The 106236-nt window shown below is 66.9% G+C and carries 120 protein-coding genes, 4 tRNA genes and 1 pseudogene (1 of these 125 running past the window's edge); 28 read left to right on the forward strand and 97 right to left on the reverse strand.

Going from position 1 to position 106236, the window contains the following annotated elements:
* From ACE3OK_RS06215 to grxD, 14 genes are all read right to left on the reverse strand, one after another.
* Positions 1–644, reverse strand: partial view of an FMN-binding glutamate synthase family protein gene (locus tag ACE3OK_RS06215; protein WP_374248684.1) — the 5' portion only. Its footprint begins 982 nt before the window's first position; 644 of the gene's 1626 nt are visible here — the first part of the coding sequence; its start codon is at positions 642–644; the stop codon falls past the left edge of the window.
* Between the two features lie 19 nt (positions 645–663).
* Positions 664–750: transfer RNA gene (locus tag ACE3OK_RS06220), tRNA-Leu, on the reverse strand.
* Between the two features lie 58 nt (positions 751–808).
* A tRNA-Cys gene (locus ACE3OK_RS06225) sits at positions 809–882 on the reverse strand.
* Positions 883–1020: 138 nt separating this feature from the next.
* Positions 1021–1096, reverse strand: a tRNA-Gly gene (locus tag ACE3OK_RS06230).
* Between the two features lie 23 nt (positions 1097–1119).
* Entirely contained in the window at positions 1120–1731 is a 612-nt protein-coding gene (gene pgsA, locus ACE3OK_RS06235) for a CDP-diacylglycerol--glycerol-3-phosphate 3-phosphatidyltransferase (RefSeq protein ID WP_374248685.1), read from the reverse strand.
* A 9-nt stretch (positions 1732–1740) separates the two neighbouring features.
* Entirely contained in the window at positions 1741–3612 is a 1872-nt protein-coding gene (gene uvrC / locus ACE3OK_RS06240; RefSeq protein ID WP_374248686.1) for an excinuclease ABC subunit UvrC, read from the reverse strand.
* A gap of 16 nt (positions 3613–3628) precedes the next feature.
* On the reverse strand, positions 3629–4108 hold the full coding sequence (locus ACE3OK_RS06245) for a low molecular weight protein-tyrosine-phosphatase (RefSeq protein WP_374248687.1): 480 nt from the start codon (positions 4106–4108) through the stop codon (positions 3629–3631).
* On the reverse strand, positions 4101–4898 hold the full coding sequence (kdsB, locus tag ACE3OK_RS06250) for a 3-deoxy-manno-octulosonate cytidylyltransferase (RefSeq protein WP_374248688.1): 798 nt from the start codon (positions 4896–4898) through the stop codon (positions 4101–4103). Before kdsB ends, ACE3OK_RS06245 begins: the two co-directional genes overlap by 8 nt.
* 66 nt (positions 4899–4964) lie before the next feature.
* A complete protein-coding gene (ppnN, locus tag ACE3OK_RS06255; RefSeq protein ID WP_374248689.1) occupies positions 4965–6374 on the reverse strand; it encodes a nucleotide 5'-monophosphate nucleosidase PpnN in 1410 nt (469 codons plus the stop codon).
* Between the two features lie 125 nt (positions 6375–6499).
* Positions 6500–9862 carry a carboxypeptidase regulatory-like domain-containing protein gene (locus ACE3OK_RS06260; RefSeq protein ID WP_374248690.1) on the reverse strand — a complete coding sequence of 1121 codons (3363 nt, stop codon included), beginning with the start codon at positions 9860–9862 and terminating at the stop codon, positions 6500–6502.
* Positions 9863–10086: 224 nt separating this feature from the next.
* Positions 10087–10680, reverse strand: a complete 594-nt coding sequence (locus ACE3OK_RS06265) for a YhgN family NAAT transporter (protein ID WP_374248691.1) — start codon at positions 10678–10680, stop codon at positions 10087–10089.
* Positions 10677–11054 (reverse strand): GIY-YIG nuclease family protein, encoded by a 378-nt coding sequence (locus ACE3OK_RS06270; protein WP_374248692.1) that lies wholly within the window; start codon positions 11052–11054, stop codon positions 10677–10679. The genes ACE3OK_RS06265 and ACE3OK_RS06270 overlap by 4 nt, the downstream gene beginning before the upstream one ends.
* Before the next feature lie 29 nt (positions 11055–11083).
* The gene (locus ACE3OK_RS06275; RefSeq protein WP_374248693.1) at positions 11084–11809 is read right to left on the reverse strand and encodes an SDR family NAD(P)-dependent oxidoreductase; all 726 of its coding nucleotides are present in this window, start codon (positions 11807–11809) and stop codon (positions 11084–11086) included.
* On the reverse strand, positions 11806–12129 hold the full coding sequence (grxD, locus tag ACE3OK_RS06280) for a Grx4 family monothiol glutaredoxin (RefSeq protein ID WP_374248694.1): 324 nt from the start codon (positions 12127–12129) through the stop codon (positions 11806–11808). The genes ACE3OK_RS06275 and grxD overlap by 4 nt, the downstream gene beginning before the upstream one ends.
* A gap of 128 nt (positions 12130–12257) precedes the next feature.
* Between grxD and ACE3OK_RS06285 the strand changes: the two genes are divergently transcribed.
* Entirely contained in the window at positions 12258–12836 is a 579-nt protein-coding gene (locus ACE3OK_RS06285; protein ID WP_374248695.1) for a superoxide dismutase, read from the forward strand.
* A gap of 62 nt (positions 12837–12898) precedes the next feature.
* Here ACE3OK_RS06285 and ACE3OK_RS06290 read toward each other — a convergent pair whose 3' ends face one another.
* Positions 12899–14035 carry a 5-(carboxyamino)imidazole ribonucleotide synthase gene (locus ACE3OK_RS06290; RefSeq protein ID WP_374248696.1) on the reverse strand — a complete coding sequence of 379 codons (1137 nt, stop codon included), beginning with the start codon at positions 14033–14035 and terminating at the stop codon, positions 12899–12901.
* Positions 14032–14538, reverse strand: a complete 507-nt coding sequence (gene purE / locus ACE3OK_RS06295) for a 5-(carboxyamino)imidazole ribonucleotide mutase (protein WP_374248697.1) — start codon at positions 14536–14538, stop codon at positions 14032–14034. The genes ACE3OK_RS06290 and purE overlap by 4 nt, the downstream gene beginning before the upstream one ends.
* A 60-nt stretch (positions 14539–14598) precedes the next feature.
* Between purE and ACE3OK_RS06300 the strand changes: the two genes are divergently transcribed.
* Genes ACE3OK_RS06300 through ACE3OK_RS06310 form a run of 3 tightly spaced genes read left to right on the forward strand, consistent with a single transcriptional unit; the run spans position 14599 to position 16080 of the window.
* Entirely contained in the window at positions 14599–14868 is a 270-nt protein-coding gene (locus ACE3OK_RS06300) for a Trm112 family protein (protein WP_374248698.1), read from the forward strand.
* Complete coding sequence (nadC, locus tag ACE3OK_RS06305) at positions 14865–15737, forward strand: carboxylating nicotinate-nucleotide diphosphorylase (RefSeq protein ID WP_374248699.1); 873 nt, start codon at positions 14865–14867, stop codon at positions 15735–15737. The genes ACE3OK_RS06300 and nadC overlap by 4 nt, the downstream gene beginning before the upstream one ends.
* A 4-nt stretch (positions 15738–15741) precedes the next feature.
* Positions 15742–16080: a DUF3301 domain-containing protein gene (locus ACE3OK_RS06310; RefSeq protein ID WP_374248700.1), complete on the forward strand. Its 339-nt coding sequence runs from the start codon at positions 15742–15744 to the stop codon at positions 16078–16080.
* 16 nt (positions 16081–16096) lie between these two features.
* Here ACE3OK_RS06310 and ACE3OK_RS06315 read toward each other — a convergent pair whose 3' ends face one another.
* The 6 genes from ACE3OK_RS06315 to ACE3OK_RS06340 all read right to left on the reverse strand — a co-directional run bounded on the left by ACE3OK_RS06315 (position 16097) and on the right by ACE3OK_RS06340 (position 20974).
* The gene (locus ACE3OK_RS06315; protein WP_374248701.1) at positions 16097–16567 is read right to left on the reverse strand and encodes a ClpXP protease specificity-enhancing factor; all 471 of its coding nucleotides are present in this window, start codon (positions 16565–16567) and stop codon (positions 16097–16099) included.
* A gap of 2 nt (positions 16568–16569) precedes the next feature.
* Complete coding sequence (locus ACE3OK_RS06320; protein WP_374248803.1) at positions 16570–17205, reverse strand: glutathione S-transferase N-terminal domain-containing protein; 636 nt, start codon at positions 17203–17205, stop codon at positions 16570–16572.
* 116 nt (positions 17206–17321) lie between these two features.
* Positions 17322–18065 (reverse strand): cytochrome c1, encoded by a 744-nt coding sequence (locus ACE3OK_RS06325; protein WP_374248702.1) that lies wholly within the window; start codon positions 18063–18065, stop codon positions 17322–17324.
* Positions 18058–19341, reverse strand: coding sequence for a cytochrome bc complex cytochrome b subunit (locus ACE3OK_RS06330; protein ID WP_374248703.1), 1284 nt, complete (start codon positions 19339–19341; stop codon positions 18058–18060). The genes ACE3OK_RS06325 and ACE3OK_RS06330 overlap by 8 nt, the downstream gene beginning before the upstream one ends.
* A gap of 3 nt (positions 19342–19344) precedes the next feature.
* A complete protein-coding gene (petA, locus tag ACE3OK_RS06335) occupies positions 19345–19944 on the reverse strand; it encodes a ubiquinol-cytochrome c reductase iron-sulfur subunit (protein WP_374248704.1) in 600 nt (199 codons plus the stop codon).
* 91 nt (positions 19945–20035) lie between these two features.
* A complete protein-coding gene (locus tag ACE3OK_RS06340; RefSeq protein ID WP_374248705.1) occupies positions 20036–20974 on the reverse strand; it encodes a transglycosylase SLT domain-containing protein in 939 nt (312 codons plus the stop codon).
* A 140-nt stretch (positions 20975–21114) separates the two neighbouring features.
* On the opposite strand from ACE3OK_RS06340, the gene miaB reads away from it, so the two are divergent.
* Complete coding sequence (miaB, locus tag ACE3OK_RS06345) at positions 21115–22503, forward strand: tRNA (N6-isopentenyl adenosine(37)-C2)-methylthiotransferase MiaB (protein WP_374248706.1); 1389 nt, start codon at positions 21115–21117, stop codon at positions 22501–22503.
* Between the two features lie 181 nt (positions 22504–22684).
* Here miaB and ACE3OK_RS06350 read toward each other — a convergent pair whose 3' ends face one another.
* Positions 22685–24340, reverse strand: coding sequence for an amidohydrolase (locus tag ACE3OK_RS06350; RefSeq protein ID WP_374248707.1), 1656 nt, complete (start codon positions 24338–24340; stop codon positions 22685–22687).
* A 113-nt stretch (positions 24341–24453) separates the two neighbouring features.
* Between ACE3OK_RS06350 and ACE3OK_RS06355 the strand changes: the two genes are divergently transcribed.
* Both ACE3OK_RS06355 and ybeY read left to right on the forward strand, forming a co-directional pair.
* Positions 24454–25431 (forward strand): PhoH family protein, encoded by a 978-nt coding sequence (locus ACE3OK_RS06355; RefSeq protein ID WP_374248708.1) that lies wholly within the window; start codon positions 24454–24456, stop codon positions 25429–25431.
* 9 nt (positions 25432–25440) lie between these two features.
* Positions 25441–25923 carry an rRNA maturation RNase YbeY gene (gene ybeY / locus ACE3OK_RS06360; RefSeq protein ID WP_374248709.1) on the forward strand — a complete coding sequence of 161 codons (483 nt, stop codon included), beginning with the start codon at positions 25441–25443 and terminating at the stop codon, positions 25921–25923.
* A gap of 3 nt (positions 25924–25926) precedes the next feature.
* Here the strand turns inward: ybeY and ACE3OK_RS06365 are convergent, their stop codons facing one another.
* A complete protein-coding gene (locus ACE3OK_RS06365; protein WP_374248710.1) occupies positions 25927–27414 on the reverse strand; it encodes a hypothetical protein in 1488 nt (495 codons plus the stop codon).
* A 171-nt stretch (positions 27415–27585) separates the two neighbouring features.
* Here ACE3OK_RS06365 and ACE3OK_RS06370 point away from each other — a divergent pair, with 171 nt between their 5' ends.
* On the forward strand, positions 27586–28464 hold the full coding sequence (locus ACE3OK_RS06370) for an HlyC/CorC family transporter (protein ID WP_374248711.1): 879 nt from the start codon (positions 27586–27588) through the stop codon (positions 28462–28464).
* The gene (locus tag ACE3OK_RS06375) at positions 28451–29683 is read left to right on the forward strand and encodes a DUF4105 domain-containing protein (RefSeq protein ID WP_374248712.1); all 1233 of its coding nucleotides are present in this window, start codon (positions 28451–28453) and stop codon (positions 29681–29683) included. The genes ACE3OK_RS06370 and ACE3OK_RS06375 overlap by 14 nt, the downstream gene beginning before the upstream one ends.
* 57 nt (positions 29684–29740) lie before the next feature.
* Here ACE3OK_RS06375 and ACE3OK_RS06380 read toward each other — a convergent pair whose 3' ends face one another.
* From ACE3OK_RS06380 to rlmE, 10 genes are all read right to left on the reverse strand, one after another.
* The gene (locus ACE3OK_RS06380) at positions 29741–29929 is read right to left on the reverse strand and encodes a DUF2065 domain-containing protein (RefSeq protein ID WP_374248713.1); all 189 of its coding nucleotides are present in this window, start codon (positions 29927–29929) and stop codon (positions 29741–29743) included.
* A gap of 3 nt (positions 29930–29932) precedes the next feature.
* Positions 29933–30796 carry a protease modulator HflC gene (hflC, locus tag ACE3OK_RS06385; protein WP_374248714.1) on the reverse strand — a complete coding sequence of 288 codons (864 nt, stop codon included), beginning with the start codon at positions 30794–30796 and terminating at the stop codon, positions 29933–29935.
* The gene (gene hflK, locus ACE3OK_RS06390; protein ID WP_374248804.1) at positions 30793–31863 is read right to left on the reverse strand and encodes an FtsH protease activity modulator HflK; all 1071 of its coding nucleotides are present in this window, start codon (positions 31861–31863) and stop codon (positions 30793–30795) included. Before hflK ends, hflC begins: the two co-directional genes overlap by 4 nt.
* Before the next feature lie 41 nt (positions 31864–31904).
* Complete coding sequence (hflX, locus tag ACE3OK_RS06395) at positions 31905–33221, reverse strand: ribosome rescue GTPase HflX (protein ID WP_374248805.1); 1317 nt, start codon at positions 33219–33221, stop codon at positions 31905–31907.
* Positions 33222–33286: 65 nt separating this feature from the next.
* The gene (gene hfq, locus ACE3OK_RS06400; protein WP_374248715.1) at positions 33287–33550 is read right to left on the reverse strand and encodes an RNA chaperone Hfq; all 264 of its coding nucleotides are present in this window, start codon (positions 33548–33550) and stop codon (positions 33287–33289) included.
* A gap of 127 nt (positions 33551–33677) precedes the next feature.
* On the reverse strand, positions 33678–34631 hold the full coding sequence (gene miaA / locus ACE3OK_RS06405; RefSeq protein ID WP_374248716.1) for a tRNA (adenosine(37)-N6)-dimethylallyltransferase MiaA: 954 nt from the start codon (positions 34629–34631) through the stop codon (positions 33678–33680).
* A 4-nt stretch (positions 34632–34635) separates the two neighbouring features.
* Positions 34636–36138 carry a sodium/proline symporter PutP gene (gene putP / locus ACE3OK_RS06410; protein WP_374248717.1) on the reverse strand — a complete coding sequence of 501 codons (1503 nt, stop codon included), beginning with the start codon at positions 36136–36138 and terminating at the stop codon, positions 34636–34638.
* Positions 36139–36185: 47 nt separating this feature from the next.
* Complete coding sequence (gene folP, locus ACE3OK_RS06415) at positions 36186–37076, reverse strand: dihydropteroate synthase (protein ID WP_374248718.1); 891 nt, start codon at positions 37074–37076, stop codon at positions 36186–36188.
* A gap of 66 nt (positions 37077–37142) precedes the next feature.
* Complete coding sequence (ftsH, locus tag ACE3OK_RS06420; protein ID WP_374248719.1) at positions 37143–39053, reverse strand: ATP-dependent zinc metalloprotease FtsH; 1911 nt, start codon at positions 39051–39053, stop codon at positions 37143–37145.
* Positions 39054–39078: 25 nt separating this feature from the next.
* Positions 39079–39726, reverse strand: coding sequence for a 23S rRNA (uridine(2552)-2'-O)-methyltransferase RlmE (gene rlmE, locus ACE3OK_RS06425; protein WP_374248720.1), 648 nt, complete (start codon positions 39724–39726; stop codon positions 39079–39081).
* Positions 39727–39795: 69 nt separating this feature from the next.
* Between rlmE and yhbY the strand changes: the two genes are divergently transcribed.
* From yhbY to rnk, 3 genes are all read left to right on the forward strand, one after another.
* A complete protein-coding gene (gene yhbY / locus ACE3OK_RS06430) occupies positions 39796–40101 on the forward strand; it encodes a ribosome assembly RNA-binding protein YhbY (RefSeq protein ID WP_374248721.1) in 306 nt (101 codons plus the stop codon).
* A 7-nt stretch (positions 40102–40108) separates the two neighbouring features.
* A complete protein-coding gene (locus tag ACE3OK_RS06435; protein WP_374248722.1) occupies positions 40109–40480 on the forward strand; it encodes an Mth938-like domain-containing protein in 372 nt (123 codons plus the stop codon).
* A gap of 138 nt (positions 40481–40618) precedes the next feature.
* Positions 40619–41020: a nucleoside diphosphate kinase regulator gene (gene rnk / locus ACE3OK_RS06440; protein WP_374248723.1), complete on the forward strand. Its 402-nt coding sequence runs from the start codon at positions 40619–40621 to the stop codon at positions 41018–41020.
* Positions 41021–41033: 13 nt separating this feature from the next.
* Here rnk and recO read toward each other — a convergent pair whose 3' ends face one another.
* The 9 genes from recO to rpoE all read right to left on the reverse strand — a co-directional run bounded on the left by recO (position 41034) and on the right by rpoE (position 49740).
* Positions 41034–41777, reverse strand: coding sequence for a DNA repair protein RecO (recO, locus tag ACE3OK_RS06445; protein ID WP_374248724.1), 744 nt, complete (start codon positions 41775–41777; stop codon positions 41034–41036).
* 2 nt (positions 41778–41779) lie between these two features.
* On the reverse strand, positions 41780–42700 hold the full coding sequence (gene era, locus ACE3OK_RS06450; RefSeq protein WP_374248725.1) for a GTPase Era: 921 nt from the start codon (positions 42698–42700) through the stop codon (positions 41780–41782).
* 86 nt (positions 42701–42786) lie between these two features.
* Positions 42787–43470, reverse strand: coding sequence for a ribonuclease III (rnc, locus tag ACE3OK_RS06455; protein ID WP_374248726.1), 684 nt, complete (start codon positions 43468–43470; stop codon positions 42787–42789).
* Entirely contained in the window at positions 43454–43837 is a 384-nt protein-coding gene (locus ACE3OK_RS06460; RefSeq protein ID WP_374248727.1) for a DUF4845 domain-containing protein, read from the reverse strand. The genes rnc and ACE3OK_RS06460 overlap by 17 nt, the downstream gene beginning before the upstream one ends.
* A 37-nt stretch (positions 43838–43874) precedes the next feature.
* Positions 43875–44657, reverse strand: coding sequence for a signal peptidase I (gene lepB, locus ACE3OK_RS06465; protein ID WP_374248806.1), 783 nt, complete (start codon positions 44655–44657; stop codon positions 43875–43877).
* Between the two features lie 23 nt (positions 44658–44680).
* Positions 44681–46474: a translation elongation factor 4 gene (gene lepA / locus ACE3OK_RS06470; RefSeq protein WP_374248728.1), complete on the reverse strand. Its 1794-nt coding sequence runs from the start codon at positions 46472–46474 to the stop codon at positions 44681–44683.
* A gap of 130 nt (positions 46475–46604) precedes the next feature.
* Positions 46605–48158: a DegQ family serine endoprotease gene (locus tag ACE3OK_RS06475; RefSeq protein ID WP_374248729.1), complete on the reverse strand. Its 1554-nt coding sequence runs from the start codon at positions 48156–48158 to the stop codon at positions 46605–46607.
* Positions 48159–48229: 71 nt separating this feature from the next.
* Positions 48230–49114 carry a sigma-E factor negative regulatory protein gene (locus ACE3OK_RS06480; protein WP_374248730.1) on the reverse strand — a complete coding sequence of 295 codons (885 nt, stop codon included), beginning with the start codon at positions 49112–49114 and terminating at the stop codon, positions 48230–48232.
* A gap of 8 nt (positions 49115–49122) precedes the next feature.
* Positions 49123–49740 carry an RNA polymerase sigma factor RpoE gene (rpoE, locus tag ACE3OK_RS06485; RefSeq protein WP_374248731.1) on the reverse strand — a complete coding sequence of 206 codons (618 nt, stop codon included), beginning with the start codon at positions 49738–49740 and terminating at the stop codon, positions 49123–49125.
* A 164-nt stretch (positions 49741–49904) separates the two neighbouring features.
* Here rpoE and ACE3OK_RS06490 point away from each other — a divergent pair, with 164 nt between their 5' ends.
* The gene (locus ACE3OK_RS06490) at positions 49905–51989 is read left to right on the forward strand and encodes a 3-hydroxyacyl-CoA dehydrogenase NAD-binding domain-containing protein (protein ID WP_374248732.1); all 2085 of its coding nucleotides are present in this window, start codon (positions 49905–49907) and stop codon (positions 51987–51989) included.
* Positions 51990–52040: 51 nt separating this feature from the next.
* On the opposite strand, the gene ACE3OK_RS06495 is transcribed toward ACE3OK_RS06490, so the two are convergent.
* The 13 genes from ACE3OK_RS06495 to ACE3OK_RS06555 form a co-directional block, all read right to left on the reverse strand.
* A complete protein-coding gene (locus tag ACE3OK_RS06495; RefSeq protein ID WP_374248807.1) occupies positions 52041–52388 on the reverse strand; it encodes a PilZ domain-containing protein in 348 nt (115 codons plus the stop codon).
* Positions 52389–52428: 40 nt separating this feature from the next.
* Positions 52429–53430: a DNA polymerase III subunit delta' gene (locus ACE3OK_RS06500; protein ID WP_374248733.1), complete on the reverse strand. Its 1002-nt coding sequence runs from the start codon at positions 53428–53430 to the stop codon at positions 52429–52431.
* On the reverse strand, positions 53427–54083 hold the full coding sequence (gene tmk / locus ACE3OK_RS06505) for a dTMP kinase (RefSeq protein ID WP_374248734.1): 657 nt from the start codon (positions 54081–54083) through the stop codon (positions 53427–53429). The genes ACE3OK_RS06500 and tmk overlap by 4 nt, the downstream gene beginning before the upstream one ends.
* Positions 54080–55111, reverse strand: a complete 1032-nt coding sequence (mltG, locus tag ACE3OK_RS06510) for an endolytic transglycosylase MltG (RefSeq protein ID WP_374248735.1) — start codon at positions 55109–55111, stop codon at positions 54080–54082. The genes tmk and mltG overlap by 4 nt, the downstream gene beginning before the upstream one ends.
* Complete coding sequence (gene pabC / locus ACE3OK_RS06515; RefSeq protein ID WP_374248736.1) at positions 55108–55914, reverse strand: aminodeoxychorismate lyase; 807 nt, start codon at positions 55912–55914, stop codon at positions 55108–55110. Before pabC ends, mltG begins: the two co-directional genes overlap by 4 nt.
* Before the next feature lie 121 nt (positions 55915–56035).
* A complete protein-coding gene (locus ACE3OK_RS06520; protein WP_374248737.1) occupies positions 56036–57379 on the reverse strand; it encodes an aminodeoxychorismate synthase component I in 1344 nt (447 codons plus the stop codon).
* A 55-nt stretch (positions 57380–57434) separates the two neighbouring features.
* Positions 57435–58673 carry a beta-ketoacyl-ACP synthase II gene (gene fabF, locus ACE3OK_RS06525; protein WP_374248738.1) on the reverse strand — a complete coding sequence of 413 codons (1239 nt, stop codon included), beginning with the start codon at positions 58671–58673 and terminating at the stop codon, positions 57435–57437.
* 90 nt (positions 58674–58763) lie between these two features.
* A complete protein-coding gene (gene acpP / locus ACE3OK_RS06530; protein ID WP_374248739.1) occupies positions 58764–59003 on the reverse strand; it encodes an acyl carrier protein in 240 nt (79 codons plus the stop codon).
* A gap of 98 nt (positions 59004–59101) precedes the next feature.
* Positions 59102–59848, reverse strand: a complete 747-nt coding sequence (gene fabG / locus ACE3OK_RS06535; RefSeq protein WP_374248740.1) for a 3-oxoacyl-ACP reductase FabG — start codon at positions 59846–59848, stop codon at positions 59102–59104.
* Complete coding sequence (fabD, locus tag ACE3OK_RS06540; protein ID WP_374248741.1) at positions 59845–60801, reverse strand: ACP S-malonyltransferase; 957 nt, start codon at positions 60799–60801, stop codon at positions 59845–59847. The genes fabG and fabD overlap by 4 nt, the downstream gene beginning before the upstream one ends.
* 99 nt (positions 60802–60900) lie before the next feature.
* The gene (locus tag ACE3OK_RS06545; protein ID WP_374248742.1) at positions 60901–61893 is read right to left on the reverse strand and encodes a beta-ketoacyl-ACP synthase III; all 993 of its coding nucleotides are present in this window, start codon (positions 61891–61893) and stop codon (positions 60901–60903) included.
* Positions 61894–62095: 202 nt separating this feature from the next.
* A complete protein-coding gene (gene rpmF / locus ACE3OK_RS06550; RefSeq protein ID WP_374248743.1) occupies positions 62096–62290 on the reverse strand; it encodes a 50S ribosomal protein L32 in 195 nt (64 codons plus the stop codon).
* A 51-nt stretch (positions 62291–62341) separates the two neighbouring features.
* Positions 62342–62860 carry a YceD family protein gene (locus tag ACE3OK_RS06555; RefSeq protein WP_374248744.1) on the reverse strand — a complete coding sequence of 173 codons (519 nt, stop codon included), beginning with the start codon at positions 62858–62860 and terminating at the stop codon, positions 62342–62344.
* 117 nt (positions 62861–62977) lie between these two features.
* Here ACE3OK_RS06555 and ACE3OK_RS06560 point away from each other — a divergent pair, with 117 nt between their 5' ends.
* Positions 62978–63340, forward strand: a complete 363-nt coding sequence (locus ACE3OK_RS06560; protein WP_374248745.1) for a hypothetical protein — start codon at positions 62978–62980, stop codon at positions 63338–63340.
* Positions 63341–63343: 3 nt separating this feature from the next.
* Positions 63344–63919, forward strand: coding sequence for a nucleoside triphosphate pyrophosphatase (locus tag ACE3OK_RS06565; RefSeq protein WP_374248746.1), 576 nt, complete (start codon positions 63344–63346; stop codon positions 63917–63919).
* A 21-nt stretch (positions 63920–63940) separates the two neighbouring features.
* On the opposite strand, the gene ACE3OK_RS06570 is transcribed toward ACE3OK_RS06565, so the two are convergent.
* Entirely contained in the window at positions 63941–65419 is a 1479-nt protein-coding gene (locus ACE3OK_RS06570) for an ArnT family glycosyltransferase (protein ID WP_374248747.1), read from the reverse strand.
* A gap of 74 nt (positions 65420–65493) precedes the next feature.
* Between ACE3OK_RS06570 and ACE3OK_RS06575 the strand changes: the two genes are divergently transcribed.
* From ACE3OK_RS06575 to ACE3OK_RS06585, 3 genes are read left to right on the forward strand one after another with little or no spacing between them, the layout of a single operon-like run.
* Entirely contained in the window at positions 65494–66444 is a 951-nt protein-coding gene (locus ACE3OK_RS06575) for an AAA family ATPase (protein WP_374248748.1), read from the forward strand.
* Between the two features lie 4 nt (positions 66445–66448).
* Complete coding sequence (locus ACE3OK_RS06580) at positions 66449–67402, forward strand: DUF58 domain-containing protein (protein ID WP_374248808.1); 954 nt, start codon at positions 66449–66451, stop codon at positions 67400–67402.
* Positions 67395–69347: a transglutaminaseTgpA domain-containing protein gene (locus tag ACE3OK_RS06585; protein WP_374248749.1), complete on the forward strand. Its 1953-nt coding sequence runs from the start codon at positions 67395–67397 to the stop codon at positions 69345–69347. The genes ACE3OK_RS06580 and ACE3OK_RS06585 overlap by 8 nt, the downstream gene beginning before the upstream one ends.
* A 16-nt stretch (positions 69348–69363) precedes the next feature.
* Here the strand turns inward: ACE3OK_RS06585 and ACE3OK_RS06590 are convergent, their stop codons facing one another.
* The 4 genes from ACE3OK_RS06590 to dnaX all read right to left on the reverse strand — a co-directional run bounded on the left by ACE3OK_RS06590 (position 69364) and on the right by dnaX (position 72467).
* Positions 69364–69711 (reverse strand): histidine triad nucleotide-binding protein, encoded by a 348-nt coding sequence (locus ACE3OK_RS06590; protein ID WP_374248750.1) that lies wholly within the window; start codon positions 69709–69711, stop codon positions 69364–69366.
* On the reverse strand, positions 69708–70319 hold the full coding sequence (recR, locus tag ACE3OK_RS06595) for a recombination mediator RecR (protein WP_374248751.1): 612 nt from the start codon (positions 70317–70319) through the stop codon (positions 69708–69710). The genes ACE3OK_RS06590 and recR overlap by 4 nt, the downstream gene beginning before the upstream one ends.
* Before the next feature lie 79 nt (positions 70320–70398).
* A complete protein-coding gene (locus ACE3OK_RS06600; protein ID WP_374248752.1) occupies positions 70399–70719 on the reverse strand; it encodes a YbaB/EbfC family nucleoid-associated protein in 321 nt (106 codons plus the stop codon).
* Between the two features lie 41 nt (positions 70720–70760).
* Positions 70761–72467, reverse strand: coding sequence for a DNA polymerase III subunit gamma/tau (gene dnaX / locus ACE3OK_RS06605; protein WP_374248753.1), 1707 nt, complete (start codon positions 72465–72467; stop codon positions 70761–70763).
* A gap of 92 nt (positions 72468–72559) precedes the next feature.
* Between dnaX and ACE3OK_RS06610 the strand changes: the two genes are divergently transcribed.
* Positions 72560–72652, forward strand: a tRNA-Ser gene (locus ACE3OK_RS06610).
* 160 nt (positions 72653–72812) lie between these two features.
* On the opposite strand, the gene ACE3OK_RS06615 is transcribed toward ACE3OK_RS06610, so the two are convergent.
* A complete protein-coding gene (locus tag ACE3OK_RS06615; protein ID WP_374248754.1) occupies positions 72813–73892 on the reverse strand; it encodes an OmpA family protein in 1080 nt (359 codons plus the stop codon).
* A gap of 217 nt (positions 73893–74109) precedes the next feature.
* On the opposite strand from ACE3OK_RS06615, the gene ACE3OK_RS06620 reads away from it, so the two are divergent.
* The 3 genes from ACE3OK_RS06620 (at position 74110) to ACE3OK_RS06630 (ending at position 77585) form a co-directional block, all read left to right on the forward strand.
* On the forward strand, positions 74110–76128 hold the full coding sequence (locus ACE3OK_RS06620) for an FAD-dependent oxidoreductase (protein ID WP_374248755.1): 2019 nt from the start codon (positions 74110–74112) through the stop codon (positions 76126–76128).
* A gap of 281 nt (positions 76129–76409) precedes the next feature.
* Positions 76410–76871, forward strand: a complete 462-nt coding sequence (locus tag ACE3OK_RS06625; RefSeq protein ID WP_374248756.1) for a cell wall hydrolase — start codon at positions 76410–76412, stop codon at positions 76869–76871.
* 102 nt (positions 76872–76973) lie between these two features.
* Complete coding sequence (locus ACE3OK_RS06630; RefSeq protein WP_374248757.1) at positions 76974–77585, forward strand: glutathione S-transferase family protein; 612 nt, start codon at positions 76974–76976, stop codon at positions 77583–77585.
* A gap of 66 nt (positions 77586–77651) precedes the next feature.
* Here the strand turns inward: ACE3OK_RS06630 and prpC are convergent, their stop codons facing one another.
* The 4 genes from prpC to ACE3OK_RS06650 form a co-directional block, all read right to left on the reverse strand.
* Complete coding sequence (gene prpC, locus ACE3OK_RS06635; RefSeq protein ID WP_374248758.1) at positions 77652–78806, reverse strand: 2-methylcitrate synthase; 1155 nt, start codon at positions 78804–78806, stop codon at positions 77652–77654.
* Positions 78807–78822: 16 nt separating this feature from the next.
* Positions 78823–79704 carry a methylisocitrate lyase gene (gene prpB, locus ACE3OK_RS06640; protein WP_374248759.1) on the reverse strand — a complete coding sequence of 294 codons (882 nt, stop codon included), beginning with the start codon at positions 79702–79704 and terminating at the stop codon, positions 78823–78825.
* Between the two features lie 105 nt (positions 79705–79809).
* Positions 79810–80793 carry a malate dehydrogenase gene (locus ACE3OK_RS06645; protein ID WP_374248760.1) on the reverse strand — a complete coding sequence of 328 codons (984 nt, stop codon included), beginning with the start codon at positions 80791–80793 and terminating at the stop codon, positions 79810–79812.
* 61 nt (positions 80794–80854) lie between these two features.
* Complete coding sequence (locus ACE3OK_RS06650) at positions 80855–82036, reverse strand: aminotransferase class I/II-fold pyridoxal phosphate-dependent enzyme (protein ID WP_374248761.1); 1182 nt, start codon at positions 82034–82036, stop codon at positions 80855–80857.
* A 158-nt stretch (positions 82037–82194) separates the two neighbouring features.
* Here ACE3OK_RS06650 and ACE3OK_RS06655 point away from each other — a divergent pair, with 158 nt between their 5' ends.
* The 3 genes from ACE3OK_RS06655 to ACE3OK_RS06665 are packed head-to-tail and all read left to right on the forward strand — an operon-like array spanning position 82195 to position 84652.
* Positions 82195–82896, forward strand: coding sequence for a hypothetical protein (locus ACE3OK_RS06655; RefSeq protein WP_374248762.1), 702 nt, complete (start codon positions 82195–82197; stop codon positions 82894–82896).
* Entirely contained in the window at positions 82893–84077 is a 1185-nt protein-coding gene (locus tag ACE3OK_RS06660) for a M48 family metallopeptidase (RefSeq protein WP_374248763.1), read from the forward strand. The genes ACE3OK_RS06655 and ACE3OK_RS06660 overlap by 4 nt, the downstream gene beginning before the upstream one ends.
* On the forward strand, positions 84074–84652 hold the full coding sequence (locus ACE3OK_RS06665) for a hypothetical protein (RefSeq protein ID WP_374248764.1): 579 nt from the start codon (positions 84074–84076) through the stop codon (positions 84650–84652). The genes ACE3OK_RS06660 and ACE3OK_RS06665 overlap by 4 nt, the downstream gene beginning before the upstream one ends.
* 43 nt (positions 84653–84695) lie before the next feature.
* Here ACE3OK_RS06665 and ACE3OK_RS06670 read toward each other — a convergent pair whose 3' ends face one another.
* The gene (locus ACE3OK_RS06670; protein WP_374248765.1) at positions 84696–85190 is read right to left on the reverse strand and encodes a peptidylprolyl isomerase; all 495 of its coding nucleotides are present in this window, start codon (positions 85188–85190) and stop codon (positions 84696–84698) included.
* Between the two features lie 125 nt (positions 85191–85315).
* On the opposite strand from ACE3OK_RS06670, the gene typA reads away from it, so the two are divergent.
* The 3 genes from typA to ACE3OK_RS06685 all read left to right on the forward strand — a co-directional run bounded on the left by typA (position 85316) and on the right by ACE3OK_RS06685 (position 89335).
* The gene (gene typA, locus ACE3OK_RS06675; protein ID WP_374248766.1) at positions 85316–87145 is read left to right on the forward strand and encodes a translational GTPase TypA; all 1830 of its coding nucleotides are present in this window, start codon (positions 85316–85318) and stop codon (positions 87143–87145) included.
* 61 nt (positions 87146–87206) lie between these two features.
* Positions 87207–87677 carry a DUF2127 domain-containing protein gene (locus ACE3OK_RS06680; protein WP_374248767.1) on the forward strand — a complete coding sequence of 157 codons (471 nt, stop codon included), beginning with the start codon at positions 87207–87209 and terminating at the stop codon, positions 87675–87677.
* Positions 87678–87748: 71 nt separating this feature from the next.
* Entirely contained in the window at positions 87749–89335 is a 1587-nt protein-coding gene (locus ACE3OK_RS06685) for an amidase (protein WP_374248768.1), read from the forward strand.
* A gap of 30 nt (positions 89336–89365) precedes the next feature.
* Here ACE3OK_RS06685 and ACE3OK_RS06690 read toward each other — a convergent pair whose 3' ends face one another.
* The 30 genes and pseudogenes from ACE3OK_RS06690 to ACE3OK_RS06835 form a co-directional block, all read right to left on the reverse strand.
* Positions 89366–90757: a class II 3-deoxy-7-phosphoheptulonate synthase gene (locus ACE3OK_RS06690; protein ID WP_374248769.1), complete on the reverse strand. Its 1392-nt coding sequence runs from the start codon at positions 90755–90757 to the stop codon at positions 89366–89368.
* Between the two features lie 61 nt (positions 90758–90818).
* Entirely contained in the window at positions 90819–91337 is a 519-nt protein-coding gene (locus tag ACE3OK_RS06695) for a disulfide bond formation protein B (protein WP_374248770.1), read from the reverse strand.
* A gap of 101 nt (positions 91338–91438) precedes the next feature.
* Entirely contained in the window at positions 91439–91810 is a 372-nt protein-coding gene (gene rplQ, locus ACE3OK_RS06700) for a 50S ribosomal protein L17 (protein WP_374248771.1), read from the reverse strand.
* A gap of 264 nt (positions 91811–92074) precedes the next feature.
* Positions 92075–93073: a DNA-directed RNA polymerase subunit alpha gene (locus tag ACE3OK_RS06705; protein ID WP_374248772.1), complete on the reverse strand. Its 999-nt coding sequence runs from the start codon at positions 93071–93073 to the stop codon at positions 92075–92077.
* A 52-nt stretch (positions 93074–93125) separates the two neighbouring features.
* On the reverse strand, positions 93126–93755 hold the full coding sequence (gene rpsD / locus ACE3OK_RS06710) for a 30S ribosomal protein S4 (RefSeq protein ID WP_374248773.1): 630 nt from the start codon (positions 93753–93755) through the stop codon (positions 93126–93128).
* A 19-nt stretch (positions 93756–93774) separates the two neighbouring features.
* Complete coding sequence (gene rpsK / locus ACE3OK_RS06715) at positions 93775–94167, reverse strand: 30S ribosomal protein S11 (protein ID WP_190281742.1); 393 nt, start codon at positions 94165–94167, stop codon at positions 93775–93777.
* A gap of 12 nt (positions 94168–94179) precedes the next feature.
* On the reverse strand, positions 94180–94536 hold the full coding sequence (rpsM, locus tag ACE3OK_RS06720; protein ID WP_374248774.1) for a 30S ribosomal protein S13: 357 nt from the start codon (positions 94534–94536) through the stop codon (positions 94180–94182).
* A 336-nt stretch (positions 94537–94872) separates the two neighbouring features.
* Positions 94873–96222, reverse strand: coding sequence for a preprotein translocase subunit SecY (secY, locus tag ACE3OK_RS06725; RefSeq protein ID WP_374248775.1), 1350 nt, complete (start codon positions 96220–96222; stop codon positions 94873–94875).
* Between the two features lie 7 nt (positions 96223–96229).
* A complete protein-coding gene (gene rplO / locus ACE3OK_RS06730; RefSeq protein ID WP_374248776.1) occupies positions 96230–96667 on the reverse strand; it encodes a 50S ribosomal protein L15 in 438 nt (145 codons plus the stop codon).
* Positions 96668–96671: 4 nt separating this feature from the next.
* Complete coding sequence (gene rpmD / locus ACE3OK_RS06735; protein WP_374248777.1) at positions 96672–96860, reverse strand: 50S ribosomal protein L30; 189 nt, start codon at positions 96858–96860, stop codon at positions 96672–96674.
* Positions 96853–97392, reverse strand: a complete 540-nt coding sequence (gene rpsE / locus ACE3OK_RS06740; protein WP_374248778.1) for a 30S ribosomal protein S5 — start codon at positions 97390–97392, stop codon at positions 96853–96855. The genes rpmD and rpsE overlap by 8 nt, the downstream gene beginning before the upstream one ends.
* A 161-nt stretch (positions 97393–97553) precedes the next feature.
* Entirely contained in the window at positions 97554–97907 is a 354-nt protein-coding gene (rplR, locus tag ACE3OK_RS06745; RefSeq protein WP_374248779.1) for a 50S ribosomal protein L18, read from the reverse strand.
* 85 nt (positions 97908–97992) lie between these two features.
* Positions 97993–98520 (reverse strand): 50S ribosomal protein L6, encoded by a 528-nt coding sequence (gene rplF, locus ACE3OK_RS06750; protein ID WP_374248780.1) that lies wholly within the window; start codon positions 98518–98520, stop codon positions 97993–97995.
* Positions 98521–98533: 13 nt separating this feature from the next.
* Positions 98534–98929: a 30S ribosomal protein S8 gene (rpsH, locus tag ACE3OK_RS06755; protein ID WP_374248781.1), complete on the reverse strand. Its 396-nt coding sequence runs from the start codon at positions 98927–98929 to the stop codon at positions 98534–98536.
* 166 nt (positions 98930–99095) lie between these two features.
* Positions 99096–99401, reverse strand: a complete 306-nt coding sequence (gene rpsN, locus ACE3OK_RS06760; protein ID WP_374248782.1) for a 30S ribosomal protein S14 — start codon at positions 99399–99401, stop codon at positions 99096–99098.
* Between the two features lie 10 nt (positions 99402–99411).
* A complete protein-coding gene (rplE, locus tag ACE3OK_RS06765) occupies positions 99412–99954 on the reverse strand; it encodes a 50S ribosomal protein L5 (protein WP_374248783.1) in 543 nt (180 codons plus the stop codon).
* 1 nt (position 99955) lies between these two features.
* Positions 99956–100270, reverse strand: a complete 315-nt coding sequence (gene rplX, locus ACE3OK_RS06770) for a 50S ribosomal protein L24 (RefSeq protein ID WP_374248784.1) — start codon at positions 100268–100270, stop codon at positions 99956–99958.
* 17 nt (positions 100271–100287) lie between these two features.
* A complete protein-coding gene (gene rplN, locus ACE3OK_RS06775; RefSeq protein ID WP_374248785.1) occupies positions 100288–100656 on the reverse strand; it encodes a 50S ribosomal protein L14 in 369 nt (122 codons plus the stop codon).
* A gap of 15 nt (positions 100657–100671) precedes the next feature.
* Complete coding sequence (rpsQ, locus tag ACE3OK_RS06780; protein WP_374248786.1) at positions 100672–100935, reverse strand: 30S ribosomal protein S17; 264 nt, start codon at positions 100933–100935, stop codon at positions 100672–100674.
* Positions 100936–100947: 12 nt separating this feature from the next.
* Positions 100948–101154 (reverse strand): 50S ribosomal protein L29, encoded by a 207-nt coding sequence (rpmC, locus tag ACE3OK_RS06785; protein WP_374248787.1) that lies wholly within the window; start codon positions 101152–101154, stop codon positions 100948–100950.
* Positions 101154–101567, reverse strand: coding sequence for a 50S ribosomal protein L16 (gene rplP / locus ACE3OK_RS06790; protein WP_374248788.1), 414 nt, complete (start codon positions 101565–101567; stop codon positions 101154–101156). Before rplP ends, rpmC begins: the two co-directional genes overlap by 1 nt.
* Positions 101568–101570: 3 nt before the next feature.
* Positions 101571–102329 carry a 30S ribosomal protein S3 gene (gene rpsC / locus ACE3OK_RS06795; protein ID WP_374248789.1) on the reverse strand — a complete coding sequence of 253 codons (759 nt, stop codon included), beginning with the start codon at positions 102327–102329 and terminating at the stop codon, positions 101571–101573.
* A gap of 2 nt (positions 102330–102331) precedes the next feature.
* Positions 102332–102667, reverse strand: a complete 336-nt coding sequence (gene rplV / locus ACE3OK_RS06800; protein WP_374248790.1) for a 50S ribosomal protein L22 — start codon at positions 102665–102667, stop codon at positions 102332–102334.
* 10 nt (positions 102668–102677) lie between these two features.
* The gene (gene rpsS, locus ACE3OK_RS06805; protein ID WP_374248791.1) at positions 102678–102947 is read right to left on the reverse strand and encodes a 30S ribosomal protein S19; all 270 of its coding nucleotides are present in this window, start codon (positions 102945–102947) and stop codon (positions 102678–102680) included.
* Between the two features lie 6 nt (positions 102948–102953).
* Positions 102954–103781: a 50S ribosomal protein L2 gene (rplB, locus tag ACE3OK_RS06810; RefSeq protein WP_374248792.1), complete on the reverse strand. Its 828-nt coding sequence runs from the start codon at positions 103779–103781 to the stop codon at positions 102954–102956.
* Between the two features lie 11 nt (positions 103782–103792).
* On the reverse strand, positions 103793–104092 hold the full coding sequence (rplW, locus tag ACE3OK_RS06815; RefSeq protein WP_374248793.1) for a 50S ribosomal protein L23: 300 nt from the start codon (positions 104090–104092) through the stop codon (positions 103793–103795).
* Positions 104089–104694 (reverse strand): 50S ribosomal protein L4, encoded by a 606-nt coding sequence (gene rplD, locus ACE3OK_RS06820; RefSeq protein WP_374248794.1) that lies wholly within the window; start codon positions 104692–104694, stop codon positions 104089–104091. Before rplD ends, rplW begins: the two co-directional genes overlap by 4 nt.
* A gap of 2 nt (positions 104695–104696) precedes the next feature.
* On the reverse strand, positions 104697–105353 hold the full coding sequence (gene rplC, locus ACE3OK_RS06825; RefSeq protein ID WP_374248795.1) for a 50S ribosomal protein L3: 657 nt from the start codon (positions 105351–105353) through the stop codon (positions 104697–104699).
* A gap of 11 nt (positions 105354–105364) precedes the next feature.
* Positions 105365–105676: a 30S ribosomal protein S10 gene (gene rpsJ, locus ACE3OK_RS06830; RefSeq protein ID WP_005408208.1), complete on the reverse strand. Its 312-nt coding sequence runs from the start codon at positions 105674–105676 to the stop codon at positions 105365–105367.
* 435 nt (positions 105677–106111) lie between these two features.
* A pseudogene (locus ACE3OK_RS06835) lies at positions 106112–106236 on the reverse strand (elongation factor Tu); the annotation flags it as partial.

Below are 106236 nucleotides of genomic sequence, written 5' to 3' on the forward strand. Positions count from 1 at the left end.
TCGTCGTTGCGGCAACCGAAATAGCCGGACGCCACCTCCCACACCAGGTCGCCGCCGGCTTCGCGGTGATACGGGGAGATCGAGCCTTCACCGGTATCGTGGTAGAAACCGCCGCGCTTGGCGCCACCGTTGAGCGCGCGGATCGCCGCCGCCGACAGTGCCCCGAAACTCATCGCCGAGATGTTGAACACGCTGGCCGAATACGGCTGCCGGCGCTCCGCGCCGATGACGATGCGGAAGTCGTGGTCGCGCACCTCCGCCGGTGCCAGCGAATGGTTGATCCATTCGTAATCCCCGCCATAGACATTGCGCAAGGTGCCGAACGGGCGCACGTCGTTGACGTGCTTGGCACGCTGGTAGACCAGCGCACGCTGCTCGCGCGAGAACGGCACCTTGTCGGTATCGGCCTGGATGAAGTACTGGCGGATTTCCGGGCCGATGGTTTCCAGCCCGTAGCGGAAGTGCGCCAGCAGCGGGAAGTTCCGCCGCAGCGTGCTCTTGCGTTGCAAAAGGTCCAGCGAGCCCAGCAGCGACAGCGCGCCGAAAGCCGCCGCGCCCCACCACCACCCCGGGTGCGCGAGCGCCAACACGCCTGACAGCACGGTGAGCCCGAGGCAGGCGACATAGGCGGAATAACGCGACATGGCGGCTCCGATGGTGGCGTGGTGCCCGGGGAGGGACTCGAACCCTCATGGCCTTGCGGCCGGCGGATTTTAAGTCCGATGCGTCTACCGATTTCGCCACCCGGGCGGATGCGCTGCCATCGTTCTCCAAAAAAAAACAGCCCCGCGTTGCGGGGCTGTCGTGTTGGAGGCCGAGGTCGGAATTGAACCGGCGTACGCGGATTTGCAGTCCGCTGCATAACCACTCTGCCACCCGGCCGGATGACTGCTTCGCGCCTCTGGATTCTTCCACATCGCACCCGCGGATGCGATACATGTGCCGAAGAAAAAGCGCCCGGGCCTGACCCGGATAAAACGAAGCCCCGCGAACGGGGCTTGGTGAACTTGCGTTCGAAACTGGAGCGGGAAACGAGACTCGAACTCGCGACCCCGACCTTGGCAAGGTCGTGCTCTACCAACTGAGCTATTCCCGCGTTGAGCCCGCCATTCTACGGGTTCATTTTTCGATGTCAACAGTTTTTGCGCCTGCTTTTGCATCGGCGGTTTGCGCATCGTCCGCGCGCAACGCCGGCCATGCCGCGCGCAGGTATTCGAACCCCGACCACAGGGTCAGCAGGGCGGCGGCCGCCAGCAGCCATTCCCCCAGCACGAACACCGGGATGCCCAACAGCGGCTCGCGGTACAGCAGGAAACTCAGCGCGATCATCTGCACGGTGGTCTTGACCTTGCCCACCATCGCCACCGCCACCTTGGCGCTCAAGCCAAGTTCGGCCATCCACTCGCGCAAGGCCGACACCGCGATCTCGCGGCCGATGATCACGCTGGCCCACAACGCCATCCACAAGGTGTGGTGGTGCTGCACGGTGATGACCAGGGCGGTCGACACCATCAACTTGTCGGCCACCGGGTCGAGGAAGGCCCCGAATTTCGAGGACAGCCGGTAGCGTCGGGCAATCCAGCCATCCAGCCAATCGGTGACGGATGCCGCCACGAACACCACGGTGGCGGCCAGGTTGGACCAGCGATGGTCGAGGTAATACACCACCACCAGCACCGGGATCAGGGCGATCCGCGCCAGCGTCAGCCAGGTGGGAATGGTCAGGGTCATGCCGGCATTCTACCGGCCACCACCGCCCTCATTGCCATCCTGGCCGGCGGCAAGCCCGTGCAGGTTGTCCCACAGCCGCTGCGCCAGCGCGAGGTTGACCCCGTCCACCCGCGCGATCTCGTCCACCGCCGCCGCCTTCAACCCTTGCAGGCCACCGAAATGCTTGAGCAGCGCGGCGCGGCGGCGCGGGCCGATGCCGGCGATGTCTTCCAGCCGGCTGCTGGCACGCGCTTTCTGGCGCTTGCCGCGATGCCCGGTGATGGCGAACCGATGCGCCTCGTCACGCACCTGCTGCACCAGTTGCAAGGCGGGCGAGGCCGCCCCCGGCCGCACCTCGCGGCCATCGGGCAGCAACAGGGTTTCCGCCCCGGGCCGGCGTTCCGGGCCCTTGGCCACACCCACCAGCGCGATGCCGCCGATGCCGGCGTCGGCCAGCACCTCGCGCGCCTGCGCCACCTGCCCGGCCCCGCCATCGATCAGCAACACCTCCGGCAACACCGCGTCCGGCTCGCCTTCCAACGTCGGCCGGAACCGCCGTTGCAGCGCCTGGTGCATGGCCGCGTAGTCGTCGCCCGGCACGATGCCGGCGATGTTGTAACGCCGGTATTGCGGGCGCACCGGCCCCTGCGCATCGAACACCACGCACGAAGCCACCGTGGCCTCGCCCAGCGTGTGGCTGATGTCGAAGCACTCGATCCGCGCCGGCACCTCCGCCAGCCCCAGCAAGTCGCGCAAGGCTTCGGCCCGCGCCCGCTGCGCGCTGCTGCTGGACAGCTCGTTGGCCAGCGTGAGCTGGGCATTGCGCTGCACCAGTTGCAGGTGCGAGGCACGCTCGCCGCGCACGTTCACGCGCAGCGCGACCTTGCGGTGCGCGTGTTCCGACAGCGCGCATTCCACCAGCTCGCGGTCGGGGATGTCGTGCTCCAGCACGATCTCCGCCGGCGGCGGCTGCTCGGCGTAGTACTGCGACACGAATGCAGCCAGCACGTCCTCGCCACTGTCCGCGCCATTGGTCTTCGGGAAGAACGCCCGGGTACCGAGGTTGCGCCCGTCGCGGAAGGCCAGCAGCATCACGCACGCCGCGGTGCCCTGCATCGCCACCGCCAGTACGTCGAGGTCGGCACTGCGGCCATCCATGGTCTGCCGCGCCTGGGTCTTGCGGATGCCGGCAATCAGGTCCCGTAAACGCGCGGCCTCTTCGAAATCCAGCGCATCGCTGGCCGCCTGCATCGCCGCCGTGAGCTCGTCGGTCAATTCCTTGCTGCGCCCTTCCAGGAACAAGGTGGCGCGACGCACCGCATCGGCATAGGTGGCGGCATCCACCAGTCCCACGCAAGGCGCGCTGCAACGGCCGATCTGGTACTGCAGGCAAGGCCGGCTGCGGTTGTGGAACACGCTGTCTTCGCAACTGCGCAAGCGGAACAGCTTGTGCATCAGGTTGAGCGTTTCGCGCACCGCGCCGGCGCTTGGGTATGGGCCGAAGTAGCGCCCTGGCAGCGAGCGCGGGCCGCGATGGTAGGCCAGTCGTGGCCAGGCCTCCTTGGTCAGCACGATGCAGGGGTAGCTCTTGTCGTCGCGCAGCAGCACGTTGTAGCGCGGCTTCAGCGACTTGATCAGCTGGTTCTCCAGCAACAGCGCATCGGCCTCGCTGCGGGTGACGGTGGTTTCCATCCGCGCCACCTGCGCCAGCATCCGCATGATCCGCGCCGGTTTCGGCGTGGCGTTGAAGTAGCTCCCCACGCGGTTGCGCAAGGCGCGCGCCTTGCCTACGTAGAGCACGCCGCCGGCGTCATCGAACATGCGATACACGCCCGGCGCCAGTGGCAGCGCGGCGGCGAAGGCGCGGCCGTCGAAAGGAGTTGCCTGCGCCTGTTCGCTCATGCCGCGCCCCGCATGCTCAGAAGCGGTCCTGGCGCACCCGCTCGACGATGCCCGTGCAGGCCGCATCGATCAGCTTGAATGCATGCTCGAAATCGCGCGGGTTGCCGTAATAAGGGTCCGGCACGTCTTTCTTGCCCACCCCACCCCACTCCAGCAGCAGTTCCACCTGCGCATGCGAGGTGCGCGGCTTGCGCATCCGCGCCTCGTGCAGGATGGTGCGGTCGGCGCACAGGATCACATCGAACTCGTCGAAGTCCTCCAGCGCCAGCCGGCGCGCACGCAATGCGGTGATGTCCACGCCATGCTTCGCGGCGCAGGCGATGGCGCGCTCGTCCGGCGCATGGCCGATGTGCGAACTGCCGGTGGCGGCGGAATCCACCCGCGCCCGCGCGTCCAGCCCCGCCTGCTCCAGCCGCACGCGCAGCACGCCCTCGGCGGTGGGCGAGCGGCAGATGTTGCCCAGGCACACCATCAAGATCCCGATCGGTCTAGCCATGTCCATTCCCTGACTGTCGTTCCATGAAAATGCGCTCCGCCCGCGCCAGGTCCTCGGCGGTGTCCACGCCCGATGGGAATGGCGACGGTGCCAGCGCCACCGCGATCCGCCAGCCGGCCTCCAGCACGCGCAACTGTTCCAGCGCCTCCACCTGCTCCAGATGTCCCGGCGGCAGCGCCGCGAACGCGCGCAAGGTGGCCACCCGGTAGCCGTAGATGCCGATATGCCGCAGCCACTGCCCGGCCGGCATCACGCTGCGGTCATGGGCGAAGGCATCGCGTGGCCACGGCACCGGGGCGCGGCTGAAATACAACGCATCCCCGCTGGCGGCACGCACCACCTTCACTGCATTGGGGTCCAGCAAGGTCTCGATATCGGCAACCGGCGTTGCCAGCGTGGCCATGCCGGCACCGCTGGCCGCCACCGTGCGGGCCACGCAGGCGATGCCATCGGCCGGCGCGAAGGGCTCATCGCCTTGCAGGTTGACCACGATGGCGTCATCCCCCCAGCCGGCGATGCGCGCGCACTCGGCCAGGCGGTCGGTACCGGACGCGTGCGCGGGGTTGGTCATCGCCACCTGCACGCCACTGCCCGCCAGCGCTTCGGCGATGCGCGGATCGTCGGTGGCCACCCAGACCTCGCGCGCACCAGCGGCCAGCGCGCGCTGCGCCACCCGCAGCACCATGGGTTGGCCACCGATCAACCGCAACGGCTTGCCCGGCAGCCGCGTGGACGCAAAACGGGCGGGGATGGCGACGATGAAATCCGGCGTGGGGTCTGGCGTCTGCATCCGCGCATTATGGCCGAGCACCCCGCGCCACGGGGACGCAGGGCTGGGCCGATGGCAACCGGCGCGTCAGGCCACCACTTTGTAGCAAGGCTTGTATTCGCCGGAAATCTTCATGCGCCGCTGCTGCACGAATGCACGCAGCAACGCATCCAGCGCCTGCATGATGTCGGCATCGCCGTGGATCTCGAACGGTCCGTGCGCCTCGATCCGGCGCAAGCCGTCTTCCTTGACGTTGCCGGCCACGATGCCGGAGAACGCACGCCGCAGGTCGGCGGCCAGTTCGTGCGGCTTGCGCCCGTGGTGCAGATCCAGCGCGGCCATCGATTCATGGGTGGGCATGAACGGTTGCTGCAAATCCAGCGGCACGTGCAGCGACCAGTTGAAGAAGAACGAATCGCGCTGCGCGATGCGCTGTTCCTTCACCTTGCGGATGCCGACATCCATGTGCTTGGCCACCTTGCCGGGATCGGCCACGACGATCTCGTACAGCCTGGCCGCCTCGTCACCCAGCGTCAGGCGGATGAATTTGTCGATCTGCTCGAAATACGGTGCCGCCCCGGTGGGGCCGGTGAGGATGAACGGGAAGCGCAGGTGGGCGTTTTCCTCGCGCAGCAGGATGCCCAGCAGGTAGAGGATTTCCTCGCAAGTGCCGACGCCGCCGGGGAACACGATGATGCCGTGGCCCATGCGCACGAACGCTTCGAGGCGCTTCTCGATGTCCGGCATGATCACCAGATGGTTGACGATGGGGTTGGGCGATTCCGCCGCGATGATCCCCGGCTCGGTGATGCCGATGTAGCGGGTGCGGCGGCGGCGCTGCTTGGCATGGGCAATCGTGGCCCCCTTCATCGGCCCCTTCATCGCGCCCGGGCCGCAGCCGGTGCAGATGTCCAGCCCGCGCAGGCCCAGCTCGTAACCCACCTGCTTGGTGTACTTGTATTCCTCGTGGCCGATCGAATGGCCGCCCCAGCACACCACCAGGTTGGGGTCCGACGGATGCAGCACGCGCGCATTGCGCAGCAGCCTGAACACCGCATCGGTGATGTCGCTTGAGGTGCTCAATTCGGCATCGCCGTTGCGATCGATGGCGGTGAAGGCCAGGTCCCGCACCACCGAGAACAGCAACTCGGCCACGCCGGCGATGATTTCGCCATCCACGAAGGCCATGGCCGGCGCGTTGCGCAGCTCGATGCGTACGCCCCGGTCCTGCTGGCGCACCTCGATGTCGAAGTCCGGGTACAACTCGGCGGCGGCGCGGGGATCATCGGAGGCGCTGCCGGAGGTCAGCACCGCCAGCGCGCAACGGCGCAGCAATTCATGCAGCCCCCCGGCGGAAGCGTCGCGCAAGCGCGCGACTTCCTCGCGCGAGAGCACATCCAGCCCGCCGCGCGGATAGATGTGGGTGGACACGGTGGGAAGGGTGGAGGTGGAAGCGCTGGCCGCGCCCTGCGGCTTGGTATTGGCAGTGTCGTTCATGCGGCCAGTCTAGCGCGCGGCCGCGATTTCGGTCAGGGGTGGCCATCGCCTGCATGCGGATCGTCCAAAAGGAAACGCCCGGGCTGCCCCGGGCGTTTCGCGGATCGTGATTCTGACCGAAGTGATCAGAACTTGTAGCGCACCGTCAGGCGCATCGACCAACGCTGCGACGGATTGAAGCTTTCGTTCGGCGCGAGATCGGTCGGCGCGTAAGTCCCCGCAGCACCATAGCGGCCAGCGTTGGAGATATCGTAGATGTACTTACCGATGTCGTTCGCCGTGCACACCGCGCTGACTGCCGTGCACACCCCGGCCACGTCAGCCAGGTAGCGATACAGCGGGAACTGGGCGCGATACTCCACACCCCAGTCCTTGTTGAGCAGATTCAGGAAATTGAAGATGTCCAAGCGCACTTCGCCCTTGTGCCCCTTCATGAAGCCCGGGATTTCCTGGGAGAAGCTCAGGTCAAGCTGATTGACCCACGGCGCGCGGGCGGCATTGCGGTCAAAAATCTGGCCACGACGCCCCTGCAACTCCACATTGCTGGCGACGAAGCCCCAGAACGCATCAGCCTTGGCCTGCGAGGCGGCATTTGCCCAGACGATGTCCCCCGGACCCTTCGGCACGTAAGCCAACGGGTTGAAGATCCCCACGCCCTGGATGTCACTGTTGAACGTCCAGCTATACGGCGCCCCGTCGTGGCCGTCATAGAACGCGGACACGCGGGTTGCATAATCCCCGAAGAAATTATGCTGCCAGCTCAACTGGGCAATGACCCGGTTGGGAATGGAGTAGTTGGAAATGCCCTCTTCCTCGGCACCGATATCCTTGAAGGTGCGGTTCGAGTAACTGCTGTACGCAACGCTGGACGTCCCGGGATTCACGTCAGTGGCGCGACTGAAGGTATACGCGAGACGGCCACTCCATGCCCCGTTGAAGGGCTTGCGCAGGGACACGGTGAAGTTGTCCGACTTGCCCTTGTCGGTATTCGTCAACAAGAGCACGTTGCTGAAGGATGTATTGCTGTTCCAGTAATCCGTTCCTTGCAGGGTGGACAGGTTCTGGTTGTAGGTCGGCCGGCCATCCGGCAACGTCCCGGTGGGTGCCCCCATGTTCAGATCCACGTAACGGATCCCCTTGACCACATCCAGGTGCTGGTACTCGAACGTCGCCACCAAGCCATGCCACGGCAGTTCCTTGTCCAATCCCAAGGTGAACTTGGCCACGGTGGGCATCTTGAAGTTGGGATCAACCACGTTGATGCCCATCTTCGCACTGCCCTTGCCCGGGATTGCAGCCGTACCCGGCGGCAGCTGGTTCAGCGGGTCGGGATTGAACGGCAGCGCACTGGTGTTGCTGGTGGAATCGAACGTCGCCACGGCCACGCCGTTGTTGGAATACGGGTTGGCCACCCACACTGCCGGCGTATTGGAAATGAACAGCCCCGCGCCACCGCGCAACTGCGTGGAGTGCTTGGTGTCGAAGGTGTAGTTGAACGAGAAGCGCGGCTGCAGCACGCCATTGCCATCGATGCTGTTGGTATTCGGGAAGCCGAAACCACCCACGGCGGCATTGGGGTTGCCGGCGTTGTTCTGCAGGAAGCAGGACCCATGGCTGCCCAGGGAGCCGGCACCCGGTGCGGCAGCGAAACACGGATTCAACGTCGGATCGGGATTGATCCGCGGCAGGTCATAGCGCAAGCCATACTGCACGGACAACTTGTCGGTCGCCTGCCACGTATCCTGCAGGAAGAACCCGTATTGCTTCATGGTGAACTGGGCGGCAACGTTGTCGTCCAGGTTGTAGCCATTGGCCGGCGTGGCATAACGGTACCGATAGACACCGGACGCATGGTTGGCCACGGCATTCTGGAAGTTCTGCACCGACAGGAACTCATACTGCCCGTAGTAGCGTTGCAGGAACAGGTTGTAGAACTCGTCCTGCTGGAAATCGAGGCCCGCTTTCAGGACGTGACTACCCAGATACCAGCTCCCCGCAAAATAGGCGTTCCACGATTTCGTGGCCAATACGTTGGCCTGGCTCGAATACTCGGTACCCAGCACGATCGACGGCCCATTGCTGGCACCGTTGGTGTGAACGATGATTTCCGGCTGCGGCTGCCCGAACAGCGGCCCGCGCAATTGATCGAACTGGCTGTAGCCAATCGACAATTCAGTGGAGAAATTCTCGGTCCAATCGTCGTACAGGCTCAAGGTGGTGCCCGTGCTCTTCTTGTCCTGCCCGTACCAGTTGCTGGGCAGGTTCACGCGTGAGCTGTTGCCCTGCACGATGATGGGCTCGAACTCCTTGGTTCGGCTCCAGCGCAGGCTGGCGCGATGGAAATCGTTGATGTTCCAGTCCAGCTTGACCAGCGCACGCTTGGAGTCCATGTCTGCCGTGGTGCTTTCCGGCTGTTGCCTCAAGCCAGCCGCCTCGGCTGCCGCAACCACCGCGTCCACTTGCGCCTGCGTGATGCCGTTGGCCTTGAAGCCCTTGCTGGAGTCGGACGCGCCCCACAGACCGTTCAACCCCTTCTTGCTGCCCTCTTCGTAGGACACGAAGAAGAACAGCTTGTCCTTGATGATAGGCCCGCCCAGGGTGAAGCCCATGGTGGTATCGCGGGTATAGCCGCTCCACTTGGTCAGGGCATTGCGGTTGGTGCCCCCCTTCCCGACCATGCTGTCGGCGTCCTGGTAGACGTAGTACAGCGAGCCGTGGAGATCGTTGGTGCCCGACTTGGTCACCGCGTTCACCCATGCGCCCACGCCGCGGCGGGTGGCCACGTCGTAGTTGGCGGTCGAGATGTTGTAGCTCTGGATGGCGTCCTGCGAAATCGGCGTGCCCTTGGTCGGCAGGCCGTTGTCGTTCAGGCCGAAGGGGTCGCCGGCCTGGATGGTGTCGACGGTGATGCTGTTGTAGCGGAAATTCTGGCCCATGGCCGAAAACGCGCCGCGGTCGCGGTCGGTGACCACCACGTTGGGGTCTGTGCGCACCACGTCCTGGATCGAGCGGTCCGGCGACGGGTTGCGATCCAGTTCGTCGCGGGAAAGACTCGTCCCCATGCCTCGATTGTCAGACGAGAACACGTTGCCCGGGGAAACGCCTGCCGCGATCACGGTTTCCAGGGTGGTGGTGGCACCACTGCTCAACTGGGCATTGACGGTTGCCACCTGGTCGAGCCCCAGATAGACATTGTCTTCCGTCTTCGTGCCCTCGCCCGCCTTGGTGACGGTGACGATGTACGGCCCGCCCACGCGCAGGCCGCGGGCGTTGTAGCGGCCGCTGGCATCGGTGGTGGCACGGCTGACGGTGCCGGACTCGACATGGGTGATGGTGACTTCGGCACCTGCCACCGGCTGGCCGTTGGCCCCGGTCACCTGGCCGCCGACGCCGGCGGAGGTGCTTTGTGCAAAGACGGGCGCGGCGGCGAGGGCGACGATCAGGCCCAGCGACAGCTTCGACAGCCGGGCGCGGTTCGGATGCTTCATGTTGATCCCCTTGGAGAATTTGGAAATAACTTCAGGTAATGGATGCGTCGACAACGACGCTTCCGACCCACAGCATTGCTTGGTTGAACGCGGGGTCCCGCATCCATACCTTGGCGAACGGGATTACCAAAGTTTAACACGTTAGCCAGCCTGAATGACGGCCAAATGACGGTCAAATGACGACCATGTGACCATTTCCACAAAGCGCAAGTCGTTGTTGCGGTTCAAGTTCCCGCATGCAGGTAGCTGCTGATCCCATCCAGCAGCATCTGTACCGAAATGGCCACGATCACCATGCCCATCAGCCGTTCCAACGCGGTCAGCGCGCGCATCCCCAGCAATTTTTTCAGCCAGGTGGCGCAGAACAGGATGACTGCGGTGGCCAGCCAGGCCAGGGTCAGGGCCAGCATCCAGTCGCCCATCCGGTCCGGCTCTTGGCTGCCCAGCAGCATCACCGCCGCCATCCCGGAGGGGCCGGCGATCATCGGGATGGCCAAGGGGACGATGAACGGCTCGCCGCCGGGCACGTCGCCCATCACGCCCTCGGCGGTGGGGAAGATCATCCGCAGGCCGATCAGGAACAACACGATGCCGCCGGCAATCGACACCGACTCCTGCTTCAGGTGCATCAGCTCCAGCGCGTACTGCCCGCCCCACAGGAACAGCATCAACACGCCCAGCGCGATCAACAGCTCGCGCACCAGCACCTTGCGTTGGCGGGCCGGCGGCAGCTCCTTGAGCAGGCTCAGGAACACCGGGATGTTGCCCAGTGGATCGAGGATGAAGAACAGCAGCAGGGCGGCGGCGGTGATGGTCATGCCGGAAGCCCGTCATTCCCGCGAAGGCGGGAATCCAAGGACGTTGGGCACTGGCCAGTGATATCCGGCCACAAATCACGCCATGACGGATTCATTTCGTCGATCAATCTCATTTTCCAGGCCCGGTTCCACTTCTTGATGCGCTTCTCACGCCCGATGGCGGACTCCATGTCTGCATGCACTTCATACCAAACCAGCCTTGTCGCGTCATGACGATCACTGAACCCTTCGACAGCGTGGGTGCGATGTTGCCAGACTCGCTGGACAAGGTTGCTGGTGACGCCCAAGTACAACGTCCCGTTTCTACCACTCGCCATCAGATACACACAGGGCTGCTTACTCATTGGCCTCCCTTTGCAACCGTCAACGTCCATGGATTCCCGCCTTCGCGGGAATGACGATCCTATACCCCGGTCTCGCAGACCGTGCCCCGCCACTGCGCGCCCGCCGGCGACAGCAGTTCCACGCAAGCGGCGGCATACTCGCCCGCCGGGCGCGCTTGCAGGTCGGCGTTGGCCTGGTAGGCCTTGCCGCGCAGATTGGTGCGCATCGGGCCGGGTCGAAAGCCGCTGATGCGCGGGCCGTGCGCGCCCAGTTCGGCTTGCAGCATGGCGATCATCGCCACCTGCCCGGCCTGGGCGATGCCGTACCCCCCCCAATACGCGCCGCCGTTGCGGGCGGGGTCGTCCACCACGAACACCGCCGCACCGGCATCGGATTTCGCCAGCAACGGCAGGCAGGCCTGGGTCAGCCACCAGCGCGCGGTCAGGTCGACATGCAGGGCGCGGGCGAAATCCGCCGGGTCAGTGTGCGCCAGCGGGGTCAGGCCCTTGAACTCGGCCGCGCAATGCAGCAAGCCGTCGAGCCGGCCGAATTCACCATCGACGGCCTGCGCCAGCGCGTCGTAATCGTCCGGTGACGCGCCTTCCAGGTCCAGCGGGTACAGGATGGGTTCCGGGCCGACCGCTTTCACCGCGTCGTAGACGCGATTGAGCGGTGCCACCTTGCGCCCCAACAGGATGAGGGTAGCGCCGGCCTGCGCACAGGCCGCCGCCGCCGCCGCGCCCAGGCCGCCGGCGGCCCCGGCAATCAGCACCACGCGCCCCGTCAACTCCGCCTGCATGCTCATGCCCGCTTGGCGTCGGCCACCAGCCGCGCCAACTCGCCGGATTCGGCCAGTTCCACAGTGATGTCGCAGCCACCGATCAGCTCGCCGTTGATGAACAGCTGCGGGAAGGTCGGCCAATCCGAATAGCGCGGCAGGTTGGCGCGGATTTCGGGATCCGCGAGCACGTTGACGGTATGCAGGGCATCGGCCCCCGCCGCCTGCAAGGCCTGCGCCGCACGGCTGGAGAAGCCGCACATCGGGAATTGCGCGGTGCCCTTCATGAACAGCACGATGGGGTGATTTTCGATCTCGGCGCGGATGCGCGCTTCCACGGATGACATTGGTCGGGTTCCTGCAACGATGTGGCCCGCGGTCTTCACGATCCGCTTGCGGGCACGGAGGCTACAATCGCCCATTGTAAGTCTTCGCGCGGCTGCGGCCGCACCTACACCACCCACAGGAGCCTGCCGTGGCCATCGAACTGCCCGCCCTTCCCTACGACCGCACCGCCCTCGAGCCGCACATCTCGGCCGAAACCATCGACTTCCACTACGGCAAGCACCACCAGGCGTACGTCACCAACCTCAACAACATGATCGCCGGCACCGAGTTCGAGGCGATGTCGCTGGAAGACATCATCCGCAAGTCGCAGGGCGGCATGTTCAACAACGCCGCGCAAGTGTGGAACCACAGCTTCTACTGGAACTGCCTGAAGCCCGCCGGCGGCGGCGAGCCCACCGGCAAGCTGGCCGAGGCGATCAACGCCGCGTTCGGCAGCTTCGAGGCATTCAAGGAAGCCTTCACCAAGACCGCCATCGGCACCTTCGGCTCCGGCTGGGCCTGGCTGGTGCAGCGCACCGATGGCACGCTGGCATTGGCCAGCACCCCGAACGCGGCCACCCCGCTGACCGGCGACGACACCCCGCTGCTGACCTGCGACGTGTGGGAACACGCCTACTATATCGACTACCGCAACGCCCGTCCGAAATACGTGGAAGCGTTCTGGAGCCTGGTGAACTGGGATTTCGTGGCTTCGCGAATGAAGTGACATCACTGCCGATGCAGTGTGAAACGGCCGGAGCGATCCGGCCGTTTCGCGTTGCGTGCCCCCTACAGCACCGCGATGACCGGCGCGACCTGCGCCTGTCGGCCCAGTGCCTCGCCCGCCTGCCGCAACGCGTCGGCAAGCGCCGCCGACGAATCGACGCGCAGTGTGGCGTGCCCCACCTTGCGCCCGGCACGTGACTGCTTGCCGTAGTCGTGCCAGTGCATGCCCTCCACGGCAAGTGCCGCGGCGGCATCGGGCATGTCGCCCAGCCAGTTCAGCATGCAGGCATGGCCGCGCATGGCGGTGCTGCCCAGCGGCAGCCCGACCACCGCGCGCAGGTGGTTTTCGAATTGGCTGGTCTCGCTGCCTTCGATCGTCCAGTGCCCGGAGTTGTGCACGCGCGGGGCCATTTCGTTGGCCAACAGCACGCCATCTCGGTCGAACAATTCCAGCGCGAACACGCCCACGTAATCCAGCGCTTCGGCCAGCTTGCGCGCGTGCGACAGCGCGGTGGCCTGCATGGCCGCATCCACCTGCGCGGGCGCCAGACTGGCGGACAGCACACCGTCGACATGCCAGTTCCGGGTCAGCGGCCAGGCGCGGAATTCGCCGTCGCGGCCGCGCACCGCCACCACCGACAGCTCGCGCTGGAAGGCCACGAAACCTTCCAGAATCAGCCCCACCGTATCGGCCTGCGCGCCTAGCGCCACCCACGCGGCATCGACGTCTGCAGGCGTCTTGATCCGAAATTGGCCCTTGCCGTCATAGCCCAACCGGCGGGTCTTCAGGATGCAGGGCGTACCCAGTTCAGCCACCGCTGCCTGCAGTTGTGCCTGCGTGTCGATGGCGGCAAACGGCGGCACCGGGATGCCCAGCTCGCGGAATAGGCTCTTTTCCGACAGCCGATCCTGGGCCACGGCGAGCGCACGCGGATTGGGGGCGACGAAGGTATGCGCGGTCAGCGTTTGCGCTGCCTGCGCCGGCACGTTCTCGAAGTCGAAGGTGGCCACATCGACCCCATCGGCGAACGCCGCCAACGCATCGTCATCGGCATAGTGGCCGACGGTCAACGGCGCCAGCGCACCGGAACAGGCATCGGCCACGGTATCGAACACGACGAACCGCAGCCCCAGCGGCGCGCCCGCCAGAATCAGCATGCGGGCCAATTGGCCGCCGCCCAGAATGCCGACCGTGCTCACTGGCGCGGGTCGTCGTTGGCCACGACGTCCTCGGTCTGCTTGGCGCGGAACGCATCCAGCGCCGCGCCGATCGCCGGGTATTCATGCCCCAGCATGGCCGCGGCAAACAGCGCTGCATTGGCCGCACCGGCAGTGCCGATGGCAAACGTCGCCACCGGGATGCCGGCCGGCATCTGCACGATCGACAGCAGCGAATCCATGCCGTTCAGCGCCTTGCTCTGCACCGGCACGCCCAGCACCGGCACCGCGGTCTTGGAGGCCAGCATGCCCGGCAGGTGCGCGGCACCGCCGGCCCCGGCGATGATGGCGCGCAGGCCGCGCGCAGCGGCGGTGGCGGCATAGTCGAACAACACGTCGGGGGTGCGGTGCGCCGACACCACGCGCACTTCATGCGGCACGCCCAACGCCTCCAGCCGGGTGGCGGCGTGCTGCATGGTGTCCCAATCGGAGCGCGAGCCCATGACGATGCCGACCAGCGGGGCGGCGGTATTTGCGGGGGACATCGAACGTTTCCAGTCGCCAAAGACGTATTCTAACGGCCCCTGATTCCCGTTGCCTGCCCGATGGACCGCAAGCTGCTCGACATCCTCGTCTGCCCGCTCACCCGCCAGCCCCTGCAACTGCTGGACAGCGCCGGGCTGGAGGCACTCAACCGCGCGATCGCCACCGGTGGCGTGCTGCGCAATGACGGCAGCCCGCAACGCGAAGCCCTGCGCGAAGCCCTGCTGACCCGCGACCGCAAGACCGTCTACCGCATCGACGACGACATTCCGGTGCTGCTGGCCGAAGAAGCCCTGGCCACCGCGCAGGTTGAAGGTTACCCGGCGGCATGACCGCAGCATCCGCTGCCCTGCTGGATGCCGCCGTGGCCGCCAACGTGGCCGCCGCGCTGGCGGAAGACATCGGCACCGGCGATGCCACCGCCGCGCTGCTGGACGACGCCCCCGACAGCGCCCATTTGCTGTGCAAGGAAGACTGCGTGGTGGCGGGACGGCCGTGGTTCGACGCCTGCCATCGCGCGCTGGATCCCGGCGTGCGCATCGACTGGCGCTGCCGCGAAGGCGACCACGTCACCAAGGGCACGGTGATCGCCACCCTGTCCGGCCATCGACGCGCCCTGGTCAGCGCCGAGCGCGCTTCGCTGAACTTCCTGCAAACCCTGTCGGGCACCGCCACCGTCACCGCACAGTATGTGGATACCGTGCGCGGCACCGGCACGCGGATCCTGGATACCCGCAAGACCCTGCCCGGCTTGCGGGTGGCGCAGAAGTACGCCGTGCGCATGGGTGGTGGCGACAACCACCGGATGGCGCTGTTCGACGCGGTGATGCTGAAGGAAAACCATGTGCGCGCATTCGGTTCGGTGGTTGCCGCCATCGCCCGCGCCCGCGCGCTGCACCCGCAGCTGCCGCTGATCGTGGAAGTGGAGACGCTGGACGAACTGCGGCAAGCGCTGGAAAGCGGCTGCACCCGCGTGCTGATCGACGACTTCGATGCCGCCACTCGCCGCGAAGCGGTGCGGATTGCCAGAGCCCCCCCCTACTCCGGCCACATCCCGCTGGAAGTATCGGGCGGCGTGGACATGTCCAGCCTGCGCGCCATTGCCGAAGATGGCGTGGATTGCATTTCCATCGGAGCCCTGACCAAGCACGTGCATGCCATCGATTTCTCGTTGAAACTGGGGCCGCCGCCCTCATCTTGACCCGATGCCTACCCTGCTCATCCTGCTCATCGTTGGCGGTGCCGGTTTTTTCTTCTTCACCGCCGCGCGCGCGGCGGCCGAACGCGCCGCCGAGATCGGCCGCGATGCCTGCCAGGCCGCCGGCGTGCAGTGGCTGGATGAATCGGTGCACGCCACCGGCATGCGCCTGCGCCGCAGGGAGGACGGCTGGCTGGGCCTAGAGCGCAGCTTCCGCTTCGAATATTCCGAGGACGGACAAGGCCGCCACATCGGCAGAATCGTGCTGCTGGGCGAAAAACTGGTGGGTTTCAGCGGGCCCACGCGGGCAACACAGGCGGTAGTACGCAGCTTCCCGCAAGACTGAGCCGCGCACGCGCCGGCTACTTCACCACGCGCAGGTGGTTGCCGCGCTTGGGCGGCTCCGGCGCATCTTCCGGCGGCGGCGCATCCGCAGCCACGTCCGCAGTCGCGGGGGAGGTGGCCGGCACTTCCGGCATCGGTGCCGGCGTGGCAGCCGCAGCGTCCATCGGCAACGCCAGGCCTTGCCCGGTTTCGCGTGCATAGATCGCGATCACGGCCGCCATCGGCACCACCACGTTCTGGCTGACACCACCGAAGCGGGCGGAAAAACGGATGCCATCGTTGTCCATCCGCATGTGCCCGACGGCGCGGTCGGCGATGTTGAGCACCACCTGCCCATCCTTCACCGCATGCGCCGGCACGCGCACGCCGGGACTGCGCGCGTCCACCAGCAGGTGCGGGGTCATGCCGTTGTCGACGACCCATTCGTACAGCGCGCGCAACAGGTACGGGCGCTGGCTGGTCATCGACGGCGGGTCGGGCTCGGCCATCGTCAGAGCGACAACTCGCGCAGGTTCTTTTCCTGGTCGGTCAGGCTGCGCACGAAGCCGGGATTGCGGAAGATGCGGTTGCCGTATTCCTCGATCACCTTGCCGTCCTTCGGCAGCGGCACGCCCAGCGCGTCCAGACGCCAGATGATCGGTGCCATCGCGCAGTCGGCCAGGCTCATCTCCGGGTTGAGGAAGAACTTGTAGGCCTTGAACAGCGGCACTGACTGCGCCAGCAATTCCTTCAGGCGCTTGCGTCCGGCCTCGGCTTGCTGCTTGTTGCCGAGCTGGATCGCCTGCACCTGCGGCACCCAATCGTGCTCGATGCGCAGCATGGCCAGGCGCAGGCGCGCGCGGGCCAGTGGCTCCACCGGCATCAGCGGCGGGTGCGGGTAACGCTCATCCAGATATTCGCTGACCACGCTGGCGGCATACAGCACCAGGTCGCGCTCGACCAGGGTCGGTACCGAATGGTACGGATTGAGGTCGATGAGGTCTTCCGGGGGGTTTTGCGGATCGACCGCGATGAAATCGTAGGTAACGCCTTTGGCGGCCAACACCAGGCGGACGCGGTGGCAAACCACGTCATCGACAGCGGAAAACAGGGTCAAGGCGTTACGCATGCGCGGACTCACAGCCATCATCAGGACCACTCCCACGCCCGGCCGAAGCCAGACGCACCGGCGCCGCCCGCACGATGCGGGCGGCCGTCATGCTCCGTTCCCCTGCGGCGGGCGTCCGTGCCGTTGCCGCCGCGTCAGTGAACGTCCCGCCAGTACTCGCTCTTCAGCAGCCAGGCGATGAAAGAGAAAAACACCAAGAACAAAATCACCCACACACCCACGTTCTGGCGCTTGAGCGCCGCCGGCTCGCCGGCGTACTCCAGGAACGCGGTGATGTCGCGCACCGTCTTGTCGTATTGCTTGGCGTCCTGGGTGCCCGGCTGGCTGATGGTGAAACCTTCCACCGGCAGCTCGCCGGAAGCATCCTTCTTGCCGTAGACCGGCTGCTGCACGCCCTGCAGTTCCCACAGCGGGTTCGGCATCGAGGCGTTCGGGAACAACGTGTTGTTCCAGCCCACCGGGCGGCTTTCATCCAGATAGAAGGACTTCAGGTAGGTGTAGATCCAGTCGCTGCCGCGCACGCGGGCGATCACGCTGAGATCCGGCGGTGCCTTGCCGAAGGCATCCTTGGCCAGCTCCGGCGGCATCGCCGACAGCACGTGGTCGCCGATCTTGCCGCCGCTGAAATTGAGGTTGTCCATCACCTCGCTTTCGTTCAGGCCAAGATCCTCGCCGATGCGCGCGTAACGCACGTATTTGAGCGAGTGGCAACCGCTGCAGTAGTTCATGAACAAGGCGGCACCACGCTGCAGCGAGGCCTTGTCGTTGAGGTCGGTACCCGACTGTTGCAGATTGCCGCCCTCGTTGGCGAAGGCAGTGGCCGACAGCAGCAGGCCGGCGGCGAACACCGCCGCGCGGGACAGGAAGTTCTTAGTCATGCATCGTCACCCGTTCCGGCACCGGCTTGGTCTTGTCCAGCTTGGACCAGACCGGCATGGTGATGAAGAAAGCGAAATAGAGGAAGGTCAGCACGCGGCCGATGATGGCCTCGACCGGATCCGTGCCGGGACCGCCACCGATCTTGGCCAGCCAGACGAAACTGACCACGAACACGCCCAGCATCACCCAGCTGAGCAGGCCGCGGTAGCGGAACGACTTGACCGGGCTCTTGTCCAGCCACGGCACCAGGAACAGGCACACGATCGCGCCGAACATCACCAGCACGCCCCACAGCTTGATCCCGAAGAACGAGGGGATCACGCGCAGCATCGCGTAGTACGGCGTGAAGTACCACACCGGCTTGATGTGCGACGGCGTCACCAGCGGGTTGGCCTCGGTGAAGTTGTCGTGCTCCAGGAACAAGCCACCGAAGGTCGGCGCGAAGAAGATGATGAACGCGGCGATGGTGAGGAAGCAGCCGACGTAGAACAGGTCCTTCACCGTGTAATACGGGTGGAACGGGATGCCGTCGGCCGGGGCCTTGTCGGACCAGCGGTTGCCCTTCGGGCCCTTCTTGATTTCCACGCCATCGGGGTTGTTGGAACCCACTTCGTGCAGGGCGAAGATATGCAGCACCACCAGCAGCAACAGCACCAGCGGCATCGCGATGACGTGCAGCGCGAAGAAGCGGTTCAAGGTGGCGTCACCGGGATTGAAGTCGCCCATGATCCATTCGGTCAGGCCGCCGCCGATCACCGGGATCGCGCCGAACAGCGAGATGATGACCTTGGCGCCCCAGTAGGACATCTGGCCCCACGGCAGCACGTAGCCCATGAAGGCCTCGGCCATCAGCACCAGGTAGATCACCATGCCCAGCAACCACACCAGTTCGCGCGGCTTGCGGTAGCTGCCGTACATCAGCCCGCGGAACATGTGCAGGTAGATGACGATGAAGAACAGCGACGCGCCGGTACTGTGCATGTAGCGGATCAGCCAGCCCCACTCCACGTCGCGCATGATGTATTCGACCGAGCCGAAGGCTTCCGCCGCGCTCGGCTTGAACTGCATGGTCAGGAAGATGCCGGTGACGATCTGGTTGACCAGCACCACCATCGACAGCACGCCGAAGATGTACCAGATGTTGAAGTTCTTGGGCGCGTAGTACTCACTCATGTGCTTGCGGTACACCGGCATCATGCCGGGGGCGCGCTCGTTGACCCAGTCCATCACGCCAGTGGCGGCGTTGCAGGCGGTTTGCACGATCTTGTTCGCCATGGCTTACGCGGCTCCCTTCGGGTCGAGGCCGATCACCACGACGGTGTCGCCGTTCTCGAAATGGTAGGGCGGCACCGGCAGGTTCATCGGTGCCGGCTGTGCCTTCAGCACGCGCCCGGCGAGGTCGTAGCGCGACTTGTGGCAAGGGCAGAAGTAGCCGCCCTTCCAGTCCGGATCGAACGGCTCCGGCTTCACTTCCGGCTTGAACTCCGGGGCGCAACCCAGATGGGTGCAGACGCCGACCAGCACGGAGATCTCCGGCTTGATGGAACGCGTCTCATTCTTGGCATAGGACGGCTGGGAGGACGCATCCGACTTCGGATCGGCCACCATCGCGTCCATTTTCGGCAGGATGTCCAGCATCGCCTTGGAGCGCTTGGCGATGTAAATTGGCTGGCCGCGCCAATTCAGCACCAGTTGCTGGCCTTCCTGCAGGGCGCTGATGTCCTGCGACACCGGTGCGCCCGCGAAGCGCGCGCGCGCGCTGGGGCTCCAGGACTTGATGAACGGCACCGCCGCAAACCCGGCACCCACCGCCCCCACCACCGCGGTCGTCGCGGTGAGGAATCGGCGTCGCCCGGCGTTGACCTCTTCGTTGGCCATCCCGCACTCCGAAATTGGATTCTGTACACGAAACCACGGCCACCGGCACGGGCCGGCAAACCGCGAATGACACGCAAGTGTAACGGAAGCCTTAACGGGCCGACAATCCGCCCCGCATCGGCAAGGCCACCGGGTTGACCGCCCCCCGGTAGCGCTCCGCCAGAAGCGCCACCCGCTGCACGTACCGCTGGGTTTCACTGTAGGGCGGCACCCCGCCGTACTTGTCCACTGCACCCTCGCCGGCGTTGTAGCCGGCGGCCGCCAGCGTCAAGTTGCCGTTGAAACGCTTGAGCAGGAAGGCCAGGTACTGCACCCCACCGCGGATATTCTGGCCGGCATCGAATGCATCAGCCACCCCGAAACGACGCGCGGTGGCCGGCATCAGCTGCATCAACCCCTGCGCGCCCACCCGCGACAACGCATTGGGGTTGAAGGCCGATTCGGCATGGATGATGGCACGCACGACCGCCTCCTCCACCCCTGCGGCGCGGGCGGCGGCGCTGATTTCCGCCTGATAGGCCGCAGTGTTCAGGCGCAGGGAGCGGAAATCCAGCCCCGGCAGGACGCCGCAGGCGTAGCAGGTTTCCATGTAGCTGTACTGGATGGTGCGGATTGCGGCAGCCGGCATCCCGGCGGGGCGACGGCTGGTGTAGTTGCGCACGCCATCCTTGCCCATGTAGGCATAGACCTGCCCACGCACCAGCCGGGGGGTCACGGCCACCCGTGCCGGTGGCGGTGACGGCGGTTGCGGGGCCTGGCCTGCCGGCACCGTCACGGATGCCAACGCCGGTGCCGCCGGTGCCGCCGGTGCGGCGGTGGCCACCGGAGCCACCGCTACCGGGACGGCTGCGCGCGCAGCGTGCCGGCGGGCGCTGTAGCCACCGACCCGGCTGCACGCACGCCCGGCGGGCGGCTTGTTGGTATAGCTGGTGACCCCGTCACTGCCGGTGCAGCGATACACGCTGCCCGCCGCGGCTGGCCCCACCAGCGCAGACGCCAGCAGCAACAGGATGGTACCCCTCCCTTTCATGCGCCGCAGTTTTATCCGCAAACCCCTGTACTGGCAAGCCTTTTCCGTTCCCTTGCAGCCATCCGGCAGGGGTGGCAACCGTTAGAATGGCGGTTTTCCCCATCCCGGCCCGGACTCATCGCCGCGCCCCGGAGCCTGCCATGACCGATCTGCATCCCCTGCCTGCACCGCCAGCCACCCGCCCCACCCGCCCGGGCGCGAAGAAGTTCCACATCCAGACCCACGGCTGCCAGATGAACGAGTACGACTCGGCCCGCATGGCCGATCTGCTGGCCGTGCAGGAAGGAATGGAAATGACGGAAAACGCCGACGAAGCCGACGTGATCCTGATCAATACCTGCTCGATCCGCGAAAAAGCACAGGAAAAAGTATTCAGTCAGCTGGGCCGCTGGAAGGCCTTCAAGCAGGGGGGGCGCCCGGTCATCATCGGCGTGGCCGGTTGCGTGGCCTCGCAGGAAGGCGCGGCCATCCTCGACCGCGCGCCCTACGTGGACCTGGTGTTCGGCCCGCAGACCTTGCACCGCCTGCCGGAGCTGCTCCAGCAGCGCGCGATCAGCGGCCAGCCGCAGGTGGACATCAGCTTCCCGGAAATCGAGAAATTCGACCGCCTGCCCGAGCCGCGCGCGGAAGGCCCCACCGCCTTCGTCTCGATCATGGAAGGGTGCTCGAAATACTGCTCGTACTGCGTGGTGCCCTACACCCGTGGCGAGGAGATCAGTCGCCCGTTCGAGTCGGTGCTGACCGAAGTGGCCGAGCTGGCCGCGCAGGGTGTGCGCGAGGTCAACCTGCTGGGCCAGAACGTCAACGCTTACCGCGGCCCTCTGGGCGACAGCGGAGAGGTGGCCGATCTGGGCCTGCTGATCCGCGCGATTGCCGAAATCGACGGCATCGGCCGCATCCGCTTCACCACCTCGCACCCGCTGGAGTTCTCCGACTCGCTGATCGAGGCCTACCGCGACGTGCCCAAGCTGGCCAACTACCTGCACCTGCCGGTGCAGGCCGGCAGCGACCGCATCCTGAGCGCGATGAAGCGCGGCTACACCGCGCTGGAGTTCAAGCAGAAGATCCGCAAGCTGCGCGCGGTGCGGCCGGATATCTCGGTGTCGTCGGACTTCATCGTCGGCTTCCCCGGCGAAACCGAGGCGGATTTCGAGAAAACCATGCGCCTGATCGAAGACTTGGGCTTCGACCAGAGTTTTTCTTTCATCTATTCGCGCCGCCCCGGCACCCCCGCCGCCGACCTGGAAGACACCACCAGCAGCGAGGAGAAGCACGCGCGGCTGGACCGCCTGCAAAAACACATCAGCGCGCATGCCGCCACGATTTCACAGGCGATGGTGGGCAGCGTGCAGACCGTGCTGGTGGAAGGCCCGTCGCGCAAGGACCCGAACGAGCTGACCGGCAAGACCGAAAACATGCGCTCGGTGAATTTCCCCGCGCACCCGCGCCTGATCGGCCAGTTCGTCGAGGTGGAAATCACCGCTGCGCTGAGCAACTCACTGCGCGGGCGGGTGGTGACGGCGGATTGAGGGTTTTCTTCGCGGCAAGGATTCTCCTTGCCGCCCCCCCTGCCCCTTCCAACCTCTCCATTGAAGGGGGAGACGTTTCAAACCCCGCACATGCTGGCCGCAACGACGCGCAAGCCCTTCCCTTCATGGGGAGGCTTGGGTGGGGATGGGCTTGTCGTTCGGTCCGCCCGCTGCCTCGGCATCAGCGCGCCTCGAACACCGGCTTGCCGTCCACGTAGGTCGCCTTGACCGTCAGCGTGCGCAGCGCCGCATCCGGCACCGCCAGCGGGTCTTCGGCCAACACCACGAAGTCGGCGCGCTTGCCGGGGGCAAGGCTGCCGACGTCGTGCTCGGCGAAACCGGCATAGGCGGCCTCCAAGGTGAAGCCACGCAGCGCCTCGAACGCGGTCAGTTTCTCGTCCGGATACCAGCCGCCCACCGGCAGCCCCTTGCCATCGGCGCGCGTCACCGCCGCGTACAGGCCCAGGCGCGGATCCACCGATTCCACCGGGAAGTCCGAGCCCAGTGCCAGATGCGTGCCGGCATCGCGCAATTGCCGCCAGGCATACGCACCGACGATCCGCTGCGGCCCCACCCGGTCTTCCGCCCATGGCATGTCGCTGGTGGCGTGGGTGGGCTGCATGGAGGCGATGACGTGCATCCGGGCCAGCCGCGGCAGGTCTTCCGGCGCGAGGATCTGCGCGTGTTCGATGCGCCAGCGATGGTCGCCGTCCACGTCCTTGCCCAGCGCCTTGGCGTAGGTATCCAACGCGATGCGGTTGCCGCGATCGCCGATGGCATGCGTGGCCACCTGCACGCCACAACGCTTGGCCTTGGCCGCGGCGGCGGCCAATTCCTGCGGCGACATCAGCAGCAGGCCGCGGTTGCCGTGGTCGTCGCTGTAGTCGTCCAGCATCGCCGCGCCGCGACTGCCCAATGCGCCGTCGGCATAGAGCTTGACCGCACGCATCTGCAAACGCCCGGACGGGTGCCGATACAGGCCGTGCTGGCACAGCGACTCCAGCGCCTCCTTGTTGCCATCCGCCATCGCGTAGATGCGCAGCGGCAGCTGGCCACGGTCGGCCAGGCGCTGGTAGCGCTGCAATTCGGCCAGTGGAATACCGGCATCGTGGACGCCGGTCAGCCCATGCGCCACGGCAGCCCGCATCCCCAGTTGCAGGGCTTTCTCCGCCGTGGCTTCGTCGATCGCGGGACGGGCATTTTCGAGCAGCAGCATCGCGTTGTCGATGAAGAGGCCGGTGGGCTTGCCGGCTGCGTCCCGCTGGATGCTGCCGCCTTCCGGCTGCCACGTACCGGTCAGCGCACGCGGCACCGCGCGCATCGCCGCCGTGTTGGCCCAGCCGGCGTGGCCGTCGATGCGCGACAACCAGACCGGGCGCTCGGGAAACGCGGCATCGAGGTCGGCGGCGGTGGGGAACGCCTGCTCCGGCCAGTCGTTCTGGTCCCAGCCACGCCCGATCAGCCATTCGCCCGGCCTCAGGTCCTTTTCCTTCGCCCGCAACCGCTCCAGGATCTCGGCCTTGCTGGCGGTGTCCACCAGGTCGGCGGTCAGCATCGCCAGGCCCAATCCCGACATGTGGCCATGCGCGTCGATCAACCCCGGCACCACGGTGGCATTGCCCACGTCCAGCCGCCGCGCCTGCGGGTAGCGCGCCAGCAGCGTGGCCGCATCACCCAGCGCCAGCACGGTACCGTCGTCGCCATAGGCCATCGCGGTGGCCTGCGGCCGCGCGGCATCCATGGTGTGGATGCGATGTGCGCTGAGCACGGTGACATTGGCCGCCAGCAACGTCAGCGGCAGCAAGGTCAACAGCAAGGCACTGGCGGTTCGACGCATCGGCATGGCTCCAGGGCAGGACGCCCCACGATGCGCCAGCCACGCCGGCCAGGCAAGTCAGCGCACGTCCTGCCGTGGCAGCGGCGCGCGCATCGCGCTACCCTTCGCGGCCTATGCAGCACCACGACTTCACCCTCGAACCCGACGATCTGGAACGCCTGGCCAACCTGTGCGGCCCGTTCGACGCCCACCTGCGCCTGATCGAACTGCGGCTGGGCGTGGAAATCGCCAATCGCGGCTGCGTGTTCCGGATCAGCGCCGACGATGCCGATGCGCTGGCGCGGGCCGACATGTTCCTGCGCCAGCTCTACGCCGACGCCGATAGCGAGCCGCTGGACGAGCACGCCGTGCACCTGCGGCTGGGCGCGTTCGCGGGCGACGACCACGCGCCCGCCACGCCCATCGGGCAGATGCCGGCGGACATCGCGGTGCGGGTCAAGCGCGGCACCTTGCGCGGGCGCGGCGCCAACCAGCGCAGGTATCTGCAGGAAATCGCCAATCACGACATCAACTTCGGCGTCGGCCCGGCCGGCACCGGCAAGACCTTCCTTGCCGTGGCGATGGCGGTGGATGCGCTCAACCAGTCGCGCGTGCAGCGCCTGATCCTGGTGCGGCCGGCGGTGGAAGCCGGCGAGAAGCTGGGCTTCCTGCCCGGCGACCTGACCCAGAAGGTCGACCCCTACCTGCGCCCGCTGTACGACGCCCTCTACGAAATGCTGGGCGTGGACAAGGTGGCGCGGCTGCTGGAACGCAACGTCATCGAGATCGCGCCGCTGGCCTACATGCGCGGCCGCACGTTGAACGATGCCTTCGTGATCCTCGACGAGGCGCAGAACACCAGCATCGAACAGATGAAAATGTTCCTGACCCGGCTGGGCTTCGGCAGTACCGCGGTCATCACCGGCGACCTGACCCAGATCGATTTGCCCAAGCACCAGAAATCCGGCCTCAAGGACGCGGTGGAGGTGCTGCGCGGGGTGGACGGCGTGAGCTTCACCTTCTTCGAGGCCCGCGACGTGGTGCGACACCCGCTGGTGGCGCGGATCGTCAATGCCTACGAAGCGCGGGACGCCGCCAACGGACAGGCGTAGGATGCCGCCATGACCAAGGGCCCGGTGCGTCTTGATGTTGCTGTTGGCTATGCCTTGCCGCGTGCGGGCATTCCGGCGGCGGCCAGCTTCCGCAAGTGGGCGGCGACGGCCTTGCAGGGCCGCATTCGCGAAGCGGACCTGGCCATCCGCATCGTCGATGCCGAGGAAGGCCGCGCACTGAACCGCCACTATCGCGGCAAGGATTACGCCACCAACGTGCTCAGCTTTCCCGCCGAGATTCCACCGGGCCTGCCCAAGGGCGTGAAATTGCCGCTCCTGGGGGACCTCGTGATTTGCGCGCCGGTGGTTGCACGCGAAGCGCAAGAGCAAGGCAAGCCGCTCAACGCCCACTACGCGCACCTGACCGTGCATGGCTGCCTGCACCTGCTGGGGCTGGACCACGAGGATCCGCGCGAGGCCGATGCGATGGAGCAACTGGAACGCGAGATCCTCGCCGGACTGGGCCTGCCGGATCCTTACGCGGCAGGTTGAAGGCTACTGCGCCGGCGGCGCCAGATCCTGCGCCCGCAACAGCGCCACGAACCGCGGGTCGTCCGCATAGCGCGCCACGAAGGGCATGTAGCGGATTTCCGCCAATCCGGGGTCGTGGGCGCGGCGCGCCACCTCCAGCCAGTGGAACAGCGCCTCGCGGTCGCCGCGCTGGGCATGCACCCCGGCGATCTGGGTGGGCGCGTCATTGGCGTGCTCGCGGATCAAGGCCTGCAATTCGACCTCGGAGCGGGCGCGGTCGCCATCGGCCCAATACGCCATCGCCAGCGCGTAGTGACGCCACAGTGCCTGCGGCTCCTGCACCGCCATCGCCACCGCGTCGCGGGTGCGGTTCTGCTGGAACAACACCATCGCCAGGAACGCACGCACCAGCGGCATCGACGGTTCCAGCGCCAACGCCTCGCGCAACTCGTGTTCGGCCTGCGGGTAGTCGGCCAAGCCCAGGTACACGCTGCCCAGGCTGTAGTGCGTCGGTGCCGACAGCGGATTGACCTGCAACACCTGGCGCAAGCTCGCGGCCGCCGCGTCCAGTTCCCCGAAGCCGATCTGCCGCAACGCCAGCAGGTTCAGCAAACCGGGCTCGCCCGGGTGTTGTGCCAAGGCCCGGCGCAGCACCTCGCGCGATGCCACCGGATCGTGGGCGATCTCGGCCAGCCAGATGGCTTGCGCGCGTTGCGCTTCCGTGCTGCCCGGTGCCAACCGCAACGCGGTCGCCGCATCGCGCCGGGCCAGTTCCGCCTGCGTGCGGCCATCGCCCTCGTCCAACGGGAACTGCACGACCTGGCGGATACGCGCCTGCGCCAGCCGCGCATGCGCATGGGCGTAGCCGGGGTCCAGCTCCAGCGCATGCTGGTAGGCCAGCACCGCAGCGCGGATGCTGAAGACATCGCCGCCTGCCGCATCGGCATCGCCTTGCAACAGGGCCTGGTAGGCATCGGGATTGCCGCTTGGCGGCCGGTCATCCTGCCCGCCGCGCGGCACCGGGCCGGCACGCAGCGCCGTCGCCAGTGCCCGCACCGCTTCATCTTGGAGGGCGAACAACTCGCGCCCCACGCGTTCGTAGTGGTGCTGCCACAGGGTGGCGCCGTCGCTGGCCTGCAACAGCTCCAGGTCCAGCCGCAACCGGCCGTCGGGGCGTTGCAGCGCGCCGCGCAGCACGTGGGTGGCCCCCAGGCGCGTGCCGATCACGCTGTTGAGCTCACTGGAACCACGAAAACGGAACGACGACTCCGGGCTGATGACGACGATGCCCGGCACGCGCGCCAACGCCCGGGCCAGATGCTGCGCCATGCCATCGTTGAACGCCCGTGCATCCGGGTCGTCGCCGGAATCCGCCAGTGGCAGCACCGCCACCACCACGGCAGTGGCCGGTACTGCGGCCGAAGCGGCCACGGCCGCCTGCACCGCCGGCTGCGACGGCTTCGAACAGGCCGCTGCCAACGCCAACAGGCACGCCACCGCCCACCAAGCCACGCGCCTGCCCCTTGTTCCAACCCCTGCCGTCATGCCCCATGCCGCCCCTGTCGCCCAGTCGACCACCACAACGGCAAAACCCGCTGCGGCGGGACATGCCCCGTTCACTGCCCAACCCGCAGGGATTCGCTAGACTGCGCGCTGTTGCAGCCCACGAAGATCGCACGCCCCATGTCCGAGGACGACAGTCGGCACACCACCGACAACGACGAAAAGCACCCCGAGAAATCGCACCGCTCCTGGTTGGACCGCATCAGCGCGGCGCTGTCCGGCGAACCCGACAGCCGCGAGGAACTGGTCGAACTGCTGCGCGATGTGCAGGCCGACGGCGTGATCGGCGCCGACACCCTGCGGATGATGGAAGGCGCGATCAACATCGCCGAAATGACCGTGGGCGACGTGATGGTGGCGCGTGCGCAGATGGTGGCCCTGCCCGCCGACGGCAAGCTGCTGGAGCTGATGAAGCAGGTGGTGGAATCCGGCCATTCGCGCTTCCCGGTGCACGGCGAGGACAAGGACGAGATCCTGGGCATCCTGCTGGCGAAAGACCTGCTGCGCGGGGTGGTGGCGGACAATGCCGCCGCCAGCATCCATGAGCTGCTGCGGCCAGCGGTGCTGATCCCGGAATCGAAGAACCTCAACGTGCTGCTGCGCGAGTTCCGGCAGTCGCGCAACCACATGGCCATCGTGATCGACGAGTACGGCGGCGTGGCGGGCCTGGTCACCATCGAGGACGTGCTGGAACAGATCGTCGGCGAGATCGACGACGAACACGACGATGCGGCTGATGCGGGCGTACTGATCGCGGCGCAGGCCGACGGCCAGTTCGTGGTCGACGCGCTCACGCCGATCTCCGACTTCAATGCGCGTTTCGGCGCATCGTTCCCCGATGACGAGTACGACACCATCGGCGGGCTGGTCACCGCCGCCATCGGCCACCTGCCGGAGGCCGGCGAAGAGCTGACCCTGGAGCGCTTCGCCTTCCGTGTCGCGCGCGCCGATGCGCGCCGCCTGCTGGCCCTGCACGTGAGCGTGCATGGAGGGGAATGAGGTGCTGCGCCGTCTCTTGTTGACGCCGCTGCTGGCACTGTTGGCGGGACTGGTGCAGGCGCAGGGACCGGCGCAGCCGCCGGCCGCCGCCGCGCCGCGCATCGGCGTGTTGACGATGGGGCCGGGCGAGATCTTCTGGGAGCGTTTCGGCCACGACGCGATCGTGGTCGCCGACCCCGCGCAGCGCGGCCCGATCAGCTACAACTTCGGCTATTTCGACCTCGACGAACCCGGCTTCGTCAGGCGCTTCGCCAAGGGCGAGATGCGTTACATGCTGGTGGCGCTGCCGCTGGCCGACGACCTGGCCTATTACCGCGACGTGGGACGTGGTGCCCGCCTGCAATGGCTGGACCTCGACCCCGCGCAGGCACGCCGGTTGGCTGCCGCACTGGCCACCAACGCCCGCCCTGAAAACGCCCGCTACCGCTACGATTATTTCACCGACAACTGCACCACCCGCGTGCGCGATGCCCTCGATCGCGCATTGGATGGGCAACTCCGGCGCCAGATGCAGGCGCGTTCCAGCGGCGACAGCTGGCGCAGCGAAACCTTGCGGCTGGCCTCGCCCGCGCCGTGGCTGTGGCTGGGCTTCGACATCGCGCTGGGGCCGGCGGCCGATCGCCCGCTGACGCGCTGGCAGCAAGACTTCCTGCCGCGCCGGCTGGCCGACGACCTGCGTGATGTGCGCCACCCCGATGGTCGCCCGTTGGTGGTCGCGGAACTGGAGTTGCTGCCGCAACGGCAGGCAGCGGAGCCGGCCGAACAGGCGCAGCCGCTGTGGCCATGGTTGCTGAGCGGGACATTGGCGGGGCTGGCGTTGCTGGCAACCGGCCGGCGCCGCCCACGCACCGGCGCGACCCTGGCCAGTCTGTTGTGGTTGGTCTGTGGCACGCTGGGCACCGTGTTGGCGTTGGCCTGGGCCGCCACCGAGCACCACGCACTGTGGGCCAACCGCAACCTGCTGCTGTTCAACCCGTTGTGCCTGCTGCTGCTGCCGGGCGGCTGGGCGCTGCTGCGCGGGCGACTGCCCTCGGCGCGCTTCCGCGCAGTGTTGCTGGCGGTGGCGGTGCTGGCCGGGCTGGCCTGTCTGCCGCTATGGCTGCAGGTGCTGCCGCAACGCAACGGCCACTGGATCGCCCTGCTGCTGCCGCTGCATGCCGCCTGCGCCCGCCTGTGGGCCAGACTCCCGCCCGGCGTCACCGTGAAGCCCGCCTCCTGACGACGCGGGCGTGGCCCCCGGGCCACCGGGGCCTGGCCGCATCCACACGCGTCGGCGTCAGCCGCCGCGCACCAGCCAGAGCGCCACCAGTCCCAGCATCAGCACCACGCCACCGATGCGACGGACTTGCTCATCGCTCAACTGCAACATCTGCTCGACGGTGCGTTTCCACGCGGCGGGGGCGGCGAACAGCAACAGCCCCTCGAAGACCACCACCAGGCACAGCGCCGACCACAGATCCGACATCGGTCAGTGGTCGCTGCGCAGGTATTGCAGGAAGGGATCGTTGCGCTCCAGCACGATCACGCCGTCATTGCCGGAAAACGCCTTTCGGTAGGCCTCCAGGCTGCGCTGGAAGGCGTAGAAGGACGGGTCGCGGTTGGCCGCATCGGCATAGATGCGCGCGGCTTCGGCATCGCCTTCGCCGCGCAGCTTCTGCGCGTCGCGCTCGGCTTCGGCCAGGATCACCTGCTGGTCGCGGTCGGCGCCGGCGCGGATCTCGTTGGCCTGCTCCTCGCCTTCCGCGCGCAAGCGGCTGGCCACCTGCTGGCGCTGGGCGCGCATGCGGTTGTAGACGTCGTCGATGACGCGGCTGTCGGTGGGCAGGTCGAGCTGCTTGATGCGCAGGTCGAGGATGCGCACGCCCAGTGTCGCCGCACCGCGATTGATCACGCTGAGCTGGCTCTTGACGATCTCGGTGCGGTCGCCCGACACCGCCTGTTGCAGGGTGCGGGCGTTGATTTCGTTGCGCAGCGCATCCTTGATGATCGGCGCCAGACGCGCCACCGCGGCGCTTTCGTCGCCGCCGGTGGCGCGATAGAAGGCGCGGGCGTCTTCAATCTGGCCCACCGCGAAGAAGTCCACGCTGACGTCCTTGCGCTCGGAGGTCAGGTAGCGCTCCGGCTCGGCCGGCAGCACCTGCAGGCGACGGTCGAACACCCGCGCGCTTTCCACCAACGGCCATTTGAAATGCAGGCCCGGTTGCAGGTTGACCCGCGACACCCGGCCCAGGTTCAGGACGATGGCGGTATGGCCTTCGTTGACCACGAACACCGAACCCATCAACAAGACCAGCGCGGCCACCACGGCCGCCATCCATGCAGGGAATCTCATCGCACCACCTCCTCGCGTCCGGCCGGGCGGCCACTGCGGCCCGGGCGTGCCGGATCTTCCGCAGCGGTGTTGGCCTGCACCGGCGGCGACACCAACTCCGGCAACACCGCCGGGGCCGGGGCCGGGGCCGCTGGCTGCGCACTGCCGGCCATCGGCACGTAGATCAACTGGCGGCCATCGCCACCGACCACCTTGCGGTTACGCGCCAGCACGTCCTGCACGGTTTCCAGCCACAGGCGCTTGCGGGTGACATCCGGGGCACCCTTGTACTGCGCCACCAGCAGGCTGAAGCGCTCGGCATCACCGGTGGCACGGGCAATCTCGGCGGTCTTGTAGCCTTCCGCCACGGTGCGCACGCGCGCCGCCTGGCCGCGGGCCTCGGGCACCACCTTGGCGGCGTAGGCGCGGGATTCGGAAATCAGCCGCTCCTTGTCCTGCTGGGCACTGTTGACGTCGTCGAACGCCGGCTTCACCTGCTGCGGCGGGCGCGCGTCGGGCAGGTTCAGTTCGGTGACCACCAAGCCGGTACGGTAAGCCTCCAGCGATTTCTGCAGGCGCTCGCGCGCCGACACCGCGAGCTGTTCGCGCGCGCCCAGCACGGTATCGAGATCGGAACGACCCACCTGCTCGCGCACGGTACTCAGCGCGGCCTGCTTCAGCACTTCATCGCCATTGCGGGTGCCGAACAGGTAGAGCTGGGGATCGGCAACCTTGTACTGCACGTTGACCGCCACATCGACGATGTTTTCGTCGCGGGTCAGCACCGGCACGCGGTCTTCGTAATTCTTGATCTGGGTGGCGTTGACCTTGGTGATGCTCTCGATCGGCCACGGCAGCTTGAAGTTCGGGCCGGGCTGCATGAGCCTGTCGAACTTGCCGAAGCGCAGCACCACGCCGCGCTGCTGTTCGGCCACCAGCACGAAGCAGTTGAAGGCCAGCCACAACGCCAGCACCAGCCACAACCAGCGCAGCGGGTTGCCGCCACCGAGATCGGGCAGCTTGTCCAGCACGCGCCCCCAACCGTTGCCGGTGGATTTGCCGGCGCCACCGGGCCGGTTCCAGGCCATCCAGGCCGCTTTGGGCCCGCGCGGGCCGCTGTCTTGTGTGGTCATGTGTCGGATTCTACGGGAAGCAACGGTGCGCTGGCCGCCAACAGGGCGCGTAGCGGCGCACCATCCGCCTGCGCCGCCAGCCGCGTGGCATCGGAGACGGGCAGATCCACCTGCACCTGCCAGCCATCGGCATCATGGGTTTCATCACGGACCGCACCCAGTGCGTGCAGGCGCGCGCGCAAGCGGCCGGCATCGGTGAGCAACTGGATCAGGCCGGTGATGCGCTGCAAGCCCAGGCGTTCGCACAAGGCGTCGCGCAGCAAACCCAGGCCGTTGCCATCACGGGCCGACAACCACACCGCACTGGCGGCGTGTTCGCGTCGGTCGATGCGCGGGCTGGCCCCTTCGATGCGGTCGATCTTGTTGAATACCAGCAACTGCGGGATGTCGCCAGCATCGATGTCGTGCAGTACCGCGTCCACCTGCGCCATGCGCTCGTCGCGCAGCGGGTCGTCGGCGTCGACCACGTGCAGCAGCAGGTCGGCCTCGCGCGCCTCGCTCAACGTGGAACGGAACGCGGCCACCAGTTCGTGCGGCAGGTCGCGGACGAAGCCCACGGTGTCGGCCAACACCACGCCTCCGCCGGGCAACGTGATCCGGCGCACGGTGGGGTCCAGCGTGGCGAACAATTGATCGGCGGCGTAGGCGTCGGCGCCGGTCAATGCATTGAACAGGGTGGACTTGCCGGCGTTGGTGTAGCCCACCAAGGCAACACGCGGAAGTTCGCTGCGCACCCGCGCGCGGCGCATCTGGGTGTGCTGCACTTCCACTTTTTCCAGGCGCTTTTGCAGCATCTCGACGCGCTTTTGCAGCAGCCGGCGGTCGGTTTCCAACTGGGTTTCGCCGGGGCCGCGCAGGCCGATGGCGCCGCCGCGCTGGCGCTCCAGGTGGGTCCAGCCACGCACCAGCCGGGTGGCCATGTGGCGCAGCTGCGCCAGTTCCACCTGCAACTTGCCTTCGTGGCTGCGCGCGCGCTGGGCGAAGATGTCCAGGATCAGCCCGGTGCGATCCACCACCCGGCGTTCCAGCGCTTTTTCAAGATTGCGTTCCTGGATGGGGCTGAGGGCGTGGTTGACCAATACCAGGTCGGCACCGACGGCATCGCAGGCGGCCTTCACTTCGTCCAGCTTGCCACTGCCGATCAGGATGGACGGGTTGGGTTTGTCGATCCGCGCCAGCACGGTGGCGGCCACGCGGGCACCAGCCGAACGCGCCAGTTCCGCGAATTCGTCCAGCACGCCTTCGGCCGGCGGGCCGTAGGCGTGGGGTTGGATCAGCAGCGCGTTTTCACCGCCGCGCGAACGTTCGAACAATTGGGTGGGCATCGGCTAACAGATGCGGGCGGCAACCCGCGATTGCAAGCCCCGCCGCACGCACATCATTCGGCCGCAGCCGCATCCGCTTCGGCTTCACCTGCCTCGGCACCGCCACTGATGCGCACATTGCGCGCCGGCACCACGGTGGAAATGGCGTGCTTGTAGACCATCTGGCTGACGGTATTGCGCAGCAGCACCACGAATTGGTCGAACGATTCGACCGTACCCTGCAATTTGATGCCGTTGACCAGATAGATGGACACCGGCACGCGCTCGCGGCGCAGGGCGTTCAGGAAAGGATCCTGCAAGGATTGCGACTTCGACATGGATTCCCCGTGGCTGTCGTGTTGTTGTTGTTGGTCGGGGCCGCTGCCGGCGGCAGATCCCCGGCCCCTGCCCGTCCGCCAGCGGCGGGCAGGCCGATGGTAACGCAGCCGCGCGCTCAGGTGCGGATCAGCGGCCCAGGAAGCCCTGCACCGCAGCCTGCAACGCGGCGGCCTGGGTGGCGGGGTCGAAGCGGCGGGCGTCCAGCTCGCCACGCAACCAGGTGTATTGGCGCTTGGCCAGCTGCCGGGTGGCAGCGATGGCACGTTCGCGGAATTGCGCGGCGGTGGCGTTGCCGTCCAGATACTCCCATGCCTGCCGGTAGCCCACTGCGCGCATGGCCGGCAGATCCAGTGGCTGCGGATGTGCAGCGAGTCCCGGCAACGCGCGCAAGGCGCGGACTTCATCCAGAAACCCCGCCTCCAGCATCGCATCGAAACGTTGCGCGATGCGGTCATGCAAGCTGCTGCGCGCGGCCGGGGCCAGCACCAGCTTCAGCACGCTCAGGGGCAACCGCGTGCCGCGTGCGTTGCGTTGCCAATCGCTGATCGGGCGACCAGTCAGGCGAAACACTTCCAAGGCGCGCTGGATGCGCTGCGCATCGGTGGCATGGATGCGTGCGCCCGCCTCCGGGTCCACCTGCACAAGCTCGGCATGCAGGGCTGCCCAGCCGCGCACGCCCGCCTCATCGGCAATCGCGGCACGCAGCACGGCATCCGCTTCGGGCATGTCGGACAGGCCCTCCAGCAGTGCACGAAAATACAGCCCGGTACCGCCGGCAAGAATGGGCAGCTTGCCGCGCGCGACGATGCCGTCGATGGCGGCCCGCGCCGCCTGCGCGAACTCCGCGGCCGAATACGGCTGCCACGGGTCGCAGACATCGATCAGGTGGTGCGGCACCTGTGCGCGCTCGTCGCGGGTGGGCTTGGCTGCACCGATGTCCAGCCCGCGATAGACCAGCGCCGAATCGACGCTGACGATCTCGCCGCCCAGCCGCCACGCCAGATCGAGCGCGCAGGCGCTCTTGCCCGATGCAGTGGGCCCCATCAGCGCGATCGCGCGCGGCCGCGCATCCAGCGCCATCGGGTCAGTAACCGCGTTCGCGCAGGCTGGCCCGGACCTGCTGGTGGCGGGCCTGCACCTCCGCGCTCGGCGCGGGCGACAGCAGGCTGCCCAGCACGATCGCGGCGCTGCCGGCCACGAACCCCGGCACGATTTCGTACAGCGCGCTGCCGGTGTACTTCCACAGCACCACGGTCAACGCACCGGCCACCATGCCGGCCAGCGCGCCGATGCCGGTCATCCGGCCCCAGACCAGCGAGAGCAGCACCACCGGCCCGAATGCGGCACCGAAACCGGCCCAGGCATAGCTGACCAGGCCGAGCACGCGGCTGTCGGGATCGCGGGCAATCCAGATCGCCAGCAGCGCCACCGCCAGCACGGTGGCGCGCCCCATCCACACCAGTTCACGCGGGCCGGCGGCGGGCCGCAGGAAGCCGTGGTAGAAATCCTCGGTCAGCGCGCTGGAGCACACCAGCAACTGGCAGCTGAGCGTGCTCATCACCGCGGCCAGGATCGCCGAGAGCAGCACGCCGGCCACCCACGGGTTGAACAGCGCTTCGGCCAGCACGATGAACACGCGCTCGGGGTTTTCGCCCAGCGCACCCGCCTGCTGCGGGTGCTGGGTGGCCCAGGCGATGCCGGCCAGCCCCACCGCCACCGCGCCCAGCAGGCACAGCACCATCCAGGTCATGCCGATCCGCCGCGCCTGCGGGATCACGGCCAGCGAATCCGCCGCCATGAAGCGCGCCAGGATGTGCGGCTGTCCGAAATAGCCCAGGCCCCAGGCCAGCGCAGAAACCACCGCGACCAGGCCGCCGGTGCCGATCCACTGCAGGCGCGCCGGGTCGACCTGCTCGATGACGCGCAGCGTCTCGCCCGGCCCGCCGACACTGAGGATGACGATGACCGGCGTCAGCAGCAGGGCGAAGATCATCAGGGTGGCCTGCACCGTGTCGGTCCAGCTCACCGCGAGGAAGCCACCGATGAGCGTGTACAGGATGGTGGCGGCCGCGCCCCACCACAGCGCCTGCGCGTAGGGCAGCCCGAACACGCTCTCGAACAGGCGCGCCCCGGCCACGATGCCGCTGGCGCAGTAGATCGCGAAGAACACCAGGATCACCAGCGCCGACACCACGCGCAGCAGGCGCCCGTTGGCGGCGGAGCCATCGGTCGAGAAGCGCGTCGTGAAGTAGTCCGGCAGGGTCAGGGCATTGTCGGTGCGCTCGGTGTAGACGCGCAGCGGCCCCGCCACGAAGCGCCAGTTGCACCACGCGCCGATGCACAGGCCGACGGCGATCCATGCCTCGCTGACGCCGGTCAGGTACAACGCGCCGGGCAGCCCCATCAGCAGCCAACCGCTCATGTCGGAAGCGCCGGCGGACAGCGCGGTGACGTAACCGCCCAGCGAGCGCCCGCCGAGGATGTAGTCGTCGAGGCTGCGGGTGGAGCGCCAGGCCGCCAACCCGATCCCCACCATCGCCAGCAGGTACAGGCCAAAGGTGATCAGCAGCGGGGTACTGGCGGTCATGCGCGGGCTCCGGTTGGACGGCGCACTTTAACCCGGCCTGCCCCCGGTTACTCCGGCCAGGCAATCTCCGGCGGTACCGCCTTGCGCGGTGCCGGCACCGCGGCGACCGCATTCCACACCTTCAGCGCGTCCACCATTGCGGCGACGTCGTGGACCCGCAGCAGCAGGGCGCCCTGCTGCGCGGCAACCAGGTGCGCTGCCACCGAGCCCGCCACGCGCTCGCGCGGCTCGCTGCGACCGGTCAGCTCGCCGATGGTCCGCTTGCGCGACAGCCCCGCCAGCACCGGCACACCCAGTTCGGTGAAGCGCTCCAGCTGCGCCAGCAGCTGCAGGTTGTGCGCGGTGGTCTTGCCGAAGCCGAAGCCGGGGTCCACCACGATGTTCTTCCTTGCGATGCCCGCCATCTCGGCGGCGAAGATGCGTTCGGCCAGGAAGCGGTGCACCTCGCCGACCACGTCGTCGTATTCCGGCGACGCCTGCATCGAGCGCGGCTCGCCCAGCATGTGCATCAGCACCACCGGCACGCCCAGCTCGGCAGCCGCATCCAGCGCGCCCTCGCGACGCAGGCCGTACACGTCGTTGAGCATGCCGGCACCGGCGTCGATCGCCGCACGCATCACCTCGGGCTTGCTGGTGTCGATGCTGATCGGCAGCGCGGTTTTCCGCGCCAGCCCTTCAATCACCGGAACCACGCGCCGCAGCTCCTCCTCCACCGGCACTTCCTGCGACCCCGGGCGGGTGGATTCGCCGCCGACGTCGAGGATGTCGGCGCCCTCCTCCGCCAGCCGCAGGCCGTGGGCGACGGCGGCCTCGGCATCGAAATGCGCGCCACCGTCGGAGAACGAATCCGGGGTGGTATTGACGATGCCCATCACCTGCGGGCGGTCGAGCCGCAGGACGCGGCCATTGCAATCAAGCTGGAGCGAAGTGTCGAACATCGGGGCCCGCACATGAAAAAGCCAGAGCGAACTCTGGCCTTTTCGTCGTTACCCGGCAAGCGCTGCTCAGGCCTGTTCCGCCGGTCCGCCGATCGGTGGCAGCGGCGGCGCGGCATCACCGCCGGGCTTGCCGGCGCCGGGCTTGTTCCAGCCAACCGGCGGCGGCACGTCACGACCTTCCATGATCGCGTCGATCTGCGGCACATCGATGGTCTCGTATTCCAGCAACGCCTTTGCCATCACGTGCAACTTGTCGAGGTTGTCGGACAGCAGCTGCTTGGTCGAACCATAGGCGCGGTCGAGGATGCCACGCACCACATCGTCGATCTTGCGCGCGGTATCGTCCGACACGTGCTTGGTCTGCGACACGCTGCGGCCCAGGAATACCTCGCCTTCGTCCTCGGCATAGGCAATCGGCCCCAGTTCATCGGACAAGCCCCATTTGGTGACCATGTTGCGGGCCATCTTGGTGGCGCGCTCGATATCGTTGGACGCGCCGGTGGTGACCTTGTCTGCGCCGAAAATCAACTCCTCGGCCACGCGGCCGCCATACAGCGAGCATAGCTGCGACTCGATGGCGATCCTGTTCATCGAATATTTGTCGCCTTCCGGCAGGTACATGGTCACGCCCAGCGCACGGCCGCGCGGGATGATCGTCACCTTGTAGACCGGATCGTGCTCCGGCACCAGCCGGCCGACGATGGCATGGCCGGCCTCGTGGTAGGCAGTGAGGGTTTTTTCCTGCTCGCTCATCGCCATGGAACGACGCTCGGCACCCATCAGGATCTTGTCGCGGGCCTTGTCGAAGTGGTCCATGCGGACCTCCTTCGCGTTCTCGCGCGCGGCGAACAGCGCCGCCTCGTTGCACAGGTTGGCAAGGTCCGCGCCGGAGAAGCCCGGCGTGCCGCGGGCGATGGTCATCGGCACCACGTCGTCGGCCAGCGGCAGCTTGCGCATGTGCACCTTGAGGATCTGCTCGCGGCCCTTCACGTCGGGCAGGCCCACCACCACCTGGCGGTCGAAGCGGCCGGGGCGCAGCAGCGCCGGGTCGAGCACGTCGGGGCGGTTGGTGGCGGCGATGACGATCACGCCCTCGCCACCCTCGAAGCCGTCCATCTCCACCAGCAACTGGTTGAGGGTCTGCTCGCGCTCGTCGTGGCCGCCGCCAAGGCCGGCACCGCGATGGCGGCCGACCGCGTCGATCTCGTCGATGAAGATGATGCAGGGCGCGTGCTTCTTGGCCTGCTCGAACATGTCGCGCACGCGCGAGGCACCGACGCCGACGAACATCTCCACGAAATCGGAGCCGGAAATCGAGAAGAACGGCACCTTCGCCTCACCGGCGATCGCCTTGGCGAGCAGCGTCTTGCCGGTGCCGGGCGGGCCCACCATCAGCACGCCGCGCGGGATCTTGCCACCCAGCTTCTGGAAGCGCGACGGGTCGCGCAGGAACTCGACCAGCTCGGCCACGTCCTCCTTGGCCTCGTCGCAACCGGCGACGTCGGCGAAGGTGACCTTGACCTGGTCGTCGGACAGCAGCTTGGCGCGCGAGCGGCCGAAGGACATGGCGCCCTTGCCGCCGCCACCGCCCTGCATCTGCCGCATCATGAACAGCCAGAAGCCGATGATCAGCAGCACCGGCAGGAAATTCAGCACCAGCGACCAGAACGAGATGCCGGAATCCGGCGGTGCCTGCTTGATCTCCACCTTGTGCTGGATCAGGTCGTTGATGAGATCACGGTCGCGCACCGGCGCGGTGGTGGTGCCGGTGCTGCCGTCGTTGCGCTGGAAGGTGATGCTGCGCTCGTTGCTGGCGATGTCCACCACCTTGACGCGATCGGCCTCGACATCCTGCACGAACTGCGAATACACCACCTCCTGGCTGGCGCCCAGCTTCGGCGAGAAGCTCTGGAACACCACCATCAGCACCACTGCCACCACCACCCACAGCAGCAGGTTCTTCGCCAGATCGTTCATGTCGTTCCTTCGCTACCCTTCCGCATCATTTCATTCTCGCCAGCTTGCCGGTGGCCAGCGCATACACCTCCGGCGAGCGCTTGCGCGAGGCCGCCGGTTTGCGGATCGCCACCTTGGCATAACGCCGCCGCAGCTCCCGCAGGTAATCGTCCGAACCCGTTCCCTGGAACAACTTGATCAGGAACGTACCGCCTGTCCGCAACTGGCCATCCGCGAATTCCATGGCCAGTTCGGCCAAGTGCATCGCACGGGGTTGGTCCACCGCGTCCACTCCACTCTTGTTGGGGGCCATGTCGGACAAAACAAGGTCGACCTTGTCGCCGTTCAGCATCGCCAGCAGCTGCGATAACACCGCGTCGTCCCTGAAGTCCCCGTGAAGGAACTCCACCCCCGCCAGCGCGGGCATGTCCAGGATGTCGCTGGCGATCACCCGGCCAGGACGAGCCGGATCCATCCGATCCAGTTCCTGCCGCACCCATTGCGACCAGCCGCCCGGTGCCGCGCCCAGGTCCACCACCACCATGCCCGGCTTGAGCAGGTGGTCGCGCTCGGCCAGCTCTTCCAGCTTGTAGGCGGCGCGCGAACGCATGCCTTCGGCCTGCGCCTTCTTCACGAAAGGGTCGGAAAAGTGCTCTTTGAGCCAGCGCTGGCTGGATTTGCTGCGGGTCGCCATGGCCGCCGGGGGCGCGGGGGAATGAGGGCGCATGATACCCTGCGCATCCCCATTCCCGTTGCGTGTTGTATGCCCATCGCCCTGACCAATGCCCAGATCCGTTTCCTGCGCGGGCAGGCCCACGGCCTGAAGGCGATCCTGCAAGTGGGCGGCAAGGGCATCACCGAGGCACTGGTGGCGGAAGTGGCGCTGGCGCTGGAACACCACGAGCTGATCAAGGTGAAGGTGGCCGGCGACGACCGCGAACTGCGCGACGCCATGATCGCCGACCTTGCCGAACGCGCCGATGCCGTGCTGGTGCAGCGCATCGGCCACACCGCCGTGTTCTACCGCCCCGGCAAGGACAAGCGGCACATCGTGCTGCCGCGCGCCTGAGCTCACCATGCATCTGCTGCTGGAGCGCCCGGATTACCGGTATTTCCTGCGCGGTGCCGACGGCGGCAGCGCCCTGGTCAATGACCGACGGCTGACCGCCAGCTTCATCATCGCCCCGGACACCCTGCTGGAGGACTGGTCTGCGCAGGACGCCCGACGCTTGCAGCCGGCCGATCTGGACCCGCTGCTGGCGCTGCAACCGGAGTTGCTGGTGCTGGGCACCGGCCCGACGCAGGTGTTTCCGCCCGCCGCCGTGCTGGCCGGCTGCCTGCAACGCGGGGTGGGGATCGAAGTGATGGACAACGCCGCCGCCGCGCGCACCTACTCGATACTGGCGGGCGAGGGCCGGCGGGTGGTGGCCGGATTCCTGCTCCCCTGAAAGTTGCCGGCCCGTTGAATCGCGGCCAATGTCCCCCACATCACGAATATCCGCGGGCGACGCGCCAGCCGCGCCGCCCGCATTGCTTTGCAGGAGCCGCATCCGCATGACCAGCCCAACCCAACCCAACGCCCCGCCTTGCTGCTTTCGCGTATCGACGTGGAACGCATCGAAGACCTGCTGGAGCGCCCGCAATACAGCGGCTTGAACACCGCCGCCCTGCGCGAGGAACTGGAGCGTGCCGACCTGGCGGAACCGGCCGACATGCCGGGCGATGTCATCACCATGAACTCCACCGCGCTGGTGCAGGTAATGGACGACCAACAGCATGCGCACGAGTACGAATTGACCCTCGTGTATCCGCGCGATGCCGATGGCAGTGGCGAGAAGGTATCGATCCTGGCACCGGTGGGCAGCGCCCTGCTGGGCCTGCGCGTGGGCAGCAGCATCGATTGGCCAATGCCGGGCGGGCGCAGCGCGCGCCTGCGCGTGCTGTCGATCCGCTACCAGCCGGAGGCGGCGGGCGAGCTGCACCGCTGAGGGCGGCCCGACGTCACGCCGCGGCAGGGGGCCTGGGCGCACCCAGGCGTCCCAGCTCGCCCAGCATGTCCCACGACTTCAGCCCACGGCCCCCCAGGTGGTGCAACAGCACCGCCCGCAGTGGCAGGCGCAGGCTGGCCAGGTCTTCATTTTCAGGCGCAGCGCCCGCCGCCAGCGCCAGCAGTGCGCGCCCGGTCGCGGTCGCGCTGCGCTCGCCGGAACGCTCGCCGAGCAGGCGGCGCGGCCCTTGCTCGGGATCCAGCCGATAGCGCGCCGCCGGGTCGATGTCGCCGCCGTCGCCGTCCACTTCGAACACCAACCCCACCCCCAGCGCCTCCAGCAGGTCGCGCTCGAACCGGCGCAGCGTCCACGCCAGCGGCTCGCCCGCACGCAGGCGTTTGCGCACCTGGGCATAGGCCGCGTGCAGTTCCGGCTGCGGCACATGCCGCGGTGCCAGCCGCAGGCACAGCTCGTTGACGTAGAACGCCGCCAGCGCAGCATCGCCCTGCAACAACGGCGCGGCATCCACCGCCTCGGCGACCGCAAGCTGCGCCAGCTCGCCCTTCTGCACGGCATCGAAACGGATGGACTGCAGCGGCTGCAGCGCCGCCCGCAGCACATGTTTCTTCGGCCCCGACACACCCCGCGCCACCAGCCCGATGCGGCCGTGGTCGGCACTCAGCACCTCGACCAGCAGGCTGGTTTCCCGCCATGGGCGGGCATGCAACACGAACGCCGGCTCACCGACGTAGCGCATCGTCAATCGTGGTAACCCAGCGCGCGCAGCGCCGCTTCGTCGTCGCTCCAGCCTTCGCGCACGCGCACCCAGGTCTGCAGGAAGACCTTGGCGCCGAACAGGCGCTCCATCTGTTCGCGGGCGTGCTTGCCGATGTCGCGCAGGCGTTCGCCGCCCTTGCCGATCACGATGGCCTTCTGGCCTTCGCGCTCGACCCAGATCACCGCGTCGATGCGGTACATCACGCCGGTTTTGGGCGAAGGCTCTTCCTCGAACTTCTCGACCTCCACCGTGGTGGAATACGGCAGCTCCTCGCCCAGGCGGCGCATCAGCTGCTCGCGCACCAGCTCGCCGGCGAGGAAGCGCTGGCTCTTGTCGGTGATCTCGTCTTCGCCATACATCGGCGCGGCGTCCGGCATCAGGTCCAGCAGCGTGGCGACCAGCGGTTCCAACCCGCTGCGCTTGAGCGCCGACAGCGGGTGCACCGCAGCGAATTCGCGCCCTTCCGTCACCTTGGCGATGAACGGCAGCAGCGCGGTCTTGTCCTTTTGCTTGTCGACCTGGTTGACCACCAGCACCACCGGCAGGCCGGCCTCGCGCAGGGCGTCATACGCGAGCCCGTCTTCGTGGTCCCAGCGCCCGGCCTCGATCACCAGCAGCGCGGCGTCCACGCCTTCCAGCGCGCCGCGGGCGGCGCGGTTCATCATCCGGTTCATCGCCTTGCCGGAACGCTTGCCTTGCTCGCCGTGGATGCCGGGGGTGTCCACCAGCTGCAGCTGGCCGCGCGGGAAGGTGGCGATGCCCAGCAGGCGGTGCCGCGTGGTCTGCGGACGGTTGGAGGTGATGCTGATCTTGGCGCCGACCAGCGCATTGACCAGAGTGGATTTGCCGACGTTGGGGCGGCCGATGACGGCCACCGCGCCGCTGCGGGATGTGGGATTCATCCGGGAATTGTAGAGCGGAGCTTGCCCCGCTGCATTTCGCCCGCCAGCCGGGCACGCCCGGCTCTACGGAAGAGGCGGGTTCGGCGCTATGCGGATTCGAGCAATTCCAGCATCGCGCTCGCGGCGACCTGCTCCGCCGCCCGCCGCGAGCTGCCCTCGCCCTCGGTGCAGGCAGCGGGTGCCACCAGCGTGCAACTGACGCGAAACACCCGCGCATGGTCTTCGCCGCTTTCATGCAGCAGGGCGTACACCGGCAACGGATGCTGGCGGCCCTGCAACCATTCCTGCAGGCGGGTCTTGGGGTCCTTGCCGACCTTGTTGGGCGGCGGCAGCGCGGCGATCAGCGGCGCGAACCAGGGTGCCATCACGGTGCGACAGGCATCGAAGCCGGCATCCAGATAGACCGCCGCAACCAGTGCCTCCACCGCATCGGCGAGGATCGAGTCACGGCGGTGGCCGCCGGTTTTCATCTCCCCCGGCCCGAGCACCAGCAGCGCGCCGATGCCGAGGATGCGGGCGATGCCGGCCAGCGCGGATTCGCGCACCAGTTCGGCGCGGGCGCGGGTCAGCGCGCCCTCGTCCGCTTTCGGCCAGTGGCGGTACAGCGCCTCGGCAACGTACTGGTTGACCAGCGAGTCACCCAGGAACTCCAGGCGTTCGTTGTTCGGACTGCCGGCGCTGCGATGGGTCAACGCCTGTGCCAGCAGCGCCGGGTCGCTGAAGACGTGCCCGGCGCATGCCCCCAGCGGGCGCTCAGTTGCCGCCGGCACCACGCGTCAGCACCTGTTCGGCGTGGAACTTCGCCACCACGTCGAGATTGGCCATCAGCGGCTCGCGGCGTTCGTAGTCCACGGTCAGGTTCAGGCCGCCATCGGTGGAGTCGAACTTCAACACATCCATCGTCTTGACGTGGTCGGCATAGCTGATTTCCAGCTTGCGGTGGAACATTTCCCGGATCTTGTCCTTGGATGCGGTGGCCATCGTGGCATCGCTGGCTATCGCCTTCAACGCTTCCCTGACCGAGTAGTACTCGATGTACATCGGCACGATCTTCATGCCGATGAAGGCGAAGAAGATCGCCAGGGACAGGGTGATCAGGAACCCGATCATGGTCATGCCGCGCTGCATCTGCTTCATTCGTGCATCCCCTCTTGGTTGGACCGCCTGGTCAGTATCACGGAATCCGGGTGCCGATGCGGGAAACGTCCACCCAGTGGTCGGCGCTGGCATCGAAATTCATCCACACCATGAACGCCTTGCCGCGCAGGTTGGCTTCCGGCAGGAACCCCCAGAACCGGCTGTCCTCGCTGTTGCCGCGGTTGTCGCCCATCACGAAATAATGCCCCGCCGGCACCGTCCAGTCACCTTCGGCCATGCTGAATTCGCGCTCCAGCACGTAATGCGGATGCCCGGGCAGGCCCTCCGTCAGCCTGTTGTCGCCGGTTTCACCGGCTCCCTGGCCCGCCCCGGTGTACACGCCTTCCACCCGGTACGGCAACTCGCGGCCATTCACGCTGACCTTGTGGTCGTGGTAACCGATGTGGTCGCCAGGCACGCCGATCACCCGCTTGATCCAGTCCTCGCGCGGGTGCTGCGGCGGGCGGAACACCACCACGTCGCCACGTGCCGGTTCGCCGATCGAGACGAACTTGTGGTTGTTGATCGGCAACCGCAGGCCGTAGGCGAACTTGTTGACCAGGATGAAATCGCCGATCAGCAGGGTGGGCATCATCGAACTGGACGGGATCCGGAACGGTTCGGCGACGAAACTGCGCAGGCCCAGCACCAGCGCCAGGATCGGGAAAAACGCCTTGGCGTAGTCGACCAGCACGGGGTCTTTGGCCACGTCCTCGCCGAAGGCCGGCATGCGGTGCTTGGCGAAGAACAGTTTGTCCAGCAGCCAGACCAACCCCGAAAGCAGGGTGAGCACGACCAGGATCGTTTCAAACCACACCATCATGCGATGTACTCCAGACGGGATTACTTGTTGTCCACCTGCAACACGGCAAGGAAGGCCTCCTGCGGGATTTCCACCCGCCCGACCTGCTTCATCCGCTTCTTGCCTTCCTTCTGCTTCTCCAGCAGCTTCTTCTTGCGGGTGGCGTCGCCACCGTAGCACTTGGCCAGCACGTTCTTGCGCAGCGCCTTGACCGTGGTGCGGGCGATGATCTGCGCGCCGATCGCGGCTTGGATGGCCACGTCGAACATCTGCCGCGGGATCAGATCCTTCATCTTCTCGGTCAGCTCGCGGCCACGGCGGTCGGCGTGGCTGCGGTGGACGATGATCGACAGCGCATCCACCTTGTCGCCGTTGATGAGGGTATCCACGCGCACGAACGGACCTGCATCGAAGCGCACGAAGTGGTAGTCCAGCGAGGCATAGCCTCGGCTCACCGACTTCAGCTTGTCGAAGAAATCCAGCACCACTTCGGCCATCGGCAATTCATAGCTGATCTGCACCTGGCTGGCCATGTAGGTGATGCCGATCTGCACCCCGCGCTTGTCTTCGCACAGCTTGATGATGCCGCCGATGTAGGCCTCGGGGGTAAGGATGTTGGCGCGGATGATCGGCTCGCGGATCTCCTGCACCTGGTTGATCGGCGGCAGCTTGGCCGGGTTGTCCATCGGCACGATGCTGCCGTCGGTCTTCAGCACCTCGTAGATCACCGTCGGCGCGGTGCTGATGAGGTTGAGGTCGTACTCGCGCTCCAGGCGCTCCTGCACGATCTCCATGTGCAGCATGCCGAGGAAGCCGCAGCGGAAACCGAAGCCCATCGCCTCGGAGCTTTCCGGCTCGAAGCGCAGCGCGGCGTCGTTCAGGCGCAGCTTGTCCAGCGCCTCGCGCAGCGCGGGGTAGTCCTCGGCATCGACCGGGAACAGGCCGGCGAACACGCGCGGCTGCATTTCCTGGAAGCCGGGAAGCGGCGTTGGCGCCGGGTCGCCGGCAAGGGTCAGGGTGTCGCCCACCGGCGCGCCATGCACGTCCTTGATCGAGGCGGTGATCCAGCCCACCTCACCCGCGCGCAGCACCGGCAGCACCTTGCGCTTGGGAGTGAACACGCCGACCGCGTCGACCTGGTGGGTGCGGCCGGTCGACATCACCAGCATCTTGTCGCCGGATTTGAGCTCGCCCTGCATGACCCGCACCAGCGACACCACGCCGAGGTAGTTGTCGAACCACGAGTCGATGATCAGCGCCTGCAGCTTGTCGGTGTCGCGCGGCTGCGGCGGCGGAATGCGCTTGACGATGGCTTCCAGCACGTCGCCGACGTTGAGCCCGGTCTTGGCGGAAATCGCCACCGCGTCATCGGCGTCGATGCCGATGACGGCTTCGATCTCCTCCTTCACCTTGTCGACGTCGGCGGTCGGCAGGTCGATCTTGTTGAGGACCGGCACCACCTCCAGCCCCTGCTCCACCGCGGTGTAGCAGTTGGCCACCGACTGCGCCTCCACGCCCTGCGCCGCGTCCACCACCAGCAGCGCCCCTTCGCAGGCGGCCAGCGAGCGGCTGACCTCGTAGCTGAAGTCGACGTGGCCGGGGGTGTCGATGAAGTTCAGGAAGTAGGTGTTGCCGTCCTTCGCGGTGTACGGCAGCGAGACCGACTGCGCCTTGATGGTGATGCCGCGCTCGCGCTCGATCGGATTGGAATCGAGCACCTGCGCTTCCATCTCGCGCGCCTGCAGGCCACCGCACAGCTGGATGATGCGGTCGGCCAGGGTCGACTTGCCGTGGTCGACGTGGGCGATGATGGAGAAGTTGCGGATGAACCGCATGGCGTCATGCTGCATGGGGGGGGGATTCGATGATGAGCGGGGCGGCTTGCGGGCACGCCGGAAGTGAGCCGCTCATTATCGCACAGCCCTGCCCGCTCCCCGCCTGGATCGCGGGCAGGACCACGGCGGATCAGTCTTGCGCCGGATCCACGGTCATGTAGACCGTGCCGCCACCACGCCGCACCAGCAGCATCACCGGCCGGCCCTGGCCGGCCGCCTTCAGTTCGGCATTCAGCGCAGCGACGCTGCCGACGTCGTTGCGACCCACGGCCAGGATCACGTCGCCCTGGCGCAGCCCCGCATCGCGCGCGGCCTGCCCTTCGATGCGGGCGATCAGCACGCCTTCCTTCGCCTGCAACCCCAACCGGCTGCGCTGCTGTGCGGTCAATTCCTGGCCCACGATGCCCAGCGCGTTGGCGGGTGCCGGGGCGGCAGGCTTCTGCATGCCCGGCAGGCGGCCTTCATCGGCGGTGGCCTCGTCCAGCGCATTCAAGGTGGCCGTCACCGTACGCGACTTGCCGTCGCGGAACACGTCCAGCGCCACCCGCGTTCCCGGTGCCATCGCGCCGATGATCGGCGGCAGGTCACTGGACTCGTACACCGGCTGGCCGTTGACGCTGCGGATCACGTCCTGGCGCTGCAGGCCGGCGCGTTCGGCGGCGCTGCCCGGCTCCACCGCCGCCACCAGCGCGCCGTTGGCATCGGCCAGCCCCATTGCCTTGGCCATGTCGCGATTCACCGCCTGGACTTGCACGCCCAACTGGCCGCGCGTCACCTTGCCGGTCGTCTTGAGCTGCTGCACCGCGTTCATCGCCACGTCGATCGGAATGGCGAAGCTCACGCCCATGTAACCGCCGGAGTTGCTGAAGATCTGCGAATTGATGCCCACCACCTGGCCGCGCGTGTCCAGCAGCGGGCCGCCGGAGTTGCCGCGGTTGATCGCCACGTCGGTCTGGATGAACGGCACGTAGCGCTGATCGGCACCGGGGTTGGCGCGCCCCACCGCACTGACGATGCCGGCGGTGACCGAATGGTCGAGGCCGAACGGCGAGCCGATCGCCACCACCCATTGCCCCGGCTTGAGCAGCTTGGAATCGCCGATGCGCATCACCGGCAGGCCCTTGGCGTCGATCTTGAGCAAGGCGACGTCGGACTGCTCGTCGCTGCCCACCACCCGCGCCACGAATTCGCGGCGATCCGACAGCTTGATCCGCACCTTGTCGGCACCGTCGATGACGTGATGGTTGGTGAGCACGTAACCATCGGTGGAAATGATGAAGCCGGTGCCCAGCGAGGTGCCACGCGGGCGCGCGTTCGGCATGCCGGGCATGCCGGGCATCGGCGTCATCCCCGGGCCGAAGAAACGGCGGAAGAATTCGGGAATCTGCTCCTCGTCGTCGCCCTCGTCGTCACCTGGCATCTGCGGGACGCGGCCCGATTGCGCCACCACCGGCTTGCTGCCGATCTCGGCCTGCACGCTGACCACCGCGGGCCCCACCTGTTCGACAAGGCGCGTGAAGTCAGGCAGTCCCGCCACAAGTTCAGGGGCGGGCGTGGCGGGCTGGCCAGCCAGCGGCATCGACACCTGGCCGGGGGTTTGTCCGCTGCAGGCACCCACGCCGGCCACGGCCAGGGCAGATGCCAACAACAAGGGGCGCAGGAAAGGGGGGCGATTTGCAGACATGGGCAAGACATCCTCTGTTCGCGGACGGGAATGGCACATTCGGGAGAAAGGCTGGCCAACGCCAGCAGGCATCAGGGCTGCGGCACGGGCTCGGCTGACGAGGTGGCGCGCGCCGGCGCAGGGACCGTTTTCGAGGCCTCTTCGGCCAGCAATTTCGGGGGCAACGCCACCACCGGCGGCGTGAACGGGTTGTAGCTCGCGCCATGCGCGACATGCTCGCCGAAACCGACGGCCAGCGCGTTGGCTGCACCGTACTGGGCCAGCACCGAGCGTGGCCACGGCCGCGCCGCACCGCTGGCGGGTTGCAGATTGGACGGCAACGGCTGCGCCAGCGCCACCTCCGTGGTGACGGGCTCCGCATTCCGCCCGGCATGCGCCGGCGGCATGCGCACCGCGGCGGCACGACGAGCCGGGCGCGCCGCCACCGCTGCCGCAGCCGCCAGCGCTTCCGGCGCCATTTGCAGCGCGGGCGGAGCCGGCTTGGCCGGTGCCGCCGGGGAGGATGCAGGCGGGTGTGCAGGTGCGCGGGCCGTGGCGACGGTCGCCGGTGCCGCAGGCACGCCAGACGGTTCTGCCGTGGCGGTGGGCGGCCGCTGCCAGACCGCCACCAAGGCCAAGGCTGCCGCCAGCGCGGCACCACCGCCCCACTGTTGCCAACGCCGGCGTGGAACCTCTGCCGGTGCGGGCTGCGCGGTCACCGCACCGCCATGCAGCGCGGTTGCCACGCCATGGGCGAAATCCGCCGGCAACCGGCGCACCGGCGTCAACCCGCGCATCACCTCGCCGGCCAGCCGCCAACGTTCCCAACTGCCGGCCAGCTCGTCATCATGGCGCAGCCGCCGCAGCAGGAAGCGGGTCTGGTCTTCCGGCAACGCGCCATCCATCAGCGCGGACAACTGTTCGCGGCTGCACAGCTGGGTCAGGTCGTTGCAATGGCGGTCGATGTCGGTATTCATGGGCGTCATCAGGCGTGCGAACGCTTGGGAAGTTCTTCCTGGTCCAACAGGGGGCGCATGCGGGCATCGATGGCCTCGCGGGCGCGGAAGATGCGCGAACGCACGGTGCCGATCGGGCAGCCCATGCGCTCGGCGATCTCCTCGTAGCTCATCCCTTCCACTTCGCGGAAGGTGATCGCATCGCGCAGGTCCTGCGGCAAGGCTTCGACCGCATCCAGCACTGTTTGTTCCAACTGCCGGCGCATCAATTCGCGCTCCGGGGTGTCGTTGTCGCGCAGCCGCAGGCCGGATTCGAACTGTTCGGCATCCTCGATGTCGATGTCCTCGCCCGGCGGCCGCCGGCCATGCGCAGCCAGGTGGTTCTTCGCCGTGTTGACCGCGATTCGATGCAGCCAGGTGGAGAACTGCGCGTCGCCGCGGAAACTGCCGATCGCGCGGTAAGCGCGGATGAAGGTGTCCTGCGCCACGTCCTGCACTTCCGACCAGTCACGGACATAGCGCGAGATCACCGCCGCGACGCGATGCTGGTACTTGCGCACCAACAGGTCGAAGGCAGTGGCGTCGCCACGCTGCACGCGGGCCACCAGGTCCTGATCCAGCGCTGTCGACACCCGATCCTCCGTCATTGGAACCGCAGCCTCTGGATGGGGCCCGGTTGCTACGGGCGCTGTGACAGGAAGATCGCCGCGAAAGTTCCATCGGCCGTTGCGACCACGGAAGCGATTAGACAACGATTCAAATTTCGCCGGGCTACGATACCGCCAATCCCGACCACATGGATGGCTTGCGCATGGCCCATTCACCCGCTGACCGCTTCGCAGGACTCCCGCTGCGCCACTGGCACCCGCAGCAGCGCGAGGACGGCGTGCTGGTATTGCTGTTCGATCGCGCCGACGCAGCGGTCAACGCATTCTCGCAGGATGCGCTGATCGAGCTGGGCGATGCGCTTGAACGCATCGCCATCGAACCGCCCAAGGCGCTGGTGATCGCCTCCGGCAAGGCCAGCGGCTTCATCGCCGGCGCCGATCTGAAAGAGTTCCAGGACTACGACCGCAAGGGCACGGTGAGCGATGCCATCCAGCGTGGCCAGCGCACCTTCCAGACCCTGGCCGAACTGCGCATTCCCACCGTCGCCGCCATCCACGGCTTCTGCATGGGCGGCGGCACCGAGATTTCGCTGGCCTGCCGCTACCGCGTGGCCAGCAGCGACGCCTCCACCCGCATCGGCCTGCCGGAAGTGCAGCTGGGCATCTTCCCGGGCTGGGGCGGCAGCGCCCGCCTGCCGCGCCTGGTCGGCGCGCCGGCGGCGATGGACATGATGCTGACCGGCCGCGCGCTGAGCGCGAAGGCCGCGCGTGGCATCGGCCTGGTGGACAAGGTGGTGGAGCCGGCGCAGCTGGTCGACGCCGCCGCCGCGCTGGCGCTGAAGGGCACCGTGCGCCCGTTCAGGCAGCGCGCGCTGGGCTGGCTGACCAACACCTTCGTGGCGCGCAAGCTGCTGGCGCCGCAGATGGCGAAGCAGGTCGCGCGCAAGGCGCCCAAGGCGTTTTACCCCGCGCCCTACGCGTTGATCTCCACGTGGGAGCGCAGCGGCGGCGCCGGCATCCGCGCCCGTCTCGACGCCGAGCGCCGTGCGGTGGTGAAGCTGGCCGGCTCGCCGACCGCGCGCAACCTGATCCGCATCTTCTTCCTCACCGAGCGCCTGAAGGCGCTGGGCAAGGGTGACGCCGGCATCGCGCGCGTGCACGTGGTGGGCGCCGGCGTGATGGGCGGCGACATCGCCGCGTTCGCCGCCTACAAGGGCTTCGAGGTGACCTTGCAGGACCGCGAGCAGCGCTTCATCGACGGCGCCCTGCAGCGCGCGCAGGCGTTGTTCGAAAAGAAGGTCAAGGACGAAAGCAAGCGGCCGGCGGTGGCGGCGCGATTGAAGTCCGACATCGACGGCGCGGCCGTGCCCGAGGCCGACCTGGTGATCGAAGCGATCATCGAGAACCCCGACGCCAAGCGCGACCTGTACCAGTCGGTCGAACCGCGCATGAAGGCAGATGCGCTACTGACCACCAACACCTCGTCGATCCCGCTGGACGAGCTGCGCCCGCACATCGCGCGGCCGGCGCAGTTCGCCGGCCTGCACTACTTCAACCCGGTGGCGCAGATGCCGCTGGTGGAGATCATCCGCCACGACGGCATGGCCGCCGAGACGGAACGGCGCCTGGCCGCGTTCTGCAAGGCGCTGGGCAAGTTCCCGGTGCCGGTGGCGGGCACGCCGGGCTTCCTGGTCAACCGCGTGCTGTTCCCGTACATGCTGGAGGCCGCGACCGCCTACGCCGAGGGCATCCCCGGCCCGGCCATCGACAAGGCGGCGACCCGCTTCGGCATGCCGATGGGGCCGATCGAGCTGCTCGACACCGTGGGCCTGGACGTGGCGGCCAGCGTGGGCAAGGAACTTGCGCCCTTCCTCGGCCTGGACGTGCCGGCGGCGCTGGCGACGGTGGAAGCCGGCAAGCGCGGCAAGAAGGACGGCCAGGGCCTCTACAAATGGGAAAACGGCAAGGCGGCGAAACCCGACCTGCCGGCAGGTTTCGTCGCGCCCGACGACCTGGAAGACCGCCTCATCCTGCCGCTGCTCAACGAAGCGGTGGCCTGCCTGCACGACGGCGTGGTCAGCGATGCCGACCTGCTGGATGCCGGCGTGATCTTCGGGACGGGCTTTGCGCCGTTCCGCGGCGGCCCGATCCAGCACATCCGCACCGTCGGTGCCGACGCACTGCTGGCGCGCCTGCAGGCGCTGCAGGCGAAGTACGGCAACCGCTTCGCGCCGCGCGCAGGTTGGGATTCCACGGCGTTGAAGGCCGACGCGGGGCAGGCGGCATAAGGCCCCGCATCCGCCAGCGTTGCTTCTCCCGCAAGCGGGAGATGCCCCGCATCACATCGTCTGCGTCGGCTGGTCGCCACCCAGCGTGCCGGCCAGGGTCGTTTCGATCTTGTTGCGCACCGCTTCGCCCTCGCTGGTATCAGCGAATTGCACGCCGATGCCGGCGGTGCGATTGCCCTGCGCGCCGGGTGGCGTGACCCAGACCACCTTGCCGGCCACCGGCAGGCGCTCGGAGGAATCGGGCAGGGTCAGCAACAGGAAGACTTCATCGCCGATGAAATAGCGGCGCGTGGTGGGGACGAAGATGCCGCCCTGCCGAATGAACGGCATGTAGGCGTTGTACAGCGACGCCTTGTCCTTGATTCCAAGCGACAAGATGCCCTGCCGTGCGCCACCCATCGGATTGCTCATTCCTGCTTCCCCATCACTCCATCAACGATCATCGCCAGGCCAGCAATGCTTCGGCGACCGCCAGATCCGTGCGCACCGTGGTGCGCAGCAACCCGCGGGCACGATTGGCCGCATCGAAACGCGCCGCCAGCGTGCGGGTTGCGGCGGGATCGGTCAAGCCCGCCGCTTCGTGCAGGGCGTGTTCGGCCAGGTGCCGCAAGCGCTCGTCGGCGCGGCCATCGGCCACCCAGCGCTGCGCCACTTCCACCGCCGCCACCTGCCCCCGCGCCAGTGCCTGCGCATCGCGCAGCACGGCCCTGCGCACGTCCAGGCCATCGCCGCTGGCCCAGGCATCGGCCAGCCCGGGATGGCCACGCGCGGCGTCCAGTGCTTCCTCGGCCAGCGCTGCCCCATGTCCACGCTGGCGCAGCCACTCCAGCGCCTCCGCGCGCGGTGGCAGGCGCACCGTCAGCTGTTGGCAACGACTGCGGATGGTGGCCGGCAATTGCGCGGGGCTGGAGGACAGCAGCCACAGATGACGGCCCGGCTGCGGTTCTTCCAGCGTCTTCAGGATGGCGTTCCATGCATGCCAGTTGACCGCATCGGCAGGGTCGACGATCACCACCTGCGCACCGCCCAGTTGCGCGGTGAGGCCCATTTTCTCGGTCAACGCGCGGATCTGCTCGATCACGATCTCGGTGCGCGGCTTGCCGGTTTTCGGATGGATCTCGAAGCCGAGGAAAAACAGGTCCGGGTGCGCGCTGTGGCCCCAGGGATGCGCCGGGGTGCCATCCGGACGCACTTCCAATGCCTCCAACTGCGTCCGTGCGGCGAACAACCGGCAACTCTTGCAGGCATCGCAGGCCGCGCCATCGGCCTGCGGCGACAGGCACAGCACGCGCCTGGCCAGATGTTCCGCCAGCAGCCGCTTGCCGATGTGCTGCGGGCCGATCATCAAGGTGGCGTGGCCGAAGTGGCCGGCACGGATCGCCTCGCACGCCTGTGCATGGGCGCGCTGCTGCCACGGCGTCATGGCCGGCAGCGGATTCATGCCACGCCCCGCCGGTACGCCGCCAGCCGCGCCAGCGCGGCTTCGGTGACCGCGCTGATGTCGGCCCCGGCATCGACGACATGGAAGCGCGCGGGGTGCTGCGCCGCGCGCGCCAGGAACCCGGCGCGCACGCGTTCGAAGAACTCGTCGCGCTCGCGCTCGATGCGGTCCGGAATGGCACCCGTGAGCAAGTCACGCCCGCGCGTGCGTTCGCGGGCGTGGGCCACGTCGATGTCCAGCAGCAGGGTGAACCCCGGTGCGATGCCCACCACGCGGCGTTCCAGTTCGGCGATGAAGCCCACGTCCATGCCGCGTGCCGCGCCCTGGTAGGCGTAGCTGGAATCGGTGAAACGGTCGCAGATCACCCAGGCACCGCGTGCCAGTGCCGGCACGATCAATTCGCGCACATGCTGGGCACGGGCGGCGAACATCAACAGCAATTCGGCATGCGGCTCCACCGGCTCGTCGCCGGCATCCAACAACAACCCGCGGATGCGCTCGGCCAGCGGCGTGCCGCCCGGCTCGCGGGTGCAGACCACCTCGCAACCGTCGGCCAGCAACGCATCGCGCAATGCCCGCAGTACCGTGCTCTTGCCGGCACCCTCGCCCCCTTCCAGCGTCAACAGGCGCGGCTGCGTTTGCAGGACCATCATTGCCTGCCCGCCTGCTGCCCGGCGCGATAACGCGCCAGGTACTCACGCACGGCGGCGTTGTGCTCGCCCAGGGTGGCGCTGAACACGTGCCGCCCGCTGCCGTCGCCCACCGCCACGAAATACAGCGCGTCGCCCGCCGCCGGGTGGGTGGCCGCGTGCAGCGCCGCCTTGCCGGGCATCGCGATGGGCGTGGGCGGCAGGCCGTCGCGGGTATAGGTGTTGTAGGGGGTGTCGGTGGTCAAGTCGCTGCGGCGGATGTTGCCGGTGTAGCTGGAGCCCATGCCGTAGATCACCGTGGGATCGGTTTGCAGGCGCATGCCGGACTGCAAACGCCGCACGAACACGCCGGCGATGCGCGCACGCTCCTCGCCATTGCCGGTTTCTTTTTCGATGATGGACGCCAGCGTCAATGCCTGTCCGGGCTTGTCGAACGGCAGGTCTTGCGCACGGGATTTCCACTCCGCATCCAGCGCCTTTTCCATCGCCGCATGGGCACGCTTGAGGATGTCGAGGTCGCTGTCGCCGCGCGTCCATGCATAGGTTTCCGGCAGGAAGCGCCCCTCGGGATGCTGGCCGGCATGCCCCAGGGCCCGCATCAACTCGGCATCGCCCATGTCCGTGCTGGCCTGCACCAGCAATGGCTGCTTGCGCAATGCCGCACGCAGGTCGCGGATGTTCCAGCCCTCGACGATGGTGAAACCGCGATGGACCACCTTGCCGTCACGCATCGCCAGCAACAGGCTGCGCGGGGTGGTGCCTGCGGGTAGCGCGTACTCGCCGACCTGCAATTTGCCGGCGGCGCCGGTCTGGCGGGCCAGCAGCTGCCAGTACACCGTCTTGCCGGCCTGGATGTGTTGCACCTGCAATTTCTTCAGCAGCTTGCCGAGGTTGTCGCCGCGCTCCAGGATCACGCTGGCTTGCGTGCCGAGGCCGGTCAGCGGCGCATCGGCAAAGCGCTGGTATTGCCAGCCAAACCAGCCGGCTGCGGCCAGCAGGATCACCAGCAACACCAGTACGAAGCGTTTCATGCCGACACCACGGTGTCTTGGAACATCGGATAGGTCATCGCCAAACGGGCCTGCAAGTCGGTGACGGCCGGATGCGCCGGCCACGCGCGCGCGCCCAGCGCCGCAACCGGCAGGATACCGCGCACCGCATTGCACAACGCCAGCGCATCGACGGCATCGATGTCATCCATCGACACGTCGGCGACCCCCACCAGGCCCTGCTCCAGCAACCAGCCACGCACCACGCCAGCCACGCCGCACCGTTCCACCGCTGGCGTCCACCACCGGCCATCACGATGCACCAGCAGGTTGGCGGCGGTGGCACTGGCCACGCGGCCTTCGCCATCCAGCATCAGCCCCTCATCGCAGCCGGCGCGCTCGACTTCGGCACGCGCCAGCACCTGCTCCAGCCGGTTGCAGTGCTTGATGCCGGCCAGTGCCGGCTGGATCGCCAGCCGGGTGGCGCACATATGCAACCGCAACGCCGCCGGTATCGCCGGCAGCGGATGCAGCGCCAATTGCCAGGCCGGCAGCGCCTCGACCGGCGGCGCATAGCCGCGCCCTCCGTCGCCACGGGTGAGCAGCAGCTTGAGCACGCCGGTGTCGATCCCGGCGACGTGCGCGGCAATCCGTGCCTCGATGAAATCCACATTCGGCACGTCGATGCCCAGCCGTCGTGCGCCTTCGCGCAACCGCGCGAGATGGCGCGGCCACAGCGGCAATTGGCCGCCATGCACGCGCATGGTTTCGAACAGTCCGTCGCCGTAGTGGAGGCCGCGATTGGCGGACGAAAACGCCGCAATGCGCACTTGGCCGATGAACACGGCGGATGCCCCGGGGTTCAACGCAGTTGCCCCCCGATACTCGCTTCGTGCGTCGAGCCCCGGGGCATCCGCCTCCGATGGCTCTGGCGCACCGTGACAACACAGGTCGCGATGCCGTCCATCACTCCACCCCCAACGCCCGCAGCATCCCGCGCGCCTTGGCGCGGGTTTCCTCCAGCTCGCGCTGCGGATCGGAGTCGATCACGATGCCGGCGCCGGTGCGGAAGCGCAGGGTGTCGCCCTCCACCTCGGCACTGCGGATCAGGATGTTCAGATCCATGTCGCCGTTGCCCGCCAACCAGCCCATCGCGCCGGTGTACGCGCCGCGACCGCCGCCCTCCAGCTCGGCGATGAGCTGCATGCAACGTACCTTTGGGCACCCCGTGATCGTGCCGCCCGGGAACAGCGCGGCGATCGCCTGGCCGGGCGTCACGCCATCGCGCAGGCGGCCACGCACGTTGCTGACGATGTGGTGCACGTGGGCATAGCTTTCGACCACCATCAATTCATCGACGCACACGCTGCCGGTGGCGCAGACACGCCCGAGGTCGTTGCGTTCCAGGTCGATCAGCATCACGTGCTCGGCGCGCTCTTTCGGATGCCCCACCAGTTCCCGGATGCGCGCGGCATCGTCGTCGCCGGCGAAGCGCGGGCGGGTGCCGGCGATCGGACGCGTTTCGGCCACGCCATCACTGAGCGACAGCAGCCGTTCCGGCGAGGCACTGACCACGCTGCCCCACGGGCTGCGGAAGATCCCGGCGAACGGCGCGGGGTTGTGCGCGCGCAGGCGCTGGAACAGCGCCGCCGGATCGAGCGCATCGACGAACGTCGCCTGCCAGCCGCGCGAGAGGTTGACCTGGAACACGTCGCCGGCCGCCAGGTACTCCAACGCCCTCGCAACCGCCGCCAGATAGCGTTGCGGCGGGTCTTCGACAACCGTGGCCGGTTGCCGCCACACGGGCGGCGGCGGCAGCATTTGCGCGCGGGCCATGTCGGCTTCGATCCGTGCAAGCCATGCGTCTTCACCGGCGGCGGCCGTGATGCGCAGCACGCCAGTGGCGCGATCGCGCTGCACCACCGCCGGGCAGTGCAAGGCAATGGCCACCGGCAAGCCGCCCTCGGCCTGCGGCAGCGCCAATACCGGCTCCACCTGCTGCGCCAGCTCATAGCCCAACAGCAGCGCCCAGCCGCCGGCCAACCCGACCTGCGCCGGCAGATCCGCGGCGGCATCGCGCCAGCGTGCATCCAGAAGCGCGAAAAAATCATGCCCCAGCACCTCGCCCGTGCAACTGCGCACCACACCGTCACGGTGCAGGGCGAAGCCTTCGCCGGCATGCGCCAGCAGCACGTCGCGGCGGCCCAACGCGCCGCCGCTGCTGGATTCCAGCAATACCGGATAGCGCACCGGGTCGAGCCGATGCAGGGCCAGCAGGTCGAGATCGGCGGGAATGCGGCGTTCGGTCATCGGCAAGAGCGCCCCTCCCCGCCCCTCACCTGCTGCGCAAGGGTGGGGGCAGCCATCAGATCCGCTTGAACACCAGCGTGCCGTTGGTGCCACCGAAGCCGAAACCGTTGGACACCGCCACGTCGATCCTCGCCTCGCGCGCCACGTTCGGCACGTAGTCCAGGTCGCAGCCTTCGCCCGGATTTTCCAGGTTGATGGTGGGCGGGATGATCCCGGTCTGCAGTGCCTTGATCGAATAGATCGCCTCCACCCCGCCGGCCGCGCCGAGCAGGTGGCCGGTCATCGACTTGGTCGAGCTCACCATGGTTTTGTAGGCGTGGTCGCCCAGCGCGCGCTTGATCGCCAGCGTTTCGGCGAGGTCGCCCAGCGGGGTGCTGGTGCCGTGCGCGTTGAGGTAACCGACGTCCTCCGGGTTGATGCCGGCGTCGCGGAACGCCATCGCCATGCAGCGCGCGGGGCCTTCGCCATTCTCGCTGGGCGCGGTCATGTGGAAGGCATCCGACGATGCGCCGAAGCCGGCTAGCTCGCAGTAGATGCGCGCGCCGCGGGCCTTGGCGTGCTCGTACTCCTCCAGCACCAGGATGCCGGCACCGTCGCCCAGCACGAAACCGTCGCGCCCGGCGTCCCACGGCCGCGAAGCGCGGGCGGGATCGTCGTTGCGGGTGCTCATCGCCTTCATTGCGCAGAAACCGCCCATCGCGGTCGGCGAACTGCCGCGTTCGGCACCGCCGGCGAACATCACGTCGGCATCGCCGTACTGGATCATCCGCATCGCCATGCCGATGCTGTGGTTGGCGGTGGCGCAGGCGGACACGGCCGAGAACGTCGGCCCCTTGATCCCGGTCGCCAGCGACAGCTGGCCCGGCATCATGTTGATGATGGTGGAAGGAATGTAGAACGGGCTGATCTTGCGCACCCCGCCTTCATGCAGCTTGACCGCGGTTTCCTCGATGCCCCAGATGCCGCCGATGCCGGCGCCGATCAGCGCGCCGATGCGCTCGGCGTTGGCCTCGGTCACTTCCAGCCCGGCGTCGTCCTTCGCCATCAGCGAAGCCGCCATGCCGTAGTGGATGAAGTGGTCCATCTTCTTGGCATCCTTCGGGTTCACCCAGCGGGTGATGTCGAAGTCGCGGATCTCGCCGGCGATGCGGGTGGGATAGGTGCTGGCGTCGAAGCCTTCCACCCTGCTGATGCCGGAACGCCCGTTGCAGATGCCGTCCCAGTTGCTGGCCAGATCCAGCCCCAGCGGTGAAACGATGCCCATCCCGGTGACCACGACGCGACGCTTGCCCATCTTCCACTCCTTGCAGACAACCAGTGCCTTCTCGAAAACACGGAAGGCCGCAAACGCGGCCCCCGGGGTACTGCGACGCGGGACGCCGGCTTACGCCTTGACGTGCGCCTTGATGTAGTCGATCGCCGCCTGCACGGTGCTGATCTTCTCGGCGTCTTCGTCCGGGATTTCGCACTCGAACTCTTCTTCCAGCGCCATCACCAGCTCCACGGTGTCGAGCGAGTCCGCGCCCAGGTCGTCCACGAACGACGCGCTGGTGGTGACGTCTTCTTCCTTGACGCCCAGTTGTTCGACGACGATCTTCTTGACGCGTTCTTCGATACTGCTCATGTTTCGATGCTCCTCATGGGGCGGGTTAAGCCGTAATGGCGTAGTTTAAGGGAAAACAGGGGGGTGCGCGCCGGCTGCGGTGGGCCGGTCGATGCCACTCACGGCATGTACATGCCGCCGTTGACGTGCAGGGTTTCGCCGGTGATGTAGCTGGCCGACGGGCTGGCCAGGAAGGCCACCGCATGGGCGATGTCGGCAGGCGTACCCAGGCGGCCCAGTGCGATCTGGCCCAGCATCGCCTCCTTCGCCACTTCCGGCAGGTCGGCGGTCATGTCGGTGGCGATGAAGCCGGGAGCCACGACATTGACGGTGATCCCGCGCGAACCGATTTCCTTCGCCAGCGACTTGCTGAACGCGATGATGCCGGCCTTGGCCGCCGCGTAGTTGGCCTGGCCGGCATTGCCGGTGACGCCGATCACCGAGGCGATATTGATGATGCGGCCACGGCGCGCCTTCATCATCCCGCGCAGCACCGCCTTCGAGGCGCGATACACGCTGGTCAGGTTGGTGTCGAGGATGGCCTGCCAATCCTCGTCCTTCATCCGCATCAACAAGTTGTCGCGGGTGATGCCGGCATTGTTGACGAGGATGGAGACCGCACCGAACTCGCTGGAGACGGCATCCACCAGCGCCTCGATGCTGCCGGCTTCGTTGACGTTGAGGCGGCGGCCGTGGCCACCACGCGCGGCCAGCCGCTCACCGATCGCCTGCGCACCGGCATCGCTGGTGGCGGTGCCGATGACGGTGGCACCCAGCGCGGCCAGTGCATCGGCGATCGCGGCACCGATTCCGCGCGATGCGCCGGTCACCAGTGCGACTTCACCCTTCAACAACAACTCGCTCATGCCTTCCAATCCTCGATGGCGCCGGCGAAGTCCGCCGGGGTGCCCAACGCGCGGGCGTCGAGCGATTTGTCGATGCGCTTGACCAGCCCGGTCAGCACCTTGCCCGGGCCGCATTCGGCGATCCGGGTGACCCCGCGCGCGGCCAGCGCCTGCACGCAGCCGGTCCACTGCACCGGCAGGAAGAGCTGGCGCACCAGCGCGCCGCGGATGCCGTCCAGGTCGTCGTGCACGCGGGCGTCCACGTTCTGCACCACCGGCAGCGCCGGCAGCGTCCACTGCAGGCCGGCCATGGTCTCGGCCAGCCGGTTCGCGGCCTCGCGCATCAGCGGCGTGTGCGACGGCACGCTGACCGCCAGTTTGACCGTCTTGCGCACGCCCTTTTCCTGCAGCAGCGCCAGCGCACGGTCCACCGCCGCGGCGTCGCCACCGATCACGATCTGGCCCGGCGAGTTGTAGTTGGCCGGCACCACGACTTGCGCGCCGGAAGCCTCGACGCACACGGCCTCGACCAGCGCATCCTCGGCACCGAGCACCGCCGCCATCGCGCCGGTACCGGCAGGTGCGGCGTCCTGCATCAGCTGGCCACGGATTCGCACCAGGTGCGCACCCTCTTTCAGGCTCAACGCACCGGCCGCCACCAAGGCGGTGTATTCGCCCAGGCTGTGTCCTGCCAGCACGGACGGCTGCATGCCGCCCTGCGCCTGCCACAGCCGCCACACCGCCACGCCCGCCGCCAGCAGCGCCGGCTGGGTGTATTCGGTACGGTTCAACATGTCGTCGGGGCCGGCCTGCGACAGCGCCCACAGGTCCACGCCAGCGCCTTCCGAGGCCTCCTCGAACGTCGTCTTCACCGATGGATGCAGTTCCGACAACTCGGCCAGCATGCCGATCGACTGCGAACCCTGCCCGGGGAACACCAGGGCAAGCGGCGGGGAAACCTGGGGTGCATTCACGCGTGGTTCGCTCCGGTCAACGGCCTGCAAAAATGGCCGGACATGATACGAGTATTTGCTCTACCGCGTCTGTACCCGCGCGTATGGCGGGACTTCCACTCAATAGCGCAGCAGCACCGAGCCCCAGGCGAAACCGCCGCCGAAGGCCTCCAGCAACAGCAGTTGGCCGCGCCGGACCTTGCCGGAACGCACCGCTTCGTCCAGTGCCAGCGGCACCGAGCCGGAGGATGTGTTGCCGTGCCGGTCCACGGTCACGATGACGCGCTCCATCGGCATGTCCAGCCGCTTGGCGGTGGCTTCGATGATGCGCAGGTTGGCCTGGTGCGGCACCAGCCAATCCAGCGCGGACTTGTCGATGCCATTGGCCACCAGCGCCTCGTCCACCACCGCATCCAGCGCCTTCACCGCGTACTTGAACACGTCGTTGCCGGCCATCTTCACCCGCACGCCGGCATTGGGTTCGTCCATCCTGAAACCCGAGGACACGCCCACCGGGTTCCACAGCAGGTCCTTCTTGCTGCCATCGGCGTGCATGTGGGTACTGAGAATGCCGGTCTCGGCATCGGCCTTGAGCACCACTGCGCCGGCACCGTCACCGAACAGCACGCAGGTGTTGCGGTCATTCCAGTCCAGCATCCGGGTCAGGGTTTCGGCTCCGATCACCAGGGCGGTCTTTGCCGCACCGCTGCGGATGAACTTGTCGGCCACGGTCAATGCGTAGATGAAACCGGAGCATGCGGCATTGACGTCGAACGCCATGCACCCGGCCACGCCCAGCTTGTGCTGGACGATGGTGGCGGTGGACGGGAAGATCAGGTCAGGGGTGGTGGTGCCCACCACGATCAGGTCGATGTCGGCGGCGGCAACCCCTGCCGCTTCCAGCGCGCGCAATGACGCTTGCAGGGCCAGATCGGAAGTCAACTCGCCTTCTGCGGCGACATGGCGCTGGCGAATGCCGGTACGACTGGTGATCCACTCGTCGCTGGTCTCCACGCCGCGCTTGACCAGATCGTCGTTGGTCAACACTTGCTGCGGCAGGTAACTGCCGGTGCCGGCGATGCGGGCGTGGATGCGGCTTTCGGACTGACTCATTCGAGTGGAACTCCCAGGCTGTTTCTGCGCAAATGACGCAGGCATCCGGCTAGGTTAGCCGATCGCGCAGCGGCAGGCGGCATTGCCGCCGCGGCGCAGGTGGAACTTCGACGCACGCAGAAACGCCGACGGCCGCGCTGGAAGGGCGCGGCCGGGCGTCATGCGGGCACTGCAACCTTGCGGCCGAAGGGCCGGCAAAGGCTCACTCTTCGTCGACGACCTTGGTCTTCGGCACGATGACCTGCTTGCCACGGTAGTAGCCGTCGGCGGTCACGTGATGGCGCACGTGGGTCTCGCCGCTGGTCGGGTCGGTGGCCAACTGCTTGGCGGACAGGGCGTCATGCGCGCGGCGCATGCCACGACGGGACGGGGAAACGCGGGACTTCTGGACAGCCATGGGACAACTCCAAGAAAAACGTGTGTGACGCGCGATGCGGCGATTATCGCACTATTCCTTCTTCCACCCGGACAACGCCGCGAACGGGCTGGCCTGGGCAGTCTCCTCCACGGTGGGTGCGAAATCGCGCTCCACCGCTTCGGCATCGGGCGACACCGGCACCACCGGCAACGCCAGAATCAACTCGTCCTCCACCAACTCGGCGGGGCGCACCATGCCGTCGACGGGTACCAGCAGGGGCTCGTAGCCTTCCGGCAGGGCCGCTTCCCCGGCTTCGTCGCGCAGCAGGCCCAGTGTTTGCTCCAGTTGCACCGGCAGCAGGAACCGTTGCAGGCTGCGCTGGCATTCCAGCGGCAACTCGGCATCGATCCGCAACCGGACGAACGGCAGTTTCAGCGTATCGGTGCCGAAGGCCAGCACATACCGGGCCTCGCCTTCCACGCCGTGCAAACTGCCGCGCAACCGGGACATCGCCGCCAGTGGAATCCGACCTTCGAACTCCCGCTGCGCGGCCACCATGCGCCAAGCATCCAAGACTTCTGGAACCCGGCTGGCTGGTTGGTCGGACATAAGACGCGAAATGTTACGGAGCTGTTTGCCCCCTGTCAAATCAAGGCGATAGACATTGCATCAGACACCCCGGCAGCCGGATTTGCGGCGCCCCCCGGCCTCGCGCAGACTGTACGGATGAAATTCCTGCTGATCGCACTTGCCCTGCTGGTGCTTGCCGGCCTGTGGCTGGCATTGCGCCAGCGCCATTTGCAGCAACGCCGGCACCTGGCGGTCCGCGCCGTGCTGGACGCCGCCGACACGCTGGAGGCGCGGCTGCGCACCGCGCGCGACGAGATCGAGGCGATCGCCGGCGACGACGGCAACCCGGTGCGCGCGGCGATGCAGGAGCTGTTGCGCCAGCGGTTGTGGCTGCAAGACAACGCGCAGCAGGCCAGCCTGGCCAGGCTGGACGAACTGCGGGCATCGCTGGACACCGCCAGCACCCACCTTGAATCGCAATTGCAACGGGTGGATCGCGCCCGCACCGGAGCCAGCTGAACCATGCCATCCCTGCTGCTTGCTTCCACCTCGCGCTATCGCCGCGAATTGCTGGCACGGTTGCGCCTGCCGTTCGACGTGGCCCGCCCCGAGGTGGATGAAACGGCGCTGCCCGGCGAAGCGCCGCTGGCGCTGGCGGTTCGGCTGGCCCGCGCCAAGGCGCAGGCGGTGGCAGGACGCCACGCAGGCGCTTGGGCGCTGGGCTCCGACCAGGTGGCCGACCTCGACGGCCAGGCGCTGGGCAAGCCCGGCGATCGCACCGGTGCAATTGCGCAACTGCGGGCGATGGCGGGCAGGACCGTGCGCTTCCATACCGCCCTGTGCCTGGCGCATGGCGATGGCCACGCATTCACGCATGTCGATCTCACCGAGGTGCGGTTCCGCGCGCTGGACGCGGGCGAGATCGTCCGTTACGTGGACGCCGAACAACCGTTCGACTGCGCCGGCAGCTTCAAGTCGGAAGGGCTGGGCATCGCCCTGTTCGAAGCCATCGACAACCGCGACCCCACCGCCCTGGTCGGCTTGCCGCTGATCGCCACGTCCGCGCTGCTGCGGCAAGCCGGCTTCGCCCTGCCCTGACACCCTGCGCATCGCAACGGCTCACGGCAGCGACTGCGCGGGAATGGCATAGAGCAAAAACACCTTGCCTCCCCCATCCACTTGCAGCCGTTGCGGTGGCGGCAATGCCCCCAGTTGCGCACGCAGGTGACGCTGGTACGCCTGCGGGCCAGCGAAGCCCGCATGCGAGGGACTGGCCACCAACAGCAAGGGCCCGCGTCCCAGCGCCGCCCGGTCGCTGCGAACAAGGCCCCAGGCCTGCAGTTGCACGGCACGCCCATGGCGGGCGTTCAACGGATGGTCGAGCACCGGCACATCGGGCTGCCCCAGCACGAACCCCAATTCGGCACCGATCTTGAAATCCCCCGCCACCAGTTGCGTGCGCACGGGCATGCGCAGCAGGCGCTGCGTCACCGCATCGCCCAGCATCCCCCAACCCGCGAAGTTGCCCGGATACAGCGCGCTGCCCGCCAGCCGCTGCCGCCACGCCGGTTGCGCAGCCAGCAGCAGGTAGCCCAACGCCAGCAGCAGCCCTGCCGCGGTACTGGCCTGCACGGCCCATCGCCAACCGCGTCGCCCCCCCAGCACGTCAGGCACCAAGGGCAACAGGGCGAGGAAGCCCGGCAGCGGCCAGTGGAAACTCACCCGCTGGCGGTCGGCGAAAAACCCCAGCACGAAAAATCCCAGCACGATCGCGCTGCCGCACAACGCCAGCCAGCGCGCCGCCGGCCGTGCATCACGCAACCCTCGCCATGCCGCCAGCGCCAGCGCGAGGAACAGCAGCGGCGTCACCAATCCCCATTGCAGCAATCCGAGGCGCAATCCCACGCCACTGAACTGCCACGGGTGGCGGTCGATCAACTGGAAGCGCAGACCGGCATCGGCGTGTTGCAGGTTCCACCACAGCAACGGCAACCATGCCAGCGCGCCCACGCTGATCGCCAGCCACAGCCAGGGTGCACGCAGCGCACGCCGCCCCTCGCGCAGGGCCAGCAAGGCCAGCACACCCACCACGATCACCACCGCGAACCGGTAATGCGCCAGCCCCCCCAGCACCAAGCCCGTCGCCAGTTCGCCGGCCACCCACCCGTCCACCCGGCGCAGCGCACGCAACCCGGCATCCAGGCACAACGCCGATGCCAGCAACAAAGGCACATCCGGCAACGCCAACACTCCGGCGGTACCGGCCAGCGGCAGCAGCAAGGCCAGCAGGCCCGCATGCCAACCGGCCTCCACATCAAATTCGCGCGCGGTCATGCGCACCACCAGCCACGGCACCCATGCACCCAGCAACAGGAACGGCAGGCGCAGCGCCAGCGGATGGTCGCCGCCCATGGCCACCCCCAGCCGTGCCAGCCACGCGGTCAGCCCGGGCAGGTCGGAATAGGCCCAGGCCAGGTGCCGGCCTTCCTGCCAATAGAACGCCTCGTCCACGAACAGCGGCAGCCGCGCCGCCAACACCAGCTTGAGCATGCACAGCAGCAGCCATGCGCCGATGAACACCCGCTTCGCCCGCTGCATTCGCATCGCATCCCGCATTGCCGGGCGTCCTCGCTACACTCGCATGCCAAACCCCAAGACCCGATGCCCACGCCATGTCAGCCCACCAGGCACCCGCGCAAATGCTACCCGATGCCCTGCTGCACGCCCTGCACGCGGCGCAGGCGCACGTCAACGCCGTGTTGCTGGGCAAGCCGCTGCAAGTGCGGTTGGCCTTCGTGGCCCTGCTGGCCGACGGCCATTTGCTGATCGAAGACCTGCCGGGATTGGGCAAGACCACCCTGGCGCATGCGATGGCGTCCACGCTGGGGCTGGACTTCGCGCGCGTGCAGTTCACCTCCGACCTGCTGCCGTCGGACATCCTCGGCGTGTCGGTGTTCGAAGCGCACGCGCAGCGCTTCACGTTCCATCCCGGCCCGGTGTTCACCCATGTGCTGCTGGCCGATGAAATCAACCGTGCGCCGCCACGCACGCAAAGCGCGTTGCTGGAAGCGATGGCCGAACGCCAGGTCAGCATCGACGGGCAGACCCGTGCATTGCCGGACCCCTTCCTGGTCATCGCCACCCAGAACCCGGTGGACCTGTCCGGCACCTACCCGTTGCCGGACTCGCAACTGGACCGGTTCCTGCTGCGGCTGGCGCTGGGGTATCCCGACGCAGCGGCGGAACGCGCACTGCTGGCCGGGGCCGACCGTCGCGACCTGATCGCGCACGCCACGCCCACGCTGGACGCCCCGCGCATCCTGGCGCTGCGGCAGGCAGTGCTGGCGGTGCATGCCGGCGATGCCCTGCTGGACTATGTGCAAGCACTGCTGGCGCGCAGCCGCCGGCATCCGGGCGTGCGCGTGGGCCTGTCCCCGCGGGCCGGGCTGGCGCTGCTGCGCGCCGCGCGGGCTCACGCCCTGCTGCTGGGCCGCAACCACGTGGTGCCGGAAGACGTGCAGGCGCTGTTCGCGGCGGTGGCCGAGCACCGGCTGGTGGCCGAAGGCGATGCCGCCGTAGCCACGCTGGCGAAGGACATCCTGCACGCCGTGCCGGTGGACTGACGTGCTGGCCGCGCTGCGCCAGCGCATGCTGACGTGGACGCGTCCGCGCGCGCCGGAAGTGCTGCCGGCGCGACTGGACCGCCACCGCATCTACGTGCTGCCCACCCGCAGCGGGCTGTTCTTCGCGCTGCTGCTGGCCGCCATGCTGCTGGGCGGGCTCAACTTCAACAACAACCCGGCCCTGCTGCTGGCCCTGCTGCTGGCAGGTGCCGCCCAAGCCAGCCTGATCGCCGCCCACCTGCAACTCTCCGGCGTGCGCGTGCTGGCGGTGGCCGCCGAACCGGTGGCCGCCGGCGGCATGCTGCACCTGCGCATCGCACTGGATGCGCTGGATGCCCGCCGCCGTCGCGGCCTGCGCATCGCCCATGCCGATACCCACGTCCACACCACGCTGGATGCCGGCGGCATCACCGTGGAATTGCCCATTCCCGCACTGCATCGCGGCCTGCTGCCGGTACCACGGCTGACCTTGTCCACCGTGCAACCGCTGGGGCTGGCCCGCGCCTGGGCCTATGCGTGGCCGGCCCAGGCGTTGCTGGTCTACCCGGCACCGGAACCACAACCGCCGCCGCTGCCCGCCGCACGCGGCAGCCTTGGCAAGGCCCAGCCCCGCCGCACCGGCGACGAGCCCCACCACCTGCGCGACTACCGCCCCGGCGATGCCCCGCGCATGGTGGCGTGGAAGCCTTCCGCCCGCCACGCCCACCTGCTGGTGCGCGATCCCGAGCAAGAACAGGGCAACGAACTGGTGCTGGACTGGCAACTCACCGCCGGGCTGCCCTACGAGCACCGCATCCGCAGGCTGGCACGCTGGGTCGATGACGCCGAGCGCGCAGACCGCCGTTACGGCCTGCTGTTGCCGGCACAAGCGCCCATCGCCCCCGGCCGTGGCCCCGCCCACCGCCACCACTGCCTGCGTGCGCTGGCCCTGCTGCCGACCGAGGCCCACCGTGGCTGACGTCGCCTCGCCGTCGCTGACTGCCGCCGGTGCCTTGCATGTGCGGCTGGCCGCCCTGGCCTGTCTGCTGCCGCTGTTGCTGCAGTTGCCAGTGGCGCTGGGCATCGGTATCGGTGTCGGTGCCGCCGGCGTGGTGCTCGCCTCCTGGCGCACGCCCCTGCCCGGGCTGCTGCGCCTGCTGCTGATGGGATGCGGGATGCTGGCGGCGGCGTGGGCCTTGCCCGGAATCGGCCGCGATACCGCCTGTGCGGTGCTGGCGGCGATGCTGGCCCTGAAGCCCGCCGAAACCCGCACCCTGCGCGATGGCCGCAGCCTGGTGGGGTTCGGCCTGTTCGCCCCGTTCGCCACATTTCTGCTCGACCAAGGTCCGTTGAGCTTGCTGCTGGCCTTGCTGACCGTGTTGCTGGCCCTGTTGGCGCTGCAACGGCTGGCGCTGGATGAAGGCCAAGCCCCCGCACCTGGCACGTCGCACCCGCTGCAACCGGGGGCACTGCGCGATGTCCTGCGCCTGCTGGCACTGGGCCTGCCGCTGGCGCTGGCGGCATTCTGGCTGTTCCCGCGCCTGCCCACGCCGCTGTGGGGCCTGCCGCAGCGCAGCGTGGCCCCCCCCGGGCTCTCCGACAGCATGACCCCCGGTGCCATGTTCGACATGCTGCTGGATGACAGTCCGGCCGCGCGCGTGCAGTTTTTCGGCAGCACACCGCGCCCCGAGCAGATGTACTGGCGCGGCCCGGTCCTGTGGGATTTCGACGGCCGCACCTGGCATCAGGCAAAAACCCTGCAAGCCCTCGCCCCGGCCCCGATGCAGGCCGCAAGCGCGGGCTGGGAGTACCAGATCGCGCTGGAACCCAGCGAAGACCGCCAACTGATCGCCCTGGACCTGCCCACCCGCGTTCCCGACGGCGCGCGCACCAGCCTCGATTACACGCCTTCGGCCAACGCCCCGCAGTACGGCGTTTCCCGCTGGCGCATGCACTCGGCACCCCCCGCCACCTTCGATGCCGACCTGCCGGCCACGCTGCGCACGCGCGCACTGGCGCTGCCTGCCGGCTACAACCCGCGCACTCTGGCACTGGGCCGGCAATGGCGGCGCGAGGCCGGCCACGATGCGCAAGGCCGCAGCGATGCGGCGATCGCCCAGCGCGCATTGACGATGATCCGCCGCGATTTCGCCTACACCCTCGACGTGCCACCCGCCGGGCGCGACGAGATCGACGACTTCCTGTTCACCCGCCGCCGCGGCTATTGCGAACACTTCAGTTCTGCGTTCGTGGTGCTGATGCGCGCCGCCGACATCCCCGCACGGGTGGTCACCGGCTATGCCGGGGCCTACCGCAACCCGCTGGGAGACTATTGGCTGGTGCGCAAATCCGATGCCCACGCCTGGGCCGAGATCTGGCTGCCCGCGCGGGGCTGGGTGCGGGTGGACCCCACCGCGGCGGTGGCGCCGGAACGCGTGTACGACACCATCGCCGATCGCCAACCGGGCCGCATCGCCGGCCTCGACACCCTGGTGCCGGTCTTCAATGCCGCCGACTGGATGCGCCGCGGCTGGAACGACTTCGTCCTGGGCTTCAACGCGCAGCGCCAGCAAAACCTGCTCAAGTCACTGGGGCTGGGGGCGCTGGGTGCCGCCGCACTGGTGCTGGCATTCGCCGTCATCGCCGTCCTGGCGCTGGGCTGGATGGCGTGGCGCATTGCCCGCGGCGAACGCCAGCGCGACCCACTGCTGCGCGCCTGGCATGCGCTGGAGGCGCGCTATCGCAAACTCGGGCGTGGCCGCGCAGCGCACGAGCCTGCGCAAGTCTGGGCCGCACGCGTTGCGGCAGACACACCGCATGCCGGCACGCACTTGGCGCTCTTGGCCAAACGCGTCTCCGACGTGCGCTATGGCGGCAAGGATGACCCCCAGCTGATTGCAGCGTTACGCAAGCATCGGCCGTGACACCAACCCCGCACGCTCAGGACGTGCCGAACCGCCCCAGCGGCGCGCCAGCCAGCAAATGCAGGTGGATCTGGAACACCGTCTGGCCGCCATCGCCATTGCAGTTCATGACGATGCGGTAGCCGTCTTCGGCAAACCCCTGCGCCTTGGCATAACGTGCGGCGGCGGTGGCAAGCCGGCCAACCACCAGCGCCTCGGCTTCCGGCACGTCGTTGAGGGTGGCGAAATCCTGCTTCGGCACGAACAGCACGTGCACCGGTGCCTGCGGCGCGATGTCACGGAACGCGAACAGGTGCTCGTCCTCGAAGACGATGTCGGCGGGGATCTCGCGCCGCAGGATCTTGTGGAAGATGGTCTCGCTCATCGGGATGTCTCCGTCGGGATTTCGATGCGGCTGCCGAAGGCGTGCGACAGCGTGCCGCGATCCACGTATTCCAGCTCGCCACCCAGCGGCACGCCGTGCGCCAGCCGGCTGGGCTGCACGCCGCGCGCACGCGCCAGTTGCGCAAGATAATGTGCCGTGGCTTCGCCTTCCACCGTGGGATTGGTGGCCACGATCAGCTCGCGCACCTCACCTTCTTCCAGCCGTTGCGCCAATACCTCCAGGCCAAGCTCGCGCGGGCCGATGCCGTCCAGCGGGCTCAGTCGCCCCTGCAACACGAAGTACAGCCCGCGAAAGCCGGTGGCCTGTTCGATGGCGAGCCGGTCCGCCGGGGTTTCCACCACGCACAGCAGTTGCGCGTCACGCGCGCCGCTGGTGCAGGTGGCGCAGACATCGGTTTCGCTGAAATCCCGGCAGCGACGGCAATGCCGGATCTGCTCCATCGCCCGTGCCAGCGCCGCAGACAGCCGCCGCCCGCCGTCGCGCTGGCGCTCCAGCAGGTGGTAGGCCATCCGCTGTGCGGATTTCTGGCCCACGCCCGGAAGGACACGCAGCGCGTCGATGAGTTGTTCCAGCAGGGAGGTGGTCATGCGTCAGAGGTCTGGTTGCGTACATGGATGTGCACGCGCGGCGCGCAAGCGGCGGCAGGATGCCCCGTCATTCGCAAGCTCAGAACGGCAGCTTCATGCCCGGCGGCAGCGGCATGCCGGCGGTGGCGGCGGCCATCTTCTCCTGCGAGGCGGCATTGATCCTGTTGACCGCGTCGTTGAACGCCGCGGCGATCAGGTCTTCCGCCATCTCCGGGTCGGCCAGCGCGGCCGGGTCGATGCGCACCTTGCGGCAGTCCATGCGGCCGCCCAGCGTCACGCTGACCATGCCGCCGCCGGCGTTGCCGGTGACTTCCAGCGCGGCCACTTCTTCCTGCGCGCGCTGCACGTTTTCCTGCATCTTCTGCGCCTGCTGCATCAGCTGGGCGATGTTTCCACGCATGTCGTTCTCTTCCGTCGTCGCGTTGTGAAATAAGGGGAACCTCAATGGCCGCCCAGCGGGCGGATCGACTCCGGCACCACTTGCGCACCATGCTGCTGCACCAGCCGCTGGATGGCCGGATCGGCGAGGAAGCCGGCTTCCGCACCGGTCTGCCGCGCATCGCGTTCGCGCAGGTTGCGGGTGCTGGCTGTTTCGCCCCGCCCCACGCCGATCTCGAAACGCACCTGCACGCTGCCGCCCAGCAACTGGCCGATGGCATCACCCAACTGCAAGACCAGGCTGGCGGATTTCAAATGCTCCTGCTCCGGTGTCAATGACAGCCGCAGCACCCCATCGCCATGCGCCACGAAAGCGGCATTCTCCGCCAGCAACTTGGCCGGCCCACGCAAGCCGCAACGGCCCACCAGCTCCAGCCAGTGCTCGGAATCGGTCACCACCAGGGCCGTACTGGCCGCCGCCGACACTGGCGCTGCCGGCACGGCCGTCGGCAGCGGCGCAGACGCAGGCACCGGTACCACGGGAGCCGGCACGGGCGTCGCCAACGAGGCGTCCATCTGCGCGCGCGCGCGCGCGGCGGCATCGCTGCGCGCCTGCGGCGAGGCCGCGGGTGCCATCGTCGGTGCCTGCCGCGTGGGTGCTGCCGCAGGTGCTGGCGTGGCCTGCGCGACGACCTCGGGCCGGAACGCCAGCATCCGCAGCAGGGTCATTTCGAACCCGCTGCGCGGGCTGGGGGCGTACTGCAGATCACGGCGACCGTTCAGTGCCATCTGGTACCACAGTTGCACCTGTTCCGGGCGCAATTGCGCCGCCAGCGCATCCACGTCGATGGCATCGCTGCCGACATCGACGCCAGGCACCAATTGTCTGACCTGGATGCGATGCAAGGCCTGCGCGAAAGCATCCAGGATACTGGCCCAATCCGGCGAGAACTCCGCCAGCTGTGCCGCTTCGTCCATCATCCGCGCCCCATCGCCGTCCGCCAGCGCCGCCAGCAGCGCCTGCACGCGACTGCGGTCCACCGTACCCAGCATGGTGGCCACGGTGGCTCCATCAAGCTTGCCGCCGGCATAGGCAATCGCCTGGTCCAGCAGCGACAACCCGTCGCGCAGGCTGCCATCGGCCGCCCGCGCCAATTGCGCCACGGCATCGGCATCGGCCGCGATCCCTTCCGCCACCAGGATTTTCTCGATCTGGCCACGGATCTGGCCTTCATCCAGCCGCTTCAAGTTGAATTGCAGGCAGCGGCTGAGCACCGTCACCAGCAGCTTCTCCGGATCGGTGGTGGCGAACAGGAACTTGACGTGCCCCGGCGGCTCTTCCAGCGTCTTCAGCAACGCATTGAACGCCGCCTTCGACAGCATGTGCACTTCGTCGATCAGATAGACCTTGTAGCGTCCGCGCGACGGCATGTATTGCGCGTTCTCGATCAACTCGCGCACGTTGTCCACGCCGGTATTGGAGGCGGCGTCGATCTCCAGCAGGTCGATGTAGCGGCCGGCGTCGATGGCCAGGCAGGTCTCGCACTCGCCGCATGGGTCGGAGGACGTGCCACGCTCGCAGTTCAAGGACTTGGCGAAGATGCGCGCGATGGTGGTCTTGCCCACCCCGCGCGTCCCGGTGAACAGGAAAGCGTGATGGACACGACCGGTTTCCAGCGCATTGGTCAGCGCGCGCACCACGTGTTCCTGGCCGACCAGTTCGGCGAAACGCTTGGGACGCCACTTGCGGGCAAGCACGAGATAGGACATCCCGGCATTGTGGCACGGCACAGCCGGGCATCGTGGCGCGCCAACGGAAATTCTTGTGAAGTCGGCAATGCCCCGCTAGAATGCGCGGTTCCGGAGAGGTGTCCGAGTGGTTGAAGGAGCACGCCTGGAAAGTGTGTAAGCGTCTAAACCGCGCTTCGGGGGTTCGAATCCCCCTCTCTCCGCCAGACATGAAAAACGCCCCCACGTGGGGCGTTTTTCATGTGCGCGACAGCGCGCCCGGATTCAACCGCCCGGCAGGATGGCCGATCAGGCCCGCGAAGCCGCACTCGCAAAACGAAACCCGCCTTGCGGCGGGTTTCGTGACTTGCGCGCTGACAGCAGGAATTACTTGCTGTTCAACTCGGTACGGCGGTTGATTTCGCTCTTGCAGGCCGGCATGGTCTGACCCTTGTCTTCCAGCGGACGGCTTTCGCCGTAGCCATTCGGGCCCGCCAGGCGACCGGCATCGACGCCATTGCTGGTCAGGAAGTCATACACGGTCTTCGCGCGACGCTCGGACAGCTTCTGGTTGTAATCGTCCTTGCCGCACTGGTCGGTGTGGCCGGCCACTTCCACCTTGAGCTCCGGATAGCGCTTCAGGATCTCGACCGCTTCGTTCAGGATCGCCACGGCGTCCGGACGCAGGGTCGCCTTGTCGAAATCGAAGTTCACGCCCTTCAGGTCGATCGACACCGGCACCGGGCAACCGTCCGGACCGATGGTCTGACCCGCCTGCGAGCCCGGGCACTTGTCGTTGCAGTTGTTGACGCCATCGCCGTCGTCATCCATGTCGGCACAGGTCGGCAGCGGAGCCGGGGCCGGAGCCACGACAGCCACCGGGGCCGGGCCGAGGGCGTAGGTCAGACCCACCGATGCCAGAACATCCGTGAACAGGTTTTCCTGCGAGCCGATTCGTGCCTGCTTGTTGTCGAAATCAATGCGGCTGCCCACTTCCGTGCGCACATTGACACGACCCAGGTCCAGCTGCATGCCGACACCCAGATTCAAAGCAGTATTCGAGTCCTTGTGGATACCCGGGCTCGGAAGCGGAGTGGCATTGAACTCTTCTTCGTGACGCTGCAAACCGATGCCACCACGCACGTAGGGCCAGAACTTTGCACCTTCATGCCGGAAGTGGTAGCGCGCATCCAGCGAAACGCCGTATTGGCTCCATGTGTAGGCGCGATTGATGTTCTTGCGCGGATTCTGGTAGTTGATCTCAGCATCCAGCGAAACATTCGGGGTCAGGAACTTACCGAAACCCACCGTGCCAAAGATGGCATCTTCGGTGCCACGGTCGTGGTCTTGCAGATTCACGCCGGTCGAACCCGACACATACCAGCGATCATCGAACTCCTGGGCGGACGCAGCCTGCGCCAGACCCAAGCCGGCCAGCATGGCGGCGCAGAGGAGTTTCTTGTTCATGTTCAGCTCCTTGATTCAGTTTGAAGAAACCGTGACACATTGAGAGGTTGTTGCAGGCGGCTGTATCCGCACGCCACCCCTGTCCACAGACAGCCCGGCACACGAAAACCCCGTTAACACTAGCATAACTTCCACGTCCCGCAACATCCACTCATCCGAGGGCTGGTCGATGATGGCCTGGCGTGCAGCCAACCGTACGCATGGGTATGCTGTGCCGATGACGACATCCTACCCCCACCTGCTGGCCCCCCTCGATCTCGGCTTCACCACCCTGCGCAATCGCGTCCTGATGGGTTCGATGCACACCGGGTTGGAAGACCGCGCCACCGACTTCCCCAAGCTGGCCGCCTATTTCGCCGCGCGCGCGGAGGGCGGGGTGGCATTGATGGTGACCGGTGGCTTTGCGCCGAACATCACCGGCTGGCTCAAGCCGTTCGCCAGCCGGATGTCGATGCCTTGGCATGCACGCAGGCATCGGCAAGTCACCGCCGCCGTGCATGCACAGGGCGGCAAGCTCTGCATGCAGGTGCTGCATGCCGGCCGCTACGCCTACCACCCGCTGTCGGTCGCCCCATCGAAACTGAAGTCGCCGATCAATCCCTTCACACCCCGTCAGCTCGGCGTGCGCGCGATCGAAGCCCAGATCCGCGACTTCGCCACTGCGGCCAGGCTGGCCCGCGACGCCGGCTATGACGGCGTCGAGATCATGGGGTCGGAAGGCTATCTGCTGAACGAATTCACCACCGCGCGCGCCAACCGGCGCGAGGATGGATGGGGCGGCGATACCGCGCGCAGGATGCGCTTCGCAGTGGAGATCGTGCGTCGCGTACGCGAAGCCTGCGGGCCGGATTTCATCCTGATCTACCGACTGTCGCTGCTGGATCTGGTCGAAGGCGGCAACGACTGGGACGCCATCGTCGCCCAGGCGCGCGCGGTGGAAGCCGCCGGCGCCACGCTCATCAACAGCGGCATCGGCTGGCACGAAGCACGCATCCCCACCATCGCCACCTCGGTGCCGCGCGCCGCGTTCACCGGCATCACCGCCAGGCTGAAGCCGCATGTACAGGTGCCGCTGATCGCCAGCAACCGCATCAACATGCCGGACGTGGCCGAAGCGGTGCTGGCCGCCGGCCACGCCGACATGGTGTCGATGGCACGCCCGCTGCTGGCCGATCCGCAGTGGGTGAACAAGGCCCGCCGCGGCGAAGCGCAGCGCATCAACACCTGCATCGCCTGCAACCAGGCTTGTCTGGATCACGTGTTCGAGAACAAACGCGCCAGTTGCCTGGTCAATCCGCGCGCCTGCGCCGAAACCGAACTGGTGGCCGGCATGACCGACGTCCGCAAATCGATCGCCGTGGTCGGTGCCGGCCCGGCCGGGCTGGCCTGCGCCACCGAAGCCGCCGCCCGCGGCCATGCGGTGGTGCTGTTCGATGGCGCCGGCGAGATCGGTGGCCAGTTCAACATGGCAAAGCGGATTCCGGGCAAGGAGGAGTTCCATGAACCGCTGCGCTATTTCCACCAGCGCATCGCCGATACCGGGGTTGCGCTGCGCCTGCATACCTGGGCCGATGCCGATGCGTTGGCCGGCTTCGACGAGGTGGTCATCGCCACCGGCGTGCGGCCCCGTGCGGTGGCATTTCCCGGCAGTGACGATCCGCGCGTGGTCAGCTACCTGGATGTCCTGCAAGGGCGCGTGACCGTGGGTGCGAGGGCCGCCATCATCGGAGCCGGCGGCATTGGTTTCGATGTGGCCGAATTTCTCGCCCAGTCCGGCCCTTCGCCCAGCCTCGATCCGGCACGCTGGATGGCCGAATGGGGCGTGGATGCCCGCGTCGACGCCCCCGGCGGCCTGACCGCGCCACACCCCGAAGCACCGGCACGGCAGTTGTGGCTGTTGCAACGCTCACCCGGCAGGCCCGGGGCACGGCTGGGCAAGACCACCGGCTGGATCCATCGCGCCACCCTGAAGGCCAAGCAGGTCCGGATGCTGGGGGGCGTCGAATACCTGGGCATGGAGCCGGGTGGCCTGCGCATCCGCGCGGACGGTCACGAGCAGACGCTCGCGGTGGATCACGTGGTGGTCTGCGCCGGGCAGGAGCCCCGCCGCGAGCTGCACGACACCCTGGTGGCGGCGGGCCGCACTCCGCATCTGATCGGCGGCGCGAAACTGGCCGCCGAGCTGGATGCCAAGCGCGCCATCGATGAAGGCACGCGCCTGGCATTGCGGCTGTAGCGCCCGACTTCCGAACAAAAACTCCAATCGAATCAAATGCTTTCTGTTTTGGCATTCAGCTGGCGTTAGGGAATCCCCCCCTAAGGTGCGCCCAATTTCGCCTGCCGGGCCGGCCCAGAAGCCCCCCACGCCCGCAGGTCCACCGGCACGCCGGCCGCACCCTGAACCGGTACGGCGCGCCCGGGCAAAGGCCGCCACAGAGCTGCCGCCCTCCTTAAGTAACGCCATGTCGTGTGCCTGCATGTCCGGGCACGCGCCGCAACGGAGCAAGGAGTCGAACCATGAAGCTCGCCTGGATTCTCTGGCTGTCGCACGTGTTGCCGCAGCCCGCCGCTGATTCACTGTGCCTGTCCACCACCGTCTATCTGGAAGCCCGCGACCAGTCCGCGCTGGGCCAGCAAGCCGTTGCCGAAGTCGCCCTGCGCCGTCGCGACAGCGGCCTGTGGGGCCGCAACCTGTGCCAGGTGGTCACTGCGCGCAAGCAATTCGCGCCCACCCTGCTGTCCCCGCAGACCCGGTTGTCCAACATCGAGGCCTGGACCGAGGCGGTCAGCGTGTCGCTGGCCTCGGAGCGCAACTGGGCGCTGCCACGCGACCAGCGCAAGCTGGTGGTGCCGGGTGCCAGCCATTTCGCCGCCACCGCGATCGCCAGCCCCAGCTGGAACAGCGCGATGCAGGTCGCCACGATTGGCGACCACACGTTCTACCGGGTACAAAGCCTGCGTCCACGCCGCAGCATCTGAGCGCGACAACCCGCAAGGCCGGCAACACAGCGTTGCGCCGGCCTTCATCGCCAGCACACCGTCGATCGTCGATAGTGGCGTCTCCTCAAGCGAGACCACGTGATGAAGCTCTTTACCTCCCCGGGTGCCTGCTCCACCGCCGACCATATCGTGCTGCAGTGGATCGGCGCACCTTATGAATTCCAGGTCGTGACCCGCGAGCAACGGGCCACGCCCGAATACCGCGCCATCAATCCTTCCGGTGCGGTGCCGGCATTGCAGGTCGGCGACTGGGTGCTGACCCAGAACTCGGCGATCCTGCACTACCTCACCGACCGTTTTCCCGACGCGGGGTTGTGTGGCGACGGCACCCCGGAAAGCCGTGCCGAAGTCAATCGCTGGCTGGCCTGCGTGAATGCCGACGTGCATCCGGCGTTCAAGCCGCTGTTCGGGGCCACCGCCTATCTCGAAGACCCGGCGATGATCGCCCGCAGCCATGACAACGCCCGCAAGCAGCTGCGCGGCCTGTTCGAGCGCGCGGATGCGCAACTGCAAGGCCGGGACTGGATCGCCGGCAGGCGCTCGATCGCCGACCCCTACTGGTTCATCACCCTGCAATGGGCGAAGAAGACCGGCGTGGATCTGTCGGAGCTGGACAACCTCGCCCGTTTCGACGCGCGCATGGCCGCCGACCCGGGCGTGCAGGCGGCGATGAAGGCCGAAGGCCTGCTCTGATCTGCCGCCACCGCAAAACAAAAAAGGCCGCGTGCGAACGCGGCCTTTTTCGTGAATGGCAAGCACTCAACGCTGGTTGATCGGCACGAACGTGCGGTCTTCCGGCCCGGTGTAGTTCGCGGACGGGCGGATGATCTTGCCGTCGATGCGCTGCTCGATGATGTGCGCGCTCCAGCCTGAGGTACGCGCCAGCACGAACAGCGGGGTGAACATCACGGTGGGCACGCCCATCATGTGGTAGCTGACCGCGCTGAACCAGTCGAGGTTGGGGAACATCTTCTTGATGTCCCACATCACCGACTCCAGGCGCTCGGCGATGTCGAACATCTTCATGTTGCCCTGCTCGGCCGACAATTGGCGCGCGACCTCCTTGATGACCTTGTTGCGCGGATCGGACACGGTGTAGACCGGGTGTCCGAAACCGATCACCACTTCCTTGCGCTCGACGCGGGCGCGGATATCGGCCTCGGCCTCGTCCGGCGTGTCGTAGCGCTTCTGGATTTCGAACGCGACCTCGTTCGCACCACCGTGCTTGGGCCCGCGCAACGCGCCGATGCCGCCGGCGATGCACGAATGCATGTCGCTGCCGGTGCCGGCGATCACGCGGCAGGTGAAGGTGGATGCGTTGAATTCGTGCTCGGCGTACAGGATCAACGAGGTGTGCATCGCCCGCACCCACGAATCCAGGGGCTTCTCGCCGTGCAGCAGGTGCAGGAAGTGGCCACCGATGGAATCGTCGTCGGTCTCCACGTCGATCACCCGGCCGTTGTGGCTGTAGTGGTACCAATACAGCAGCATCGAACCGAAGCTGGCCATCAACTTGTCGGCGATGTCGCGCGCACCGGGATGGTTGTGGTCGTCCTTCTCGGGCGACACGCAGCCCAGCACCGACACGCCGGTGCGCATCACGTCCATCGGGTGCGCCGACGGAGGCAATTCCTCCAGCGCGGCCTTGACCGCCGCCGGGACCCCGCGCAGCGCCTTCAGCTTGGCTTTGTAGGCCATCAACTCGGCGCGGTTGGGCAGCTTGCCATGCACCAGCAGGTGGGCGATTTCCTCGAACTCGCAGACCTCGGCCAGGTCGAGGATGTCGTAGCCGCGGTAGTGCAGGTCGTTGCCGGAACGGCCGACCGTGCACAGTGCGGTGTTGCCGGCGGCGGTGCCACTCAAGGCGACCGATTTCTTCGGCTTGAAGGTGGGGGTTGCGGTCTGTTCGCTCATCGGTGTGTCCTCCGGCTTATTTCGTCTGCGCAAACAGCGCGTCGAGCTTGTCTTCGTAGGCGTGGTAGCCCAGGAAGTCGTACAGCTCGGCACGCGTCTGCAGGGTGTCGATGACATTCTTCTGGGTGCCTTCGCGGCGCACCGTCTCGTAGAAATGCAGCGCCGCCTTGTTCATCGCGCGGTACGCGCCGCAGCAGTACAGGGCGATGTCCACACCGGCATCGCGCAGCTCGTCGGTGGTGAAGAACGGCGTGCTGCCGAACTCGGTCAGGTTGGCCAGGATCGGCACCTGCACCGCCGCCTTGAACTTGCGGTAGTCGTCCAGCGTCCTCATCGCCTCGGGGAAGATCATGTCGGCGCCGGCCTCGACGTAGGCCATCGCGCGCTCGATGGCGCTGTCGATGCCCTCCACCGCGGCCGCGTCGGTGCGCGCCATGATCACGAAGCCGGCATCGCTGCGCGCATCCACCGCGGCCTTCACCCGGTCGACCATCTCGCCCTTCGTCACCACTTCCTTGCCGGGACGATGCCCGCAGCGCTTCTGCCCGACCTGGTCCTCCATGTGCACGGCGGCCACGCCGACGCGCTCGAAGTTGCGGATGGTGCGGCCGATGTTGAACGCCCCGCCCCAGCCGGTGTCGATGTCGACCAGCAGCGGCATGCCGGTGGCATCCACGATCCGGCGCGCATCGGTGAGCACGTCTTCCATGGTGCTGATGCCGAGATCGGGCATGCCCAGCGAATTGGCGGCCACGCCACCGCCGGACAGGTACAGCGCCCGGTAGCCGGTGCGCTTGGCCATCAGGCCGGCATAGGCGGTGATGGCGCCCATCACCTGCAGGGGGGTTTCTTCCTGGATCGCAGCGCGGAAGCGCGCGCCGGCGGATTGCATGCTCATGGCCTCTCCTTGCGAATCGTGCATTTTAACGCGGACACCGGCACCTGCCGAAAATGAAAACGCCGGGCATAACCCGGCGCTTCATGACTTGCGTTGGTGTCCGGCTCAGAGCAAGTGCGCCACGCCGGCGCGCTCTTCCTCGAGTTCCGCCAGGGTCTTGTCCATCGCGGCGCGACTGAACTCGTCCACCGGCAGGCCTTCGACGCGGGTGTATTCGCCACCCGCACAGGTCACCGGCACGCCGTAGATCACGCCCTCCGGGATGCCGTAGCTGCCGTCGGACGGCACGCCCATGGTCACCCACTTGCCGTTGGTGCCCAGCGCCCAGTCGCGCATGTGGTCGATGGCGGCATTGGCGGCCGAGGCGGCCGAGGACAGGCCGCGCGCCTCGATGATGGCGGCGCCGCGCTTGCCGACGGTGGGGATGAAGGTGTTGGCGTTCCAGTCCGCGTCGTTGATCTTGTCCTTCAGCGACGCGCCGCCGACGGTGGCGAAGCGGTAGTCCGGGTACATGGTCGGGCTGTGGTTGCCCCACACGACCAGCTTCTCGATGTCGGCTACGGCCACGCCGGCCTTGTTGGCCAGCTGCGACAGCGCGCGGTTGTGGTCCAGGCGCAGCATCGCGGTGAAGTTCTTCGCCGGCAGGTCGGGCGCCGACTTCATGGCGATGTAGGCGTTGGTGTTGGCCGGGTTGCCGACCACCAGCACCTTCACGTTGCGGCTGGCGACCTTGTTCAGCGCGGCGCCCTGCGCCGTGAAGATCTTGGCGTTCTCCAGCAGCAGGTCCTTGCGCTCCATGCCCGGGCCGCGCGGACGCGCGCCGACCAGCAGGGCGTAGTCGGCGTCCTTGAACGCGACTTCGGCGTCATCGGTGCCGACCATGCCGGCCAGCAGCGGGAACGCGCAGTCCTCCAGTTCCATCATCACGCCGCGCAGCGCGGCCTGGGCCTTCTCCATCGGCAGTTCCAGCATCTGCAGGATCACCGGCTGGTCCTTGCCCAGCATTTCGCCGGAGGCGATGCGGAACAACAGGGCATAACCAATTTGGCCGGCAGCGCCGGTGACGGCAACTCGAACGGGGGTTTTCATTGTCTCAACTCCTGAAAATGACGATACGGCGCAAGCGCCGCTTCGATGTGCACGGAAAGGCTCAGGTCAACTCGGCAAAAAATTCCTGGAACCGCGCCAGGCCCGGGGCCAGCTGCGGGGTCGGGCAGGTGTAACTGATGCGCAGCGCGCGCGGCTCGCCGAACGCCGAACCCGGCACGCAGGCCACGCCCTTGGCTTCCAGCAGCACGTTGCAGAAGTCGACGTCGTTGTCGATCTTCATGCCATTGTGCGACTTGCCGAACGCGCAGCTGATGTCGGGGAACACGTAGAACGCGCCCTGCGGCCGTGGGCAGACCACGCCGGGGATCGCGTTCATCGCCGCCATCACCTGATCCCGCTTGGCCTGGAACTCGGCGCATTTCTCGGTGGGCACATCCTGCGGGCCGCGCAGCGCAGCCACTGCGGCGGCGGTGGCGATTTCCGGGATATTGGTGATGTGGTTGGAATTGAGCGTGGTCACTGCCTTGGCCACCGACTCCGGCCCGGCCATGAAGCCCACGCGCCAGCCCGGCATGCCGTAGGTCTTTGACAGCGAATCCACGAAGATCGTGCGTTCGCGCAGCTCCGGGCGGAACTGGATGAAATTGGTGTATTCCAGACCGTCGAACAGCATCTTGTTGTAGATGTCGTCGGTGATGATCCAGGTGTCCGGGTACTTCACCAGCACATCCGCCAGCGCCGCCACTTCGTCGCGGGTGTAGATCATGCCGGTGGGGTTGGACGGGTTGTTGAACAGGAACACCTTGGGCTTGTGCGCAGCCAGCGCCGCGTTCAGCTGCGCGGGGGTGAGCTTGTAGTCCTGCGAGGCCGGGCACGGCAGCACCACCGCCTTGGCATCGAGGATCTCGGCGATGTCCATGTAGGTGGTCCAGTACGGAGTCGGGAAGGCAATCACGTCGCCTTCGTCCAGCAGCGCCTCGCCCAGGTTGTACAGGATGTGCTTGGCACCGATGCCGGTGGAGCAGTTGGCGCGGCCGAAGCCGGTCATGCCCAGGGTTTCAAGGTGGGCCAGGAAGGCGTCCAGCAGGGCGTCGGTGCCGCGGTTGCTGCCATACTGGCCACTGTCTTTCGCCAGCGCCTCGCGTGCGGCAGCATAGACGTGTTCGCCGGGCAGGAAATTGGGGACGCCGATGGAGAAACTGATGATGTCGCGGCCTTCGGCTTTCAGGCGCTTGGCCTTTTCCGCGACTTGCATGATGACGCTGGGCTTGGCACGGGACATGCGCCGGGCGAGTTGAGGCATCGTGGGGGACCTCGGTGGGGGCCGCGGATGCGGCTATTGACAAGGGAGAAAGTCTTCAAATGTTAGCACAGCCACATGTATCGACTTCCGCAGCCGGACGCGTCCGCAGGCTGCTTTTCCCGTTGCTGGCGGTTGCATTGGCACTGCTGTCCGGCTGTGCATCGACCAGCGTGCGCACCGCCAGCGACCCGTCCGGGAAGCCGCTCGCCCTGCACGGCAGCGTGGCCCTGATCGAGCCCGACATCGAGCTGTCGGAGCTGATGGCCGGTGGCATGGCCGAGCCGCGCAAGGAATGGAGCACCTCCGCACGCCTGCTCTACCCGCAAGCCGCGCGCGAACTGCTGGCGCGACAGGGCATCGCCATGGCGCCCGACTACACCCTGCCCGCCGACGCCGGCCCCGACGACAACCGCCGCCAGATGGTGCTGCTCAGCCAGGCGGTGTCGATGAGCATCCTGCAATTCAGCCGCAGCATCGGGCAGGGCCCGTTGCGCAACAAGCATGGCAAGTTCGACTGGACGCTGGGCCCGGGCGTGGCGGCGCTGCGCGAGGCCACCGGTGCCGATTACGGCCTGTTCACCTATATCCGCGACAGCTACGCCAGCGGCGGGCGCAACGCCATGCGGGTGGCCGGCTTGCTGCTGCTGGGCGGCGACATCGGTGGCGGCATGCAGATCGGCGTGGCCTCGCTGGTCGACCTGCGCACCGGGCAAGTGGTCTGGCACAACCTGCTGGTGGATCAAGCCGGCGACCTGCGCAACCTCGCTGGTGCCCGTGACACCGCCGGCGGGTTGCTCAAGGGGATCCGTGGCGATGCCCCCGCAGGGGGCGCGCGATGATCCGCCTGCGGGCAGCCGCCTGCACCTTGGCGTTGCCGGCGCTGCTCGTCCTTGCGCCATGCGCGACGGCGCAGACCCGCTCGCTGCAGGTGGCCGCGGGGGCCACCCCGGCATCGGGCAGCGACGAGGCGGAACTGTGGTACGCCATGGAACGCGGGGAAGCCGAACTCAAGCGCTCGCCCCTGCGGGTGCGGGATCCCGCCCTCAATGACTACGTGCGCGGCGTCGCCTGCAAGGTGGCCGGTGAACACTGCGCCGATGTCCGCCTGTACGTGATGGACGTGCCCCAATTCAATGCCAGCATGGCGCCCAACGGCATGATGCTGCTGTGGACCGGCGCCTTGCTGCGCATCCGCAACGAAGCCGAACTGGCCTTCGTGCTGGGCCACGAAACCGGGCACTTCACTTCTCGCCATTCATTGCAGCAATGGCGCCGCGGCAAGACCGCCAGCGCCTGGCTGAGCGCCTTCCAGATGGTGGCCTACGGTGCCGGGGCCGGTGCCGTGGCCGACCTGGGCGTGCTGGCCGGCAGCGCCGCGATGTTCAAATACTCCCGCGACATGGAGCGCGAAGCCGACCAGCTGGGGTTTGCCAGCGTGGTGGCGCATGGCTGGGCACCGCAGGCCGGTGCCGACATGTGGGCGCGGATGTGGCGCGAAGAGCAGACCCGCAAATACGACCGCCCCTTGCAGGTGTTTTCCACCCACCCGGCCTCGCTGGAACGCTTGAACGACATCAAGACCGCCGCTGCCGCCATCCCCGATCCGCCCACCGACCTGGGCCGCGACCGCTACCGCGCCGTGGTCCGGCCGCTGCTGCCGAGGCTGCTGGATGAAGAGCTGGGACAGCGGCGTTACGCCGGCTCGATTCTGGTCATCGGCGAATTGCTGGAAGATGCCCCGGCCGAAGACAAGGGCTTGCTGACCTTCTACCTCGGCGAAGCCTACCGACGCCGCGGCCTGAACGATGACAAGGTCAAGGCCGCCGGCTACTACGCCAGCGCCATCACCCTGCCCGCCGCCCCGGCCGCCGCCTGGCGCGAGTACGGCTTCAACCGACGCGATGCCGGCGACATCGCCGGTGCCCGGCAAGCGCTGCAACGCTACCTGCAGGATGCCCCGCAAGCCGAAGACCGCGCATTCATCCAACACGAAATCGACAAACTCGGAGGCACGCCATGAAGGCGATCCGCTGGCTCCTGCCCGCCCTGCTCACCTTGCTGCTGGCCGCCTGCGCCAGCGGCGGCCCGCTGGTCACTGCCGGCCGCACCACCGCCGGCGGCGACCTGAGCATCGATGCCGGCATGGAATGGACGCGCATGGGCGACCTGCGCGAGCAGCTGTGGACCATCGACGGCCCGCAGCTCAACAGCCTGCATCTGGTGCCGGCGGTACGCGAGCGGGAGTTCGTGTTTCTTGGCCAACGCCAGACCAAGCGCCGTCCGGATGGTGCGTTCTACCACCGCGGCATGCGCCCCGACGAACTGCGCGACCTGATCGCCGACGGCCTGCGCGCCAGCGGGGCGGTGAACGTGGTCACCAGCAACCTGCGTCCGGCCAGCTTCGGCGGCCGCGAGGGGCTGCGCTTCGAAATGACGATGGATGGCGAAAGCGGCCTGAAGTACAAGGCCATGGCCGCGGCTTTCGAACACGAGAAAGGCCTGGCGCTGGCACTGTTCTATGCACCGGCCGAGTACTACTACCCGCGCGACGAAGCCAAGGTCAGCGCGATGCTGGACACCTTGCGCTGGAAGTGACGCGCCCGCCCCTCTCCCGCACGCGGGAGAGGGGCATCGCACGTCAAGCAGCGAGAATCTTGTTCCATTCGGCCACGCGGTCGGCCTTGGCGGCCAGCGCGGCGGCGGCATCGCCCTCGATCTTGATCGAGTTGATCAGGTCGCCCTGCTTCACCGCATCCACCACCTCCAGGCCTTCCACCACCTTGCCGAACACGGTGTGCTTGCCGTCCAGCCAACCGCACGGCACGTGGGTGATGAAGAACTGGCTGCCATTGGTGCCCGGGCCGGCATTGGCCATCGACAGCACGCCGCGCTCATGGCCCAACCCGTTGCCGGTCTCATCCTCGAAACGGTAGCCGGGGCCGCCGCGGCCGCTGCCTTCCGGGCAACCGCCCTGGATCATGAAGTCATTGATGACGCGGTGGAAGTTCAGCCCGTCGTAGAAGCCGCGCTGGGCCAGGTTGACGAAATTGGCGACGGTCAACGGTGCCTTGTCGGCGGCCAGTTCCACCCGGATGGTGCCGCGGGCGGTATCGAAATTGGCGATCAGGCTCATCTTGTTCAGCTCCAAATGCCCGGATGGGCGCGTGAACCCGATATAATAGCCGGCTCCCCTCATTTCAACCCGCGCCCTGCCTGCCCTCTTGGCTGCTGGTGCGGCTTCAACGAGCCCCAAAGCTTATGTCCGTCGAACGCCTTCGCAACATCGCCATCGTCGCCCACGTCGACCATGGCAAGACCACCCTCGTCGATTGCCTGCTGAAGCAGTCCGGCACCCTCTCCGAGCGCACCGTGCTCGCCGAGCGCGTGATGGACAGCAACGACCAGGAAAAGGAACGCGGCATCACCATCCTGGCCAAGAACACCGCCATCACCTGGCGGGGCAACCGCATCAACATCGTCGACACCCCCGGGCACGCCGACTTCGGCGGCGAGGTCGAGCGCGTGCTGTCGATGGTCGACTCGGTGCTGATCCTGGTCGACGCGATGGACGGCCCGATGCCGCAGACCCGCTTCGTCACCCAGAAGGCGTTCGCGATGGGCTTCCGCCCCATTGTCGTCGTCAACAAGATCGACCGCCCCGGCGCGCGCCCGGACTGGGTGATCGACCAGGTGTTCGACCTGTTCGACAAGCTCGGTGCCACCAACGAACAGCTGGACTTCCCGATCGTCTACGCCTCCGCGCTGCATGGCTTCGCCAGCCTCGACGACAGCGTGCGCGACGGTGACATGACCCCGCTGTACGAAGCGATCATGCAGCACGTGCCGGCCCCGCCGGTGGCATCGGAAGGCCCGTTCCAGATGCGCATCTCGCAGCTGGACTACAACAACTTCGTTGGCGTGATTGGTATTGGCCGCATCCAGCGCGGCACCCTGAAGAAGAACATGCCGGTGACGGTGATCGACCGCGAAGGCAAGAAGCGCCAGGGCAAGGTGTTGCAGGTGCTGGGCTTCATGGGCCTGGAACGCATCGAGCAGGACAGCGCCGAAGCCGGCGACATCGTGGCCATTTCCGGCATCGCCGAACTCAGTATTTCCGACACCGTGTGCGCGATCGAAGCGCCGGAAGCGCTGCCGGCGCTGACCGTGGACGAGCCGACCATCTCGATGACCTTCCAGGTCAACAACTCGCCGTTCGCCGGCAGCAAGGAGCTGTCGGGCGGCAAGTTCCTGACCAGCCGCCAGCTCAAGGACCGGCTGGAACGCGAAACCGTGCACAACGTGGCGCTGAAGGTCGAGCAACTGGAAGACGCCGACAAGTTCCTGGTCTCCGGCCGTGGCGAGCTGCACCTGTCGGTGCTGATCGAGAACATGCGCCGCGAGGGCTACGAGCTGGCGGTGTCGCGCCCCGAGGTCATCATCAAGGAAATCGACGGCCAGCTGATGGAACCGATCGAGCAGTTGGTGGTGGACGTCGAGGAAATCCACCAGGGCGGCGTGATGGAGAAGTTGGGCACCCGCAAGGCGCAGCTGAAGAACATGGAACCCGACGGCAAGGGCCGCGTGCGCCTGGACTATGAAATCCCGGCGCGCGGCCTGATCGGCTTCCAGAACGAGTTCAAGACCCTGACCCAGGGCTCGGGCCTGCTGTTCCACGTGTTCGACCATTACGGCCCGAAGGAAACCGGCGCGATTGCCAAGCGCCTCAACGGCGTGATGATCGCCAATGCCGCCGGCCCGACCCCGGCCTATTCGCTGGGCCCGCTGCAGGAGCGCGGCAAGCTGTTCGCCGCCGAAGGCGACCAGGTGTACGAAGGCCAGCTGGTCGGCATCCACAGCAAGGACAACGACCTCACCGTCAACGTCATCAAGACCAAGCCGCTGACCAACATGCGCGCCTCCGGCAAGGACGATGCGATCCAGCTGACCCCGGCCACCAAGTTCTCGCTGGAGCAGGCGCTGGACTTCATCGACGACGACGAGCTGGTCGAGATCACGCCGAAGGAAATCCGCTTGCGCAAGAAGCTGCTGACCGAAAGCGACCGCAAGCGCGCCAGCCGCACGGCTTGATCGCACTGGACGCCATCCCCATGTCCCTGCAAGGATGGCCGTCCGCGCCAGGGACCCCGGCATGAACCAGACTCCCCACTACAACCCGGATCCGCACGCGCATCCGGGCCTGCACATCATCGCGCTGGTGGAGGCGGTGAAGGGGGTGCTGGGGCTGCTGGCAGCCAGTGGGCTGGAGCTCGTTGGCTCGGCCCCGCTGCAGCGTTGGGTGCACGAGCTGATCGCACGCTTCCAGCTGGACCCGCATCACGGCGCCATGGCCTGGCTGGCCGGCGCCATCAGTCCCGGTGGCGTGCACCTGGCCGCCCTGATCGCCACCCTGTACGGCGTGATGCATATCCTCGAAGGCTGGGGCCTGTGGCGGGCCAAGGCCTGGGCCTCGTGGCTGGGCTGCATCACGGTGTCACTGTATCTGCCGTTCGATTTGTATGCGCTGGCCCGGCACCCCGGCTGGCTGTCACTGGTGGTGGTGGCCATCAACGTGCTGGTGCTGTGGGTGCTGGCGCGCGATCTGTTCAAGCGCCGCCGCTGATCCTTCCTCGTTCCATTTGCCCCCGCCTTCCGACCTTGCGATGCTTGCGCATCCAACCGGGAGAGCCGCCCATGCGCCGCGCACCACTTGCCCTTGCCTTCGCCATTCTGCTGGGCGGCTGCCAACCTGCCACCCACGCACCCGCACCCGCACCCGACGGCGCCACGCACGCCCCGTTCGCCTTCGACGAGGCCAGCATTGCCGATTTGCAGGCGAAGATGACGGCCGGCCACCTGGGCAGCCACGCCTTGACGCAGGCCTATCTCGACCGCATCGCCGCGATCGACAAGGCCGGCCCCGCGCTCAATGCGGTGATCGAACTCAATTCCACTGCGCTGCAGGAAGCCGACGCGCTGGACGCCGAACGCAAGGCCGGCAAACTGCGCGGCCCACTGCATGGCATTCCGGTGCTGCTGAAGGACAACATCGACGCCACCCCGATGGCCAATTCCGCCGGCTCGCTGGCACTGGCCGGACACCACCCCGGGGCCGATGCCTTCATCGTTGCCCGCCTGCGTGCTGCCGGCGCAGTCATCCTCGGCAAGACCAACCTGTCGGAATGGGCGAATTTCCGCTCCACCCGCTCCACCTCCGGCTGGAGCGGGCGCGGCGGACAGACGAAGAACCCCTACGTGCTGGATCGCAACCCGTGTGGCTCCAGCGCCGGCACCGGCACGGCCATCGCCGCCAACCTCGCCACGGCCGGCATCGGCACCGAAACCGATGGCAGCATCATCTGTCCGTCGGCGGTGGCCGGGCTGGTGGGTCTCAAACCCACCGTGGGGCTGGTCAGCCGCAGCGGCATCATCCCGATTTCGATCTCGCAGGACACCGCCGGGCCAATGACCCGCAACGTCGCCGATGCCGCCGCACTGCTCACCGTGCTTGCTGCCGCCGATGCCAGCGACCCCGCCGCATCCGAGCGCAAGGACCCCACCCCCATCGACTACACCACGCACCTCAAGGCCGGCGCGCTGCAAGGCGCACGCATCGGCGTGGTGCGCAAGTTGATGGGCTACCAACCGGACACCGATGCTGCGATGGCGCGCGCAATTGCGGCGATGCAAGCCGCCGGTGCCACCGTGGTCGACGCGCAGATCCCCACGCTGGGGCAGTGGGATGCCGCCGAACTCGAGGTGCTCCTGTACGAGTTCAAGGACGGCCTGAATCGCTACCTGGCCGGCAGCAACGCGCCGTACACGTCGCTGGACGCGCTGATCGCCTACAACCGCCAGCACGCCGCGCAGGAAATGCCGTACTTCGCGCAGGAGCTCTTCGAACAGGCCAATGCCAAGGGGCCACTGACCGACAGGGCTTATCTTGCCGCCCGTGACAAGGCACGCCGCCTGGCCGGCCCCGACGGCATCGATGCCGCCCTGCAGGCGCAGCATCTGGATGCACTGGTCGCCCCGGCGATGTCGCCGGCCTGGCCCACCGATCCGGTCGGCGGCGATCATTTCCTCGGTGCCGGCTATGGCCCCGCCGCGGTGGCCCGCTATCCCAGCCTGACCGTGCCGATGGGGCAGGTGCATGGCTTGCCGGTGGGCATCGTGTTCCTCGGCGCGGCATGGAGCGAGCCGCGTCTGATCGAGCTGGGATACGCCTTCGAACAAGCCACCCGGGCACGCAAACCGCCGCGTTTCCTGAAATCGTTGTAGGCAACCCCGTGCCCGCCTGGCGGGCCGCCGCTACGCCGCCATCGCCCCACGCTTCTTCACGATCAGCATCGCGATCTCCAGCGCCTGCTCGTAGTTGAGGCGCGGGTCCACGGTGCTGCGATAGTCGCGCTGCAAATCGATCTCGGTGAGCTCGCGCGCACCGCCGAGGCATTCGGTGACGTTCTCGCCGGTCATTTCCAGGTGCACGCCCCCCAGTCGCGTCCCCGCCGCCGCATGCAGATCGAACGCCTGCTCGATCTCGCTGCGAATGTTGGCGAAGCGGCGGGTCTTGTAACCATTGCTGGTGGATTCGGTATTGCCGTGCATCGGGTCGCAGATCCACAGCACGCGGCGGCCTTCGCGCTTCACCGCGTCCAGCAGCGCCGGCAACGTTTCGGCGATGTGCCCGGCACCCATCCGGTGGATCAACCCCAGTCGCCCGGGCACGTCCTCCGGGTTGAGTGCATCGACCAGGCGCAGCAATGCATCCGGCGTCACCGACGGCCCCACTTTCACCGCCACCGGGTTGCGGATGCCACGGAAATATTCCAGATGTGCGCCTTCCGGTGCGGCCGTGCGCATGCCGATCCACGGGAAATGCGTGCTCAGGTTGAACCAGCCATCGGCACGCGGCACGCGGCGGGTCTGCGCCTCTTCATAGGGCAACAGCAAAGCTTCGTGCGAGGTGTAGAAATCCACCCGGCTCAGGCTTTGCATCTTGCGCCCCGCCAGGGTTTCGGTGAAGCGCACGGCATCACCGATGTTGGCCACCATCCGCTGGTAGTCGGCGGCGTGCGGCGACTGCTCCACCCAACCCAACTCCCAGAACTCCGGATGGTGCAAGTCGGCGAAGCCACCATCGATCAGCGAGCGCACGAAGTTCATCGTCATCGCGGAGCGCGCATGCGCCTTGATCATGCGCCGCGGGTCGGGCTCGCGCGCGGTGGCGGTGAAGTCGGGACTGTTGACGATATCGCCACGGTAGCTGGGCAGGCTCACGCCATCGCGCGTTTCAAGATCGGCCGAACGCGGCTTGGCGTACTGCCCGGCGAAGCGGCCCACGCGCACCACCGGCAGCTTCAACCCGTGCACCAACACCAGGCTCATCTGCAGCAGCACCTTGAGCCGGTTAGTGATGGTGTCGGAGCTGCATTCGGCGAAGGTTTCCGCGCAGTCACCGCCTTGCAGCAGGAAGCGCTTGCCTTCCTGTGCCTCCGCCAACTGCTGCTGCAACGACAAAATCTCGCGCGAAGTCACCAGTGGCGGCAAGGTACGCAGCTCGTCCTGCGCAGCCGCCAGCGCGGTGGCGTCCGGGTACACCGGCATCTGCACGCCCGGCCGGCTGCGCCAGCTGAACGGCGTCCAGTCGGTGCGCTCGGGGGATTCGGAACGAGAGGCGGTGATTGCTGAAACGGCAGGCATGAGCAGGCACAGGTTGGTTGCTGCGTTGCATCATCCCGCGCACTACGCGCTGCCGCAACCGTTACCTGCGGAACAAATGGGAATGCCGCCGTTGGAAACCGGCATACAGCGCGCCGCATCCCAATGCGATGAACCACACCAGTGCCCACATCGGCATCGACAAGCCAAGGAATGACCAGTCGATGTTGGCGCAATCGCCCGTCGCCTGCAGCACCTTGCGCGCAGCACCCAACCAGGAATATTGCTCGACGATGAAATTGAGCCCCGGGCCACAACTCGGCAACGCAGGGGGATGCAGCTGCACCCAACTGTGCCGGCCCGCGTAGCCCATGCCGGCGGCGGCGGCGGCGAACGCGAGCACGCCCCACCATTGGCGCGCACCCGGCGCGCGCGGTGCGTGCAGCGCGCCCAACAGGAACACGACGCCAAGTGCGGCGAAGCAGATGCGCTGGAAGATGCAGAACGGGCAAGGCGCGATGCCGAGCTTGAACTGCACGAACAGCGCATAGCCCAGCAACGCGGCACAACAGGCGAAGCCCAGCAGGAACTGACTGCGGAACGACCAGCGGAACGGATTCATCAGCGCGCCTTGGTGGTATTTCCTGATTATGGCGCAGCCAGCCGCAAAACGAAAAACCCCGGTTGCCCGGGGTCTTCGATGCCGCGTTGGCGATGCCGGAATTACTCGGCAGCCTGCGGGCGATCCACCAGCTCGACATAGGCCATCGGTGCGTTGTCGCCGGCGCGGAAGCCGCACTTCAGGATGCGCAGGTAACCACCCGGACGCTGCGCGTAGCGCGGGCCCAGCACCGTGAACAGGGTGCCCACCGCTTCCTTGTCGCGCAGGCGCGAGAACGCCAGGCGGCGATTGGCCACGCCGTCGGCCTTGGCCAGGGTGATCAGCGGCTCGGCAACGCGGCGCAGCTCCTTGGCCTTCGGCAGGGTGGTGCGGATGATTTCGTTTTTGATCAGCGAAGCCGCCATGTTCTGGAACATTGCACTGCGGTGGGCACTGGTGCGGTTGAACTTGCGGCCGGATTTCTGGTGACGCATGACTGGATTTCCTTGGTTGAAAGATTGCTGCTGTTGAAGATCGCTGTCGCCATCCTGGCGTGTGCCTCGTTGCGAGGCTTTTGGACTGCGGTTGGCCCGTACCGGCATCCCTTGCCGGCATTGCCGCGAACGTCGTGTTCGTCGGCGAAATTCAAACCCTCCCCATCAAGGGGAGGGTTGGGTGGGGATGGGGTTCAATCGCCGGCGTTGCAGGCAACGCCATCCCCAGCCCGGCCTTCCCCTTGACGGGGAAGCAGACAAGCATCAGCCCAGCATGCCGTGTGCAGCAGCACCGGCCGGCGGCCAGTTCTCCAGCTTCATGCCCAGCGACAAGCCGCGCTGCGCCAGCACTTCCTTGATCTCGGTGAGCGACTTCTTGCCGAGGTTCGGGGTCTTGAGCAATTCCACTTCGGTCTTCTGGATCAGATCGCCGATGAAGTAGATGCTCTCGGCCTTGAGGCAGTTGGCCGAACGCACGGTCAGCTCGAGATCGTCGATCGGACGCAGCAGCACCGGATCCACGGTGCCAGTGGTCTGCTTGTTGTCACCGGCACCGCGACGGGTGAAATCACCGAACACCGACAGCTGGTCGCTGAGGATGTCGGCCGCAGTACGCACGGCTTCCTCGGCGTCGATGGTGCCATTGGTTTCGATATCCAGCACCAGCTTGTCCAGGTCGGTGCGCTGCTCGACGCGCGCGGCTTCCACCGCGTAGGCAACGCGACGCACCGGCGAGAACGATGCATCCAGCATCAGGCGGCCGATGGTCCGGGTTTCCTCGTCCGGGCGACGGCGTGCCGCAGCCGGCTGGTAGCCGAAACCGCGGCTGATGGTCAGGCGCATGTTCAGCGCCACGTCCTTGGTCAGGTTGGCGATCACGTGGTCGGGGTTGAGCACCTCGACGTTGTGACTGGTCTTGATGTCGCCGGCGGTGACGACACCCGGGCCTTGCTTCTTCAGTTCGAGGGTATCGACATCGCCGCTATGCATGCGGATGGCGACATCCTTCAGGTTCAACAGGACTTCGAGCACGTCCTCCTGCAAGCCTTCGACCGTGGTGTATTCATGCAGCACGCCATCGATCTCGACCTCGGTCACGGCGAAGCCGGGAATCGAGGAAAGGAGGACGCGGCGCAGGGCATTGCCCAAGGTATGGCCGTAGCCGCGTTCCAGCGGCTCGATCACGACCTTGGCGCGGGTGTCGGTGATGCGCTCGATCTGCGGTCCGCGCGGACGCAGGACTTGGGTGGCGGTAACCGTCATTCGTGGTGTCTCCTGCAGGCCTGTGCCAGAAGCACAGGCCGGTGGCAATGGCTTACTTCGAGTACAGCTCGACGATCAGCGCTTCGTTGATGTCGCTGGACAGATCGGCGCGATCCGGCACTGCCTTGAACACGCCGGCGAACTTGGCCGAATCCACTTCGACCCAGGACGGCGACAAGCTCATCTGCGTGGCGACATCCAGCGACTCCTTCACGCGGAGCTGCTTCTGCGCCTTCTCGGACAACGCAATGGCATCGCCCGCCTTGACCGCATAAGACGGCAGGTTGACCGGCTTGCCATTCACGGTCACGCCGCGATGGCTGACCAGCTGACGCGCGGCCGGACGGGTGACGGCGAAACCCATGCGATAGACGACGTTGTCGAGGCGGGTTTCCAGCATCTGCAGGAGGTTCTCGCCGGTGTTGCCCTTCTTGGTGGCGGCCTTCTTGTAATAGTTGCGGAATTGACGCTCCAGCAGACCGTAGATGCGCTTGACCTTCTGCTTTTCACGCAGCTGGGTGGCGTAGTCGGACAGCTTGCCCTTGCGGGCGGTGGCGCCGTGCTGGCCGGGCTTCTGCTCCAGCTTGCACTTGGAATCGAGTGCGCGGGCCGGCGACTTCAGCGACAGGTCGGCGCCTTCGCGACGGGCGAGTTTGCAGGTGGGACCGATATAACGAGCCATGTTCTAGTGCTCCCGGGCGTCAGACGCGACGCTTCTTCGGCGGACGGCACCCGTTGTGCGGGATCGGCGTCACGTCGATGATGTTGAGGATCTTGTAGCCGACGTTGTTCAGCGAACGCACGGCGGATTCGCGGCCCGGACCCGGGCCCTTGATGCGCACTTCCAGCGCCTTCACGCCGTAATCCAGCGCGGCCTTGCCGGCCTTTTCGGCGGCAACCTGCGCGGCGAACGGGGTGGACTTGCGCGAACCGCGGAAGCCCGCACCGCCCGACGTCGCCCAGGAAAGCGCATTGCCCTGGCGGTCGGTGATGGTGACGATGGTGTTGTTGAAAGAAGCGTGGACATGCGCGATGCCGTCGGTGACGACGCGCTTGATCTTCTTCTTGGTCTTGGTTGCTGCCGGCTTGGCCATGATCTGGGTTCCTTACTTCTTGATGGCCTTGCGCGGGCCCTTGCGGGTACGCGCATTGGTGCGGGTGCGCTGGCCACGCAGCGGCAAGCCGCGACGATGGCGCAGGCCGCGGTAGCAGCCGAGGTCCATCAGGCGCTTGATCGCCATGCCGACTTCGCGACGCAGGTCGCCCTCGACGATGAACTTGCCGACTTCGGCGCGCAGGCGCTCGACTTCCGGCTCGGACAGGTCACGGATCTTGGTCGACGAATTCACGCCGGCCGATTCACAGACCTTCTTGGAACGGGTACGGCCAATGCCGTAGATGCTTTGCAGCCCAACCCAGACGTGCTTCTGGGCAGGCAGGTTGACACCTGCAATACGCGCCATGAGGCGATCTCCGATATACGAATGGCGACGACCCCGATGGGATCGACGCGGGGAACATGAAATTGTATACAAATCCCGGCTGATCGAGAAGCCCCCGGGGCAGTGCCCCTGAAGCCCGGCATGGGGAGTGTGCCCATGCTCCGGCGATGGCATCGAACTGGCAGTACCCGGGCCTTGCGGCCTGGCCTGCCCGCGCGCTACTCCGGCGCGCGGATCGGTTCGATGCCACCCGTGCGCGGGATCGTCGCACGGGTCGCCCATTTGCCGGTTCGCGCATTCGTCGACCCGGCGGTTGTCACGTTTCCCGTCTCCCGGGATCCAGCGGCGTGGTGCGCCTCAGCGCGAGCCACGCCCCTTGAGGTTTGCTTTCTTGAGCAGGCTTTCGTACTGGTGGGACATCAGGTGCGCCTGGATCTGCGCGATGAAATCCATCACCACCACCACCACGATCAGCAGCGAGGTGCCGCCGAAATAGAACGAGGTCCCCAGCTTGGTGCGCATCAATTCCGGCAGCAGGCAGACCAGCACCAGATACAGGGCACCCGCGCCGGTCAACCTGGTCAGCACACCGTCGATATACTCGCCGGTGGCCTTGCCGGGACGGATGCCCGGAATCAGCGCCCCCGACTTCTTGAGGTTGTCGGCAGTTTCCTGCGAGTTGAACACCAGTGCCGTGTAGAAGAACGCAAACCCGATGATCAGCGCCGCCATCAGCAGCATGTGCAACGGCTCGCCGGGCGACAACAACTGACTGATCTTCTGGAGCCACACCGTGGCCGGGCTGCCGGACTGGCCGAACCAGGTCGACGCGGTCGCCGGGAACATGATGATCGACGATGCGAAGATCGGCGGGATCACGCCCGACATGTTGAGCTTGAGCGGCAGGAACGAGCTCTGGTTCTGGTAGCCCCCGCGACCGCCCTGCCGGCGCGCGTAATTCACGGTGATGCGGCGCTGGCCGCTCTCCATGAACACCACGAACCAGGTGACTGCCAGCACGATGGCCAGGATCACGAACACGGTGATCCATTGCATTTCACCGGTATTGGCCTGCTGCAAGGTATTGAGTACCGCACCCGGCAAGCCCGCCACGATGCCGGCGAAAATGATCAGCGACACACCGTTGCCGATGCCGCGCTCGGTCACCTGCTCGCCTAGCCACATCAGGAACACCGTGCCCGCGGTCAATGACACCACCGCCGTCAGCACGAATCCGGGGCCGGGATTGTAGACCACCGGAACGCCGCTGCCGGCCCCCTGGTGCTGCAACGCGATCGCGATGCCCGCCGCCTGGAACACGGCCAGGAACACCGAACCCACCCGCGAGTACTGGGTGATCTTGCGACGGCCGGACTCGCCTTCCTTCTGCATCGCCTTCAGGCTGGGCAGGATCTGCACCATCAACTGCATGACGATCGAAGCCGAGATATACGGCATCACGTTCAGGGCGAACAGGCTGAAACGCGACAGGGCACCGCCGGAGAACATGTTGAACATGTCCACCACGGTACCCTTCTGCGAATTCATCAGTTGCAGCATCGCCTCGGGGTTCACACCCGGCACCGGAATGTAGCACCCGATGCGATAGACGATCAGCGCGCCAACGACGAACAACAGGCGCGAGCGAAGTTCAGTGAACTTGCCCGCGCCCATCAGGCCCGACAATGCATCCGCGGTTCGCGACATGCGTCGGTTACTCCGCCAGCGAGCCGCCGGCAGCGATGATCGCAGCCTTGGCGCCGGCAGTTGCGGCGATGCCCTTCAGCGCGAACGCCTTGGTCACCGCGCCCTTGACCACGATCTTTGCCTGCTTGGCGGTGCTGGGCACCAGCCGGGCAGCGCGCAGCACGGCGAAATCCACATCGCCGGCCGGCAGTGCATCCAGCTTGTACAGCAACACTTCCGCAGTGTCCTTGGCCAGCTTCGAACGGAAGCCGATCTTGGGCAGGCGGCGCTGCATGGGGATCTGGCCGCCTTCGAAACCGGCCTTGATCTTGCCCTTGCCGGCGCGCGCGAACGAACCCTTGTGGCCGCGACCTGCGGTCTTGCCGAGGCCGGAGCCGATGCCGCGACCGACACGGGTGCGCTCCTGACGGGCGCCGTCGGCGGGCTTGAGCGTATTGAGCTTCATGCGATTACTCCTCCACCTGCACCAGGTAGTGCAGCTGATTGATCAGGCCGCGTACCTGCGGGCTGTCTTTCAGCTCGCGCACGCTGCCCACCTTGCCAAGACCCAGCGCCTTCACCGACAAGCGGTGACGCGCCTGCGTACCACGCAGGCCCTTGACCAGACGCACCTTGACGGTCTTGTTGTCATTAGCCATGGGTCAGTTCCTCCACCTTCTTGCCGCGCTTGGCAGCGATCCTGGCCGGCGAGTGCATCGCCTCCAGACCCTTGACCGTGGCGCGCACCAGGTTGATCGGGTTGCGTGAGCCGACCGCCTTGGCCAGCACGTTCTTCACACCCACCGCTTCCAGCACGGCGCGCATCGCGCCGCCAGCGATCACGCCGGTACCTTCGGAGGCCGGCTGCATGAACACGCGGGCAGCGCCGTGGCCGGCCTTCACCGCGTGGAACAGGGTGCCATTGTTCAGATCGACTGCACTCATGTTCTTGCGGGCATATTCCATCGACTTCTGGATGGCCACCGGCACTTCACGCGCCTTGCCATAACCGAAACCGACCTTGCCGGCACCGTCACCCACCACCGTCAATGCGGTGAAGGTGAACTGGCGGCCGCCCTTGACGGTCTTGCTGACGCGGTTGACCGCGACCAGCTTTTCGATCATGCCGTCATCGACCTCTTCACGGTCGCGATTGCGATCGCGGCCGCGGGATTCGCGTTGTTCTGCCATTTCAATGTCTCGATAATTGGATGGGATTTGCGGCGTGGCCGCTTGTAGTTGTGATGTACGACGGTTGTATCATCGCGGCTGCAACCAGCGGCGACGCCCGATGCAAAGCCGCATCGGCAGCACCCGGTGACGCCCCGGCGAACCGGGACGCCCGCAAGGCATCAGAACTGCAAACCACCTTCACGGGCAGCATCGGCAAGCGCCTTGATGCGACCGTGGTAGCGATAGCCGGAACGGTCGAATGCCACCTTGTCGATCCCGGCGGCCTTGGCGCGCTCGGCAATCAACTGGCCCACCTTGGTGGCGGCATCCTTGTTCTTGCCGCTGGTCAGGCCGGCCTTGACGTCCGCCTGCAAGGTGGACGCCGACGCCAACACCTTGGCGCCATCGGCGGTGAACAGCTGCGCGTACAGGTGCTGGCCGGTGCGCAGCACCGACAGGCGCGGCACACCGAGTTCGCGAATGTGGGCACGGGTCGACTTGGCGCGACGCAGGCGAGCGATCTTCTTTTCCATGGTTCTCTTCTCCGAAAGCTGAAGGCAGTGCGAGCCCCGCAACAGCCCGCACGAAGGTTCGCGGGCGATTGCGAGAAGTCCGCGCTTACGCCTTCTTGGCTTCCTTGCGGATGATGGTTTCGTCGGAGTACTTCACGCCCTTGCCCTTGTAAGGCTCCGGCGGACGGTAACCGCGAATCTTGGCAGCCACTTCACCCACCAACTGCTTGTCGGCACCTGCGACCAGGATTTCGGTCTGGGTCGGGGTGGTGATGGTGATGCCGGCCGGCGGAGCGAACAGCACCGGATGGGAATAGCCCAGCGACAGGTTCAGGTCACTGCCCTGCATGGCGGCACGGTAGCCGACACCGACCAGCTCGAGCTTGCGCTCGAAGCCGGCGGAGACACCGTGCACCATGTTGGCGAGAATCGCGCGCAGGGTGCCGGCCATCGGCACCTGCTGCGGCGTATCCGCCGACAGCAGCGCATGACCGTCTTCGACCTTGACGTCGACGCCGGCGGGCTTGGCGATGCTCAGGGCACCCTTGGGGCCCTTGACGCTGATGACATCCGCTTGGACGCTCAGTTCGACGCCCTTGACCAGGGCAACGGGCTTCTTGGCAACTCGGGACATGATCGATACTCCCTTAAGCCACGATGCACAGGACTTCGCCGCCGACGCCCTGCTGGCGCGCCTGCGAGTCGGTCATGATGCCCTTGGAGGTGGAAATGATGGCGATACCGAGGCCGCCCAGCACCTTCGGCAGGGCGTCCTTGCCGCGATAGTGGCGCAGGCCCGAGCGCGACACGCGCTTGATGGTCTCGATGACCGGCTTGCCCTCGAAATACTTCAAAGCGATTTCAAGTTCCGGCTTGGCGCCAACCTGGGTCACGCGCGCGTCGGCGATATAGCCTTCGCTCTTGAGGACGCTGGCGATCGCGACCTTGGTCTTGGAGGACGGCATTTTCACCGCCGGCTTGCCGACTGCGGCCGCATTCTTGATGCGTACCAGCATGTCGGCGATGGGATCAGTCATGCTCATGTAGTTTTACCTGATGAGTAGCACCGATATCCGCTTTCGCGAAAATCTGCTTGGGTTGTGGACGCCGTCAACGGCGCTTCATTGCAGCCAAAGCCCCGCATCGCTGCAGGGCCGGCTTGCGCACCCCGTCAATCTTCGACGAGGAGCCGCGTAGTGTAACAGGTTTTTACCAGCTTGCCTTGCGCAGGCCCGGCACATCGCCGCGCATGGTGGCTTCACGCAGCTTGTTGCGGCCCAGGCCGAACTTGCTGTAGACCGCACGCGGACGACCGGTAAGGACGCAGCGGGTGGTCTGCCGGGATGGCGAGGAATCGCGCGGCAGCTTCTGCAGCTTGGTCGCGGCCGCCATCTTGTCCTCGTAGGAGGCGTCCTGGCTGGAGATGACCTTCTTCAGTGCTTCGCGCTTGGCGGCGTGCTGCTTGGCCAGCTTGGCGCGCTTGACCTCGCGGTTGATCATGGAAGTCTTGGCCATGACGTGTCCTTTAGTTGCGGAACGGGAAGCGGAAGGCTTCGAGCAGGGCCTTGGCCTCGGCGTCGGTCTTCGCGGTGGTGGTGATGGCGATATCCATGCCGCGCATCGCGTCGACGGCGTCGAAGTCGATTTCCGGGAAGATGATCTGCTCCTTCACGCCCATGTTGTAGTTGCCACGGCCGTCGAACGAACGCCCCGACACGCCACGGAAGTCACGCACGCGCGGCAGCGAGATGTTGATCAGGCGATCGAGGAACTCGAACATGTGCGCACGGCGCAAGGTGACCTTGCAGCCGATCGGCCAACCGTCGCGGATCTTGAACGAAGCAACCGACACGCGCGACTTGGTGACCACCGGCTTCTGGCCGGAAATCTTGGTCATGTCGGCGACGGCGTTCTCAAGGACCTTCTTGTTGGTCGCCGCCTCGCCCACGCCCATGTTCAGCGTGACCTTGACGAGCCTGGGAACCTGCATCGGATTGGTGTAGCCGAATTGCTGCATCAGCTTCGGCACCACTTCTTCCTTGTAGAACTTTTCGAGACGGGTGGTCATGTCAGATAGCCTCGCCGCTGGAGCGGAACACGCGGATGCGCTTTCCATTCTCGAGCACCTTGGTGGCAACGCGCTCGCCCTTGCCCGTCGCCGGGTTCAGGAGCATCACGTTGGAAATGTGGATCGAAGCCTCGCGTTCGACCAACCCGCCGGCCTGGCCGGCCTGCGGGTTGGGCTTGGTGTGGCGCTTGACCAGGTTCAGGTTGGCGACGAACACGCGCTCTCCATCGACGCGCAGCACTTCGCCGGTCTGGCCCTTGATCTTCTTGTTGCCGGTGGTCACGACCACCTGGTCGCCCTTGCGGATACGGTTCATGTTCTTCCTTCCTCCGCTCAGAGCACTTCAGGCGCGAGCGAGACGATCTTCATGAACTTCTCGGTGCGCAGCTCGCGGGTCACGGGCCCGAAGATGCGCGTGCCGATCGGCTCTTGCTTGTTGTTGAGCAGCACGGCGGCGTTGCCGTCGAAGCGGATCAGCGAACCGTCGGGACGGCGCACGCCCTTGCGGGTACGCACCACCACGGCGTCGTAGACGTCGCCCTTCTTCACCTTGCCGCGCGGAATCGCATCCTTCACCGACACCTTGATGATGTCGCCGATGCCGGCGTAACGGCGCTTCGAGCCGCCCAGCACCTTGATGCACATCAATTCCTTGGCACCCGAGTTGTCGGCAACGTCGAGAAAGCTCTGCATCTGGATCATGGCTGTCTCTCCTGCTTACTCGGCGGCACGGGTGAGGATTTCCACCACCCGCCAGTTCTTGGTCTTGGACATCGGTGCGCATTCCGCCACGCGGACGACATCGCCTTCATTGCAGGCGTTGTCGGCATCGTGTGCGTGCAGCTTGGTGGAGCGGCGGATGTACTTGCCGTACAGCGCGTGCTTCACCAGGCGCTCGACGAGCACCGTCACGGTCTTGTCCATCTTGTTGCTGACGACGCGGCCTTCGACCGTGTGCAGCTTCTTGGTTTGTTCTGTCATGTCTGCCGTTCCTTACTTCGCCGCGCTGCTTTGCAGCGCGCCGAGCAGCGTGTTGACGCGAGCAATCTCGCGGCGCACGCGGCGGGGTTCGTTGGTCCTGGACGGAGGCAGCTGGCCGGTGGCCTTCTGCATCCGCAGCGCGAAGCGCTCCTTCTGCAGCTCGACCAAATGGGCCTTGAGCTCGTCCGCCGACTTCTGACGCAGTTGCTTGAGTTCCATCAGCGCACCGTCCGGGTCACGAATTGGGTGGTGACCGAAAGCTTGGCGGCGGCCAGGCGGAACGCTTCGCGCGCCACCTCTTCGCTCACGCCTTCGATCTCGTAGATCATGCGGCCGGGCTGGATCAGAGCGACCCAGTATTCCACGTTGCCCTTACCGGAGCCCATGCGGACTTCGATCGGCTTCTTGGTGATCGGCTTGTCGGGAAACACGCGGATCCACATCTTGCCGCCACGCTTGACATAACGGCTGATGGAACGACGCGCGGCCTCGATCTGGCGGGCGGTGAGCTGGCCGTGGGCAGTCGCCTTCAGGCCGAACTCGCCGAAGCTGACGGCATTGCCGTTCCAGCTCAGGCCTTCATTGCGGCCCTTGTGGACCTTGCGGTACTTGGTTCGCTTGGGTTGCAACATGGTTTATTCCCTCGCTTCGCCGCGCTCGGCGCGGTCGCCACGGTCACGGCGCGGACCGCGCGGACGTTCACGATCACGGTCGCCGCCACGCGGTGCCGGGGTGTCGTCCTGCTTCTCCTGGCCCACCTGGGAGAAATCGAAGATCTCGCCCTTGTAGACCCACACCTTGATGCCGATGATGCCGTAGGTGGTCTTCGCTTCCGCGAAGCCGTAATCGATGTCCGCACGCAGGGTGTGCAGCGGCACGCGGCCTTCGCGGTACCACTCGGAACGGGCGATTTCCGCACCGTTCAAGCGGCCAGCCACGTTGACCTTGATGCCCAGCGCACCCAGGCGCATCGCATTGCCCACCGCGCGCTTCATGGCGCGACGGAACATGATGCGACGCTCCAGCTGCTGGGCGATGGACTCGGCCACCAGCTGCGCATCGAGTTCCGGCTTGCGGACTTCGGTGACGTTGATGTGCGCCGGCACGCCGAGCACATCGGACACTTCCTTGCGCAGCTTCTCGATGTCCTCGCCACGCTTGCCGATCACCACGCCCGGACGGGCCGTGTGGATGGTCACGCGGGCGTTGTTGGCCGGACGCTCGATCAGGATCTTGCTGATCCCGGCCTGCGCCAGCTTCTTGCGAAGCATGTCGCGCACCTTGAGGTCGCCCGCCAGGAAGTCGGCGAACTGCTTCTTGCCGGCATACCACTTGGAGTTCCAGTCCTTGGCGATGCCCAGGCGGATGCCGATCGGATTGACTTTGTGACCCATGATTACTTGCCCTCGCCCACGATCACGGTGATGTGGCTGGTGCGCTTGGTGATGCGCGTGCCACGGCCCTTCGCTCGCGCCATGAAGCGCTTCAACGCGGGGCCTTCATCCACCATGATGGTCTTGACCTTCAGCGCGTCCGCATCGGCGCCATTGTTGTTTTCGGCGTTGGAGGCAGCCGAGAACACGACCTTGTAGATCATGCCGGCGGCCTTCTTGTCCGAGAACTTCAACAGGTCGAGCGCGCGGGCCACGGGCAGGCCGCGCACCTGGTCTGCAACCAGGCGCACTTTCTGGGGGGAGATGCGCGCGGTGCGCAGGATTGCCTTCGCTTCCATCGTCATCTCCTTACTTCCCGGCCTTCTTGTCGCCGCCATGACCCTTGAACGTCCGGGTCACGGCGAACTCGCCAAGCTTGTGGCCAACCATGTTTTCGTTGACCAACACCGGGACGTGGCTCTTGCCGTTGTGCACGGCAATGGTGAACCCGATCATTTCCGGCATGATCGTGGAGCGGCGCGACCAGGTCTTGATCGGCTTCTTGCTGTTGCCCGCGGTCTCCACCTTCTTTTGCAGATGGTGATCGATGAACGGGCCCTTCTTGAGTGAACGTGCCATTGCCGATTAGCTCCTGCGATCGCGCACGATGAACTGCTGGGTGCGCTTGTTCTTGCGGGTCTTGTAACCCTTGGTCGGCACGCCCCACGGGGTGACCGGGTGCGGATTGCCTTGGCCAGCCTTGGCTTCACCACCACCGTGCGGGTGGTCCACCGGGTTCATGGCGGCACCGCGGACGGTCGGCTTGACGCCGCGCCAGCGGGCGGCACCGGCCTTGCCCAGCTTCTCCAGGCCGTGCTCGTCGTTGCCGACTTCACCGATGGTGGCGCGGCATTCAGCCGGCACCTTGCGCATTTCGCCGGAGCGCAGGCGCAGGGTGGCGTAGACGCCTTCGCGGGCGACCAGCTGCACGCCAGCACCCGCGGCGCGGGCGATCTGCGCGCCCTTGCCGGGCTTCATCTCGATGCAATGCACGGTGGAGCCGACCGGGATGTTGCGCAGCGGCAGGGTGTTGCCGGCCTTGATCGGCGCATCACGCCCCGCGATCACCTGGTCGCCGGCCTTCAGGCCCTTCGGCGCGATGATGTAGCGACGCTCGCCATCGGCATAGCACAGCAGTGCGATATGCGCGGTGCGGTTGGGATCGTATTCAATGCGCTCGACGCGGGCGGGGATGCCCTCCTTGTCGCGCTTGAAGTCGATGATGCGGTAGTGCTGCTTGGAACCACCACCGATATGACGGGTGGTGATGCGACCATGGTGGTTGCGGCCACCGGTCTTGCTCTGCTTCTCGACCAATGCGGCGTGCGGAGCACCCTTGTGCAGGTCGGGCGTTACCACGCGGACCGCGCTGCGGCGGCCGGCAGAGGTGGGCTTGAAAGTCATCAGTGCCATGGGCTAATTCCTCAGGCCGAGGCCGTCATGACGTCGATCGCCTGGCCTTCGGCCAGCGTGACGTACGCCTTGCGCCAGTCACCACGGCGACCCTGGCGGAACTTGAAGGTCTTGGACTTGCCCTTCACGTTCACCACGTTCACCGCTTCGACCTTGACGCTGAAGATCTGCTCGACCGCTGCCTTGACGTCAGCCTTGGTGGCAGTCTTCGCAATCTCGAAGACGTATTGGTTGGAGACTTCCTGCAGGCGCGCGGTCTTTTCGGACACGCGCGGCGCACGGATCACTTCGTACAGGTTTGCGGCGCTCATGCCAGCCACTCCTCGATCTTCTTCACCGCATCGGTGGTCATCACCACGGTGTCGGCACCGACCAGCGCGACCGGGTCCAGACCCTGCACGTCACGCACCTGCACGTACGGCAGGTTGCGCGCCGACAGGTACAGGTTGTCGGAAGCGTTTTCGGTGACGATCAGCGGGCGCTTGCCCACGTTCAGCGCAGCCAGCTTGGCCACCAGGCCCGCCGTCTTGGCCGCCTCGATGTCGAAACCATCGACCACGGTGATGCGGCCCTGGCGGTTCAGCTCGGACAGGATCGACGCGATCGCGGCGCGATACATCTTGCGGTTGACCTTCTGCGCGAAGCTGCGCGGCTTGGCCGCGAAGGTCACGCCACCACCGACGAAGATCGGGGCCGTCAACGCGCCATGACGCGCGCCGCCACCCTTCTGCTTCTTCGACTTCTTGGTGGTGCCATTCACTTCGGCGCGGGTCTTCTGCGCCTTGGTGCCGGCACGACCGGCGTTGCGGTAGGCCACGACGACCTGGTGCACCAGATCTTCGCTGAAGGCGCGGTCGAACACCGCGTCGGAAACCGCCAGCTTGCTGGCGCTGCCGTTGATATTGAGTTCCATGATCAGACTCCCTTGCTCGTCGGGCGCACGATCACGTCACCACCCGGCGCACCCGGGACCGCGCCGCGCACGGCGATCAGGCCGCGCTCGACATCGACCTTGACCACCTGCAGGTTCTGCGTGGTCTGGGTTTCGTGGCCCATGTGGCCCGCCATCTTCTTGCCCGGGAACACGCGCCCCGGGGTCTGGCGCTGGCCGATCGAGCCCGGCGCGCGGTGCGACAGCGAGTTGCCGTGGGTGGCATCACCCATCTTGAAGTTCCAGCGCTTGATCGTGCCCTGGAAGCCCTTGCCCTTGGTCACGCCTTGGACGTCGACGATCTGGCCTTCACTGAAGATGTCGGCCTTGATCTCGCCACCCACTTCGAAACCACCGATCTGGTCAGCCTCGACGCGCAGCTCCCACAAACCGCGACCCGCTTCCACCTTGGCCTTGGCCAGGTGACCGGTTGCCGGCTTGCTGAGCAGGCTGGCGCGCTTGACGCCCGCAGTCACCTGCACGGCGGTGTAGCCGTCGGTATCGAGGGTCTTGATCTGGGTAATGCGATTCGGGGTCGCCTCGATCAGGGTCACCGGGATGGACTTGCCATCTTCGGTGAACATGCGGCTCATGCCGGCCTTGCGACCGACGATGCCGAGCGAATATTTCTTCGCGCTCATCTCCGGTCTCCTCAGGTCAGCTTGATCTGGACATCAACGCCAGCCGCGAGTTCGAGCTTCATCAGCGCGTCCACGGTCTTGTCGTTGGGGTCGACGATGTCGAGCACGCGCTTGTGCGTGCGGGTTTCGTACTGGTCGCGCGCGTCCTTGTCGACGTGCGGCGACACCAGCACGGTGTAGCGTTCGATCTTGGTCGGCAGCGGGATCGGGCCGCGCACTTGCGCGCCGGTCCGCTTGGCCGTCTCGACGATCTCGCTGGCCGAACGGTCGATCAGACGATGATCGAACGCCTTCAGCCGGATGCGAATCTTCTGGTCCGCCATGGGAGGATTGCCTCGTATCTAAAGAGCGACAGATGCGACGACTGGTTGCGCCACACCCCGTGAATGGAACGGGTAACACCGTATTGCTGCATCCTTGCGGCCGACGAACGCGCCAGCTGCCTGGCCCGTCAGAGAGGGTTTCCATGAACGCGCCGAAAGGCCCCGCCGATATGTCCCGGACGCTTCCGGAACGGACGAGGCCTTGCCACGCGACATCTCCCTGTCTGGCGAACACGAAACGCGTCCTGCGCTTCATTTCGCACCCTGCCGGAACTCAGATTCCTGCGGGGTCTTGCATTCTAACAGAGGACTTCGGGACTTTGCAAGCCCGATTCCGTTTTCAACTCGTCATCCCCGCCTTCCTCGCGCTTGCGCGCTCGTACCGCGGGGATGACATTCGGGTCAGCCACGCGCCGAAGCGCGCGGGGCCTTGCATCACTTGATGATCTTGGACACCACGCCGGCGCCGACGGTGCGGCCACCTTCGCGGATCGCGAAGCGCAGACCTTCGTCCATCGCCACCGGGTTGATCAGCGTGACCACCATCTTGATGTTGTCAC

It is taken from the genome of Thermomonas sp. (genome assembly GCF_041905325.1).
Taxonomy (GTDB): domain Bacteria; phylum Pseudomonadota; class Gammaproteobacteria; order Xanthomonadales; family Xanthomonadaceae; genus Thermomonas.

Excerpts from the sequence above, each read along its gene's own strand:
- ftsH (WP_374248719.1), bottom strand. The coding sequence starts at position 39,053 with ATGAACGATCTGGCGAAGAACCTGCTGCTGTGGGTGGTGGTGGCAGTG.
- rplR (WP_374248779.1), bottom strand. The coding sequence starts at position 97,907 with ATGGAAAAGAAGATCGCTCGCCTGCGTCGCGCCAAGTCGACCCGTGCC.
- ACE3OK_RS06670 (WP_374248765.1), bottom strand. The coding sequence starts at position 85,190 with ATGAGCCTGATCGCCAATTTCGATACCGCCCGCGGCACCATCCGGGTG.
- ACE3OK_RS06475 (WP_374248729.1), bottom strand. The coding sequence starts at position 48,158 with ATGTCTGCAAATCGCCCCCCTTTCCTGCGCCCCTTGTTGTTGGCATCT.
- ybeY (WP_374248709.1), top strand. The coding sequence starts at position 25,441 with ATGACCAAGGGCCCGGTGCGTCTTGATGTTGCTGTTGGCTATGCCTTG.
- ACE3OK_RS06260 (WP_374248690.1), bottom strand. The coding sequence starts at position 9,862 with ATGAAGCATCCGAACCGCGCCCGGCTGTCGAAGCTGTCGCTGGGCCTG.
- kdsB (WP_374248688.1), bottom strand. The coding sequence starts at position 4,898 with ATGCAGACGCCAGACCCCACGCCGGATTTCATCGTCGCCATCCCCGCC.
- rplE (WP_374248783.1), bottom strand. The coding sequence starts at position 99,954 with ATGACCACCCGTCTCGAAAAGTTCTACAAGGAAGAAGTGGTGCCGAAG.
- mltG (WP_374248735.1), bottom strand. The coding sequence starts at position 55,111 with ATGAAACGCTTCGTACTGGTGTTGCTGGTGATCCTGCTGGCCGCAGCC.
- hflC (WP_374248714.1), bottom strand. The coding sequence starts at position 30,796 with ATGAGATTCCCTGCATGGATGGCGGCCGTGGTGGCCGCGCTGGTCTTG.
- ACE3OK_RS06630 (WP_374248757.1), top strand. The coding sequence starts at position 76,974 with ATGAAGCTCTTTACCTCCCCGGGTGCCTGCTCCACCGCCGACCATATC.
- ACE3OK_RS06265 (WP_374248691.1), bottom strand. The coding sequence starts at position 10,680 with ATGACCATCACCGCCGCCGCCCTGCTGCTGTTCTTCATCCTCGATCCA.
- ACE3OK_RS06325 (WP_374248702.1), bottom strand. The coding sequence starts at position 18,065 with ATGACTAAGAACTTCCTGTCCCGCGCGGCGGTGTTCGCCGCCGGCCTG.
- ACE3OK_RS06695 (WP_374248770.1), bottom strand. The coding sequence starts at position 91,337 with ATGAATCCGTTCCGCTGGTCGTTCCGCAGTCAGTTCCTGCTGGGCTTC.
- lepA (WP_374248728.1), bottom strand. The coding sequence starts at position 46,474 with ATGCGGTTCATCCGCAACTTCTCCATCATCGCCCACGTCGACCACGGC.
- ACE3OK_RS06490 (WP_374248732.1), top strand. The coding sequence starts at position 49,905 with ATGGCCCATTCACCCGCTGACCGCTTCGCAGGACTCCCGCTGCGCCAC.
- grxD (WP_374248694.1), bottom strand. The coding sequence starts at position 12,129 with ATGTCATCCGTGGAAGCGCGCATCCGCGCCGAGATCGAAAATCACCCC.
- dnaX (WP_374248753.1), bottom strand. The coding sequence starts at position 72,467 with ATGTCCTATCTCGTGCTTGCCCGCAAGTGGCGTCCCAAGCGTTTCGCC.
- rplX (WP_374248784.1), bottom strand. The coding sequence starts at position 100,270 with ATGAACCGTATCCGCAAGGGCGACCAGGTGGTCGTGACCACCGGCAAC.
- ACE3OK_RS06650 (WP_374248761.1), bottom strand. The coding sequence starts at position 82,036 with ATGTCCCGTGCCAAGCCCAGCGTCATCATGCAAGTCGCGGAAAAGGCC.
- ACE3OK_RS06575 (WP_374248748.1), top strand. The coding sequence starts at position 65,494 with ATGTCAGCCCACCAGGCACCCGCGCAAATGCTACCCGATGCCCTGCTG.
- rpoE (WP_374248731.1), bottom strand. The coding sequence starts at position 49,740 with ATGACGGAGGATCGGGTGTCGACAGCGCTGGATCAGGACCTGGTGGCC.
- lepB (WP_374248806.1), bottom strand. The coding sequence starts at position 44,657 with ATGGTGTGGTTTGAAACGATCCTGGTCGTGCTCACCCTGCTTTCGGGG.
- ACE3OK_RS06315 (WP_374248701.1), bottom strand. The coding sequence starts at position 16,567 with ATGGCCGAGCCCGACCCGCCGTCGATGACCAGCCAGCGCCCGTACCTG.
- rplQ (WP_374248771.1), bottom strand. The coding sequence starts at position 91,810 with ATGCGTCACCAGAAATCCGGCCGCAAGTTCAACCGCACCAGTGCCCAC.
- hflK (WP_374248804.1), bottom strand. The coding sequence starts at position 31,863 with ATGGCCTGGAACCGGCCCGGTGGCGCCGGCAAATCCACCGGCAACGGT.
- nadC (WP_374248699.1), top strand. The coding sequence starts at position 14,865 with ATGACCGCAGCATCCGCTGCCCTGCTGGATGCCGCCGTGGCCGCCAAC.
- recR (WP_374248751.1), bottom strand. The coding sequence starts at position 70,319 with ATGACCACCTCCCTGCTGGAACAACTCATCGACGCGCTGCGTGTCCTT.
- rpsS (WP_374248791.1), bottom strand. The coding sequence starts at position 102,947 with ATGGCACGTTCACTCAAGAAGGGCCCGTTCATCGATCACCATCTGCAA.
- ACE3OK_RS06310 (WP_374248700.1), top strand. The coding sequence starts at position 15,742 with ATGCCTACCCTGCTCATCCTGCTCATCGTTGGCGGTGCCGGTTTTTTC.
- ACE3OK_RS06625 (WP_374248756.1), top strand. The coding sequence starts at position 76,410 with ATGAAGCTCGCCTGGATTCTCTGGCTGTCGCACGTGTTGCCGCAGCCC.
- ACE3OK_RS06300 (WP_374248698.1), top strand. The coding sequence starts at position 14,599 with ATGGACCGCAAGCTGCTCGACATCCTCGTCTGCCCGCTCACCCGCCAG.
- ACE3OK_RS06600 (WP_374248752.1), bottom strand. The coding sequence starts at position 70,719 with ATGCGTGGAAACATCGCCCAGCTGATGCAGCAGGCGCAGAAGATGCAG.
- rpsM (WP_374248774.1), bottom strand. The coding sequence starts at position 94,536 with ATGGCGCGTATTGCAGGTGTCAACCTGCCTGCCCAGAAGCACGTCTGG.
- fabG (WP_374248740.1), bottom strand. The coding sequence starts at position 59,848 with ATGAGCGAGTTGTTGTTGAAGGGTGAAGTCGCACTGGTGACCGGCGCA.
- rplP (WP_374248788.1), bottom strand. The coding sequence starts at position 101,567 with ATGTTGCAACCCAAGCGAACCAAGTACCGCAAGGTCCACAAGGGCCGC.
- ACE3OK_RS06495 (WP_374248807.1), bottom strand. The coding sequence starts at position 52,388 with ATGGGTGGCGCACGGCAGGGCATCTTGTCGCTTGGAATCAAGGACAAG.
- rplC (WP_374248795.1), bottom strand. The coding sequence starts at position 105,353 with ATGAGCGCGAAGAAATATTCGCTCGGCATCGTCGGTCGCAAGGCCGGC.
- rplW (WP_374248793.1), bottom strand. The coding sequence starts at position 104,092 with ATGAGCGCCGCAAACCTGTACGAAGTGATCCGTGCGCCGCGCGTGTCC.
- ACE3OK_RS06590 (WP_374248750.1), bottom strand. The coding sequence starts at position 69,711 with ATGAGCGAGACCATCTTCCACAAGATCCTGCGGCGCGAGATCCCCGCC.
- ACE3OK_RS06555 (WP_374248744.1), bottom strand. The coding sequence starts at position 62,860 with ATGTCCGACCAACCAGCCAGCCGGGTTCCAGAAGTCTTGGATGCTTGG.
- ACE3OK_RS06435 (WP_374248722.1), top strand. The coding sequence starts at position 40,109 with ATGCATCTGCTGCTGGAGCGCCCGGATTACCGGTATTTCCTGCGCGGT.
- ACE3OK_RS06520 (WP_374248737.1), bottom strand. The coding sequence starts at position 57,379 with ATGACCGAACGCCGCATTCCCGCCGATCTCGACCTGCTGGCCCTGCAT.
- rpmF (WP_374248743.1), bottom strand. The coding sequence starts at position 62,290 with ATGGCTGTCCAGAAGTCCCGCGTTTCCCCGTCCCGTCGTGGCATGCGC.
- rpsC (WP_374248789.1), bottom strand. The coding sequence starts at position 102,329 with ATGGGTCACAAAGTCAATCCGATCGGCATCCGCCTGGGCATCGCCAAG.
- rplD (WP_374248794.1), bottom strand. The coding sequence starts at position 104,694 with ATGGAACTCAATATCAACGGCAGCGCCAGCAAGCTGGCGGTTTCCGAC.
- ACE3OK_RS06685 (WP_374248768.1), top strand. The coding sequence starts at position 87,749 with ATGCGCCGCGCACCACTTGCCCTTGCCTTCGCCATTCTGCTGGGCGGC.
- ACE3OK_RS06620 (WP_374248755.1), top strand. The coding sequence starts at position 74,110 with ATGACGACATCCTACCCCCACCTGCTGGCCCCCCTCGATCTCGGCTTC.
- ACE3OK_RS06500 (WP_374248733.1), bottom strand. The coding sequence starts at position 53,430 with ATGAATCCGCTGCCGGCCATGACGCCGTGGCAGCAGCGCGCCCATGCA.
- pgsA (WP_374248685.1), bottom strand. The coding sequence starts at position 1,731 with ATGACCCTGACCATTCCCACCTGGCTGACGCTGGCGCGGATCGCCCTG.
- rplN (WP_374248785.1), bottom strand. The coding sequence starts at position 100,656 with ATGATCCAGATGCAGAGCTTTCTCGACGTTGCCGACAACTCGGGTGCC.
- miaA (WP_374248716.1), bottom strand. The coding sequence starts at position 34,631 with ATGGCGCTGGATGCGCGGCCGCGCGCGATCGCGCTGATGGGGCCCACT.
- ACE3OK_RS06480 (WP_374248730.1), bottom strand. The coding sequence starts at position 49,114 with ATGAATACCGACATCGACCGCCATTGCAACGACCTGACCCAGCTGTGC.
- ACE3OK_RS06645 (WP_374248760.1), bottom strand. The coding sequence starts at position 80,793 with ATGAAAACCCCCGTTCGAGTTGCCGTCACCGGCGCTGCCGGCCAAATT.
- tmk (WP_374248734.1), bottom strand. The coding sequence starts at position 54,083 with ATGATGGTCCTGCAAACGCAGCCGCGCCTGTTGACGCTGGAAGGGGGC.
- ACE3OK_RS06275 (WP_374248693.1), bottom strand. The coding sequence starts at position 11,809 with ATGAGCATGCAGGCGGAGTTGACGGGGCGCGTGGTGCTGATTGCCGGG.
- ACE3OK_RS06270 (WP_374248692.1), bottom strand. The coding sequence starts at position 11,054 with ATGGACGTTGACGGTTGCAAAGGGAGGCCAATGAGTAAGCAGCCCTGT.
- folP (WP_374248718.1), bottom strand. The coding sequence starts at position 37,076 with ATGTTCGACACTTCGCTCCAGCTTGATTGCAATGGCCGCGTCCTGCGG.
- ACE3OK_RS06375 (WP_374248712.1), top strand. The coding sequence starts at position 28,451 with ATGGAGGGGAATGAGGTGCTGCGCCGTCTCTTGTTGACGCCGCTGCTG.
- rplB (WP_374248792.1), bottom strand. The coding sequence starts at position 103,781 with ATGGCACTGATGACTTTCAAGCCCACCTCTGCCGGCCGCCGCAGCGCG.
- ACE3OK_RS06245 (WP_374248687.1), bottom strand. The coding sequence starts at position 4,108 with ATGGCTAGACCGATCGGGATCTTGATGGTGTGCCTGGGCAACATCTGC.
- rpsQ (WP_374248786.1), bottom strand. The coding sequence starts at position 100,935 with ATGACAGAACAAACCAAGAAGCTGCACACGGTCGAAGGCCGCGTCGTC.
- uvrC (WP_374248686.1), bottom strand. The coding sequence starts at position 3,612 with ATGAGCGAACAGGCGCAGGCAACTCCTTTCGACGGCCGCGCCTTCGCC.
- ACE3OK_RS06545 (WP_374248742.1), bottom strand. The coding sequence starts at position 61,893 with ATGAGTCAGTCCGAAAGCCGCATCCACGCCCGCATCGCCGGCACCGGC.
- ACE3OK_RS06565 (WP_374248746.1), top strand. The coding sequence starts at position 63,344 with ATGCCATCCCTGCTGCTTGCTTCCACCTCGCGCTATCGCCGCGAATTG.
- rpsK (WP_190281742.1), bottom strand. The coding sequence starts at position 94,167 with ATGGCCAAGCCGGCAGCAACCAAGACCAAGAAGAAGATCAAGCGCGTC.
- ACE3OK_RS06570 (WP_374248747.1), bottom strand. The coding sequence starts at position 65,419 with ATGCAGCGGGCGAAGCGGGTGTTCATCGGCGCATGGCTGCTGCTGTGC.
- ACE3OK_RS06460 (WP_374248727.1), bottom strand. The coding sequence starts at position 43,837 with ATGAAGCAGATGCAGCGCGGCATGACCATGATCGGGTTCCTGATCACC.
- ACE3OK_RS06680 (WP_374248767.1), top strand. The coding sequence starts at position 87,207 with ATGAACCAGACTCCCCACTACAACCCGGATCCGCACGCGCATCCGGGC.
- ACE3OK_RS06705 (WP_374248772.1), bottom strand. The coding sequence starts at position 93,073 with ATGACGGTTACCGCCACCCAAGTCCTGCGTCCGCGCGGACCGCAGATC.
- rplV (WP_374248790.1), bottom strand. The coding sequence starts at position 102,667 with ATGGAAGCGAAGGCAATCCTGCGCACCGCGCGCATCTCCCCCCAGAAA.
- ACE3OK_RS06660 (WP_374248763.1), top strand. The coding sequence starts at position 82,893 with ATGATCCGCCTGCGGGCAGCCGCCTGCACCTTGGCGTTGCCGGCGCTG.
- rpmC (WP_374248787.1), bottom strand. The coding sequence starts at position 101,154 with ATGGAACTCAAGCAACTGCGTCAGAAGTCGGCGGACGAGCTCAAGGCC.
- ppnN (WP_374248689.1), bottom strand. The coding sequence starts at position 6,374 with ATGAACGACACTGCCAATACCAAGCCGCAGGGCGCGGCCAGCGCTTCC.
- ACE3OK_RS06615 (WP_374248754.1), bottom strand. The coding sequence starts at position 73,892 with ATGAACAAGAAACTCCTCTGCGCCGCCATGCTGGCCGGCTTGGGTCTG.
- ACE3OK_RS06690 (WP_374248769.1), bottom strand. The coding sequence starts at position 90,757 with ATGCCTGCCGTTTCAGCAATCACCGCCTCTCGTTCCGAATCCCCCGAG.
- prpC (WP_374248758.1), bottom strand. The coding sequence starts at position 78,806 with ATGAGCGAACAGACCGCAACCCCCACCTTCAAGCCGAAGAAATCGGTC.
- rlmE (WP_374248720.1), bottom strand. The coding sequence starts at position 39,726 with ATGGCGACCCGCAGCAAATCCAGCCAGCGCTGGCTCAAAGAGCACTTT.
- ACE3OK_RS06340 (WP_374248705.1), bottom strand. The coding sequence starts at position 20,974 with ATGAAAGGGAGGGGTACCATCCTGTTGCTGCTGGCGTCTGCGCTGGTG.
- ACE3OK_RS06560 (WP_374248745.1), top strand. The coding sequence starts at position 62,978 with ATGAAATTCCTGCTGATCGCACTTGCCCTGCTGGTGCTTGCCGGCCTG.
- secY (WP_374248775.1), bottom strand. The coding sequence starts at position 96,222 with ATGTCGCGAACCGCGGATGCATTGTCGGGCCTGATGGGCGCGGGCAAG.
- ACE3OK_RS06380 (WP_374248713.1), bottom strand. The coding sequence starts at position 29,929 with ATGTCGGATCTGTGGTCGGCGCTGTGCCTGGTGGTGGTCTTCGAGGGG.
- rpsD (WP_374248773.1), bottom strand. The coding sequence starts at position 93,755 with ATGGCTCGTTATATCGGTCCCACCTGCAAACTCGCCCGTCGCGAAGGC.
- rpmD (WP_374248777.1), bottom strand. The coding sequence starts at position 96,860 with ATGGCTAATGACAACAAGACCGTCAAGGTGCGTCTGGTCAAGGGCCTG.
- ACE3OK_RS06350 (WP_374248707.1), bottom strand. The coding sequence starts at position 24,340 with ATGCGTCGAACCGCCAGTGCCTTGCTGTTGACCTTGCTGCCGCTGACG.
- prpB (WP_374248759.1), bottom strand. The coding sequence starts at position 79,704 with ATGAGCATGCAATCCGCCGGCGCGCGCTTCCGCGCTGCGATCCAGGAA.
- ACE3OK_RS06370 (WP_374248711.1), top strand. The coding sequence starts at position 27,586 with ATGTCCGAGGACGACAGTCGGCACACCACCGACAACGACGAAAAGCAC.
- rplF (WP_374248780.1), bottom strand. The coding sequence starts at position 98,520 with ATGTCCCGAGTTGCCAAGAAGCCCGTTGCCCTGGTCAAGGGCGTCGAA.
- recO (WP_374248724.1), bottom strand. The coding sequence starts at position 41,777 with ATGCGCTACGTCGGTGAGCCGGCGTTCGTGTTGCATGCCCGCCCATGG.
- rpsJ (WP_005408208.1), bottom strand. The coding sequence starts at position 105,676 with ATGGCGGACCAGAAGATTCGCATCCGGCTGAAGGCGTTCGATCATCGT.
- yhbY (WP_374248721.1), top strand. The coding sequence starts at position 39,796 with ATGCCCATCGCCCTGACCAATGCCCAGATCCGTTTCCTGCGCGGGCAG.
- miaB (WP_374248706.1), top strand. The coding sequence starts at position 21,115 with ATGACCGATCTGCATCCCCTGCCTGCACCGCCAGCCACCCGCCCCACC.
- ACE3OK_RS06665 (WP_374248764.1), top strand. The coding sequence starts at position 84,074 with ATGAAGGCGATCCGCTGGCTCCTGCCCGCCCTGCTCACCTTGCTGCTG.
- era (WP_374248725.1), bottom strand. The coding sequence starts at position 42,700 with ATGAATCCCACATCCCGCAGCGGCGCGGTGGCCGTCATCGGCCGCCCC.
- typA (WP_374248766.1), top strand. The coding sequence starts at position 85,316 with ATGTCCGTCGAACGCCTTCGCAACATCGCCATCGTCGCCCACGTCGAC.
- fabF (WP_374248738.1), bottom strand. The coding sequence starts at position 58,673 with ATGGGCAAGCGTCGCGTCGTGGTCACCGGGATGGGCATCGTTTCACCG.
- ACE3OK_RS06320 (WP_374248803.1), bottom strand. The coding sequence starts at position 17,205 with ATGGCTGTGAGTCCGCGCATGCGTAACGCCTTGACCCTGTTTTCCGCT.
- rpsN (WP_374248782.1), bottom strand. The coding sequence starts at position 99,401 with ATGGCCAAGACTTCCATGATCAACCGCGAGGTCAAGCGCGCCAAGCTG.
- rplO (WP_374248776.1), bottom strand. The coding sequence starts at position 96,667 with ATGAAGCTCAATACGCTCAAGCCCGCCGACGGCGCCCGTCAGGAGCGC.
- rpsE (WP_374248778.1), bottom strand. The coding sequence starts at position 97,392 with ATGGCAGAACAACGCGAATCCCGCGGCCGCGATCGCAATCGCGACCGT.
- putP (WP_374248717.1), bottom strand. The coding sequence starts at position 36,138 with ATGACCGCCAGTACCCCGCTGCTGATCACCTTTGGCCTGTACCTGCTG.
- ACE3OK_RS06330 (WP_374248703.1), bottom strand. The coding sequence starts at position 19,341 with ATGGCGAACAAGATCGTGCAAACCGCCTGCAACGCCGCCACTGGCGTG.
- hfq (WP_374248715.1), bottom strand. The coding sequence starts at position 33,550 with ATGTCGAAGTCGCAATCCTTGCAGGATCCTTTCCTGAACGCCCTGCGC.
- purE (WP_374248697.1), bottom strand. The coding sequence starts at position 14,538 with ATGTCCCCCGCAAATACCGCCGCCCCGCTGGTCGGCATCGTCATGGGC.
- ACE3OK_RS06355 (WP_374248708.1), top strand. The coding sequence starts at position 24,454 with ATGCAGCACCACGACTTCACCCTCGAACCCGACGATCTGGAACGCCTG.
- acpP (WP_374248739.1), bottom strand. The coding sequence starts at position 59,003 with ATGAGCAGTATCGAAGAACGCGTCAAGAAGATCGTCGTCGAACAACTG.
- petA (WP_374248704.1), bottom strand. The coding sequence starts at position 19,944 with ATGGCCAACGAAGAGGTCAACGCCGGGCGACGCCGATTCCTCACCGCG.
- rpsH (WP_374248781.1), bottom strand. The coding sequence starts at position 98,929 with ATGAGCATGACTGATCCCATCGCCGACATGCTGGTACGCATCAAGAAT.